The 115,343-nt window shown below is 42.4% G+C and carries 117 protein-coding genes and 1 tRNA gene (1 of these 118 running past the window's edge); 48 read left to right on the top strand and 70 right to left on the bottom strand.

The genetic code is table 11. From position 1 onward, the window contains the following. Nucleotides 1-72: 72 nt before the first annotated feature. A complete protein-coding gene (locus QM738_RS22460) occupies nucleotides 73-1,779 on the top strand; it encodes a sensor histidine kinase (protein ID WP_462279007.1) in 1,707 nt (568 codons plus the stop codon). 137 nt (nucleotides 1,780-1,916) lie between these two features. Here the strand turns inward: QM738_RS22460 and QM738_RS22455 are convergent, their stop codons facing one another. Further along, a complete protein-coding gene (locus tag QM738_RS22455; protein ID WP_462279006.1) occupies nucleotides 1,917-2,417 on the bottom strand; it encodes a deoxycytidylate deaminase in 501 nt (166 codons plus the stop codon). A gap of 110 nt (nucleotides 2,418-2,527) precedes the next feature. On the opposite strand from QM738_RS22455, the gene QM738_RS22450 reads away from it, so the two are divergent. Further along, nucleotides 2,528-3,517 carry a Gfo/Idh/MocA family protein gene (locus QM738_RS22450; protein WP_462279005.1) on the top strand — a complete coding sequence of 330 codons (990 nt, stop codon included), beginning with the start codon at nucleotides 2,528-2,530 and terminating at the stop codon, nucleotides 3,515-3,517. Nucleotides 3,518-3,580: 63 nt separating this feature from the next. Here the strand turns inward: QM738_RS22450 and QM738_RS22445 are convergent, their stop codons facing one another. Then, nucleotides 3,581-4,042: a hypothetical protein gene (locus QM738_RS22445; RefSeq protein ID WP_462279004.1), complete on the bottom strand. Its 462-nt coding sequence runs from the start codon at nucleotides 4,040-4,042 to the stop codon at nucleotides 3,581-3,583. A gap of 356 nt (nucleotides 4,043-4,398) precedes the next feature. On the opposite strand from QM738_RS22445, the gene QM738_RS22440 reads away from it, so the two are divergent. From QM738_RS22440 to QM738_RS22410, 7 genes are all read left to right on the top strand, one after another. Continuing rightward, the gene (locus QM738_RS22440; protein WP_462279003.1) at nucleotides 4,399-4,824 is read left to right on the top strand and encodes an SRPBCC family protein; all 426 of its coding nucleotides are present in this window, start codon (nucleotides 4,399-4,401) and stop codon (nucleotides 4,822-4,824) included. Nucleotides 4,825-4,953: 129 nt separating this feature from the next. Then, nucleotides 4,954-5,883: a hypothetical protein gene (locus QM738_RS22435; RefSeq protein WP_462279002.1), complete on the top strand. Its 930-nt coding sequence runs from the start codon at nucleotides 4,954-4,956 to the stop codon at nucleotides 5,881-5,883. A 55-nt stretch (nucleotides 5,884-5,938) separates the two neighbouring features. Further along, complete coding sequence (locus tag QM738_RS22430; protein WP_462279001.1) at nucleotides 5,939-6,493, top strand: GNAT family N-acetyltransferase; 555 nt, start codon at nucleotides 5,939-5,941, stop codon at nucleotides 6,491-6,493. A 13-nt stretch (nucleotides 6,494-6,506) separates the two neighbouring features. Beyond that, nucleotides 6,507-6,956 carry a hypothetical protein gene (locus QM738_RS22425; RefSeq protein ID WP_462279000.1) on the top strand — a complete coding sequence of 150 codons (450 nt, stop codon included), beginning with the start codon at nucleotides 6,507-6,509 and terminating at the stop codon, nucleotides 6,954-6,956. A 46-nt stretch (nucleotides 6,957-7,002) separates the two neighbouring features. Beyond that, on the top strand, nucleotides 7,003-7,623 hold the full coding sequence (locus QM738_RS22420; RefSeq protein ID WP_462278999.1) for a hypothetical protein: 621 nt from the start codon (nucleotides 7,003-7,005) through the stop codon (nucleotides 7,621-7,623). Between the two features lie 65 nt (nucleotides 7,624-7,688). Then, nucleotides 7,689-7,811: a hypothetical protein gene (locus QM738_RS22415; protein WP_462278998.1), complete on the top strand. Its 123-nt coding sequence runs from the start codon at nucleotides 7,689-7,691 to the stop codon at nucleotides 7,809-7,811. 28 nt (nucleotides 7,812-7,839) lie between these two features. Next, complete coding sequence (locus tag QM738_RS22410; protein ID WP_462278997.1) at nucleotides 7,840-8,016, top strand: hypothetical protein; 177 nt, start codon at nucleotides 7,840-7,842, stop codon at nucleotides 8,014-8,016. Between the two features lie 58 nt (nucleotides 8,017-8,074). Here the strand turns inward: QM738_RS22410 and QM738_RS22405 are convergent, their stop codons facing one another. Continuing rightward, nucleotides 8,075-9,139: a branched-chain amino acid aminotransferase gene (locus QM738_RS22405; RefSeq protein ID WP_462278996.1), complete on the bottom strand. Its 1,065-nt coding sequence runs from the start codon at nucleotides 9,137-9,139 to the stop codon at nucleotides 8,075-8,077. A 114-nt stretch (nucleotides 9,140-9,253) separates the two neighbouring features. Further along, nucleotides 9,254-9,739: a GNAT family N-acetyltransferase gene (locus QM738_RS22400; protein WP_462278995.1), complete on the bottom strand. Its 486-nt coding sequence runs from the start codon at nucleotides 9,737-9,739 to the stop codon at nucleotides 9,254-9,256. Nucleotides 9,740-9,843: 104 nt separating this feature from the next. On the opposite strand from QM738_RS22400, the gene QM738_RS22395 reads away from it, so the two are divergent. From QM738_RS22395 to QM738_RS22380, 4 genes are all read left to right on the top strand, one after another. After that, nucleotides 9,844-11,283 carry an aminotransferase-like domain-containing protein gene (locus QM738_RS22395; protein WP_462278994.1) on the top strand — a complete coding sequence of 480 codons (1,440 nt, stop codon included), beginning with the start codon at nucleotides 9,844-9,846 and terminating at the stop codon, nucleotides 11,281-11,283. 41 nt (nucleotides 11,284-11,324) lie between these two features. Beyond that, complete coding sequence (locus QM738_RS22390) at nucleotides 11,325-12,008, top strand: hypothetical protein (RefSeq protein WP_462278993.1); 684 nt, start codon at nucleotides 11,325-11,327, stop codon at nucleotides 12,006-12,008. A gap of 89 nt (nucleotides 12,009-12,097) precedes the next feature. After that, nucleotides 12,098-15,319 carry a T9SS type A sorting domain-containing protein gene (locus QM738_RS22385; protein WP_462278992.1) on the top strand — a complete coding sequence of 1,074 codons (3,222 nt, stop codon included), beginning with the start codon at nucleotides 12,098-12,100 and terminating at the stop codon, nucleotides 15,317-15,319. Between the two features lie 135 nt (nucleotides 15,320-15,454). Next, nucleotides 15,455-16,630, top strand: a complete 1,176-nt coding sequence (locus tag QM738_RS22380; RefSeq protein WP_462278991.1) for a threonine aldolase family protein — start codon at nucleotides 15,455-15,457, stop codon at nucleotides 16,628-16,630. A 2-nt stretch (nucleotides 16,631-16,632) separates the two neighbouring features. Here QM738_RS22380 and QM738_RS22375 read toward each other — a convergent pair whose 3' ends face one another. The 4 genes from QM738_RS22375 to QM738_RS22360 all read right to left on the bottom strand — a co-directional run bounded on the left by QM738_RS22375 (nucleotide 16,633) and on the right by QM738_RS22360 (nucleotide 22,129). Then, nucleotides 16,633-18,471 carry an AAA domain-containing protein gene (locus QM738_RS22375; RefSeq protein WP_462278990.1) on the bottom strand — a complete coding sequence of 613 codons (1,839 nt, stop codon included), beginning with the start codon at nucleotides 18,469-18,471 and terminating at the stop codon, nucleotides 16,633-16,635. A gap of 315 nt (nucleotides 18,472-18,786) precedes the next feature. Then, nucleotides 18,787-19,851 (bottom strand): NADPH dehydrogenase NamA, encoded by a 1,065-nt coding sequence (gene namA, locus QM738_RS22370; RefSeq protein ID WP_462278989.1) that lies wholly within the window; start codon nucleotides 19,849-19,851, stop codon nucleotides 18,787-18,789. Between the two features lie 81 nt (nucleotides 19,852-19,932). Next, a complete protein-coding gene (locus QM738_RS22365; protein WP_462278988.1) occupies nucleotides 19,933-20,625 on the bottom strand; it encodes a response regulator transcription factor in 693 nt (230 codons plus the stop codon). Next, nucleotides 20,612-22,129: a sensor histidine kinase gene (locus QM738_RS22360; protein ID WP_462278987.1), complete on the bottom strand. Its 1,518-nt coding sequence runs from the start codon at nucleotides 22,127-22,129 to the stop codon at nucleotides 20,612-20,614. Before QM738_RS22360 ends, QM738_RS22365 begins: the two co-directional genes overlap by 14 nt. Nucleotides 22,130-22,261: 132 nt before the next feature. On the opposite strand from QM738_RS22360, the gene QM738_RS22355 reads away from it, so the two are divergent. Beyond that, entirely contained in the window at nucleotides 22,262-22,981 is a 720-nt protein-coding gene (locus QM738_RS22355) for a GLPGLI family protein (RefSeq protein WP_462278986.1), read from the top strand. A gap of 161 nt (nucleotides 22,982-23,142) precedes the next feature. On the opposite strand, the gene QM738_RS22350 is transcribed toward QM738_RS22355, so the two are convergent. From QM738_RS22350 to QM738_RS22205, 30 genes are all read right to left on the bottom strand, one after another. Then, nucleotides 23,143-24,111, bottom strand: coding sequence for a M28 family peptidase (locus QM738_RS22350; RefSeq protein ID WP_462278985.1), 969 nt, complete (start codon nucleotides 24,109-24,111; stop codon nucleotides 23,143-23,145). A 31-nt stretch (nucleotides 24,112-24,142) separates the two neighbouring features. Beyond that, on the bottom strand, nucleotides 24,143-24,580 hold the full coding sequence (locus tag QM738_RS22345) for a hypothetical protein (RefSeq protein WP_462278984.1): 438 nt from the start codon (nucleotides 24,578-24,580) through the stop codon (nucleotides 24,143-24,145). Between the two features lie 335 nt (nucleotides 24,581-24,915). Continuing rightward, nucleotides 24,916-26,019, bottom strand: coding sequence for an FAD-dependent monooxygenase (locus QM738_RS22340; RefSeq protein WP_462278983.1), 1,104 nt, complete (start codon nucleotides 26,017-26,019; stop codon nucleotides 24,916-24,918). An 80-nt stretch (nucleotides 26,020-26,099) separates the two neighbouring features. Beyond that, nucleotides 26,100-27,002 (bottom strand): helix-turn-helix domain-containing protein, encoded by a 903-nt coding sequence (locus QM738_RS22335; protein ID WP_462278982.1) that lies wholly within the window; start codon nucleotides 27,000-27,002, stop codon nucleotides 26,100-26,102. A 17-nt stretch (nucleotides 27,003-27,019) separates the two neighbouring features. Beyond that, nucleotides 27,020-27,607: a hypothetical protein gene (locus QM738_RS22330; RefSeq protein WP_462278981.1), complete on the bottom strand. Its 588-nt coding sequence runs from the start codon at nucleotides 27,605-27,607 to the stop codon at nucleotides 27,020-27,022. 30 nt (nucleotides 27,608-27,637) lie between these two features. Continuing rightward, the gene (locus QM738_RS22325; protein WP_462278980.1) at nucleotides 27,638-28,291 is read right to left on the bottom strand and encodes a hypothetical protein; all 654 of its coding nucleotides are present in this window, start codon (nucleotides 28,289-28,291) and stop codon (nucleotides 27,638-27,640) included. A 56-nt stretch (nucleotides 28,292-28,347) separates the two neighbouring features. Beyond that, nucleotides 28,348-28,902 carry a hypothetical protein gene (locus QM738_RS22320; RefSeq protein ID WP_462278979.1) on the bottom strand — a complete coding sequence of 185 codons (555 nt, stop codon included), beginning with the start codon at nucleotides 28,900-28,902 and terminating at the stop codon, nucleotides 28,348-28,350. A gap of 538 nt (nucleotides 28,903-29,440) precedes the next feature. Then, nucleotides 29,441-30,268, bottom strand: coding sequence for an alpha/beta hydrolase (locus tag QM738_RS22315; RefSeq protein ID WP_462278978.1), 828 nt, complete (start codon nucleotides 30,266-30,268; stop codon nucleotides 29,441-29,443). Between the two features lie 69 nt (nucleotides 30,269-30,337). Continuing rightward, complete coding sequence (locus QM738_RS22310; RefSeq protein ID WP_462278977.1) at nucleotides 30,338-30,847, bottom strand: hypothetical protein; 510 nt, start codon at nucleotides 30,845-30,847, stop codon at nucleotides 30,338-30,340. A 12-nt stretch (nucleotides 30,848-30,859) separates the two neighbouring features. Beyond that, entirely contained in the window at nucleotides 30,860-31,294 is a 435-nt protein-coding gene (locus QM738_RS22305) for an EthD family reductase (protein ID WP_462278976.1), read from the bottom strand. 157 nt (nucleotides 31,295-31,451) lie between these two features. After that, nucleotides 31,452-31,982 carry a hypothetical protein gene (locus QM738_RS22300; protein WP_462278975.1) on the bottom strand — a complete coding sequence of 177 codons (531 nt, stop codon included), beginning with the start codon at nucleotides 31,980-31,982 and terminating at the stop codon, nucleotides 31,452-31,454. Between the two features lie 93 nt (nucleotides 31,983-32,075). Next, nucleotides 32,076-32,567: a hypothetical protein gene (locus QM738_RS22295; protein ID WP_462278974.1), complete on the bottom strand. Its 492-nt coding sequence runs from the start codon at nucleotides 32,565-32,567 to the stop codon at nucleotides 32,076-32,078. 75 nt (nucleotides 32,568-32,642) lie between these two features. Further along, nucleotides 32,643-33,194, bottom strand: a complete 552-nt coding sequence (locus QM738_RS22290) for a hypothetical protein (protein WP_462278973.1) — start codon at nucleotides 33,192-33,194, stop codon at nucleotides 32,643-32,645. 95 nt (nucleotides 33,195-33,289) lie between these two features. Beyond that, a complete protein-coding gene (locus QM738_RS22285; protein ID WP_462278972.1) occupies nucleotides 33,290-34,408 on the bottom strand; it encodes an NIF family HAD-type phosphatase in 1,119 nt (372 codons plus the stop codon). 185 nt (nucleotides 34,409-34,593) lie between these two features. Beyond that, nucleotides 34,594-35,067, bottom strand: coding sequence for a hypothetical protein (locus QM738_RS22280; RefSeq protein ID WP_462278971.1), 474 nt, complete (start codon nucleotides 35,065-35,067; stop codon nucleotides 34,594-34,596). 89 nt (nucleotides 35,068-35,156) lie between these two features. Next, nucleotides 35,157-35,642: a hypothetical protein gene (locus QM738_RS22275; protein ID WP_462278970.1), complete on the bottom strand. Its 486-nt coding sequence runs from the start codon at nucleotides 35,640-35,642 to the stop codon at nucleotides 35,157-35,159. Nucleotides 35,643-35,926: 284 nt separating this feature from the next. After that, complete coding sequence (locus QM738_RS22270) at nucleotides 35,927-37,051, bottom strand: acyltransferase family protein (protein ID WP_462278969.1); 1,125 nt, start codon at nucleotides 37,049-37,051, stop codon at nucleotides 35,927-35,929. Between the two features lie 64 nt (nucleotides 37,052-37,115). Then, a complete protein-coding gene (locus tag QM738_RS22265) occupies nucleotides 37,116-37,616 on the bottom strand; it encodes a hypothetical protein (RefSeq protein WP_462278968.1) in 501 nt (166 codons plus the stop codon). A 98-nt stretch (nucleotides 37,617-37,714) separates the two neighbouring features. Beyond that, nucleotides 37,715-38,209 carry a carboxypeptidase-like regulatory domain-containing protein gene (locus QM738_RS22260; RefSeq protein ID WP_462278967.1) on the bottom strand — a complete coding sequence of 165 codons (495 nt, stop codon included), beginning with the start codon at nucleotides 38,207-38,209 and terminating at the stop codon, nucleotides 37,715-37,717. Nucleotides 38,210-38,282: 73 nt separating this feature from the next. After that, complete coding sequence (locus QM738_RS22255) at nucleotides 38,283-38,828, bottom strand: hypothetical protein (RefSeq protein ID WP_462278966.1); 546 nt, start codon at nucleotides 38,826-38,828, stop codon at nucleotides 38,283-38,285. 120 nt (nucleotides 38,829-38,948) lie between these two features. Then, nucleotides 38,949-39,404: an energy transducer TonB gene (locus tag QM738_RS22250; RefSeq protein WP_462278965.1), complete on the bottom strand. Its 456-nt coding sequence runs from the start codon at nucleotides 39,402-39,404 to the stop codon at nucleotides 38,949-38,951. A 248-nt stretch (nucleotides 39,405-39,652) separates the two neighbouring features. Beyond that, a complete protein-coding gene (locus QM738_RS22245; protein WP_462278964.1) occupies nucleotides 39,653-40,069 on the bottom strand; it encodes a hypothetical protein in 417 nt (138 codons plus the stop codon). Between the two features lie 469 nt (nucleotides 40,070-40,538). Next, nucleotides 40,539-41,033, bottom strand: coding sequence for a hypothetical protein (locus QM738_RS22240; RefSeq protein ID WP_462278963.1), 495 nt, complete (start codon nucleotides 41,031-41,033; stop codon nucleotides 40,539-40,541). A gap of 222 nt (nucleotides 41,034-41,255) precedes the next feature. Continuing rightward, complete coding sequence (locus QM738_RS22235) at nucleotides 41,256-42,143, bottom strand: toxin-antitoxin system YwqK family antitoxin (protein ID WP_462278962.1); 888 nt, start codon at nucleotides 42,141-42,143, stop codon at nucleotides 41,256-41,258. Between the two features lie 29 nt (nucleotides 42,144-42,172). Further along, the gene (locus QM738_RS22230; protein ID WP_462278961.1) at nucleotides 42,173-42,649 is read right to left on the bottom strand and encodes a T6SS immunity protein Tdi1 domain-containing protein; all 477 of its coding nucleotides are present in this window, start codon (nucleotides 42,647-42,649) and stop codon (nucleotides 42,173-42,175) included. 66 nt (nucleotides 42,650-42,715) lie between these two features. Then, entirely contained in the window at nucleotides 42,716-43,135 is a 420-nt protein-coding gene (locus QM738_RS22225) for a hypothetical protein (RefSeq protein WP_462278960.1), read from the bottom strand. Nucleotides 43,136-43,323: 188 nt separating this feature from the next. Beyond that, nucleotides 43,324-44,130 carry a hypothetical protein gene (locus QM738_RS22220; protein ID WP_462278959.1) on the bottom strand — a complete coding sequence of 269 codons (807 nt, stop codon included), beginning with the start codon at nucleotides 44,128-44,130 and terminating at the stop codon, nucleotides 43,324-43,326. A gap of 33 nt (nucleotides 44,131-44,163) precedes the next feature. After that, nucleotides 44,164-44,592: a hypothetical protein gene (locus tag QM738_RS22215; RefSeq protein WP_462278958.1), complete on the bottom strand. Its 429-nt coding sequence runs from the start codon at nucleotides 44,590-44,592 to the stop codon at nucleotides 44,164-44,166. 143 nt (nucleotides 44,593-44,735) lie between these two features. Next, nucleotides 44,736-45,656 carry a DUF1444 family protein gene (locus QM738_RS22210; protein WP_462278957.1) on the bottom strand — a complete coding sequence of 307 codons (921 nt, stop codon included), beginning with the start codon at nucleotides 45,654-45,656 and terminating at the stop codon, nucleotides 44,736-44,738. Nucleotides 45,657-45,731: 75 nt separating this feature from the next. Beyond that, the gene (locus QM738_RS22205) at nucleotides 45,732-47,009 is read right to left on the bottom strand and encodes an OmpA family protein (protein ID WP_462278956.1); all 1,278 of its coding nucleotides are present in this window, start codon (nucleotides 47,007-47,009) and stop codon (nucleotides 45,732-45,734) included. 409 nt (nucleotides 47,010-47,418) lie between these two features. Between QM738_RS22205 and QM738_RS22200 the strand changes: the two genes are divergently transcribed. Beyond that, nucleotides 47,419-47,976 carry a hypothetical protein gene (locus QM738_RS22200; RefSeq protein WP_462278955.1) on the top strand — a complete coding sequence of 186 codons (558 nt, stop codon included), beginning with the start codon at nucleotides 47,419-47,421 and terminating at the stop codon, nucleotides 47,974-47,976. Nucleotides 47,977-48,145: 169 nt separating this feature from the next. On the opposite strand, the gene QM738_RS22195 is transcribed toward QM738_RS22200, so the two are convergent. Beyond that, nucleotides 48,146-50,944, bottom strand: coding sequence for a TonB-dependent receptor (locus tag QM738_RS22195; protein WP_462278954.1), 2,799 nt, complete (start codon nucleotides 50,942-50,944; stop codon nucleotides 48,146-48,148). A gap of 239 nt (nucleotides 50,945-51,183) precedes the next feature. Here QM738_RS22195 and QM738_RS22190 point away from each other — a divergent pair, with 239 nt between their 5' ends. Then, nucleotides 51,184-51,732 carry a DUF1415 domain-containing protein gene (locus QM738_RS22190; RefSeq protein ID WP_462278953.1) on the top strand — a complete coding sequence of 183 codons (549 nt, stop codon included), beginning with the start codon at nucleotides 51,184-51,186 and terminating at the stop codon, nucleotides 51,730-51,732. Between the two features lie 4 nt (nucleotides 51,733-51,736). On the opposite strand, the gene QM738_RS22185 is transcribed toward QM738_RS22190, so the two are convergent. Beyond that, complete coding sequence (locus tag QM738_RS22185; protein ID WP_462278952.1) at nucleotides 51,737-52,228, bottom strand: hypothetical protein; 492 nt, start codon at nucleotides 52,226-52,228, stop codon at nucleotides 51,737-51,739. Nucleotides 52,229-52,380: 152 nt separating this feature from the next. Here QM738_RS22185 and QM738_RS22180 point away from each other — a divergent pair, with 152 nt between their 5' ends. From QM738_RS22180 to QM738_RS22165, 4 genes are all read left to right on the top strand, one after another. Then, nucleotides 52,381-54,174, top strand: a complete 1,794-nt coding sequence (locus QM738_RS22180; protein WP_462278951.1) for an ABC transporter ATP-binding protein — start codon at nucleotides 52,381-52,383, stop codon at nucleotides 54,172-54,174. Between the two features lie 46 nt (nucleotides 54,175-54,220). Further along, on the top strand, nucleotides 54,221-54,598 hold the full coding sequence (locus QM738_RS22175) for an SRPBCC domain-containing protein (RefSeq protein ID WP_462278950.1): 378 nt from the start codon (nucleotides 54,221-54,223) through the stop codon (nucleotides 54,596-54,598). 14 nt (nucleotides 54,599-54,612) lie between these two features. Then, complete coding sequence (locus QM738_RS22170) at nucleotides 54,613-55,152, top strand: GNAT family N-acetyltransferase (RefSeq protein ID WP_462278949.1); 540 nt, start codon at nucleotides 54,613-54,615, stop codon at nucleotides 55,150-55,152. Between the two features lie 85 nt (nucleotides 55,153-55,237). Then, a complete protein-coding gene (locus QM738_RS22165; protein WP_462278948.1) occupies nucleotides 55,238-56,617 on the top strand; it encodes a serine hydrolase domain-containing protein in 1,380 nt (459 codons plus the stop codon). A gap of 54 nt (nucleotides 56,618-56,671) precedes the next feature. Here QM738_RS22165 and QM738_RS22160 read toward each other — a convergent pair whose 3' ends face one another. From QM738_RS22160 to QM738_RS22130, 7 genes are all read right to left on the bottom strand, one after another. Next, nucleotides 56,672-56,932 carry a hypothetical protein gene (locus tag QM738_RS22160; RefSeq protein ID WP_462278947.1) on the bottom strand — a complete coding sequence of 87 codons (261 nt, stop codon included), beginning with the start codon at nucleotides 56,930-56,932 and terminating at the stop codon, nucleotides 56,672-56,674. A gap of 41 nt (nucleotides 56,933-56,973) precedes the next feature. Continuing rightward, nucleotides 56,974-57,486 carry a hypothetical protein gene (locus QM738_RS22155; RefSeq protein WP_462278946.1) on the bottom strand — a complete coding sequence of 171 codons (513 nt, stop codon included), beginning with the start codon at nucleotides 57,484-57,486 and terminating at the stop codon, nucleotides 56,974-56,976. A 36-nt stretch (nucleotides 57,487-57,522) separates the two neighbouring features. Continuing rightward, entirely contained in the window at nucleotides 57,523-58,179 is a 657-nt protein-coding gene (locus QM738_RS22150) for a hypothetical protein (RefSeq protein ID WP_462278945.1), read from the bottom strand. A 238-nt stretch (nucleotides 58,180-58,417) separates the two neighbouring features. After that, nucleotides 58,418-59,575 carry a formate-dependent phosphoribosylglycinamide formyltransferase gene (gene purT, locus QM738_RS22145; protein ID WP_462278944.1) on the bottom strand — a complete coding sequence of 386 codons (1,158 nt, stop codon included), beginning with the start codon at nucleotides 59,573-59,575 and terminating at the stop codon, nucleotides 58,418-58,420. A 55-nt stretch (nucleotides 59,576-59,630) separates the two neighbouring features. Next, the gene (locus QM738_RS22140) at nucleotides 59,631-60,683 is read right to left on the bottom strand and encodes a hypothetical protein (protein ID WP_462278943.1); all 1,053 of its coding nucleotides are present in this window, start codon (nucleotides 60,681-60,683) and stop codon (nucleotides 59,631-59,633) included. A 77-nt stretch (nucleotides 60,684-60,760) separates the two neighbouring features. Further along, entirely contained in the window at nucleotides 60,761-61,555 is a 795-nt protein-coding gene (locus tag QM738_RS22135; RefSeq protein WP_462278942.1) for an SDR family NAD(P)-dependent oxidoreductase, read from the bottom strand. Nucleotides 61,556-61,714: 159 nt separating this feature from the next. After that, a complete protein-coding gene (locus QM738_RS22130; RefSeq protein WP_462278941.1) occupies nucleotides 61,715-62,263 on the bottom strand; it encodes a hypothetical protein in 549 nt (182 codons plus the stop codon). 209 nt (nucleotides 62,264-62,472) lie between these two features. Between QM738_RS22130 and lepA the strand changes: the two genes are divergently transcribed. Next, nucleotides 62,473-64,263: a translation elongation factor 4 gene (gene lepA / locus QM738_RS22125; RefSeq protein ID WP_462278940.1), complete on the top strand. Its 1,791-nt coding sequence runs from the start codon at nucleotides 62,473-62,475 to the stop codon at nucleotides 64,261-64,263. A 50-nt stretch (nucleotides 64,264-64,313) separates the two neighbouring features. On the opposite strand, the gene QM738_RS22120 is transcribed toward lepA, so the two are convergent. From QM738_RS22120 to QM738_RS22070, 11 genes are all read right to left on the bottom strand, one after another. Beyond that, nucleotides 64,314-64,979 carry a hypothetical protein gene (locus QM738_RS22120; protein WP_462278939.1) on the bottom strand — a complete coding sequence of 222 codons (666 nt, stop codon included), beginning with the start codon at nucleotides 64,977-64,979 and terminating at the stop codon, nucleotides 64,314-64,316. Nucleotides 64,980-65,025: 46 nt separating this feature from the next. Further along, on the bottom strand, nucleotides 65,026-65,733 hold the full coding sequence (locus QM738_RS22115) for a hypothetical protein (protein WP_462278938.1): 708 nt from the start codon (nucleotides 65,731-65,733) through the stop codon (nucleotides 65,026-65,028). A 37-nt stretch (nucleotides 65,734-65,770) separates the two neighbouring features. Further along, nucleotides 65,771-66,772 carry a hypothetical protein gene (locus tag QM738_RS22110; RefSeq protein WP_462278937.1) on the bottom strand — a complete coding sequence of 334 codons (1,002 nt, stop codon included), beginning with the start codon at nucleotides 66,770-66,772 and terminating at the stop codon, nucleotides 65,771-65,773. 110 nt (nucleotides 66,773-66,882) lie between these two features. Continuing rightward, the gene (locus QM738_RS22105) at nucleotides 66,883-67,425 is read right to left on the bottom strand and encodes a D-glycero-alpha-D-manno-heptose-1,7-bisphosphate 7-phosphatase (RefSeq protein WP_462278936.1); all 543 of its coding nucleotides are present in this window, start codon (nucleotides 67,423-67,425) and stop codon (nucleotides 66,883-66,885) included. Nucleotides 67,426-67,441: 16 nt separating this feature from the next. Next, nucleotides 67,442-68,140 carry a nucleotidyltransferase family protein gene (locus QM738_RS22100; RefSeq protein ID WP_462278935.1) on the bottom strand — a complete coding sequence of 233 codons (699 nt, stop codon included), beginning with the start codon at nucleotides 68,138-68,140 and terminating at the stop codon, nucleotides 67,442-67,444. Continuing rightward, nucleotides 68,137-68,709, bottom strand: a complete 573-nt coding sequence (gmhA, locus tag QM738_RS22095; protein WP_462278934.1) for a D-sedoheptulose 7-phosphate isomerase — start codon at nucleotides 68,707-68,709, stop codon at nucleotides 68,137-68,139. Before gmhA ends, QM738_RS22100 begins: the two co-directional genes overlap by 4 nt. A gap of 62 nt (nucleotides 68,710-68,771) precedes the next feature. Next, nucleotides 68,772-69,797 carry a GHMP family kinase ATP-binding protein gene (locus QM738_RS22090; protein ID WP_462278933.1) on the bottom strand — a complete coding sequence of 342 codons (1,026 nt, stop codon included), beginning with the start codon at nucleotides 69,795-69,797 and terminating at the stop codon, nucleotides 68,772-68,774. Then, nucleotides 69,724-70,953: a glycosyltransferase gene (locus QM738_RS22085; RefSeq protein ID WP_462278932.1), complete on the bottom strand. Its 1,230-nt coding sequence runs from the start codon at nucleotides 70,951-70,953 to the stop codon at nucleotides 69,724-69,726. The genes QM738_RS22090 and QM738_RS22085 overlap by 74 nt, the downstream gene beginning before the upstream one ends. A 3-nt stretch (nucleotides 70,954-70,956) precedes the next feature. Then, nucleotides 70,957-71,898, bottom strand: coding sequence for a glycosyltransferase family 2 protein (locus QM738_RS22080; protein ID WP_462278931.1), 942 nt, complete (start codon nucleotides 71,896-71,898; stop codon nucleotides 70,957-70,959). 63 nt (nucleotides 71,899-71,961) lie between these two features. Beyond that, a complete protein-coding gene (locus QM738_RS22075; RefSeq protein ID WP_462278930.1) occupies nucleotides 71,962-72,450 on the bottom strand; it encodes a DUF4199 domain-containing protein in 489 nt (162 codons plus the stop codon). Between the two features lie 2 nt (nucleotides 72,451-72,452). Continuing rightward, a complete protein-coding gene (locus tag QM738_RS22070; protein ID WP_462278929.1) occupies nucleotides 72,453-73,712 on the bottom strand; it encodes a dihydroorotase in 1,260 nt (419 codons plus the stop codon). 201 nt (nucleotides 73,713-73,913) lie between these two features. On the opposite strand from QM738_RS22070, the gene QM738_RS22065 reads away from it, so the two are divergent. Next, nucleotides 73,914-73,987: transfer RNA gene (locus QM738_RS22065), tRNA-Pro, on the top strand. 153 nt (nucleotides 73,988-74,140) lie between these two features. Here QM738_RS22065 and QM738_RS22060 read toward each other — a convergent pair. The 3 genes from QM738_RS22060 to QM738_RS22050 all read right to left on the bottom strand — a co-directional run bounded on the left by QM738_RS22060 (nucleotide 74,141) and on the right by QM738_RS22050 (nucleotide 78,886). Further along, on the bottom strand, nucleotides 74,141-74,902 hold the full coding sequence (locus QM738_RS22060; RefSeq protein WP_462278928.1) for a LytR/AlgR family response regulator transcription factor: 762 nt from the start codon (nucleotides 74,900-74,902) through the stop codon (nucleotides 74,141-74,143). Nucleotides 74,903-74,914: 12 nt separating this feature from the next. Next, nucleotides 74,915-78,052, bottom strand: coding sequence for a sensor histidine kinase (locus QM738_RS22055; protein ID WP_462278927.1), 3,138 nt, complete (start codon nucleotides 78,050-78,052; stop codon nucleotides 74,915-74,917). A 210-nt stretch (nucleotides 78,053-78,262) separates the two neighbouring features. Then, nucleotides 78,263-78,886: a DUF6498-containing protein gene (locus QM738_RS22050; RefSeq protein ID WP_462278926.1), complete on the bottom strand. Its 624-nt coding sequence runs from the start codon at nucleotides 78,884-78,886 to the stop codon at nucleotides 78,263-78,265. A gap of 236 nt (nucleotides 78,887-79,122) precedes the next feature. Here QM738_RS22050 and QM738_RS22045 point away from each other — a divergent pair, with 236 nt between their 5' ends. From QM738_RS22045 to QM738_RS22005, 9 genes are all read left to right on the top strand, one after another. Next, complete coding sequence (locus QM738_RS22045; protein ID WP_462278925.1) at nucleotides 79,123-80,418, top strand: hypothetical protein; 1,296 nt, start codon at nucleotides 79,123-79,125, stop codon at nucleotides 80,416-80,418. 18 nt (nucleotides 80,419-80,436) lie between these two features. Further along, nucleotides 80,437-80,802: a hypothetical protein gene (locus QM738_RS22040; protein WP_462278924.1), complete on the top strand. Its 366-nt coding sequence runs from the start codon at nucleotides 80,437-80,439 to the stop codon at nucleotides 80,800-80,802. A gap of 96 nt (nucleotides 80,803-80,898) precedes the next feature. After that, nucleotides 80,899-81,216: a hypothetical protein gene (locus tag QM738_RS22035; RefSeq protein WP_462278923.1), complete on the top strand. Its 318-nt coding sequence runs from the start codon at nucleotides 80,899-80,901 to the stop codon at nucleotides 81,214-81,216. A gap of 87 nt (nucleotides 81,217-81,303) precedes the next feature. Then, nucleotides 81,304-82,851: a hypothetical protein gene (locus QM738_RS22030; protein ID WP_462278922.1), complete on the top strand. Its 1,548-nt coding sequence runs from the start codon at nucleotides 81,304-81,306 to the stop codon at nucleotides 82,849-82,851. 11 nt (nucleotides 82,852-82,862) lie between these two features. Next, nucleotides 82,863-84,560 (top strand): hypothetical protein, encoded by a 1,698-nt coding sequence (locus QM738_RS22025; protein ID WP_462278921.1) that lies wholly within the window; start codon nucleotides 82,863-82,865, stop codon nucleotides 84,558-84,560. A gap of 24 nt (nucleotides 84,561-84,584) precedes the next feature. After that, a complete protein-coding gene (locus QM738_RS22020; protein ID WP_462278920.1) occupies nucleotides 84,585-84,803 on the top strand; it encodes a hypothetical protein in 219 nt (72 codons plus the stop codon). Between the two features lie 72 nt (nucleotides 84,804-84,875). Continuing rightward, nucleotides 84,876-86,663, top strand: coding sequence for an AAA family ATPase (locus tag QM738_RS22015; protein WP_462278919.1), 1,788 nt, complete (start codon nucleotides 84,876-84,878; stop codon nucleotides 86,661-86,663). Between the two features lie 88 nt (nucleotides 86,664-86,751). After that, nucleotides 86,752-87,219, top strand: a complete 468-nt coding sequence (locus tag QM738_RS22010; protein ID WP_462278918.1) for a hypothetical protein — start codon at nucleotides 86,752-86,754, stop codon at nucleotides 87,217-87,219. A 9-nt stretch (nucleotides 87,220-87,228) separates the two neighbouring features. After that, nucleotides 87,229-87,840 (top strand): hypothetical protein, encoded by a 612-nt coding sequence (locus QM738_RS22005; RefSeq protein WP_462278917.1) that lies wholly within the window; start codon nucleotides 87,229-87,231, stop codon nucleotides 87,838-87,840. Here QM738_RS22005 and QM738_RS22000 read toward each other — a convergent pair. Further along, nucleotides 87,806-88,273, bottom strand: coding sequence for a hypothetical protein (locus QM738_RS22000; protein ID WP_462278916.1), 468 nt, complete (start codon nucleotides 88,271-88,273; stop codon nucleotides 87,806-87,808). The two genes, QM738_RS22005 and QM738_RS22000, sit on opposite strands and share 35 nt — an antisense overlap. Between QM738_RS22000 and QM738_RS21995 the strand changes: the two genes are divergently transcribed. From QM738_RS21995 to QM738_RS21985, 3 genes are all read left to right on the top strand, one after another. Then, complete coding sequence (locus tag QM738_RS21995; protein WP_462278915.1) at nucleotides 88,257-88,661, top strand: hypothetical protein; 405 nt, start codon at nucleotides 88,257-88,259, stop codon at nucleotides 88,659-88,661. The two genes, QM738_RS22000 and QM738_RS21995, sit on opposite strands and share 17 nt — an antisense overlap. Before the next feature lie 78 nt (nucleotides 88,662-88,739). Further along, on the top strand, nucleotides 88,740-89,018 hold the full coding sequence (locus QM738_RS21990) for a hypothetical protein (RefSeq protein ID WP_462278914.1): 279 nt from the start codon (nucleotides 88,740-88,742) through the stop codon (nucleotides 89,016-89,018). A gap of 37 nt (nucleotides 89,019-89,055) precedes the next feature. Then, complete coding sequence (locus QM738_RS21985; RefSeq protein WP_462278913.1) at nucleotides 89,056-92,283, top strand: TonB-dependent receptor; 3,228 nt, start codon at nucleotides 89,056-89,058, stop codon at nucleotides 92,281-92,283. Between the two features lie 636 nt (nucleotides 92,284-92,919). Here the strand turns inward: QM738_RS21985 and QM738_RS21980 are convergent. Then, on the bottom strand, nucleotides 92,920-93,699 hold the full coding sequence (locus tag QM738_RS21980; RefSeq protein WP_462278912.1) for a carboxypeptidase-like regulatory domain-containing protein: 780 nt from the start codon (nucleotides 93,697-93,699) through the stop codon (nucleotides 92,920-92,922). Nucleotides 93,700-93,884: 185 nt separating this feature from the next. On the opposite strand from QM738_RS21980, the gene QM738_RS21975 reads away from it, so the two are divergent. The 8 genes from QM738_RS21975 (at nucleotide 93,885) to QM738_RS21940 (ending at nucleotide 103,551) form a co-directional block, all read left to right on the top strand. Beyond that, the gene (locus QM738_RS21975; protein ID WP_462278911.1) at nucleotides 93,885-94,343 is read left to right on the top strand and encodes a hypothetical protein; all 459 of its coding nucleotides are present in this window, start codon (nucleotides 93,885-93,887) and stop codon (nucleotides 94,341-94,343) included. Nucleotides 94,344-94,490: 147 nt separating this feature from the next. Beyond that, nucleotides 94,491-95,417, top strand: coding sequence for an FAD:protein FMN transferase (locus QM738_RS21970; protein ID WP_462278910.1), 927 nt, complete (start codon nucleotides 94,491-94,493; stop codon nucleotides 95,415-95,417). Nucleotides 95,418-95,608: 191 nt separating this feature from the next. Then, entirely contained in the window at nucleotides 95,609-97,999 is a 2,391-nt protein-coding gene (locus QM738_RS21965; protein ID WP_462278909.1) for a TonB-dependent siderophore receptor, read from the top strand. Between the two features lie 148 nt (nucleotides 98,000-98,147). Then, nucleotides 98,148-99,734, top strand: coding sequence for an ankyrin repeat domain-containing protein (locus QM738_RS21960; protein WP_462278908.1), 1,587 nt, complete (start codon nucleotides 98,148-98,150; stop codon nucleotides 99,732-99,734). Nucleotides 99,735-99,739: 5 nt separating this feature from the next. After that, nucleotides 99,740-100,228: a DUF2271 domain-containing protein gene (locus QM738_RS21955; protein ID WP_462278907.1), complete on the top strand. Its 489-nt coding sequence runs from the start codon at nucleotides 99,740-99,742 to the stop codon at nucleotides 100,226-100,228. Between the two features lie 11 nt (nucleotides 100,229-100,239). Next, nucleotides 100,240-100,935: a PepSY-associated TM helix domain-containing protein gene (locus QM738_RS21950; RefSeq protein WP_462278906.1), complete on the top strand. Its 696-nt coding sequence runs from the start codon at nucleotides 100,240-100,242 to the stop codon at nucleotides 100,933-100,935. A gap of 70 nt (nucleotides 100,936-101,005) precedes the next feature. Beyond that, nucleotides 101,006-102,436 carry an NADPH cytochrome P450 oxidoreductase family protein gene (locus QM738_RS21945; protein ID WP_462278905.1) on the top strand — a complete coding sequence of 477 codons (1,431 nt, stop codon included), beginning with the start codon at nucleotides 101,006-101,008 and terminating at the stop codon, nucleotides 102,434-102,436. Between the two features lie 86 nt (nucleotides 102,437-102,522). After that, on the top strand, nucleotides 102,523-103,551 hold the full coding sequence (locus QM738_RS21940) for a DUF6807 domain-containing protein (RefSeq protein ID WP_462278904.1): 1,029 nt from the start codon (nucleotides 102,523-102,525) through the stop codon (nucleotides 103,549-103,551). A gap of 1 nt (nucleotide 103,552) precedes the next feature. Here the strand turns inward: QM738_RS21940 and QM738_RS21935 are convergent, their stop codons facing one another. From QM738_RS21935 to QM738_RS21910, 6 genes are read right to left on the bottom strand one after another with little or no spacing between them, the layout of a single operon-like run. Then, entirely contained in the window at nucleotides 103,553-104,137 is a 585-nt protein-coding gene (locus QM738_RS21935; RefSeq protein WP_462278903.1) for a hypothetical protein, read from the bottom strand. Next, complete coding sequence (locus QM738_RS21930) at nucleotides 104,127-104,966, bottom strand: 5'-nucleotidase, lipoprotein e(P4) family (RefSeq protein WP_462278902.1); 840 nt, start codon at nucleotides 104,964-104,966, stop codon at nucleotides 104,127-104,129. Before QM738_RS21930 ends, QM738_RS21935 begins: the two co-directional genes overlap by 11 nt. Nucleotides 104,967-105,018: 52 nt before the next feature. Beyond that, nucleotides 105,019-106,239 carry a PA2928 family protein gene (locus tag QM738_RS21925; protein WP_462278901.1) on the bottom strand — a complete coding sequence of 407 codons (1,221 nt, stop codon included), beginning with the start codon at nucleotides 106,237-106,239 and terminating at the stop codon, nucleotides 105,019-105,021. Nucleotides 106,240-106,260: 21 nt separating this feature from the next. Continuing rightward, the gene (locus QM738_RS21920; protein ID WP_462278900.1) at nucleotides 106,261-106,545 is read right to left on the bottom strand and encodes a hypothetical protein; all 285 of its coding nucleotides are present in this window, start codon (nucleotides 106,543-106,545) and stop codon (nucleotides 106,261-106,263) included. Between the two features lie 10 nt (nucleotides 106,546-106,555). Then, the gene (locus QM738_RS21915; protein WP_462278899.1) at nucleotides 106,556-107,218 is read right to left on the bottom strand and encodes a hypothetical protein; all 663 of its coding nucleotides are present in this window, start codon (nucleotides 107,216-107,218) and stop codon (nucleotides 106,556-106,558) included. A 33-nt stretch (nucleotides 107,219-107,251) separates the two neighbouring features. Continuing rightward, nucleotides 107,252-107,623 carry a hypothetical protein gene (locus QM738_RS21910; RefSeq protein WP_462278898.1) on the bottom strand — a complete coding sequence of 124 codons (372 nt, stop codon included), beginning with the start codon at nucleotides 107,621-107,623 and terminating at the stop codon, nucleotides 107,252-107,254. 412 nt (nucleotides 107,624-108,035) lie between these two features. On the opposite strand from QM738_RS21910, the gene QM738_RS21905 reads away from it, so the two are divergent. The 4 genes from QM738_RS21905 to QM738_RS21890 all read left to right on the top strand — a co-directional run bounded on the left by QM738_RS21905 (nucleotide 108,036) and on the right by QM738_RS21890 (nucleotide 111,769). Next, a complete protein-coding gene (locus QM738_RS21905) occupies nucleotides 108,036-108,542 on the top strand; it encodes a hypothetical protein (protein ID WP_462278897.1) in 507 nt (168 codons plus the stop codon). Between the two features lie 86 nt (nucleotides 108,543-108,628). After that, nucleotides 108,629-110,215, top strand: a complete 1,587-nt coding sequence (locus QM738_RS21900; RefSeq protein ID WP_462278896.1) for an aldehyde dehydrogenase (NADP(+)) — start codon at nucleotides 108,629-108,631, stop codon at nucleotides 110,213-110,215. Between the two features lie 37 nt (nucleotides 110,216-110,252). After that, entirely contained in the window at nucleotides 110,253-110,600 is a 348-nt protein-coding gene (locus tag QM738_RS21895) for a VOC family protein (RefSeq protein WP_462278895.1), read from the top strand. A 149-nt stretch (nucleotides 110,601-110,749) separates the two neighbouring features. Continuing rightward, entirely contained in the window at nucleotides 110,750-111,769 is a 1,020-nt protein-coding gene (locus tag QM738_RS21890; RefSeq protein WP_462278894.1) for a phosphotransferase enzyme family protein, read from the top strand. Between the two features lie 14 nt (nucleotides 111,770-111,783). On the opposite strand, the gene QM738_RS21885 is transcribed toward QM738_RS21890, so the two are convergent. Further along, nucleotides 111,784-112,572 (bottom strand): DUF4846 domain-containing protein, encoded by a 789-nt coding sequence (locus tag QM738_RS21885; RefSeq protein ID WP_462278893.1) that lies wholly within the window; start codon nucleotides 112,570-112,572, stop codon nucleotides 111,784-111,786. A 76-nt stretch (nucleotides 112,573-112,648) separates the two neighbouring features. Between QM738_RS21885 and QM738_RS21880 the strand changes: the two genes are divergently transcribed. Further along, nucleotides 112,649-113,812 carry a sigma-54-dependent transcriptional regulator gene (locus QM738_RS21880; protein ID WP_462278892.1) on the top strand — a complete coding sequence of 388 codons (1,164 nt, stop codon included), beginning with the start codon at nucleotides 112,649-112,651 and terminating at the stop codon, nucleotides 113,810-113,812. 209 nt (nucleotides 113,813-114,021) lie between these two features. Continuing rightward, on the top strand, nucleotides 114,022-115,343 hold the 5' portion of the coding sequence (gene lepB / locus QM738_RS21875; protein WP_462278891.1) for a signal peptidase I. Its footprint extends 181 nt past the window's final position; the window shows 1,322 of its 1,503 coding nt (coding positions 1-1,322); its start codon is at nucleotides 114,022-114,024; its stop codon lies off the right edge, out of view.

Genomic DNA, 115,343 nt, shown 5'->3' with positions numbered 1-115,343 from the left:
TTTATTTAGCAGACATTTGTTTATTGAATAGTTGTTTGCAATTGATTGCAACCGATTATAAAGAAGTACCTGATGAAAGAAAACTATATTGAGGAGCTGCTGATACAGGCAAAAAGAAGGTCTGACAGGATCATGAATTATTTCCTGATCGCTTTTTTTATCACCGGCATTTTACTCGGATTCTATTATGATACCCAGGGTATTGCCATTGGTGTGGGCAGCCTGTCGCTGGGTGCGTATTATGTAAGCAAACTTTTATTGCCTAAATCCAATTTGTATCAATACGTATTGTCGGTGGTGCTGGGCCTTTTTATGGCTTTATACATTTACCAGATGCATGGCATGTTCGAAATGCATTTCCTCGCATTTATCGGCAGTGCGGTGTTGATCACGTACCGTAACTGGAAGCTGCAGATACCACTCGCTATTGTGGTAATTGTTCATCATGCAGCATTTGCTTACCTGCAATTTAGTGGTGTGAATTATGTTTTCTTTTTTCCGCAGGAGCACATGACATTGGATACTTTCCTGATCCATATCTCTCTTGCTACCGTGATATTTTCACTCTGTGGTTTGTGGGCTTATCAATTCAAAAGATCAGAACAGAATTATGCGATCAAATGTTTTGAGATAGGAAAATTACAGGAAGCTGCGAGCCAGAAAGATGTGCTGGTGGCTATGAGCGAGAGCATGAAACAAAGCAACCACAAGCTGCAGGAAGCCAATGCCAACCTGGAAAAAATATTCAATACGGTACAGGATGTATTATTCTCCATCAACGCCACAGAACAGAGATTTATACAGGTGTCTATTGCCTGTATTAACGTATTCGGGTACACGCCGGATGATTTTTTGCGTGACCCGGACCTGTGGAAAAAAGTGATCCATCCCGATGATGAATACGTGGTGAATGATATGATCGATGCATTGGCACAGGGGCAGACCGTCACCAGGTTCTACCGCATTGTACACCGGTACAAGAGTACCCGGTGGATAGAGACCAGAATGGTGCCCACACTGGATGATGAAGGTATTACTGTAAGGGTGGATGGAATTTGTACGGATATAACAGAAAAAGTAAAGCTGGAGAATAAGCTGGCGCATGAAAAAAAGCAACGCCAACAGCAGATAACCGCTGCCGTTATTACCGCCCAGGAAAGAGAAAGATCATTCCTAGGGGAAGAATTGCACGATAATATCAATCCCATACTGGCAACATCAAGATTATACCTTGATTGCGCTTTATCCCGGGAAGAAAGCAGGATGACGCTTATAAAGGACAGCAAGAACTTTGTAAGCATGGCAATGGAAGAAATAAGAAAACTGTCTAAAAAACTGGTGGCACCTGCGCTCCGACATACGGGTATTGTGGAAGCGCTGGGGCATTTGGTGGAAAGCATTGACCAGGTGAACCCGGTAAAGTTTGTGAGTAGTTTTGATTGCGATGAAACGCTTATCAAAGAAGAGCTGAAACTGGCTATTTACCGTATTGTGCAGGAGCAGGTTTCCAATATATTGAAACATGCCAATGCCAGTACTATTCATCTTGGGTTGAAACAGCAAAATAATTGTTTGGTATTAAGTATTAAAGATGATGGGGTGGGCTTTGATGTGCACCAGAAAAGGAGCGGTGTAGGCTTGCAGAACATCAGCAGCAGAACGGATGTATTCAATGGCCGGCTGAATATTTACAGCGAACCCGGTAAAGGCTGCGAACTGCTGATCATCTTCCCGGTAACACCGGCATTGAGCAATGCAAAAAAATATATCCGGGCGTAGTGGTGTACCGAATTTTCTATTCGGTTAGTCCACCGAATTTTTAATTCGGTTGTGTAACGAACTTGTAGTTCGTTTCTGAGTTCCGAATTTCTAATTCGTTTTAAAATATGAAGAGAACGAATAAAAAATTCGTTGTACTAAACATCCCCCTCATTAAACGATAACACCAACGTGCTGATGCCCGAATTCACTTTACGGGATACCACGCCGGCCTTATCCAGCATCAGCTTCGATGCTTTGGCCGTATCCGTACCGGCATATTTATCCGATAAATAGATCACTTCTGTAATACCCGACTGGATGATAGCCTTGGCGCATTCATTGCAGGGAAAAAGTGCGGTGTATATTTTGCAGCCATGCAGGTCCATACCAATATTATTCAGAATGGCATTTAATTCAGCATGACAGATATAAGGATACTTGGTATCTAAAAATTCCCCCTGCTTTTCCCAGGGAAATTCATCGTCATCACAGCCAATAGGCAGACCATTATAACCGGCGCCCACAATTTTATTCTTTTCATTCACGATACAGGCGCCCACCTGTGTATTAGGATCTTTGCTGCGGCGGGCACTCAGCAATGCCACACCCATAAAATATTCATCCCAGGAAATATAATCCGCTCTCTTTTTCAACACTGTAAATTTTGGTTTGACGGTTTACGAATGTAAGCTATTTGCTTTTATGCTGGCGCACCTGCAAAGAATATTGTATAAATTACAGTTTTAAAACTTAAAGACATCTCATTATGGATAAGATACGCTGGGGCATATTAAGCACCGCAAAAATAGGCAGGGAAAAAGTGATACCAGCCATACAAAAAGGCAGCTGGTGCAGCGTGGAAGCCATCGCCAGCCGTAATATAGAGCAGGCGCAACAAACAGCCGCAGCATTGGGCATCCCCAAAGCTTATGGCAGCTATGAAGCATTGCTGGAAGATAAGGATATTGATGCCATCTATATCCCCTTGCCCAACCACCTGCATGTACCCTGGGCTGTAAAAGCATTGCAGGCTAATAAGCATGTACTGTGCGAAAAACCAATAGGACTTTCTGCAGAAGAAGCAAAGCAGTTACAGGAGGTATCAATGCAATACCCGCATTTAAAAATAATGGAAGCATTCATGTACCGCCTGCACCCGCAATGGATCAAAACCAAACAAATGGTGGCCGACGGTGCAATAGGAACGCTTAAGACCATCCAGTCATTTTTCTCTTATTATAATGTAGATGAAAAAAATATCCGCAATCAACCGGCTGCCGGTGGTGGCGGACTGATGGATATTGGCTGTTACTGCATTTCATTATCACGTTTTATTTTTAATGCAGAGCCCATCACTGTTTTTGGAGATGTGGAATTTGATCCTGTTATGAAAACCGACCGCATAGCATCGGGCATATTACATTTTGAAAAAGGAACGGCCAGTTTTACCTGTTCCACACAATTGATGCCTTACCAGCGGGTAAACATCCTGGGTACCACGGGAAGAATTGAAATAGAGATACCTTTTAATGCCCCACCATTACAGGCCACCCGTATATGGCTGCATACTGCCGGTGGCACGCAGGAGATCAGTTTTGATGCAGTGGATCAATATACTTTGCAGGGCAATGCTTTTGCCAAAGCCATACTCGATAATATTGCTGTACCTACCGGCTTGCAGGATGCAGTAAATAATATGACGGTGATCGAAGCTGTTTTTGCAAGCGCTGCAAAGCAAATACCCATAAGTATTTAATGTAACCAGTGCTGGTTAAAAAATAAACGCCGTTTATTACAAACGGCGTTTATTGTACCCGGTTTATTTTTTAGAGAAATATATCGCGTCGCCTGTTTCAGCTACCGCATTCAGTTTAACGGTGGCAGAATCCCGGTTGATAAAATGCCATTGCTTATTGGTGAAAGCCAGGTCGGCAATGATATTGGTGGGAAAAGAAAAACTGATATTTTCATATCCTGCATCAACGGTCCAGGTGCCTTTTACAGATAACAGGCCATTTGAAGCTGTTGCTACGCCTGCAAGTGCGGTCGTGTCAGTAAAAGCAAAGCTCATACCGTCGAACTTAGCGGTGATGTTAACGTTGTTATCTGTAGCCAACGGCACCACCAGCTCTTTATTCAGCATATTATTTACAAAATATTCTTTTGCTGTTGCATTGGTGGTGGTAGTTTCATCATCATCTTTATCGCAGCCGGATAAAATTAGCGGCGTTGCAAATGCAGTTACTGCAAATAAGGCCAGTTTGAATAGTGTATTTTTCATCTGTTTGATTTTTAAAGGTTACAAATTTGATGGTCAATTGCCGGAGGGGAAATGTTAAGGTGGGAAACAGGCCGGTACAATTGCACCAGTACTTTGATCTATTCAATTCCTGTGCCAGTAAGGATGCTATTATAAATTAGGGATTGAATTGTGGAAATAAAAACACTGGCGGGGTAATTGTATCCCTTATTGCAGCAGCAATACCACGGGGGAATGAATAATTGAATAATGAATAATGGATAATGTTTGCTGTCGTAAATAACCCCTGTTAATTTCGTTTTTACACAGCATGAGTAATAAAAATTCGGCAGATATTTGTATCGTTAAATTGATCACTAACATTAAAACTCAATAAAATGGAAACAACAAACAGGACTGTTATAACAGTACAAGCCACAGTAAATGCACCGGTACAAAAAGTATGGGATTACTGGAACCAGCCCCAGCATATCACGCAGTGGTGCAGCGCTTCTCCGGATTGGCATACTCCCCGTGCAGAAAATGACCTGCGTGAAGGTGGTAGTTTTTCTTCCCGTATGGAAGCAAAGGATGGTTCATTTGGTTTTGATTTTGGTGGCATCTACGATGTGGTAAAGAACAATGAATACATTGAATATACTATTGGCGATGGCAGGAAAGTAAAAATACATTTTACGCCTTCCGGTGATACCACCAAAATAGTGGAAAGCTTTGAAGCAGAAGAAACCAATCCTGTTGAAATGCAGCAGGGAGGCTGGCAGGCGATACTCGATAATTTTAAAAAATATACAGAATCCAACTAACTTCATTGCAGCAATGCAGGTAGTTTGCATTGCTGCAATTTTTCTTCTGCAACTGCATTAAATACGTGCTGGCGGGTATATGCCTGTAAATGATCGTCCTTTAATTTTAGCGCACGTAAATTCCTGTAAATGAAACAATTTCTTTTAGCGGTCTGCAGTACGCTTTTGCTCCTTCCTATGTTAACGGCACAACCTGTTGCCAAAAAAGTAAAACCCGGCATTCACTGGGTAAAGATCACCTGGTATAAGCCATTGCCCGGATCGCAGCAGCCTGATAAATCGAAAGTGCCCGATATTTACCTGCATCCCAACCAGTTGATAGAATATAATAAAGATGGCGACCTGATGTCTGCCATGGATTACCAGCGCGGCAGTGATGAGAACAGCGGACCTACCTTGCATTATTACTGGGAAAACAAAAAGCTGAAAAAAGAAGTGCAGGAAAACGATAAATATGAAGCGTTGTACACTGTTACGCACTCGTACGACGCATTAGGTTTTCAAACAAAAGAGGAAACAAAGTCCGGACCGGCAGATAAATTTCATATCACCTCCAACGAATACACAGAATATACCTGGGAAGCTGGTATGCTGTCCAAAGAAACACGCAGGGATGAAAAAGGCGCTTTACAAAGTGAGGTCACTTATACTTACGATATCAAAGGACGAAAGGCAAAGGAAGTGTATTATCCAGTTGGTTTGTATGCTGCTAAAACTTTTTCGTACGATAATAAAGGCAACCTGATTACAGAAAGTTACCTGGATAAGAACGGTAAAATTTCATCGGAGTGGGTACGCGAATTCAATGCAGACGGTAAAGAAATAAAAGTTACGCTCAGCAGTTATTATAATGGCACCAAACAGAGCACAGAAACAACTGTAAAAACCTACGACCAGCACGGCGAATGCACCCAGCAAACTATTACCCGGGATGGCGCTGCAGCCACTACTTATGCCTGGAAGTATACTTATGATGAAAAAGGCAGTATCATTCAAGCCGTACATTTAAAGAACAGCACTGTGGAGTATGTTGAAGTGCGTAAAATAACTTATTACTGATCACCGTCTTGCCTTTAACTATAGTAGCTTTGCAGTGCTATTTAAAAAGGCTGCAATGATAAACACTGCGATCAATTTTCAACCAATCTTACAGGATGCACTGGTAACGGCTGTTCCTTTACAACAAACGGATCTTGAATTATTATTCCATGCGGCATCCGACCCGCTGATATGGGAACAACATCCCAACAAGAACCGCTACCAGCGCAGTGAATTTGCAAATTATTTTAAAGGCGCTATGGAATCCGGCGGCGCTTTTTTAGTAAAGGATACGCAGACCGGTGCCATCATCGGCAGCTCCCGCTACAGCGATTATGATGCCGCCACTGCAACCGTTGCTATCGGGTATACATTCTTTATCCGCAGCCATTGGGGTACGGGGCATAATTATGCATTAAAACGATTGATGCTGCAACATGCTTTTCAATGGGTGGATACGGTACAATTCTTTATTGGCGCTGTTAATAAACGTTCGCAGATTTCACTGGAAAGGTTTGGCGCTATAAAGACGGGTGAACAGGAACTGGCTTATTATGGTGAAGCGCCCAAGCTGGATTTTGTATACAGCATTACAAAAGAGCGCTGGCAACAGCTGTTGAACAATCCATAAAATTTCCCTGTTAATGACATTCAAACAAAAAGTATACAAGCATTACCTTGAATTGGTTAATGAAAAAGTGCAATTGGTGCAACAGGTGTTGGCCGATCTGAAAGAAAGCGGCGCCAATGAAACCAAGAGCACAGCCGGTGATAAACATGAAACGGCTTTGGCGATGTTGCAGATTGAACAAGCCAATAAACGGGACCAGTTAAAAGAGATACAACTGCAAAAAGCGGCGCTTGAAAAAATAGATGCAACGATCGTTGCGCCGATGATAGTTAACGGCAGCCTGGTCAAAACAAATAAAGGTTACCTGTTTGTGAGTGTGGCATTGGGCAAAGCAGTGGTGGAAGGCATTACCGTAATTGCATTGTCGCCACAATCGCCGCTGGGCATGCGTTTGATGGGATTGAAAGCAGGCGATACGGCGGAAATAAATAATATGCAGTATATAATAGAAATGATCAGTTAGTTTATGTAAACCGTAAGGTTATTGCATCTTCTGTAAAAATAGCAACATGAAAAACGGTTTCTCTTTACTGGCACTATGCCTGTTTTCTTTTACAGCTGCCGCAAAAAAACTAGCTTATCCCATGCAAGTGGTGGCTGGTATGGCCGACCTGGTGGTTACCGGGCAGATCAGCAGCGTATCCGGCAATACATACACCTTCGATATTGATAAGACCATTAAAGGTATTCCTGCCAAACAGATCATTGTTAAAATGTTCCGTGAATGGACCTGTGATGTACGTGCAAAAAAAGCGGAGCCGGGACAAAAATTATTGCTTTTTCTTACCAAAGCCAACGATTCTTTTGACATCATCAATGGCAGTACCGGCGAAATATTCATCAATGATAATAAAGTGCAGTTTTTTATGATTGCGGAAAAAAATATACAACTTGAGGAGGCGGTTACCGCTTTTAAAAATTTTATAAGCTGCTATACATTGTATAACAAAGACTTTGTTTCCTTCAATAAAATAATTTTTAACCAGTTGAAAACAGACAGTGAGATCGCTGCATTGAAAAAAGCTGATCCAATAACCAGGCTGCTGCTGGAAGAAATGAAAGGATACAGTATCCGTAAACTGCCCGTTAATGTACAGCGCAGGAAAAGCGCCCGCATTTTTATTTCCTGAATATTTTATTAAAACCCCTGGTGTGTTGTTGGCACAGTTTTTTTGTATAGTATCTTAAAAACTATATGAGAGACTGGTTAAAAACATTGATCGCCGGTTATGCCGGGTGGAAATGGGGCGGAGGTTGCCTCGGCTTTATCGTGATATTTATTATCGTGTATTTTTTACTGGGCAATGTGCATTGCTGAGACTATTGATCATTTAAAAACGTATGGTATGCAATCATTTCCTAAACCCAATACTCCCCCTGTTAAAGAACCGGAACCACAGCCAATCACGATCCCTGATCCGCAACCGATCATTATACCGGAGCCGGAACCGATCATCATTCCTGAACCAGAGCCGATCATCATCCCGGAACCGGAACCCATCGTTATCCCTGATCCAAAATAAATAAAGCAAATATAAAACTTGCCTTATTTAACTTTTAAACTAACCCAAAAATTGTTCTTTAAATAATACAATTCCATTCGTGTATATCCGTGGTCCTGCCTGTTCGTATCAATTCCAGTTGTTCTTTTAATTTATTGTGCAGGCTATTGTCGTTATATGCCGGTAGCGTGTAATCGGTACCGTTAATATTGATCACGGCTATCGGCGCTACTACGGCTGCAGTACCGGCACCAAATGCAGCACTGATGGTTTTTTCTTTAAAGGCTTTTTCCAGCTCACTGATACTTACCGGCCTTTCTTCTGTTGTATAGCCAAGGTCGTTTGCCAGTGTAAGTAAAGAATCCCTGGTAACGCCGTCTAAAATAGAATCAGATAAGGGTGGTGTAACCAACACATCATTGATCACGAACATAGCATTCATCATCCCCGATTCTTCAATGAACTGGTTGTCTTTACCACCGGTCCATAATACCTGGTCGTAGCCCTGTTGCTTGGCCAATTGGGTGGGATAGAAGGCGCCACCGTAATTGCCACCGCATTTTGCCGCACCTGTACCGCCTTTTGCAGCTCTTATATACTGGTTCTCTACTTTTACTTTTATAGGTTTTGCAAATAATGAAGGTACCGGTCCTGTGAAAATAATAAAGCGGTATTCATCCGAAACCTTTACACCAAATTTCGCTTCGCTGGCATACATGAAAGGGCGAATGTACAGAGCGCTGCCGCTTGCAGTGGGAACCCATCCTTTATCCAGCTGAATCAATTTGATCAATCCTTCCGTAAAAATATCTTTTGGTACAGGCGCCATGCACATCCTGTCCAGCGACTTTAAAAAACGATCGTAATGTTTATCCATGCGGAAGATGTTGATGCGGCCATCGTGCATGGTAAATGCTTTCATGCCTTCAAACACCGTTTGGCCATAATGCAGCGCAAGGGTAGTGGGGCTCAATGAAAGGTTAGCATAAGGCACTACCTGCGGTGTTCTCCATTCGCCATTTGCATAATCACAAACCAGCATGTGATCCGCTACATATTTTCCAAACTCCAGCTCATTAAAATCCACTTCGCTCAATTTTGAATGAAGGGTTTTACGTACGGGTATATCAACTGTTAATTCCATAATGGATCTATTTTTAATTTAAAAATTTGCATTTATATTCGACATTCGCAAGTTCTCCATTCGATATCCGGACATTCAACATTCGATATCGAACTTGCGAATGTGTGAATGTGTTCACATCTCTGCGGGTTCTGTTTGTTCGATGGGTATTTCCATTTTTACATTCGCTCTTTCGTATACACCCGGCTCTACAGGCAAATGCTTAAAGCCGATCTTTTCGTATAGTTTAATGGCATTTGCATTTTTTGTATTGGAATACAATATCACTTTGGTGGCGCCCAGTTCCTTCGCTTTTTCAAAACTGGCATAGCTCAATGCTTCTGCAATTCCTTTACGACGGAAATTTTCATCCACCGCCATCTTGGTGAATTCGTAGGTATGTTCATCCACTTTTCTTAAACCCACCGTACCGGCTTCCACACCATCATACAAAGCCATTAATATAGCACCACCATCTTTCAGTATCGCTTCTTCAGGATTGGTGAGTACATATTCATCCACTGGCTCCATTGTAAACCAGGCTTCTATCCATTGCCGGTTGAATTTTTCAAAATAAGGCTGGTGCTTTCTTTCGTAAGGCACAATTGTGATATTATTCATGGCGCAACTTTTTCTTTTTATAAATCTTACACAAAAATTCTGCTTTTTTTTGATTTAAAACAGATGCAGATTTGTTATTTTTGACTATATCAGATTTTTAGGAGATGAAAAAAAATAACTTTAATTCAGACGATCACCTGTATTTGCAGGTGGCCGACGGACTTGAAAAAATGATCGCAGGCGAAGTGTTGCGCATTGGCGATAAACTGCCTTCTGTACGTATGCTGAGTGATGAATACGGCATCAGTATGGGTACGGCTTTCCAGGCATACTATCATTTGGAAGGAAGGGGATTGATAGAATCCAGGCCTAAGTCCGGTTATTATGTGCGTTTCAATCACCAGCGTTTTCCGCAGTTGCCCGACCAGGTAAAACCGGAAGCCATTTCGCACGAAGTGAGTGTGAAGGATATGATCACTTCTATTTATGGCGATATCGCTGCAAAGGATACGATCAATTTTGCTATTGGCGCACCGGATGCTTCGCTGTTGCCCACTGCCAAGATCAACAAGTCGGTGATACATGCTTTGCGCAATACCAAAGATGGATGTACCGGTTACGAACAAACGCAGGGAAACCTGGAATTGCGCCAGCAAATCGCCAAGCTTTCTTTTAACTGGGGCGGTAAAGTAAAACCGGATGAAGTGATCGTTACAAGCGGTTCGCTGGAAGCAGTGATGATGTGCCTGAAAGCTGTTACCAATCATGGTGATACGGTGGCAGTGGAATGTCCCACGTATTTCGGTATCTATCAATCCATAGAAAGCCTGGGGCTGAAAGTGGTGGAGATACCGGCCGATGCTGTTAACGGGCTTGACCTGGATGCATTGGAAAAAGCCATTAAAAAATATCCTGTTAAAGCATGCGTGGTGGTACCCAATTTTAATAATCCGTTAGGCACCTGCATGAGTGATGAACGCAAAAAGAAGCTGGTGGACATCATCACTAAAAACAATATTTCTTTAATTGAAGATGATATTTATGGTGAATTGTATTTTGGCAAAATGCGCCCGAAGACCTGTAAATATTTTGATACCAAAGGGATGGTGATGCATTGTTCATCTTTATCAAAATCACTGGCGCCGGGTTATCGCATTGGCTGGACGATACCGGGTAAATATTTTGAGCAGGTAAAACAGGTAAAACGTATACAGAATATCTGCAGCCCTTCACTTACGCAGGCAGCTATGGCGCATTACCTTAAAAACGGCCGTTACGAATACCATTTAAAAAACCTGCGCAAGGCACTACACACCCAAAGTTTACGTTATATGCAGGGGATCATCCAGTATTTTCCTGCCGATACCAAGATATCCCGGCCGGCAGGTGGTTTAACATTCTGGATAGAGCTGAATTCAAAAGTGGATTCCTTTAAACTGCGTACCGAAGCAATGAAACATAAGATATCCATTGTGCCGGGTAAGATATTTTCGGCCAGTATTGATTACACGAATTATATACGGCTGAGCTTTGGAAAACCCTGGAGTGATGATGCGGATTATGGCCTGATGATGCTGGGGAAACTGATAAAGAAAATGCTGTAATAAGGCGGAATTTTGATAATTTTATACCATAAATCGTTACAATGAAAAAATGCTTTTTAGCCATATCCCTGAGCCTCCTCACACTGGTTGGTTTTTCACAGTCATTAAGCCAGGTAAGTTTAACAGGCGCCACTACACTGGCTTCCTATTCTTTTATCACCAGCGAAAATGTGATCATCCGCTTAACGCCCGATGGTTCCATCATTGACTGGGGTACCGAACTGGAGCCCGGCCGTATGGGTTATTACGAAGGCAAATTGCTGCCTTATGCAGGCCGTGTGAGTTATTATGGAGAAGAAGCGGATGAGGCTTACAGGGGCAAGGTTAGAAGTATTGGTTCTGCCAATATCACTTATTACGGCGCTTCTATGCCGGCAGAACAAAAAGGTAAAGTAAAATCCATCGGGAGCCAGCAGTTTGATTATTATATGAACTATGATAATGAAAGTTTCCGCGGTAAATTAAAAACAGCCGGCAATACTTCCTTCACTTATTTTGGTTCGTATGACAATGAAAGTTTCCGGGGTAAATTAAAATCGGCCGGTAACACCAGCATCACTTACTATTCTGTTTTTGATGATAAACTCAATAAAGGAAAAATAAAAAGTATCGGCAGTGTTTCCTTCAGCTGGTACAACGAGTTTGATAAAAAAGAATTACAGGGCGCTATGAAAACGGGTTCCACCATGCAAAAGATCAATGGGGTGGTGTACAAGGTCTGGTAATGCTTGCTGTGATGTTTTCGTAACATTAAGTTAATAATTGCGTAACACCATCGTCATGCTGTGGGTTCAACTTTGCCGAAACTCACTTCATGAAAAAATTTACTTACACTTTTCTTTTTTTATTGTTCAGTATCACGGGGTTCTCACAGGCTTTTACCCCCGGTAACCTTGCTTTTTTACAGGCAGAAGCATCCAATACCAACACTACTTTTAATGTAATAGAGATCAATACCACAGCTGCCGGGCAGTCGGCTATCAGCACACATGCTGTTGATGGAAATATACTGCGTTTTTCGGGCAGCGCTACTTCTACCGGTTATGTGGCCAACAGCAATGACAGCACCCTGCTGTGTTTTACCGGGCACAACAGCAGTTCAACCACCGGCAACGTCAACACATTTCTTCCCCGTGGCGTAGCTACTTATTGTGTACCGGGTACGTTTAACCTGGCAACTACTTATACCGGCGCTTCCGGTCAGCAAACAAGATGCGCCACCGGTTTAAATAACAGCACCTGGTATATCGGAGACCAAAACGGTATGTATTCCAATAGCACCACCACAGCCAGCCCTACAGGTAATTTCCGTGCGGTAAAAGCATTTGGTGGTGTGGTGTATGTGTCATCAGCCAGCAGTACTGTTACAGTGATACAGGTCAGCACTATCAGCGCAGCTACCGGCGGTACTGTTACAGGTTTGCCAGGCCTTGCCAATAATGCCAACCTGCAGGATTTTTACCTCGTATCTTCCGGATCCAACGGCAATACTTTTGATGTGTTATATGTACTTTCTGCAACTTCCAATACAGCAGGCACCATCAATAAATATTCATTAGTAGCAGGCTCATGGGTGGCCAACGGATCTTACACCACGGCCTTTGGTGGTTTTGGTCTTGCTGCACAGGCAGGTGGCGGCGGCGCTTATTTGTATGTTACCACAGGGCAGGGTGCACTTACTGCCAACAGCGTAATAAAAGCAACCGATGCTGCAGGATACAATGCTACCATCAGCATCACTACCGGTAATAATGTAAACTTATATACTGCACCTGCGGGCAAGATCATTAAAGGCATTGCGTTTGCACCGAGGGTGCCGCTGGTTCCAACAGTTTATCCATCCTCTTATGCAGTAAGTTTTGCGAATACACTTTCGGGTGCCACTTCCACACCACAAACAATAACCTTGTATGGATATAATCTTACACCGGCTTCGGGTACTGTAAGTGTTACAGCGCCCAATACTAACTACCAGGTTTCCAACGATGGCAGTACATGGGGCGCCAGTACTACAGTGGCCTACAGCAGCAATGGCGCTGTGATCGGTAGCCTGCAGGTACGTTTCAGCCCGCAGTCATCGGGATTAAAAACGGGTAACATCACTATCAGTGGTGGCGGCTTCAGTGGCCCGTCGAATACGATTGCCGTAACCGGTACCGGTGATAATGCACTGGCGCTTACATTCAATACAGGTACTACGGCTATCAATCCTCCTTATGTAACCACTACTATCGGTGATGCGCTGGACCCTGCACAGCAACAGGGTATTATTGTAGATGTAAAAGAAACCGGGCTCAGCATACCGGCTGCTAACTATACTTTAACGGCAGTAAGCGATAATACAACCGCTTTGCCCAATGCCAATATCAATATTACCAAGGCAGATGGACAGTCAACTGTTAAGATCACCCCTGCAGCTGTTGGTTATGCCAATGTAACACTGACGCTTACCCGCGGAACGGATACTAAAACACTGCTAATAAATTATGCGGCTTCGTCGCCGGCAACTGCGTCTGCAGGTACCCGCTGGCACAGTGGTGATTCTGATGCTTCTGCTGCTATTGCACAGAATGATAATTACATGACCATTTCGGATGATGAAAAAAATATCCTGTATGTATTTGACCGTACACAACCCGGGTTGGCTGTTAAAACATTTGATTTTAACCAGGCCAATGTACTGGGACTTTCTGATGGCAGGGAAGTGGATGTGGAAGCAGGTGTGAGCAGCATCAGCACTTCCGGCAAAAGCTACTGGATGGGTTCTATGAGCAACAGCAGCAGCAGTCCTTTCCCCGACAGGCCGAGCCGTAACCGCATTTTCGCTATTACTTCCAGTGGTGTGGGTGCTGCCACTACATTTAACAATGCAGGTTCTTACAGCAATATGCGTCTGCAACTGATCAACTGGGGCGATGCCAATGGTTATAATTTTACTGCCAGTGCAGCAGCAGGTCACGATCCTAAACAGGTGGATGGTTTTAATATTGAAGGAATGGCTTTTGGTCCGGATAATACCACATTATATATCGGGTTCAGGGCACCGTTAGTGCCTAATGCAACACATACCAACGCGGTGATAGCACCGGTGCAGAATTTTGAAACATGGTTCAACAATGGTGCACCTGCGGGCAATCCTGTTATCGGTACGCCTATTGAACTGGATCTCGGTTTGCGTGGTATCCGTGATATCGTTCGTATCAGTAATGGTTTCTATGTAATTCTTGCAGGTAATCCTGATGATAATGTACTCGATCCTGCTGTATATAAATGGACCGGTAACCCTGCCGATGCGCCTGTACAACTTACATCTTTTGACGTAACAGGTTTGAACATTGAAGGTGTGATGCAGGTGAATGAAAGCGGTCAGCTGGCGCTGGATAAACTACAGTTCATCAGTGATAATGGCGATAATGTATATTATGGTGATGGCATAGCTGCGAAAGATCTTACACAGGATAATTTTAAAAAGTTCCGTTCGGATGTGGTGGTATCTGCATTTGCAGTACTGCCGGTAACTTTTGAATATTTTACTGCCAACAGGATGGATGATAAAGGCATACTGTCGTGGAAGCTGGGGCAGGCGGATAATGTAGCGTCATTCGAGATACAGCGTTCTGCCAATGGCCGTGACTTTACAGTGGTTGGTTCAGTGAGCGCTCTTTCAGGACAATTGGTTTATACATTCACAGATAAAAATATCAGCAGCGAAAAATTGTATTACCGTATTAAAGTGAAAGAGATCACCGGTAACAGTTATTTGTCTGATATCAGGTGGATAGGCAGGGAAGGAACACCGGTTACGGTAATGGTATATCCTAATCCTGTAAAGGATAACCAGTTTACCATTACTGCAAATGTTGCCGGTAATAAAACGGTGGAAGTGTATACCGCCAGCGGTGCCGTGTACAAAACATTTAATTTTACAGAAGTGCAACGGAATATTAATACCAGTCAATGGCAAAAAGGATTTTATTTTATCCGCATTGTTACGGCTGAAGGCACAGCAACTACAGCAAAACTGATGGTTCAATAAAAATATAAGTACTTCTGTTATATCCGGGATCTCATGGTTATGAGGTCCCGGATTTTTTTATAGCATTATGTTAAAAAAGAACGTTTTGCTACTGTAATGTAAAATAATTGTATTTTCAGGCATTAAACAGTAACTATGCCAAAAGCCAACCGAAGAAACTTTTTAAAACTATCCGGTCTTTCTGCTTTACCTGCCATGATACCCGCCGCAGGTTTATTTGCTGCAGAAAAAAAACATACTCCCGAACCTGCAGATGAATTGCCTATAAAATTTTTTGGAGACGGCGAAATGTTTGAACCCGCCGCTTATATTGATCTGCTGAAACAGGCCAACAGCACCACTGCCATTGAGCGTGACCGTTATGGAGATGGTGGCAGCATTGCCGCACTGGAAAAGAAATTCACCGAGATAACCGGTAAAGAAAAAGCTATTTTTATGCCCACCGGCACTATGGCCAATCAACTGGCCATTGCTGTTTTGAGTGGGGAGAATACCAAGGTATTTGTGCAGGATACCAGCCATGTGTACCGCGATGAGGCGGATGCAGCACAATCTGTGTTTCAGAAACGACTGATGCCTTTGGCCAAGGGTGAAACTTATTTTACCGCTGCAGCTTTAAAGCAGGCCGTAGACGCATTGGCAGAACAGGAAGTGTTTAAATCGGGTGTGGGTGCGGTTAGTATCGAGAACCCGGTGCGCCGTTCGGAAGGAAGGATGGTGCCGCTGGACGAAATAAAAAAGATCAGTGCGTATTGTAAAGCCAATGATATTAAGCTACACCTGGATGGTGCAAGGATATTTTTAGCGGCTGCATGGTCGGGTGTTAGTGTAAAGGAATATGCATCTTATTTTGATACGGTCTATATTTCTTTGTATAAATACATGGGCGCTGCAGGTGGCGCTGTATTGTGTGGCGATAAAAAAGTGATAGAGAAGATGCCGCATTTAATAAAAATACACGGCGGCTCAATGTATGGCAACTGGGCGAATGCCGCCATGGCATTGAACCGGTTGGAGGGACTGGAATTAAGAATGCTGCAAACCAGGATGAGAAGTACCGACCTGTTCACTGAATTAAATAAACTGCCCGGTATTAAGATCACAGCGCTGGACGGCGGCACCAATTTATACAAGTTGGAACTGGCTAAAGAAGTGGACGGGAAAAAACTGCAGGCCTCGCTGAAGAATAATTTTAATATACGGATGCCCATACCCGATAATAATAACAGTGGATTGATCGCAGTAAATGAAACACTGCTGTACCGCGATCTTGCGTACGTGGTGGATGCTTTTACCAAAAGCCTGGCATGATATTATAGTTCAAATTCCCAAACGGTGCGGTAGTTGCCGTTGTTTTCCATATAGGTTAAAAATGCATTGTAAAAAGGGTCGGCGCCAATGGTGGCGCTGTCGCCTATCACATACAGTTGTTCCTTTGCCCTTGTGATGGCCACGTTCATGCGGCGGTAATCTTTTAAAAAGCCAATATCACCATCATCATTACTCCGCACCAGCGACAGAATGATATTTTGTTTTTCCTGCCCCTGGAAGCTATCGATGGTGCTTATACGCAGTTGCTTGGGCAGCAATTCTTTTGCTGCAGCCACCTGCCCGGAATAAGGAGATATGAAAGCCGTTTGCTGCGGATCCAGTTGTTCTGTTTCCAGTAATTTTTGTACTATTTGTAATTCACCTTCATTCTGCAGGCTGCTGCCATCGGGGCCGTGCTTTTCATTAAAGCCGGAACCGGCGGTGTCGATGAAGGTGATATGTGTATGGTTGTTGGTTAAATGCGCTGCAGTTAACAAAAGGCCGTCGTAAAAATAGCCGCCTGAAAAACCTGCAATGGCCTGCCGCATGCGGTATTGCGTATTGAGTAAGAAAACATTTTTTATTGTGGCAATGCTTACTTCCAGTATAGAACGGTTGAGACCAAGCCTGGCCGCTTCGTTACTTAATACAGTGGGAGGTAATTGCAAATGATCGCCTGCCAGCACATATTTTTTTGCCAGCGGAAAGATGCACCATGCCAGTGGTTCAATACATTGACCGGCTTCGTCTATTACCAAGGTATCAAAATGCAGGTGGTTGATCTTTGCATCATATAATCCTACCGGTGTGCCTGCGATGACTGCTGCCTCGCTATACAGTTTTTCTTCGTTGTAGGCCTGCAGGCTTTTTATTTCGGTGCGGATGTTCTTTACTTCTTTAAATAATAAATTGCGCTGCTCTCTTTCTGCTTTGCCAAAACTGCGCTTGTATTTCAAGGCCATCTTGCGGAACTCTTCGGCACGTATCTTTAATTGCTTGATCTCTTTTAACTGTTTACTGTTGGATAATTTTCCCTCTGGTGTATGTTGAAAAATGTCCTCATCCACTTTGCTGGTGTTGCCCACCCGCAATAGTTGTACATTCTTTGCTATTAAACCTTTGGCAATATTGTCCACCGCTGTATTGCTGGGCGCTGCCACCAGTACTTTTTCTCCTTTTTCTACCAGTTGTATAATGGCTTCCACCAGGGTGGTGGTTTTGCCCGTACCCGGCGGGCCATGCACTATGGTAACAGCTTCGCCTGCTGCTATGGCGGCTACTGCCTGTTGCTGGCTTTCGTTGAGGTTTTTATTGCGAAAGGAGAGGGCAGAGGTATTGACATTTATCGTGTGCCCGTTAATGTTAGTAGTTCCGTGCAATTGCTGAAATAACTGGTATTGTTCTTTATTGGCTTCCAGGTTGTTCAGCACCGTCTTCATAATGGTGGTGGTGCGTTGGTCGGGTGCCAGCTTGATGCCTACATTATCCTCTTCAATCCAGTCGGGAAAATCGGGTGCAAACAAACGGAACTTGCCGGATTTGCCGTCCATATTCAATAATATCCCTTTTACCGGTTCCTCCCCGGTGCAAAAGCATTCTATGGCGGCGCCATCTTTGAACATATTGGCTTCGGGTGGAAAATTTAAACGAAAACTTATTTCCGGGTAATCGGCATAACCAAAATTCTTCCTGGTTACCACAATGGGGTGCAGGGCGAGGCCTTCGGCTTTTAATGCTTTTAAAGTATGCTGCTGGTCTAAACTGTAGCGTTTTACCTGTTCTTTTTCTTCAAGGGCGATACATTGCAATAAAATCTTTATCTGCGGATCTGTTACTGGCATAGTGTGAAAATAACGAGGAAAGAGAGAATAAAAAAATGAAGGAAATTAACCATGTAAGAAAATTTAACCACATAGGCACATAGGGAACATAGAAAGTCCGCTGAAGTTGTACTTCGGCTCCTTGCCACAAATAAAACCTGCAAAACATCACCACAACATAACCTACTAAGAAGCATGCTAGAAGAAAACAATTAAGAAATATTCACCACATAGGCACATAGGACACATAGGGTACATAGGGAATTGTATTGATTATCCTCTTCTGTATTTCCTATGTTTTCTATGTGCCTATGTGGTTTATTTAAACTGTGTGTTTTATCTCTTTGCCCTTACATATTGCACCGGCCATTCGATGTCGTCGCCCAATGCTTTGGCGGCGTGCAGGGGAAAGTAAGGGTCCCGCAATTCTTCTCTTGCTAAAAATATAAGATCAGCCTGCTGTTGCTGTAAAATTGTTTCTGCCTGTTCTGCAGTGGTAATGATACCCACTGCACCGGTGCGTATGCCGCTTTGTTTTTTGATGGCTTCCGCAAAATGTACCTGGTAACCGGGACCTGCGGGAATTTTCGCAGCGGCACTGATACCTCCTGATGATGCATCAATAAGATCAATACCTTTATTCTTTACGATCATGGCCAGTTGCACAGAATCAGCAATGGTCCAGCCGCCTTCTATCCAGTCGGAGGAAGAAATGCGGATAAATATTGGATGATCTGCAGGCCATACCGTTTGAATAGCTGCAATGATCTCCAGTAAAAAACGTATCCTGTTCTCAAAGCTGCCACCATATTCATCCGTGCGCTGGTTGCTCAAGGGAGAGAGGAATTCGTTGATGAGGTATCCATGCGCAGCATGTATCTCTATTACTTTATAACCTGCTTTTAATGCACGGACAGCAGCATTTTTAAAATCATTTACAAGATCGCCGATCTCGTCTTTTGTTAAAGCATGCGGCACCATATCGTGTTCGTAAAAGGGAATAGGAGAGGGCGCTACCGTTTGCCAATGCGCTTCGCCGGCATGTATTTGTGCGCCGCCTTTCCAGGGCAGTTCGCAACTGGCTTTTCTTCCGGCATGCGCCAGCTGTATACCTGCTACTGCACCATTTTGATGAATAAAATCAACAATGGTCTTTAGTTTTTCAATATGCTCATCTTTCCAGATGCCGAGATCGCCGTAAGTGATGCGGCCTGCTGCATTTACTGCAGTGGCTTCCTGTATAATGAGTGCAGCACCGCCTACTGCACGGCTGCCTAAATGCACCAGGTGCCAATCAGTAGCAAAACCATCCGTGCAGGAATACTGGCACATAGGCGATACAACAATACGGTTTTTAAGTGTGATACTTTTTAAGGTGAGGGGAGAGAATAATAAACTCATGTGTACTAAAATTGAACTGCAAAGTTAGGGGCAGTATTTTTAGCCTCATTTACTAAGTTGGAAAAACTTGCCTTCTCAAATTTATCCCGTTACAAAACGATATCCAATTCCTTTAATAGTTATGATCTCCAGCGAAGGATCGTTCTTTAAATAGCCCCGAAGTTTGGTAATGTATACATCCAGGTTACGGGAGTTGAAAAAATTATCATTGCCCCATAGTAAATTGAGTATATCGCGGCGGTCAATTATCTTGTCTTTGTTTTCGTATAATAGTTTCAGTAATTCACTTTCGCGGAAGGATAATTTCTTTTCTTCCACATTATCTTTTAATACCTGTCGGCCCAGGTTGAAGGTGTATTTACCCATCTTGATCTGCTCTTTCTTCTCCTCCGTAATACTTTCGCCATTGCGCTGGCGCACGGCATGTTCCACTCTTACTATCAGTTCTTCCATGCTGAAGGGTTTGCGGATATAATCGTTGCCGCCGAGTTGAAAGCCTTTTACCAGGTCCTGCGTTTGTGTTTTGGCAGTGAGAAATAAAATGGGTACCTGTGCATTGATGCTTCTTATCTCTTCTGCAATGGTAAAACCGTCTTTGTTGGGCAGCATTACATCCAGCACACATACATCGGGCTGGCTGCTTTTGTACAGCGGCAACACTTTATCGCCATCGGTTTCCATCAGCACTTCAAAGCCCCTTGTTTCCAGGCTTTCCTTTACGATCTTGCCTAAAAACAATTCATCTTCTGCGTATAATATTTTAATGGTCTTCATGTTGTTTGGGTAGTTGAATGGTGAATTGTGTGCCGCTTGCGCCTTTTGTCTCATCGCTTTTTACTTCAATAGTGCCGTTATGCTGCGCAATGATATGCGCCACATAACTCAGTCCCAGCCCATAGCCCTTCACGTTATGCCGGTCGCCGGAAGGTACGCGGAAGAATTTATCGAATATCTTATCCTTATAAGCGGCCGGTATGCCCACGCCGTTATCTGCCACTTTTAAAACTATCTTTTCTGCACTTGCAGCAATACTGATGTCCACACGGGGATTGTCACTGCTGTATTTGAGCGCATTGTCTAAAAGATTGTACACCACACTGGTAATGTGCATGCGGTCGGCAGTTATGGTAAAGTCGCTGCCTTCGGTTTGTATCTCCACGGCTGCATGGTATTTTTCAAATTGTAAGCGCATGGAGCTTACCACTTCTTTTACCAGTTGTTCTATATCAAATACTTCCCGTTGCAGTTCCACTTCCTGTTTTTCAAACATGGATAGTTTCAATACTTTGTCTACCAGCAGGCCCAGGCGCTGTAATTCGTTATTGGCAATATTTAAATATTCCTGTGTACGGGCGGGGTTCTGCAATGCGTTGAATCGCTGCATGGCTTCAATAGCCACGCTTACGGTGCTGATGGGTGTTTTTAATTCGTGCGTGATATTGCCAATGAATTCGTTCTTGATATCTGTTAAACGGCGCTGCCGGTTCAGGTTGCGGTACAATAATAAAAATGTAAATATGGTTACTGCCACTAAAAAGAGCGAGAATAATAATGGCGGTAATATTTTTTTGAACAGGTAACCGAATGTGTTTTCCAATTGCAGTTTATAAGTAACGGGGTGTGCAAAACCAATGGTTACTTTATCCAGGTTATCTAAACTGATCTCTTCTTCATGATCCGGCACTATGCTTATTTTTTCTGCCACCGGCTGTAATGAAAATGATACGGGCAGTTTTTCTTCTTTGAATGATCGTTGTACAGCAGCAATGATCTCACTGCGGGGAATGGTATCCTGCAAAGAATCAATGCCATACAATATCTGCACCACTCTTTCTTTATCGCCACTGGCCGTAGCGCTCACTGATGTTTTTACTGTATCGTTGTTGTAAAACATCATGGAGTTATTCATCGATATCATCACCCTTGTTTTACCGGTATCTTTTTTTAGTAAAGAGTCGTTCATCTGCCGGCGCATGGCATCGGTAATGCCTAATAGTTGTTCCTTTAATCTTTTAATGACCACGGGACTGCCGGAACTGCCGTCTTTCATCACCAGTTTAATATCAGTATGTTCCTTATGATTCTTGCTGGAATCGGAGAGGCGGAGTTTTTTTGCCTGCAGTTCAAATACACTGCTGCGGAATACGATGCCCGCCTTGCTGGCCAGCAGCCTTGCCTCCCGGTCGTAGTTATTTTTTAACCAGTACACCTGGAAGCCAACAATGATGAGTATGGTGACTATCATCAGTAATGGATCGGCAATTATCTTCTTTTTCATACAATGACCCTGCAAATGTAATCCTTTATGGCATTGGGTTTTAGCCTTATTAACCTTAATTAACCTTAATGAAAGGATGGTTAACCTGCTGCGCTGCAGGGCTGCAATACTTTTGTTTTAAAATTAAACGACATGAAAAAATTTGTAGTATTCCTATCTGCTGTTATACTGGCACAGGTTGCCATTGCACAGGTTAAAGAAGGTAAAGTGATCTTTGAAGAAAAAATTGATATGCACCGCCGCATACCTGCCGAAAATGAGCAGATGAAGGCTATGATCCCCCAGTTCCGCACCAATAAATACGAATTGTTGTTTGCAGATAACAAATCGTTGTTCAAAGCCATGGAAGAAGAACCGGACCTGAGCGAACAGCCACAAGGTGGTGGCGTGGTAATGCGTTTTGCAGGTGCTGATAATATCTATTTTAAAGATTTTACCACGCAGCAGGCCATTGAAAAAAGAAGCCTGATGGAAAAAGAATTTTTAGTACAGGATTCTATCCGCAATATTGTATGGAAGCTGGTGGATGGCGAAACAAAAACCATTTTGGGTCATGTATGCAAGAAAGCCACCGGCAAATCGCAAATGGGTTTTGATATTGTGGCCTGGTATGCGGATGATATTGCGTTATCTTCCGGCCCCGCACAGTTCAGCGGTTTGCCGGGGCTGATACTGGGCATGGATGTAAACAGTGGCGAGATCGTGTACACTGCAACTGATCTGCAAAAAGATGTTAAGAAAGCGGATATTAAAGCGCCTACCAAAGGACAGAAAGTTACACCGGCAGAATTTGCAAAAGCAAGAAAAGAACTGATGGGAGATGGCGGACCGGTAAGGATCGTTACGAATTAAGATTTTGCTTTTAGTTTAATGTTGCGCCAATGCTGAAGAGTGTTGGCGTTTTTTTTTGAGAGGTTGTGTTTATTTGGCAAGGTTATGCCGCGGTTATAAACCGCTAGTATTAATAGACACCAGTGGTCTCGCCCCAGGCGAGAACACTGGCGCCAGGGAGATTATTCCATTTGCGTTACCGTTCTGTAAACGCCATCAATTACCTGTCCCATTCTTGCCAGGTCTAAATTTTTAAGTACATCCGTTCTTTTATGATAATTATGATCCCTGAAAAATGCAGTGTTGGTGATCATGACTGCGCTGTAGCCAAATTTCCAGTAATTGCTATGGTCCGATAGCCCGATGCCGCCTAAAAATGAAGGCGCCCGGAATGATTTGGCGATAATGGAATTGTTTTTAAAATACAATGTTTTGAATTGTTTTGCAAAGTCGCCACAAAAGGAGTTTTGTGCTATGGTAATAAAATTACCTTTGTTGCCGTACACCCATTTTAAAATGCCCAAAGGATAATCCTGCGAACCTGCTTCATCTGAATAATATCCGATCATTTCCAAACTGATCATACCTTTTACCGGTACAGAATCTTCCTGCAATGATTTGGCGTGTACATAACTTCCCATCTGCTCTGTATTAAAAAAGGGCGGCTCTTCTAAAGTATAAGCCACCAGGTCGATCCTGTATTTTAGTTTTTTATCTTTCAGCAGTTTTGCCAGTTGTAAAATACCCGCCACACCACTGGCGTTATCATCGGCGCCATCCTGCTCGCCGCATACATCGTAATGCGCTCCTATAATGATCCTTTCTGCACCCTGCGGACCGAAGGATGCAATGACATTCTTATACCAGCTTTGATTTACCTGGTAGTTTTGCATATTCACCTCGCCGGAGTAATTTGAAAATTCCTGTCGTATTCTTTCGGCTACGGTATCCAGCACATCAATGTTTTTATAATTTCTTGGTTTAGCGGTTTGAATGATCAGCTCCAGGTTTTTCCGGATATCACTGGTATCTGATAATGCCGGTAAATTTTTTGCAGCAGCTGATACAGGATAATTCTGTATGGCAAATATGCCGATAAGCACCAACAACAGCAGCAAGGTGTAGAGTAGTATGCGTTTAAAGCGTTTCATTTGATAATGTATCGTTGATTGAATTACAGGTTTACTTACGCTGGTATCTTACCAGGCTGTCCCTGCGCATGTTCCGCGAAGAGTCGAGAGCAGCTAATACCAATTCATCCTGGCTTAGTTGTACAATTTTATAAGAAGTGCGGTAGTTCGATTGCCATGATTCCGGTATATACTGCCTGAGGTTGTCTGGAAACAGTATCAGCGTGTCTTTGCCCGATCCTTTCCAGGATCCTTTTTCATCTCCGCCTGTATGCCAGCCCGGTGTATTGGATGTGGCGTTACTAATACCTTTTATTAAATAAGTGGAATCGCTTAACAGGGTCAGGTCGCCTGCATCCGCATTTACCGCATGTAGACCAGGTATTTTATAGTCAGGCCGGTTCTGTAGTTTCCAATGGCCTGTAATGACAGGTTGTTTGCACGAGAACATAATAATACAGAGCAGTAGTAAGGCTTTTGGGTTGAACATGTTGCTGTATTTTCCGGCAATGTTGCTGCATTGCGCATGATTCGTTATTTATAAAAGTAAAAAAATAAATGCAATATTTTACAGAGGCGTGATTCGGATGGGAGCCAATTAAAAATTTGTGTTAATGAATATTGCGCCGATGTTGGGATGTGTTGGCGTTTTTATTTTGAGAGCGGAGTAATTTATTTAAAAAGGAAGCTGTTGGATTTACTGCAAGAGCCTGCCGCCGTCACAGACCGTTAGAATTAATAGACACAGGTGATCTAGCCTAAGGCTAGATCACCTGCGCCAGAAAGCGATAAGCAAGGGATGGCCCGAAAAGAATTTTCGGGGCACTAAAACTCAAACCCGTGTTTGTTTCGCCATTCTATCTCTTCTTTGGTATGTGGTAATAATTTATCTAAGGTTAGTACCGCTGCTGCCTGTACTTCTTCTATAAACGGCCGCAGGTTGTTATTGTATGCTTCAAAGGCGAGTGTTGTATTGCCGTGGTGCTTTTCAAATGCATCTGCCAATGCGGTTGCACCAATGATGGCGAGGGAGCCACCCATGCCTGCTGCAGGCGAGGCGCAATAGCCGGCATCGCCTACCAATGCCACCCTGCCTTTCGTCCAGCTGGGCATTTTTACCTGGCAGAATTTATCGAAATAAAAGGAGCCGGACCGTAACAACTCCTGCTGCAACTCTGCTGTTCGCCAACCCATACCTTCAAACTGTGCTGCAATGATGTTTTTTTGTTGCTCCTGGTTGCGGAAATCATAAGCGATCTCTTTTCCGGGGCGAAAGGTAAATATGATATCGGTCTTATTGTTATAGGCATACAACGCCACACCTTTGTCTGGTTCGGCATATAATTGATAAGCGCCTTCTTCCACCAGTAATTTATTGGCAATGGCAATAGAGAAATATTGCCCTAAAAAATGCACGTATGCTGTTTCTGCGCCGAACCACATTTTTCTTACGGCGGAGTGTACGCCATCGCAACCAAACAGCAGGTCGAAATTTTCCTGCGTTCCGTTTTTAAAACTTATTTCCAATGCGTGGGCTTTTTCCTGTATAGCTGTAATGCTGTTGCTGAATATAAAACGCACTTCATTTTTTACCAGGTCGTACAGCAGGTTAAGCAGGAAGTCTCTTTCTATTTCAAATTCATTATCCGGTGATCTTTCCAGCAGAACACAATGCTCGGTCACATCGTCGGCATTTTTAAATTCCCACTTATTAGGCCCTACACGATTGCTTTTAATGACTTCGTATAGCCCCATCCGTTTTACAATGTCTACGGTGCTGTCTTTAATGTCTACAGGCGTGCCGCCCATTTTTAAATAAGGGCTAATTTCCACTACCGTTACTTCGTATCCCATTTTATTCATCCAGTAAGCAGTTGTTAATCCTGCAAAACTTGCACCTGATACCAATACTTTTTTATGTGGTTGCATTTTATACGCTTTTGATTTTACAGGGCAAAGTTCTGGCGTATTTAAAAACTGGCGAATGGCTAAGCGGGGCAAGTATTGGACTAATCGTGCCTTTTGCTGCGATAGGTGAGGGCAGTGATGCCGGTGGCTTTGGTGAACAACCTTGTAAAATAAGGATAGTCTTCATAACCCAGTTCAAATGCTATTTCTTTTACGGACCTGTCGGTATGCAGTAACAGGCGTTTGGCTTCCAGTATTACCCGGTCGCGGATATGTTGTGTTACGGGTATACCTGTTGTGTGTTTTACGCTTTCATTTAAATAATGCGTGGAAATATTCAGCTTGTCGGCATACACTGCGGGCCGTTTTACAGTGCTGTAATGCTTTTCTAATAATTGCGCAAAGGATCTTGCTATATGCTCAGACCGTGAAAGTTGTACCGGCCCCTTGTGCTGTTGTAAAAACACCGAAGCAATAAGCGCCACCAATGCATTGCAACTGTCTTTTAAAAGCGGCTGGTATAATTTATTGTTCTTCTGTGTATAAAAATCCAGGCTGAGTGTAAAGAGTGTGCTGATGTTTTTATAGGTTGCTTTGCTTAATGACAATGGGGCAACCGGCGCTATTGTTTCTAAAAAATCCTGGTGATCGGGATACAGGTGCTCGTTATTGATAGCCAAAGAACAAACGGTTACGTTGTGAAAATCTATTATGCGGTGTACCTGGCTGGGATGCATATACACTACTGCCGGTGCACTGACGGTATGCTTTTTCAAATCGATCTCGATCAGCACTTTTCCTTTTTGTACCAGGTGAAAGGTATGCCCTTCATCGCGGTGCGATTGTGTTGCTTCTTCGTATTGCTCTGCTGTTTTAAAATCTGCTTTTTTTATATGATTCACATCAATGGCAATACCACGGCCGGAATTGTCGGCCATTGAATTTACCGGTATGTTCTTTTTGTTTTTGCGCATGCTGCTGCAAAGAAACCGATATTTTTTCAATGCTTACTAACTCTTGTTCACTCCTTTTTTAAATGATACAAAAGGTCGCACATTGCAATAAATGTGGAATCGATCGGTGACCAACGCATGAGCCTGTGGTAATTTTTTCCTGTACACCTGTCGGGTTTTGACTTATATCCCTCCAGCACCCAGGTAGCGCCATCCAACCCACTTCTGTCTATTGAACTGGGGTATGTCCAGAAGCTATCGGCAGCAAGGCTGTCAACAATATTATTCCATGTTTTTCCGGGTATTGAAAATTCTTTGACAACCGGTTCTATGCCCGGGTCTGCAATAAATTTTATTGTTGCTTTATAGTGATCGTTGTTTTTCTCTACGCGGTATATATGCACTCCTTCAAAGGCACTGGCTAATGTGAACCTGTAGCTGTCGTTTTGTGCGGTGATCAATGAGGGTTCGTTATAGGTTTTTAAATTCCATATACTGTCCCGTTTTTTTACTTCGGGCAGGTTTATTAAACTATCTTCTTTGTCAATATTTTTTAAAATGGCTTCGGAGATACTGCACGGGTTCTTCTCTTCTTTGCAACCAATAAAGGTAATTACCATTAGTGCGGGCAATATTTTTGAGATAACCTTTTTCATTTTGTTTCTTACAGCAATTATTGTTTGTTGTTAATTTATATAATCCAGGTGATGGATCCAGTTTAGCGTATCTCCCCGGTCAGATATAAGGTAAAAATTTTTACCTGCCGAAAATTCAGTTTTGTAAAACTCAATTAGTATAGCCTGCGGCAGCTCTTTTGTTTTTGTATTCACAATTTTACCTGGCAGGTTAATGATAAGCTCCGGAATATAATTCAGTGCGTAAGATGTGCTTTTGTGTAGTGCATATTTTTTTAATTTTTCATAAGGTGGCTTTATCACTTCATTATTGTATTCGCCGGGTGCAAGGTGCTGAATAATACTGTCGCAGTAGGCAACGAGTTGCTTTTGATCGAAATTAAGTTGGTAATCTCCTTCCTTAAAAAAACATCCTGAGGTAATGCTTGTGTCGTTATTGATCGTTTTGTATTTACAGACCACATTATAACTGTTGTCGAAGTTGTCATCAACTAATCCTTTTAGATCAATGTAATGTTTTATGATGCCGGTATCAGTCTTTTCAATTTCAAGTCTTACACTGTCCCCATACTGCGCTACCTGGATGATATTTGAAAAATGATTTTTGGCAGCAGTATCCTGCTGTACATTTTTTGTTTGCCTTGACCTCGTTGTGCAGGCAAAGAGAATTATCCATAAAAAAGGGTATAGAGAATATCTACGCATGATCAAATATAAAAATGACTGACTGCTTGTATTAAAGCACAGTTTCCTGCAATATATCACTTGTTGTTCAATGGCTGTGCACTAAAATCAATTCCAAATATTCCTTTTTCCAAATTTAAACGAATGGTGTCGTTTTGGGAAAGGTCACTGGAGTAAAGTTTGTTGATTAACTTATTGTCTATTGAAATTTGTTTTGTTGCAAGGTCATAAGGAACAAAGTTTTTCTTTGCATGGTCTCCACCTGCCAAATAGGTTGCCTGGTATAATTTCTGTACTGTGCTTTTTTTAAATTGCCTGTTCAAAAATAAGGAAGCGCCCAGCAATACATCCCGGAAGATAAAAAGCAGGCAGGCAAGCGTAAATGCAAGATATGCAAAACCAATTGCGGCCTGCTTTACAGACCTGGTGTTGATGAGCCTATAGATAAAAAAACCGACCGGTGTAATAATACCTGTGTAAACCAGTACCGGTTGCAGGTGCCGTGTTTTAAAATTTTTAATATCATCGTCAAGGTAGTATTTGTTTTGGTCCGGCGCAAAATACAGCACTACGAATAACAGTATTATCCAGTACACGATCTTCCATTTATATTTTTTAATGAAGGCTATCATTTATTCCACGGGTTTCTGCACTGCCCGTACTGCTTGCACAGGAGCCCAGTTTTTAGATTTTTTAAGTACACGCAACACTTCTCCGCACAGTTCGTAGCCCGGATCGTATTCACAACTAATATCTGATAAATTGCCATCTTTGTCCATGAAGAAACGAGCTGAAACGATGTGTTTCCCTTTTTTTATCTTTTTTGGATGCTGGAGCAAATGGTTGAGGTCTCTTTCGAATCGTCGCAACCAGGATGAATCCAGGTAGGTACTATTGGGGGCAAATTCCGCAGTAGCAGTTATTTGCTTCTTTTGTTTGATAATGGTGGCAATGATGTGTCCATAACGGTTGGTTGGCTGCTGTGGGTAACTTTTTGTGACGCAAATAAAACAGAGTAATGCTAAGTAGATATTTTTTATTGTTGAATAATAAGATCTATTTGGCGGCTGGATGTTTTTAGTTATTCAAGAGTCTGCCGCGGTCACAGACCGCTAGAATTAATAGACACAGGTGATCTCGCCTAAGGCGAGAACACCTGCGCCAGTGTTTTTAACTACGCTTTTTTACCCACTCAATAATATCATTCATCACGGTCTCTTTTTCCAGGTCGTTCAGCAGGTCGTGGTAATGCCCTTCGTATAGTTTGATCGTTTTATCTGTTGATCCCGTGGTATCGTAAAAGAACTGGCTGCCGGATGGTTTGGTGGCTTTGTCGAGTGTGCCGTGTAAAATAAAAACGGGGATCTTGATGGCGGGAAATTCTTTCTCTAATCTTTCATCTGCCTTTACCAGTTGTTCCATCGTTTTACTGGGTTGCGATTCGTTTGCGATCAGCGGGTCACTGTTCATGGCGGCCACCACTTCGGGGTTGCGGGAAAAATCTTCATTCTTTAATTTAATGGTGTGCAGGTGCGGCGCCAGGTGGCTTAAGCCTTTTAATACCGCCAATGCAAAATCGGGCGCCGGCACTTTAAATGCAAAGCTTTCGCAGATGAGGCCGCTTAATTTTTCGGCGTGTTCCAATGTGTACAGGCATGCCAGTACGCCACCCGCACTATGCCCTAATATAAACAGGGGTAAGCCGGGATGTTCTTTTTTTGCCAGCTCCACCACATAGTCCGTATCGGCAACTGTGTCATAAATATTGTCGGTATAAAATCGTTCTCCTTCCGATTGGCCGCGGCCCTGCTGATCGAAGGAATACACTGCATAACCCTGCGCTGCAAATTGATCTGCTGTCCATTGATAATAACCGCTGTGCGAATTAAGGCCGTGTGTGATCACGATCAATCCACGGATATTGCCCCCGGGCAACCATGTCCTGGTAAAAATTTTGAATCCTGCTTTGTTTACGAAAGTGGAAGTTTGTGCTTGCATGTTGTTGTTTTTATGATTGTTTTTAGGATGCCATGTAAGGTGTGTAAGCTACTGCGTAAAGCGTATGGGTCAATCACTTTTTCTTTTGATAAAACTGAGTGTATCAAAGGCTTTTTTGTTATCCTGTAAATACTCCTGGTCCAGCTGGCGATATAAAGGTATTTTAATGGTGTCGGTCTGCGACCCATGATAACGGTAGTGCACCAGCTCGTCCAGCGATTGCCGTCCTAAGAAATAATACATTGGTCTTCGCCGCTGTTCGTGCAAAGTGTCAATCTGCAGCAATATCATTAACTGCCATGCAGTATCCTGTTGGTATAATACATTGGGTTTGCCAAACATCATCACTTGTTGGGTCCAGCTTTTTTCCACCCATGCTTCTTTTATGGTGCAGCGATATAGATCGTCCAGGTCAAATACCGTTTTATTGCAGCCTGATCCAAATAGAAAGACCCCATTATTTTTCGAGTCCTGTATTGTATAACTATAGCCGGGCCCCGGTGGGGACTTTTCGCCGTTGCAGCCTGCTGCATATACTGCGATGCATATTATTGGTATGTATAACCGGGGGTATCTCATTGTATCTTGGTGCTATTTGCTTGTGCCCGGTACCAGTTTTTTGATCTCGCATACCTGCACTACGGGTTGTATATTGGTGTAATTTTTAAAATCGCCGATCACGGCTTCCCTGTTCTGTGCAATGGCTTTATTGTATTCCGCCATATCGGTAACATAAAAATAACCTATTGCCAGGTAGGGCACTTTATCGGTTGGCGTTCTGCCCGCTATGCCTTTATCGATCTCGTAAAATTTTAAATTCTTTCCCAAAAATCCTGCTACCATGGGCATGTGTTTTTTTTCGTAATAGTCCATGTCAAATGTCTTGTCATCTCCATTGGGATAAAGTATTGCCACTTTGTACATGCCGGTAGAGGGTGTGGTGGCATTGTTCAGGTGACTGGTTTTGCAACCTAGTAAAATTATAAAAGCGAAGCAGCAAAAGCCGTATTTTATTTTTGTTATCATGTGAATAAGGTTTGATTTTTTTGGTGTATGATTGATTGTTTATAAGTGGTAAAAGTTATGCAGTTATGCCGTATTTTGTATTATCGCGAAGTGTGTTCGCCGTTGATCATACTGCGCCAGCTCAGCATAGCTATCATTGCAATGTTAATCATTTTATTCAGCTGTATTTCTTATAATTAGGCAGCTCACTTAATCTTTCGTAGCTTAATTCAAGATGTTTTTTTTCAAACGGAGGGAACCAGGTTACGTTATCGGGTATTGTCGTTGCAATTTTAATACTCTCCATGTGATGAACAATGCAAAATATACTTAACTGGATTGCATGATGTGGACAAGAAGGGTGCCTGCACAATGTCTCCTGTTCTTCAAATGTTGCACGCTTTAAATACTGATTAACTATCCCGGTTCTTGCAAACAGATCATCTGGTTGCACAAATGGTTGCTCTTTCCATTCTGTGACCTCAATTTCACGGACCTTAAAAACATATTGCTTATTGCCGTCCATCCAGCTCATGCTTTTTTGCCAGTATTGTCCACAATTAACGCATTGGTATAACTGATGCTCTTTTTCGGGGTGTTGTGCCAAAAGTTTAAGGTCAGAAAGGATTTTCTTTGTATCCTTAAACCGATCCTTTAATTGGGTATATTCTAAAATGTCGCCGTAAATATTACAATTGCACACTTTCATAAAATAGCTGTTAAGATTATCTGAAGAAAATGGTTGGATAAAATATTATCCTGAAGTATATATGGAAGTTTTTTGTCAGTAAAAAAAGTTTTATTAATTAATATTAAAAGCGCCAACGTGTGTTATTTTCAAAGAATCTGCCTTTTTAATAAGTGTAACACCTATGCCTCCGCCACTGGTAAACCTGTCGCAATTCATGTTTGAAAGTACAACTTCATATGTATTATTCTTTCTCTCAAAAAGCTGCAGCCGTAAATAATGTCGTTTTTTCCATGTTGTATCTGCGGCTAACAGCGCACAAATGTCTTTACTTTCAATAATTCTGAATTTTAAAGAATCAACTTCTCCGGGAAGATATTTCAGTAACTTTTTTTCTGAAGTAAATAATATGGAATCTCCCGATTTGTTATTCCGCAACAAATATTCAGCCTCTGGCATTGTATGCTTGAAAAATGATCTTTGAATACTCAACCTGATTGCTTCTGTTGTGTCGTTTTGAGTTGACATTGCAGGTTGGTTGAGAGGTTTAAACGCCAGTTGGGCATTTGCCAATACAATGATGAGGACAATTAAAAGTATTCGCATGATAAGTATTTAAGCTGAAATTCTGATATTGCGAAACTTTGGAGATTAAAAAGTTGTATATCGTTATTACAACTTCTACAATTTTCCAATGATCCTTTTTAATCGTTCCGCAAATAATTTGATCTCACCGCTCAATTGGCTGGTTTGATAATCAATTAAAAACATTTTTGTTGTCGTGTCGCATTTCGTTTCCACGAAAATGCCGCAGCCATCCGTGCAGTCAGGGCAGCCAAATCTTTCCGCTGCTTTATCTGTATGGAGTAATTGTTCCGGAATACTGTCCAGGAACTGTTTTGCGATCAGTAGTTTCTTTTCATCGTTTATAACAGCATCAAATTTCATGGGAGTTCCACGCCGGTATTCCCAATAGCTGTCGGTATGGTCTACGAGTAATTTATTATTTACAATATCCAGTTTATACATGGTGGCACATTCACCTACACACATTCCGCAAAACCGCCCGAAAACAATTGAGGTAAGTTTTTTATTTGCCGGGATGGTTAAGCTGTCTTTTGTGGTTTCAGCATTGTTGGTGGTAGCCTGTGTCGATTTATTGTTGCCCGCCTGTTTGCAGGAGAAAACAATTATTAAAATTCCGATAGCTGCTATTTGTGCAAGTATTTTCATATTGCTGTAAAACCGATTTTTTTGCAGGCACTAATAAAATATCATACTCTGGTTAGGTGGTGAAAGGATGAATAAGTATCATCCATTACCGAAAATCATGAACCGCTTTTGTTCTCTCTCCAGCCACGCTTTTCAATTGTTCTTACATTGTCTGCATTTTTTAAGATCAGTAAGTAATCGTATAAATGCATAAGTTCTTCGTCTGCTGTATCGCCTGTAAACTCTTTTATATAAACAGCATTTCCATAATTACTAGTTGATTTTTCGGGTGTATCATACACAATAATGATCTGCTCCAGCTTAAAGCCTTTCCTTTTTAATTTGTCAAGTTTTTTTTCAAAATAGTAGTTGTCATAAGTACGGTTGTGTTTCAATGTACACCGGCTTCGCCCCCAAATAATCTCAAATGTTATATTGTCCGGCTTTATCTTGTTTACGATCTCCGTAACATATTTGTCATCTGCCGAACTCCAGATACCAAGTGTGTAGTGTTTTGAAATGTCTGTTAGAAATTTGTCCAGATGCGGACGCTTATAAACAAAATATTTGTCGAACTGGAAATCGGCAGGAACGCCTGATTCTTTTTCTGCAGCGTGGATCAATGTTTCATCGAGGTCCAGCACTAAAAGCCTGCCTGATCTTTCTTTTGTTTCTATCCATCCATAAAGCCCGTCATAAATCCCTTTGTTTATGAATACACATAAGAATTCAGCCAGTGAATTTGTCAGGTAAACAACTGTGTTTGTTTTATTGTAAATGCTGTATTTATTTGTCTCTTCTTTATTAGTGTCCACACTCCACATGTCAGAATAGATCATGTACTCTGTAAAATGAAAAGAACTGTCATTTACTAAATAATCTTTGTCCAAATCATTTTCAGCAATTTCGGCCAATGGAATTAGCCTGAACAGGTCCTGATCTGTTTCAAAGCCATTGGAAAACCTGTATAGCATTTTAAAGTCTTCAGGAAGCCTTGTTATTTGCGCTTCGAACGCTTCAATTTCTGTATCCGTTGCCGGGTTGTTTAATTGTATGCCAAGTTGAACCGTATTGTTCCTGATATAATTCAAAACATCCGTGAGCGTGGTATCAGAACTGTAGGTGATCTTTTCTTTTTCAATGGGAGGATGACCAGGATTGTTTTCTGCCGGTTGATCGTTCAATTGATCAGGTTTTGCAGCAGCATTTGGCTTAAATAAATTGAAAAATTTCATGTCTTCCTGGTATATGTATATGGGTATGGTTGGAACGGTTTACGCCTGATCGAATGTGCTTGAAGTTAAGCAGAAAAACTGAATAATGACCTGGTTGTTGATCTGTGATGTACGGGTCTTTTATTTTCGTCGTTGGTCAGAGACCAGGCGACGGCGATGACTTACGTCCAACTAATGTTTTACACTTATAATTCAAACCATCCAAATTCAACAGCAGCTATCTGGATGCTCAATGTTCTTTCAATACCGGAGAGTTTAACGATGTAGTGTACAGGTCTCTGGGGTATAGCCGAGATAGGGAGCGAATCAGTTTGTATTTCTACCAGCTTTTTCTTTTTTTTGGGTTCGTAATAGAGTTGGAACTCATATTCCAGTTTGTTGTTGATGACCTGCCTGATACTCACTATGCTGATCATAGGGTCGGGGACTCCGAATTTACGCTTTACAGCGGATAGCAGCATCGTATCACGACTTAATACATCCAGCCAAAATGGTCTGTCTTTAACATTTTTATATAAATAAACTATAGTGCTGTCTATAGTAATAGAAAAATTGGAGGTGTCCACTACGGCTGTGGGTTTTCGTACCTGTGCCTGTGAGCTGGCGTGGGAAAGAGAGCAGATAAGTGCGCAAAGTATTACGATATATTTTTGAAACATAGATGTTACAATAAGGACGTATAAAATTGTGTGATATCGTATCCTGGTAAAAACTGTGGCAATGGCTTGTCTATGACGGCTAACCAATGTTAAAGAAAGTTTTTTAAACTGTCGAGCCTTATAATAAAATAAATATCATCTTTCATGAGTTGATTACTGTCGTTTAATTGATATACATCTCCTATACCTTCCATGATTAAGTCTTCCGATCTGAAGTCTTGCCATGTACTGATCCCTATATTTTTTGCGTATTTCCAATTCCAATAGCTGCTGTCTTGTTCGGCATATCTTTTTATAATGAATCTACCTGAATGTAAGGGTATCTTCTTATCCAGGTTAGTTAATGTAAGTGTATCCCTATGCAATTCAAAATTGCCTGTATAACAATCTTGCCCAATTCCACCACTATTACAAAGCTGGTAAGTGTGATCGTTAAAGAGCGCAAAATACATTGCGCCAATCCCTCCCGTGGAAGGGCCTGCATGAAATATTTTTCCCTGTTCGCGGGACTCGTCAGAATAAAAACAAGAACTAAGGAGCGTAATCGATGCCAGTATGATAAGGTATAGTTTCATTGGTTTCTGAATTATTGATAAGAGTGTTCTTCACTTGCTTGTTGCGTGTGTGATTAGTGATACTTTGACTCTATTAGTACTTAAACGACGAATAGCGAAAACCTTTAGTCTGTTGAGTCTTTTATATTTTACAAGACCCTGCCGCGGTTACTCCAAAGGAGTCCTTGGGACAAACCGCTAATATTAATAGACACCAGTCTTTCTCGCCCCAGGCGAGAAAGACTGGCGCCAGTGAAGAAGATGGGAGCGAAGAGTTGGCAGATGTTTTTTTACTTTGCCTTTATTTATTTCAACAACTTTTTTGCCAGCCACCTTCTTACCGGTTCATCATAAAATTTCAGCAAGGCATACGCCAGCATCAATATCAACGGCAACAGGCTGATCCCTACCCAAAGCCCCTTTTCCATCGGCACTTTATTATTATCTACCCATGCATATAGGATATATACAATTGGATAATGAATGATATAAACGGGGTAGGAGATATCTCCTAAAAATGTACAAACCTTTTCGGTTAACTGGTGAGTGATCTTTCCAATTGCGCCCAGGTAAATAATGATAGGGAATATGCAGATGATGGATAAAGAATCGTACAGGCCGTTTGCCCACAGGTGCGTATACCCGCCAATCCTTGGTACACTTAGTACCGCGATCAGCAGCAGGGCAGCGAATAAAAAATTAGTTTTTCCTTCCGTTACTTTTATCGCCCTTCGTAACAACATGCCGGCCATATAAGGAAACAACAACCGCGTAAATCCGATACGCAGTTGCTCGGGTTCAACCGACCAGCCGCCAATGATATCGCCTGTTTTACTGGTAACTGCTAAATGCACGAGTGCTGCAGCAGCTGCCACCACCAGCAACGATAGCACTATTTTAGAAAGACGCCTTAATATGAGGGCATGCAGTATATTGGCGATGTATTCAAAAAATAATGACCAGGCCGGTCCGTTCAGCGGGTGCATTTCTGTCCAGCCCCTTATATCCATTGATAACGGTACAGGTATCAATGTGCATCCTACTATGAATACGAGCAGCATTTGCCCCACAGAAGTGTTGGCTATATTGGGAAAGGTGGAGGACTCCTGGAAATAGAAGCATATAGCGCCGATCACCATCCCTGCAATGATCATCGGGTGCAGGCGGATAAGCCTTCTTTTGAAAAATGCTTTCACCGTCATCTTACCCCAACGGTCGTCATAGGCATGCGCCATTACATAACCGGACAACATGAAAAAGAAATCGACTGCTAAATAACCATGATTAATGATCTGCTTTACATGGTCGCCGCCGGAAAATATTTCCAGTATATGAAACAACACCACGGTTATAGCTGCCACGCCCCGCAATGCATCCAGTATTAAAAAATGTTTTTTTGAATCTGTGAAAGCTGCGCTTGTTGTTGTCATTGGTTGATTTTCCTGTACTGTGGTTATTAATGTTTCGTCCTGCACCCAGGCGGCGGCGAAGAGGCTACTGTCTGAAGTGTTTTTTTTCTTTTTCAAATGTATTCAAATAATTCCTGGCTAACATTAAATGATAGTTTTTATTTGGAAATTCAGGGAGGCAAGCGCCAGTCTTAGTATACCAATCTTCTTTAGTATAATAAAATGTATTCGATCTATTCAATTCTTTATTGCTGTAATAGTAAGCGTCAATTACTTTAATTAACCGGTTGGATTCAAAATAATAGGTAGTGACGAATTTAAGTGCGCCAAAAGAATCTACCAGTATCTTATGAAGCTGGGGTGCTATTTCAAGTTTGCTCAGTTTTTTTCTTTTAACTACATAGTATTTTAGTTCATTGTCCGGCATTGAAAATCCGCTGTCACTCTCATTTTCATACGGCATTAATAATTTACCGGCAAGGTCAATGTGTTTCGACCTGTTCTCAATAGAACTAATGTCAATAAGCTGCTGACAGTAGCATTTGGGTATGAGCAGTGTAAACAATATGTAAAGAAGGAATTTCATGGGTTTATTTTAACGTGCTGGCCCTTATCGCAATTAAAATTCAGCTTTTACAAATTTTATGATCATGAGTTGTTTAATTGTTTATAAAATTCAATTTGTCAGGTGTTGTGTGTTCGTAACCAGGCTTTATGTCTCTTTATCATCTCTTTTCTATAGGCTATAAATCTGTCAACATAACAAGGCTTGTTTGTTTCGAAAATGCCTTTTTCAAATGCGGCTTGATGAAGCGCCGGTAATTTGTTAAACTGCTTTTTGCGAAGCCGGTCTACTTTTGCCGGGGTCATAAAATCATAGGTGTACGAAGATAGAAGAATGATCTCGAGATTATTACAGCTGTCTGTCAATTCAATTCTTTTCGGTTCCATAGAAAGTGCTCTGAAGATCAATGTTTTTGTGCCGGATGGAATAGCCAGGGAGAAATTACCGACCCTGTCGCCCATAGTTAAAAGCACTGTATCGGCGTTGTATATTCTTGCCTGGTAAACCGGGTTAAATTCCTGGTCGATTATCTTGCCGGTCAGAGTACGTGTTTGCCCCAGGGTGGGGGTTACTAAAAATAGTGTAGTGATGAAGATGATACTTCTTAATGTCATAACTGATGATCTTGGGTTTTGCGTTGTACTTAGGGGCAGGATACTTGTAAAGATAAGAGGGGCCCGACCGGGACTATTTCGATAGATTTGAAACAATCACTAATGAATGCTCGAAATGAAAACCGGTAGTAGCAAAATAATGCGGAATGCCTGGAACAAAGGGTTTGTAATCGAAATATTTGTCCGGCGTGCCTCTAAATTGCCCTGTTTCATATGCCATTACTGTAATTCTTTTCCCTATATACTTCTTTCTCATTTTGCTTATCTGCGTACTTGATAGGGAGCCGGTCTTTTTTTTATAAAGCAGTTGGTATAAATTAAAATCATCATTTGCTAAAGTGCCTGTTTCATCAGTAAACCTTAAAATAAGTGAATCATTTATTTTTATATTGTTGACAGCGTTTACTTTTAACAGGTAAACTCCTTGATATTCTTTCCAAAGCAGGCTGTCTCCATTGTAAACTTCAATCTCTAATTTTGCCATCTCTCCAAACGGGATACCTAATTTTGTCGTTATGGTTATATTGGAGCTGTCACCTGGAAGCGAATTTCCGAGCCGTATTTGCGAGGAGGCCTTAAAACATACGATGGCAAAAATAGTTACGAGTAAATATTTCATTTATTTTTTTTAGAGTGATGAGGCCAATACGTCCGGCGAAGATCAGGGCTATACCTATGGCAGCAAGAAAATAATGCAGAATTTTAAATGCCGTGCCCCTATGAACTTTTAAGCAAAATTTTAGTTAAGCGTTAATTGACCTTTCTTTATCTCAAAACTCCATAAACGCAGGCTATCCACATTTTTGCCGTTTAGCTTCCCGGGTTTCCATGATGTAAGTGTTTTAAAGATGGCTACAATCTGTTCATCCAGCGTAGTGCTTTTTGTTTCATTATCTATTTTGCATTGTACCACCTCACCTTTACAATTGATGATAATGCTGACCATTCCTTTGTCTTTATACTTCGGTTTGTCTTTTAAAAATTCCACTTCGCTGTTCAGTCTTCGTTCAATTGTTGAATCAGCGACTGAGCAAACAGCTTCTACCTGGTCTCCAAACATCGGTAATAACGTGTACACATTTTTGATATCGCATATTCCTTCAATTTTTTCTTTTATTTCGGCTCTCGCTACCATTTGAGCATGAGAGCAAAGTGAAAGCAGAAATAGTACAATTACTGATAGTGTCTTTTTCATGATTTTTAGGGTTTTGTTTTAAAAAATAGCTTAAAGGGCAGGAGTTGCTGATAGTGGAAATTATCCCTATACTATTCTGAATGCCCGCCCGGAGTGCTGTTGATTACTTTACTGTTATTACTATAGATGTTTTGGGTTTGTGGAGATTATGGTTTTGTAGCAAGGCTCTGCCGCGGCCTCAGACCGCTGGAATTAATAGACACAGGTGATCTAGCCTTTGCCGGGAACACTTGTCAAGGGGAGAAGTTTTAGTTGTGACTCTTTCTTGTCCTTAAAGTTTCTATTTCCCTTTTTGTTGCTTCTGGCATAGCTGCAATTTGATTTTCAATACCCGTCAAAAACAAGTTCCATTTAGAATTGATATTCTCTTCATAACTATCATTCTTCTCTCTTTTCCCTTTATCAATTGCGGGGTGAATCCCAAAATCAATGTAGGCGTCAAAGTCGTAATCTTTCATTATATCGGTTATAATACTGTCTTGCTTAGTATAAATACTTAATTGAACATAACAATAGTGGTCTATTATGCCTAATGTTGTAGTTCCATCTTTATTCTTGTAACCGTTCTCTTTTAAAGATGAATTTTTGAGTTCGCTGAAATTTTTGCCAAGGAAATTAAAAATTGTATCTGCTTTTAAGTCAATTGTCTTTGAATGACTATACATATTGTGAAAATCAAAGTAAAATTTGGTCAGGTTCCTTTTCCCATTAGAAGACCAGAAAATATTAAGAAAGTCACAGCAATTAATACAAGTTCTTTTGTAAAATATTATTGTATCAACTTTCTCATTTTTCAGCTTTACAAGAAACACGTTCGCCAATTCGTAGTCGCTTTTTGGGGATTAAGTGATTTCTTTATCATTTTTGGTCTTATTTTTTGTTTTTGAACTACAGCTAGTTGTTAAACAAACTATAATCGTCAGACCTAATATAAAAATGCTGTTTGCTGCGTGTTTCATCTTATCGTAGGGTGTGTGTTAAAAATTGCCGTCAAGAGTAAGAGCTAAGTATTTTCGATGGTAGCACATTTGTATTCGCTTGCCGGAACTGCTGACTATGTTTTGATAGGGGGTAGTATTAAGTACTATTGTTGATAAGTTTTTTGTTGGCAGCTGGTATTCGTCAATGCCAATATTATTTCTTTTTTGGCTTTGCTGCTTTTGTTCCTTTATCTGCCCGCTTTTTGTCTGAAACCGATTTCACAATTGTCTGTCCGTGTATAATTTGTTTGGGGTCTTTAACCTTGGCAAGGCAATTTGCGTATGCTTCGTTAACAAGTTTTTTCATGTAGGCTTTGGGGAATTTCTTCTTGTCTGTTACAAGAATGTAGCGATACTGGTTGCCTTGTCCCAAAAGAATTTTATCAGGGTCTGCAATTTCGTTGCCCCAATAAAAACCGAAATGCACATTTTTACTGGAACGTCCTACTGCAATGGAACAAATAGTGTGGCCAACTTTGTCTGTCGGGCTCCAGCCAAATGCAACCGCATTGTAGTTGTCGTAAATTAATTCATTGGCTTTGGGGCATAGGTCCCAGGCAAAATCCCTCAGCCACATAACCAGGTCTGTTATGTCCTCACCAAACGGCTTCAGAAATTTTAAAAGGTCTTTTGTTTGTTCTTTGCTCATTTGTTAAAAGTTTTAAGTTTGTTTACTATCAACATTAAAGCATTATCAAGGTGGCGAAATGGAGAATTGAGAAAGCCCGGCGCCACTGCCGATTAAAGTTACAAAAATTAATTGTTTATCCTATTGGCTGGATTATTTGTCAGCACAAATTAAGGCTGTGGTTTGTAAATAGCCGCTGTTAGAATATCTTGATAAATCTACAGCCAGTATTAGCAGCAGCTTTTATATCCTTTTACCGTTAAGGTATTTTTCTGTTTTGACTAATTTGCCCTGCTCATTGTAATATTTCCATACTCCCTGTTTAAGGGGCTTATTGTCAATGAGACGATCTACTATTCTGCTATTCATCTTTCCATTTCCTCTTCCAATTGAGATCAGGCGAACTTTAATGTATCCTTTAGCTTGTGTATATTGTCCCTCAATTCGCAATTGCCCGTTTGTGAAATACTCTTTAAAGTAATCAATTAACCTGCCTCCTTTATAATTACAATCTTTGATTAAAATTCCCTGTTCAGAATAAGCTTTATAATTACCATTTTCCCTGTCATTGAAATAGTTAACACTATCTTTAACTTTCCCATTCATGAAGTAAGATACTTCCAAGCCATTCTGTTCGCCATTTTTATATGTACGCAACAAAGTTGTTTTAAGTACTGTGTCTTTGAAATGCCAGACGCCTGCTTCTTTTTCATTTTCATAAAAACCCGTCTCAACAAGAAAATAGGGGTTGCTTCCATAAGACCGGAACCGTCTGATAATTCCACTTTTGATACTGTCTTTAATTTCATATACAAGACTATCAGTAAGCTCTGGCTGCGGTTCAATGGAATAATAATAACCATTTCCCGATCTTAGTATCTGTGTTCCATCAGGAGCCCACATGTTAATATATCTTGTTTTTACGGTGTCTTCCCATACTTCTAGTTGTTTCTTCCCGTCTTCATACCAATATTCCCATATGCCCCATTGCCAACTTTGATTGCCGACCTGGTAATATAAGCCCTTGCGTTCTAATTGCCCATTATCATATAAAGATGAATCCAAATAAGTTTTTTGCCCAGATGCTATCTTGAAAAAAAATAAAAATGCTATGAAAATGATGCGTCTCATAAAATTACAATCAATACTTTTGTTAACATTCATTCCACTACCCGGAAATTAACTTTGGTTCCATCCGGTTTGTCCCATATCTGCCTGCATATCTGACTGGAAAAGGAGAAATGAACACTAATATCTGTCGGCTCGATATTTTCAACAACGTATTCTCCGCCGAGAACCCCTAATTTAGTTAGACTATAAACCTGTCCTGGTTTTAAAAATTTACCGGCTGTAACCAGTTTTTCGAATAGAAGCGGTAAAAACCAATTGTCGAATTTTTCTTCATCTTTCAGGAGTTGTTCGAATTCCAGTTTGTTATTCGCAACTATTTCCAGTTCACCTCCATCATATAAAAGGAATAGGATATTACCGCTTTTGTCTTCTACAAACAGATCGCCCATGCAGGTTACCAATACTACAGATCTTACATCCGGCAATAACCATCGCCATTCGGATAGGATGTCATTTTGATCAATGGTTGAAATGTCCTTAGTTAATTGTTCCAGTGTTAAATCCATTTTTGTAGATATTTCGGTTAGGACATTCGTGATGTAAAAGGTGATAATACCAATCTTATACGACTACTAGTCGAAGCCCCTTTCTTTTTTCAACCTGTATATTTCAAATTGTCTCCGGGAGTTTAGTCTAACTTCTTTTAAATGTGCAATTATTGTTTTTTCGTTATCATTTAACTTAGAATAGGAGCATAATATCAATTGATGATCGAGAAATGTCATTGTTGCACATCCTTCCTCTACCTGAAGGCAAAACCATTCTGTAGTGTCGCTTAAATGATTTTGTAAAATAGTGAATGCTAAGGCAGGTTGTTTCCATGTGAGTTGTTCGCTTGCAAATATGCGAACACTTGCCAATTGATGGTTGGTTAATTCATAAAGTTCACCGGTTTTAATTTTTCTTATTTTTTTGTATCCCAAAGAAGGGAAAGAGCGATCGGAAATCAGACTGTCATTATTAGCTATTGGGTAATCTTTGAACCATGTCAAAACCTTTTTCCTTATTTTAGTTGAGTCAAATTTTGATTGACCATAACAAAGGGTAGGAAATAGTATTATGAATGCTATGAAATATCGGGAATACATGATTTTATATTGCGCCCAATTTTTTATTGTGATGATATTTTAATGTCCGTCTATCCGAACCGCGGCCTAATAGAGCAGATGTCATATCCTGTTTACTGAACCCAATAACAGCCTTTTTTATTTCCGGATATTTTCAATAGTAAAGTCAATGCATCATGTAGTGTGGAAAATTCCCATCTGCTGACATAACAAAATTTATCGGGCCTGTTAAATGATGGATTTCCTTTTACATAGCCAATGAAAGTGATAGAGCTTCCGTCCACTCCATGCATTCCGTTATCTCTTTTTAACCCCCAAATATCTGCCTGAAAAAGTTTATTGCTAAATTCCTCCCATTGAGCTGAGGTTAATTTTTTATCATACTCAGATTCGATTTTACAAGGGATTGTATCATATTGTCCTTGGTAAAGTAAAAAATGAAGATTCGCAGAGTCCCCTTTTTTTGTTACTGTTACATTAATAGGTTCAATACAAAATGCAGAAAGAAATATAAAACGATATGCTTCGTCAGCTCCAAGGTCATTCAATTCTGGCTGATGAATGCAGTCGTCCATTAAAGATCCGTAATGACTATATTCCTTTTGTTTTTTAATTTGAACGATTAGGTTTTTAAAGAATGTAGTATCATTATTCTGGTATGCTTTTAAAACCTTGTAATTGATATCCGTTGTGTCATAATAAGGAAGCGAATCTAATTCAGCAAGATGCTGCTTTAACACAGTATCCCGAATAGAGTATTTTAGTTGATCATTGCATTTTTGAGTACAAGAAGTAATTATTACTAAGCTCAAAAATGCCAGTGCCGGTAAATATTTCATTTGAAAATTTTTTGGGGTTACATTGGTTGAGAATGCTGTGTCTTCCCATACCACTACTCGTTGCTTTAATGTGTAGCCCATTACGGGTAATGCCAATGTTATAGGACGGTTTAATCATTTGTCGCCTGGTTGCTCAATAAATCGTTTTCTGTCCGACTTATTATAATCTCCAAGTAACACAGTTGTGTCACCATTATTTATTGATAAAAATGAAGCTGCATTAATCTCCACTGTAAATTGTTGACCTCCCTGAACTACATTTACTGTCTTTGTACAAGTTAAGACAGAAAAACTTAAATCCCAGGTTGTCCCGTCAATAGGCTCAGCGTTTTTAATTATTTTTTCAAAATCTTGTTTGTTAAGTATCCAACGGCCACATTTTGCAGTATCTGTATCAGTTGTATAATTATTTAAGGTACTTGTGAATGATGTAATTTCAAATGGTTGCTTATTATCAAATAGTTTTATTGATTTTTTTAAGTCTCTACTTTTATTTTCTGTTGATTGTACAGGCATGGTATCTGAAACGGGAGTCGTTTTCAAATGACTCGCTGTATCGGAATTTGAATGACAACTGAATAAAAGAAGTGTCAATATCGCTACACAATGTCTCATGTTTATTGCGGCTAACTTTTGTTGAATGCAGTTTTACTATTGAAAATTCAGAAACTGTTGCGGGGAGTACTTTAGTTGAATTTTTGAAACTTGCTTCCATTCCATTTATACAGGTACTCCGATACCTGGTGATCGCCGTTAGCGTAGGAGTCTGCAGCGATCTCCTTAGGCCTGGCGATCCCTTTTTTATTATTGCTGCCTGTAACTAAAAGCAGATCCCTGTTTGGTATCGCAATTACAAAGTCTCCGTCAACTGCTAAATTTTTCTTGTTTATAATGCTGGGTAAAAGAATGAGGCTGGCCTCGTAATTGCCTCCGGCTGTAAGCATGGAAACATCACTGTCTCCTTTTAGTTGAATGTTCGTTAAAAGTTTATCAAGATTGCGGGTGGCAATGATCCGCAGGGAATCTCGATTGATCCCTAATGCGCTGATGTCTTTATTTGTCAAATAACGTATGGTGTTTTTCGCATCTTCGGCATATGCAATCACCAGTTCTTCATTGTATGTATCATAGGCGCCTTCATTTTTTGTGCTGTCGTTTTTAGTCTGAAGCAAGGCATTGGAATTTTCGATAAATGCTGTCGGCTTAATAATCGGAACAATGTTATCTATGCTTACATCGCTTTTTGGTTTAAAAAGTTCACTGGCAACAACAATGTATTTGTGTAAAATAGGAGCGAGTGAGTCCGGTGTAAGTTTGTATTCCCTGAATGCGTTATCAGAATAAATACTGATATCCTGTCCATTGAATTTAACAGCAATAGTACTATCGTCAACCATTTCAAATTTTGCATCAGAAAAATTGCGGGATAAAGAATCCTGGTATTTATAAGTAAAATCTTTAATTGTCAGGTTGTTTTTCTTTATAGAACAGCCTGGTATCTGTAAAGCAATGATAAGGGTAATAGCAATTTTGATCATTGTCTGGTTGGTGTTATGCACGATATGTAGAATTTTATGCAGGTAGAGTATATTGTTTTGTCTGCCCATATGGCTGCTGATTATTTGTTTACTTGAAACGAAGATCCACAACTGCAATCCGGCATTGCATTGTAATATTTTGCCTTAGTTCTCAATTTCTAAATCAGTTAAATTAAAATGCTGCAGGTTCTCAATATCCTTTGCCCTGATCTTGTATTTTTTAAAATGTCCGCACCTGTATTTTCTCCAAAATGGAATAAATAAAAAGTAACTTCTTTCATATTCACTAACCCCAGTAATTATTTTCTTTTTATTATGTGCAAATACGTCAATTGGAATGTTCCTTAAAGTGATGGTGTCGCCGTTATGCACAATTTTGAGTGTATGAAAAAAGGCATGCGTGTAATTATCCGTTAGCTTTTTGGGGCTTAAAGGTTTTGCCTCAATTAAAGAATCAAAATAGGATGACTGGCTTCGTATATAATAAGAATAAGAAAGAATGGAGATCCCATTCCGGGCATACAATTTAATGTCATGCGTGCACCTGTTATCTGTACCACATCTTAATGTGCCGGGGCAATATACGTCGGCTACATAATAGGCGGAATCGCCCAGCTTTGTTTTTTTAAATGCTAAAGTTTCGGATTGGTTCTTGTCATTTTTTCTCTGGGAATACCTTTCTGAAATTTTTAGTCCCTCGGCATTGTAATGCGGGATATAAAGTTTTATTTTTTGCTGAAAACAACTATCCATGCAGGCAACCACGTAAAATTCATAATGAGGATCATAGCTGATCGCTTTTTTATAATTTTTAAATCCAATGTGCTTCTTCAGCCAATTTTCTTTGACATTGAATTTGTACGTAAGCCTTTTTTCAACCCGCAGGCACGGACTGTTTCTTTCCCAATCGCACTTTGAAATGGTTACTACATAGCCGCCTTTTAATATCACCGTAGTATCTCCTGTACAACCGGGTTCGTTTATTTCTTTTTTTACTTCAATGATTTTTTCCTGCGGCGCTTGTAAAAACAACACTATTAGTTCCACTCTCCGGTTTTTCGCTTTCTCTAAAGGCGTTCTGTTGGCAACAAGGGGCTGCTCTTCTCCATAAGCCTGAATTTTTATCAAAGATTCGTCCATTCCTTTTGCCGCCAGGTACCTTTTAACTTCAAGGCTTCGCTGCAATGAAAGCTGCTGATTAAAGCTGCTGTCCGCATCACTATCTGTATGCCCGTTGATGTAAATTATATAGTTGGTCAGCACCCGCAGGGTATCAAAAATTGCGGATATCGTTTGCTTGTTTTGTTCCGATAATTCATACTTGTTCTGTTTGTAATGAATTTCATATTTAAAACCTGGCTGCTGTGCATAGCTTTCCAGGGATAAGAAGAAGACCAATAAAAGTAACAGTTTTTGTTTCATAGACTCAGAAGAAAGCTGGTGTGGCAAATGGTGTAAGTTATCACAGGATAAAAGCCAATAAAGGCTGGCTTCTCAACATGCCGCAACAATAATTGCACGGCTTCGCCCGCCTCAGTCACATTGCTGATCAAAAAAAAGGCCCGCCACCTATAAAGCAGCCAATACCAAAATATAAATTTCCTGTGGAAAATGGATAAAACCTGTAAGGGCGCCGGTATAGCAGGGCACAACTAAGATATAAAATTTAACGGCAAAAAACAGGCGTTCCCTGTAATTTTTGTGAGGTGCTTTAGCGGATGCCTATTATGAAAAGCCATTTCCTGGCCATGACTGAGATCATCAATAGTAAGGATGCCTGCCATCGCATTATTTATATATCTTTAGACCATAACCACCTAAAAACCCTTTTATGAAACATGCTTTTCTAACGATCTTTTCATTATTGTTATTTGCTGCATCGTATTCGCAGGACACTGCTAAAGTGGTAGCAAGGGCGGAAGTGATCCGCATTTCAGCCAAAGATTCGCTGCAAGCGGATAAGGATGTTATCAATTTTATCAGCAGCCTGGAAAAAGCACGCCGTAGTTTTTCAAAGTTCTTTATCATCGGTCCTAAATTATGGAGCCGCCTGCAATCACTCAAAGAGTTCAGCAGCATACAGCAGGGTAATGTTACCTTCCGCGTACCTAAATTACTGAAAGACGGCAGCTGGAAAGAAAAGGAAGATATGCAGGGCAAGGCCTTACAATCGATGGCTGATTTTGAGACTTTCTGGAATTATATGGAAACCAGTTTTTCTATCAGCAAGGCACAACTTTCTCCTGTAAATACTACTGAAAAATTCATTGACTGGCAATACTTCGCTAAACTGGAGGAAGGATTGCGGGCTTTACAGGTTGGTAATACCAGGATCATGCTGCATTTTACCGATGGTAAATTGTTTTTTATTGAGCTGAGTGCGGAGTAGGGGAGAAATGTTTAGGTGGGAAGCGTTTTTATTTATTAGAAGACTCAGCCGCGGTTATAAACCGCTAAGATTAATAGACACAGGTGATCTAGCCTAAGGCTAGAACACCTGCGCCAAAAAAAGCTGGTGCATTTTCATACACCAGCTGCTGTTTTTCGGCTATACTTTATCAGTTGATCTTGATATTCACTTGCGGTCCGCTGTTGCCGGCCTTGCGCAGGTTGTACGCAAAGCTGAGCATGTAAAAACGGTTCAGCACTTTGTAGCTGGCGTCTTCTATATAATTCAAATTAGCATTACGGCTGATGCCGATGTTCTGGTTCAGCAGGTCGTATACACTTAGTTTTAAGGTGCCCCTGCTGTATTTGAACAGGCCCTTTGTAATTTCGGCATTCCACAACGCAACATTCTTATTGTAACCACTGCTGCGGCCGCTGTTCACACTGTAATTAAAATCGCTGTTGATGGCTATATGCCAGGGCAGGTTGATATTCGTTTCCAGCTCGTAGGTATTGCGCCAGTAATTATCATTGTAAGCCGGTTGCAAAGAATATTTCACTTCATTGTAGCTGAACCTTGCACTGGCCGTTACGTCAAATTTTTCTTTGTGATTATAACTGATGCTTGTTCTTGGATTAAAAGCCAGGTTGCTGATATGGTTCTTTGCATCATTCAGCAAGCTATAATTATTATACAGTATGGCGTTGGCGCCAAAATTAAAACGGGTATTAAGCTTTTTTACTTTAAAGCCGGCATCGGTACCCGCAAATAAAGTGCTTACGCCATTCACGTTAGTATACGTAGTGGTACGGGTGCCATACTGGTCCAGTTGATCGGCATTTACAATGGCATGCTGCGACGTGCTGTAATTGATATACGCAAAAAAGTTGCGCTGTGCCAATGGACTGGCGGAAAAATAATTAGCATTGATGCTGTGCTGGTAGCCGGGTTTAAGATCGGGATTACCTTCAGTGATATTCAAAGGATCGCTGATATCTTTTACCGGCTGCAATTGTGCGGTGCTGGGTTGCTGTATAGTTGTATTGTATTGCAGGCCCAGTGTTTTTGTTTTGGAGATATTGTAATTGAAGTTGGCTGCAGGTAACAGGTTGGTAAAGCCCTGGCGCAACGTGTTGTTGTTCTTCAATGTGCTTACTAATGCCGCGTGCTGCAATGCTGCACCAAAACCGGCAGTGATTTTTTTCTTCTGTGTGCGGAAGTTCAGGCCGCCGCCTGCATATTCATATTCGTTCTTAAAATTATTGCTGAGGGCATCATTCAGTACATCGTGTTTACCATTCTGGTTATTCAGGTCGTATGTTTTTTTATCCAGTCTGCCATTGCTTTTGTTGTAGAAACTGTTCGCTTCTAGTAACGATCTTTTTGAAAGCGGTTCGGTATAGCTCAGGTTAACGCCATAGCTGCCCGTTTGCGAATGCAGGCTGTTCACCTGGTCCAGTGTGTCTTTACTATCAAGGCTGCCATTTGAATAATAATTATTGATGGACCGCAATGTGCCGTCGCTGCGGGTATCGTTGTAAGCGCTGCTGATGCTGCTGGAAAATGTTCTTCCTTTCTTTTTAAATCTATGGCGGAATAACAGGCTACCGGTATAATTAAATCCATCTGCATCAGTAGTGGAATTGGAGAAACCGCTGTTCAGCATTTTATCACCGGTTTGTATGGATTGGTAGGTGTTGCCCATTTTATACTGGTTGTGCTGTTGTGTGAACTGCGGTGTAAATTTGATCGAGTTGAATGAATCCAGTTTTGAATCCACCGTAAAATTAAAACGGTTGCTCACACTTTTTTTATCGCTGTTACTTTTTTGATCGTACACAAATGGATTTAATGGAGAGAGGTTCTGCCGCGTGGTATTTTTTTCATTGCCCAGGTCGATATTGTTGTAAAAATAACTGCCGTTCACTTCTGTTTTTTTCTTCCAGGTATCATTAAAGTTCAGGCCGCCTGCAATGGTACGTGCTATGCCTTCGCTGTTGTTAACACCCTGCACCGGTAAACCAAAATCGCCGGGACCATTGTTGTTGATCACGATCCTGCCGCCTCCGCCACCCCGCATCATTTTCTGCATTTCGCCTGTAAAGTTCATGATATCGCCGAAGGTAAAACCCTGGCGGTTGGTATTATTGGCCATACCAATGGCAGATAATTGTTGCTCGCCGTTAAAGCGGTTCACATTGAACTGGCCATCGTACCGGTTGTGGGTGCCTGCACCCGCTGTTACTTTACCAAAGTTCATTTTCTTGTGTTCCTTTTTCAACTTCAGGTTGATGGCTTTTTCGCTGTTGCCATCATCTATACCGGTAAAAGTAGCCTGGTCGCTTTTTTTATCAAATACCTGCACTTTATCCAGCACTTCGGCATCCAGGTTGCGGGTGGCAATTTTTGGATCGCCGCCAAAAAATTCTTTACCATTTACATATACTTTACTGATGCGCTGGCCATTCACTCTTATCGTGCCGTCTTTATCCACTTCCACGCCCGGCATTTTTTTCAGCATGTCTTCCACCACGGCATTGGGTTTGGTCTTAAAGGCTTCTGCATTAAATTCTAAAGTGTCACCATTTACCTGTACGGGTGGCCGCTGGTTCTGCACCACCACTTCTTCCAACAGGCTTTTATCCCGCATGGTGATATTGCCCAGGTCATTTACAGGTTCATTGCCCGCTTCAAAATTTTTCCAGGCAGGATGAAAGCCCACTGCTGATGCGGATAATCTGTATTGCCCCGGCGCTATATCCGTTAATTTAAAATTACCTGCCGCATCTGTTCTTGTAAATCCTGCCAGGGAGGAATCTTTTACATTCACTACGGATACCGTTGCATTTTCCAGTTGCTGTTTCTGCAGCGAATCCACCAGCCTTCCTTTGATAGTGATCTTATTTTTTTGCGCTATACCTGCAGCCGTTAAAGCTGTCATCATCATCACCAGTAAAATTCTTTTCATATTGTTTGTTTTTCAGGGGCCAAAACTAGCAGGTGTGGGTTGCAAAGGCGGTTAATCAACTTTGGATTAATGTTAATTAAGGTTAAGGGGGGTGAGTGGTGAGTGGTGAGTACAGAGTACAAAGTATGGAGTGAGGGGCTACAAGGGGAGGAGTTGCAAGGGAGAAGTAAAAGCTTTTAGCTTAAAGCTATCAGCTAAGAGCTAAAAAAAATGGCTTAGTTTTATATTTATTTTAAATTATGGAAGCAACAACGGAACAGGTTATTGAGCAAACAAAGAAATGGATACTGGATGTAGTGGTGGGTTGTAATTTTTGTCCTTTTGCGGCAAAGGTGGTAAAGCAGCAAGCTATTCATTACCAGGTAGAGCCAGCAACGGCTGCAACAACCTGTATGGAAAGTTTTTTGAAAGAAGCCATGCGGCTGGATGAAGATGATAGTATTGAGACCAGCTTTATCATCTTTCCCAATGCCTTTCAAAAATTTGAAGATTACCTGGATATTGTTTCGGTGGCGGAAAAGATACTGCAGCAAAATGGGTATGAAGGCATTTACCAGGTAGCCAGTTTTCATCCCTTGTACCAGTTTGCCGGTAGTGACGATAATGATGCGGCTAACTATACTAACAGGTCGGCATACCCGATGTTGCACCTGCTGCGGGAAGAAAGCATTGATAAAGCGCTGGAAAACTATAAAAATCCCGAAGATATTCCCGACCGCAATGTGCATTTTGCCCGTGAAAAAGGACTGGTATATATGCAACTACTGCGGGATGCCTGCATGGCCTGACACTTTACTGCGGGAAAATGGTGATCACTTCTGTAAGGTCTTTCCTTAAATATTTCGTGTGCCCTTCGTTGTAATTGATATTATTCTGCAGGCTGGCATTTAAATGAAACTGCACTTTGTATAATACCGTATCGGTGGTGGAAGTGGTGATCATTTTATCGAGATAAGCCAATGCCTTATTGGTTTTTTCTTTATTGGTGGAAAGATGGGCGCTTGCTTCCAGTTGTGTTTTCTGCACCTGGTAATACTCCTTCATCGATACTAGCTGGTAACGTACACTGTCAATGAACATACCCCTGATAGGATTGGCGGCCTGCAGTTCCTTTGTTTCAATCTCGTTGATGGTGGCCCGTATCTTTGCGGTGGTAGGGTCTTCGGGTGTGGCAGGTTTTGCCGGTTCGGGAAGTGCAGCAGTGGTGTTATCGGTTGTTTTTTCCTGCTGGTTGCAGGATGTAAATGCAGCAGCAATTATCAGGACTGAATAAATATACTTCATGTATGTTTTTTTGGAACTTAAATTTACAACAATTGTTATAATGCTTTGCCATACACAACGCATTTAACCTGCTATTAGTATTTTTTAAAAGATAAATAATGGCCTGTATTTTGAACAGGTGAATGGATCGTTTAGATCAATAAAAATAGTATATGAAAATATTGTGGAAATACCTGCGGCCCTATAAATGGCTGGCTGTTTTTTCGATGCTGCTGGCTGCAGTGGCGCAGGCGCTTAATTTTTTTGACCCGGTGATATTCGGTAAGATCATTGATGGTTTTGCTTTTAACACGGGTAACAAAACAGAATCCGAATTGGTGAAAGGTATACTTGGATTGTTGTTACTGGCTGTTGCCGTTGCCGTTGGTTCCAAGCTGGCAAAGGCTTTCCAGGATTATTTTTTGCGGCTGGTAGTGCAGAAATTCGGCAAAGCCGTGTTTGATGACGGGCTTAAACAAACGCTGCGCCTGTCGTACCAGGAATTTGAAGAACAACGAAGCGGCGAAACCTTGTCCATCCTGCAAAAAACAAGAAAGGATACGGAAACCTTTCTCAGCTCTTCCATTAATATACTTTTTTCCACGCTGGTGGGCGTGAGTTTTTTGGTGTACTATGCCATCACCAAGCACTGGGCATTGATACCCGTGTTTCTTGTCGGGGTGCTGCTGCTGGGCGGGCTTACGGGTTTGTTAAGTAAAAAGATCAAAACCATTCAACGAAAGATATTCCGGGAGAATGCAGTGATGTCCGGCAATATAACAGAATCATTGAGAAATATTGAACTGGTAAAAAGCCTGGGGCTTACGTATCCTGAAATAAAACGTTTAAAGCTTTTTACACAAAATATCTTCGACCTGGAAATGCTGAAAGTAAAAAGAGTGAGGAGCCTGGGCTTTTTACAGGATATTACACTCAACCTGTTAAAGCAATCCATCCTTTTTATTTTACTCTGGCTCATCTTCCGTAAAGTGCTTACTGCAGGTGAACTCATCTCGATGCAGGTGATCATGAATTATATTTTCGGTCCTTTGCAGGACCTGGGTACGATTATTTTGGCTTACCGCGAAGCGGAAGCTTCCTTACAGAATTTTGACCTGTTGATGAAAAAGCCGGTGGAAACAAGGCCTGAGGAACCGGTGGAAGTGGGCGAAGTGGAAACACTGGAATTTAAAAACGTGGTATTCAAACATAAGACCGCAACAGAGAATTCCATTGATGATATTTCTTTTAAAGCAAAAGTGGGCGATTCCATTGCCTTTGTAGGACCCAGCGGTTCGGGTAAATCCACCCTGGTGAAATTGCTGGTAGGATTGTATACGCCTGTGAGCGGCGATATTTATTTTGACAATGTATCGGTAAAGGATATACGCTATAACAGGGTGAGAAGGCAGATCGGTTTTGTAACACAGGATACGCAATTATTTGCCGGTACAGTGCGCCAGAACCTGCAGTTCATTAAGGCGGGCGCCACCGAAGAAGAAATGACCGATGCGTTGCAGCGATCCGCTTCGTACAACCTGCTGAAAAGCCCTAAAGGGCTGGATACTATTTTGGGGGAGGGCGGTACTAAATTATCCGGCGGCGAAAAACAACGTTTATCTATTGCTAGAGCTTTATTGCGGAATCCGCGGATACTGATCTTTGATGAAGCTACTGCATCGCTGGATTCTTTAACAGAAGAAGCTATTTCGGACACCATTAATATTATTGCTGCGCAAAAAAAACAGATCATTATTTCTATTGCACACCGCTTGTCCACTATCATGAATGCCAACATTATCTATGTGCTGGAAAAGGGTAGGGTGGTGGAGACAGGTTCACATGAAACCTTACTGCAGTTAAAAGGATTGTACTACGCTATGTGGCGGCAACAGGTGGGCGAACGCTCCACCGCTGCTAAAAGGCTGGCCATGGAAGATATACCCGGTGATAAAACGTATTTATGATGGTAATTGTAAAAACGATTTTATCTTTATGCTTTAATTATTTTACATGAAGGATTTTAAAAAATACTATATCATTCCTGCACCCCCCGAAGAAGTATACCTGGCGTTGACCTTGCCCCATACACTTAAATTGTGGACGGGTGAAGAAGCCGAGATGAGTACCGAACCCGGCAGCGAATTCTCTTTATGGGAAGGCAGCATTGTGGGAAAGAATATTGCTTTTGAAAAAGATAAAAAGATCGTACAGCAATGGTATTTTGATGGACAGGATGCGGAATCGATTGTTACCATCAAACTGCATCCGCATAAGCAGGGCACTTCGGCCGAACTGCTGCACAGCAATATTCCGGATGAAGTGTACGATGAATTTGTGGATGGATGGAATGACAATTATTTTGGTTCGCTTATTGATTTTTACAGTTAATTATTTTACAACACATGACGATACAGTTTGCTGATAAGCATATTGCTGTTGCAGGTATTGCCGACAGTAAGGCCATTACCGACCTGCTCAACAGCGCTTACCGCGGAGAGGGCTCCAAACAGGGCTGGACCACAGAAGCGCACCTGATTGCAGGTGATGTACGCACTTCCGAAACCAATGTGCAGCAAGTAATGCAGCAGTCGGGCAGTGTACTGCTGAAATACACCGGAGATGATGGCATTGTTTCCGGTTGTGTGAACCTGCAGCAGCATGGCGATAAAGTTTATTTAGGTATGCTGAGTGTATCACCGCACCTGCAGGGCGCCGGCATCGGCAAAAAATTATTGCAGGCAGCCGATGAATATGCATTGCAAAGGCATTGCAAAGCGGTGTACATGACGGTGATCAGCGTAAGGGAAGAACTGATCAACTGGTACCAACGCTATGGTTATAAAGATACCGGCGAAAGAAAGGCTTTTGTTGAAGATGGCGAATCGGGTAAACACCTGCAGCCGCTGGAGTTTATGGTGATGGAAAAATTACTGGCGCCTTAATTGCCCCCGGCGTTGTCTACTGCAAAATGAGTATAGGCGGCCTGCTTACGGTTGCTTATTTTCCCATCCCGGTAAAACTCTTTGTATGAAGCAACGCAAAATCATTATCAGGTCCATTTTGTTGGTATTGTTCCTTGGCCTTGGCTATGGCGTTTATTATGCCTGGCATGCTTTTCCTATCATTAGTGGTTATGGTTCCAAAAATCTTTGTTCGGCCATTTACCTGCAGCATCGCAATGTAAAGGATGTGTTGCGGGAAGACCTGGGCGATTTTCCTTTATCAATGGGCAGTTTTACGGTAGATGAAAAAGATTCCTCCGTTACCGGTTCGGTTTGGGGTTTTGCCAAACGCAAGACCATTTTCCGTAAAGGTGTTGGCTGTACATTGATCAATGATCTTTCTGAAGCAACCATCCGGGCACAGCATTTTGACGGACCGCCTGCACCACCCGTAAATACCGACAGTATCGCATGGCCTTATGGCAATAAGATACCTGACAGCATTCCTGCAAATATCAATAAAGCGCAACTGGATAAAACGGTGGACTTTGTAATGAATGAAACAAAGGATGGTAAGCCCTGCTATACCAGCGGAGTAGTGGTGATATATGACGGACAACTGGTGGCAGAAAAATATGCCCGTGGCTTTGATCAAAATACCGTGATGCTGGGCTGGTCGATGTCGAAAAGCTTAACGGCTGCCATGACCGGCGTATTGGTAAAACAGGGCAAGCTGACTGTAGATGCACCTGCACCGGTACCGGAATGGGCGAATACGGATAAACAAAAGATCACGCTTAAAAATATCTTACAACAAACCACCGGTCTTGATTTTGTAGAGGATTACTGGAAATACAGTGAAGTGACCAATATGCTCTTTAATAAAGGTGATATGGGCGCTTATACAGCAAGCCTTCCTTTGAAATATGCGCCGGGAACGGTTTTCAACTATTCCAGCGGCAACAGTAATATACTCAGCCGCATCATCAGGCAAACCGTGGGAGCGGCCGATTATCCATCCTTTCCTTATAAAGCTTTATTCCATAAAATAAATGCCTATAGTTTTTTGCTGGAGCCGGATGCTTCGGGCACCTATATCGGTTCCTCTTACAGTTATGCTACCGCAAGGGATTTTGCACGCTTCGGTCTGCTCTATCTCAATAACGGCAAATGGAACGGCGAGCAATTGCTGCCGGAGAACTGGGTGGCGCAAACCACTATTCCATCGGTGGCGGATAAACGAAAACACTATGGTTACCAGTTCTGGCTGAACGGGCTGGACAAAACGGACCTGAGTAAAAAATGGTATCCTGATGTGCCGGCTGATATGTTCTTTTGCGATGGCTTTGGCGGGCAGGGCGTTTATATCATTCCTTCTAAAAAATTAGTGGTGGTGAGAATGGGGCTACATGTGATAGATGAGAACAGGTTTTTGAGGGAGGTGATTGGGGCAATTAATAATTGATAATGAATAATGAATAATGAATATTTTTTATAAAGTTCTAGTATAGGGGTATGGTTAAACGGGGTCTTTTTGTTTGGGGTTGCCAAATAGTTTGGTGAATAAATTAAAAAAGAATTTTGAATGGTCTTTGTATCTGCTGTAGATGAGCCGGCCGCCGAGACAAAACAAAACGATCCATGCAATTACCTGCAGTACTTTGGGTGTAAGCACATACCATATCAGCAACCTGGATTCGTGCGTGGCATCAGAATAGTGGGCAAAGAGGCTGATAGCTATAGCTAGCCCGAGTATGACCTGGATAATCCTTTTCAACATAAAAATAGTTTTGTTATTGGCCTGTGAATTGGAGAGAAGCGTCAATCAGCTATTCCAATAATTTTAGGGTCATCAGTTACCTGCACAGCAAATAACACGGGAGAACTTTTTCTTATTGTGCCATTTTTCATGACCTTCATTCTTATCACCACGTAATAAATATTCAGTGGAATGATATTGTCCAGCACTTCACGTCGTATTGCCCTGATAAAAACGGTATCCACTTCATAATACCTGTTCTTGCCTTTATCTTCAACAATTTTCTGAAAAACTGTTTTGAGATCACCTTTGGTATCAATGATCTCTTTCCTGTTACAAGAAAAGGGGACGCTGCAAAGGTTTATCACGCTGTCAACATTGTCGCCTTTGGATAATATTCTTGTAAAATCAAGCACGAGTGTTTTTGCCTGTGCTGCTTTTACAGGATCCAGTTCCTTGAGCGTGGTGTCGGCGTTGAGGAATTTGTATGGCTCTTTTTTACTCGTGATCTGTGCCTTTGTAACAAAACAGGCGATGGTAAAGAGTAATGTGCAGCAGTATTGGATCGTTTTCATGTTTGGTGCTGTTGTGGTTTACCGTATTTTGTTTTTTTAACTGAATAGTGTAAGCAAGGTCTTTGCCAGCTCACAAAAAACAGCTGCTTCTTCTAATGAAACTGGTTTTCTTGAACTCCTGAACAACAAGGTATTACTGCTAAACTCCATTTCCATATCCGGGAATGCCGTTAGCTGGTCCAGGTCTTTGAACTGTAAAATGTCCTGCAGCTTTTTCTTATCTTCTGTTAATACATAAAAGCGACGGGAGAATTTTTTGCTGTCTGGGAAATCCACTTCCAGTTTTAAAAATATATCGGCAATTTTTTCTTTGATGGTTTCTTTGTGGATATAGGTGTGGGGATAATTGTTTTTTAAAGTGATATGGCCAAACAGGTACAGATCAGTTCCACCATTGGAAGATCTTGCGATCGGATAAGACGAATTATATCTTGCCAGCGATACCTGCAGGGCTTTTGACTCATTTACTGATCTTAATGAATCGATGATGGTTGCAGTAAGGCTTTTGAACATTTCAAAACCTTTGAGATTGATATGGGAAGCATCCTGTACATTTAATTCCTTCTTTATAAGAGCCAGGGCGTCATCGATCATTTTATTGTAAGCTTTTATAGCAGCCCGCTCTTTTTGAATATCCTTGTCATTTGCAAAATCGTCGCCGGAAAAATCCGGTATTTCGTGATCATCTGTCATGCAGTTTGGTTTTGTTACTGTGCGAATATGTTGCGGTTTCACTTGTCTCACCCGCTGTTAAGGTACTTCTTTAAAGATATTATTTAAAGCGTACATGCTGCAATTAATAGGATGTTTTTTGGGAAGAGGGTGTTTTTTCAACATCAGGCGTGGTTATTAGGCCTCACGGAAAAGGGAAGGGTCTGCAACAAGGTCAGACGAGGGCGTCAGACCTTGTCCGCAAGATCAGACGAGGGCGTCAGACCTTTACTTCTGCCGCTATAGCGATGGCTTTTTGTTTTACCTGTTCCACATCGTTGCCGGGTGCTGCATAGGCCAATGCCACACCCATACGCCTGTAAGGCCTTGTTACGGGCTTGCCAAAAATGCGCAGGTCGGATTGTGGATAGGATAATGCTTTTTCAATGCCGCTGTATTGCGGGGCAGTGCCATCTTTATCGGTTAGTATTACAGCACTGGCACCGGTACGCTCCAGTGTTATTTCATTTATCGGTAATCCCAGTATGGCCCTTGCATGCAATTCAAATTCCGATAAATTCTGGGTACCCGCCAACGTTACCATGCCGGTATCGTGTGGCCGCGGTGATAGTTCCGAAAAATAAACGCCCTCATCTGCTAAAAAGAATTCCACGCCCCAGATGCCGGCGCCGGTCAATGCACCGGTCACTTTTTCCGCCATCTGTTGTGCGGCTTTTAATTGTTCGGGTGTGATGGCGGCGGGCTGCCAGCTTTCCTGGTAATCGCCTCTTTCCTGGCGGTGGCCGATGGGCGGGCAAAATAAAGTGGCACCATTCTTTTGTGTCACGGTCAGTAAAGTGATCTCCGAATTAAAGCGCACAAAAGCTTCCACGATCACTTCCGTCTGGTCGCCGCGTTTGCCCGATTGTGCATAGCTCCAGGCTTTTTCAATATCAGCCGTGGTTTTTATCACGCTTTGACCTTTGCCTGATGAACTCATTAATGGCTTCACCACGCAGGGAATGCCTACTTTGTTGGTGGCAGCAATTAATTCCTCCAGGCTGTTGGCGTATTCGTATTGTGCAGTTCTTAAACCCAGTTCTTTTGCAGCCAGGTCGCGGATGGCTTTGCGGTTCATGGTAAAGTTGGCGGCTTTGGCGCTTGGCACCACGGTAATGCTCTGCTGCTCATAATCGTAAAAGCGTTCGGTACGGATGGCTTCAATTTCGGGTACAACAATGTCGGGTTGGTGTTTGGCAACAATGCTGTCCAGCGCAGCGCCATCCAGCATATTGATCACTTCCCGTTCATCTGCCACCTGCTGTGCAGGCGCATCGTTGTACGAATCTACTGCTATAACGTGTTGGCCTAGACGCTTTAATGCTATCACCAGTTCTTTGCCCAGTTCGCCGGAACCAAGCAGCATGATCTTTTTCATATCGATAATTTGAGACGGGGGTAAAATTAAGGAATCGCTTTGTCAAAGTTCTTTTTTAATCTTTCGAAAAACACGGTAATACATCCGTAGTAAAATAGGGCTCCTGGTTTGCCCAGAACATATATTTTACTTTTAAAAAATCCTTTGCAAAAGCATGCAATAGGGGAACTAGATTTTGACGCACACCGTTTGCGGCGTCTTCTTTTTCATCACCCGTTTTACCAAAGTAGTTGCCATCCTGTACCGCAATACCGATCGGTACCGTATAGTTGCCTTCGTGCATGAATTTAAGCGCATGATTCAATTGTGCCTTTCTTGTTACCATCAGGTCTGGCCCACCCAACCCAACACCGATCTGTTCGCCATATTGATACAGGCTGCTGAGATAACCCTTGTCCTGGCGGGGCAACCATTCTCCCGGCATAAAATTGGCATACAGCATGGTGGTGGTATGGGGAAAAGCTTTTTTTAAGGCCAGCATATTTTCTTTTAAACCGGCTACATATCCCTGCTCTGTAAAACTGCTGTCTGTTTTTGCACTGATGCCGATAGAAGTTTCCTGCAGGTTGATGCCTGCTATCTTTCCATCGAACATTTTTCCCAATGCCTGCAGTAGTAAGGCAAATCTTTCCCTTACTTTTTTATTCCATCTTTTGGCAACCCATCCTTCCGCTTTGCCTTCATCGTTGTATTGCAGGGTGGCGCCGTTATCATATTCGGGATCAAGTAAATAATCGGGAACTATTTTGTATTTGGGATCGAATGATGCATCCTGCAACTGGATAAAGAGTGTTTTGCCAAAACTTTTCAGGTAGGCGTAATCGGCTTTTATTTCGGCCAGGTCATATACGCCTTTTTTAGGTTCAAGATTTCTCCACGAATACATGATCTGCGCTCCTTTGAACATGGGATGATGCAGGAAAGGATGGTCTTTTATTGCCTCCCGGTCCCTTGCAAAATATACAAAATGCTGTATGCTGTCTTTTGTTACGGGACAGGCTGCATTTAAATATTGTTTATAAGCATGGATGTATTTTTCTCCCCGCTTCAGCGTATCCTGCGCATGTGCAGTAATGCAGCTGCCGATCATTATGATCAGCAGCCACACAATTTTATTTGAGTTGGGTTGTTGCAAAAGATGAACGGGTGATGGTGTTGATGATTACAATACTATTACCGGAATTTTTACAAGATCGAACGAACCAGTCCGCCTTCCACCCGTATGGAAGCGCCATTGGTACCGGAAGCCAGCGGGCTGCAGAAATAGACTGTTGTATTAGCAATTTCCTCCACCGTTTCAAATCGCTGCAGCAGGGAAGTGGGGCGCATGTTCTTAAAAAAATCTTCTTCCACCTGGTCGATCGTCTGGCCGCTTGCTTTGGAAAGATCTTCTAAAAAGCCGCCCACACCTTTTGACTTTGTCGGGCCGGGCAATACTGCATTTACAGTAACACCTGTTCCCTTGGTGAGTTCTGCCATACCACGACTTACCGCTATCTGCGCTGTTTTGGTCATGCCGTAATGGATCATTTCATCCGGGATGAATACGGCAGATTCACTGGAAATAAAAATGATGCGGCCCCAGTTTTTCGACAGCATTTTGGGTAAGCAATGCCTTGATAAACGCACACCACTCATTACGTTCACTTCAAAAAAACGGAACCAGTCCTCGTCAGGAATATCAGTAAATGCTTTCGGCTCAAAAATGCCGGCATTGTTTATTAAAATATCTACGTCGGGTAATGCGTTGATCAAAGCATTTACTTCATCCGCTTTGGAAAAATCGGCTGCAATGCCGGATACACTGGCATTGGGAACAGTTGCTTTTAATGTTGCGGTGGCTTTGTCAATGCTTTCTTTGGTTCTGCCATTGATGATGACTGTTGCGCCTTCCTGTAAAAATCTTTCTGCAATGGCGTAGCCAATACCTGCGGTGGAACCGCTTATAAATGCTTTTTTGTTGTTGAGCTGTAAGTCCATGGTTGGTTAATAGTTTTAAGACAAGTAAGTTGTTTAGTTATAAATGGACAGGTAGGGTCCATGATGGTATTGCTGCAATTTATGGCATTTATGGTCGATTTTAATCCGGGGTTTCAAAATTGTAGGTTGCCCTGCAAGGAATAAAATGAAGTATAAAAATCATTGAACCACTTGTGCAATACCCGTGTGACCCGTTTTGAAAAAGCTTTTTATGAAATATTTTTCTCCCATAATGATCAGCAGCACATTACCTCTTCCGTTGCGTAATACATCCGTTACTATAGAATTGTCTTTGGTAATACTGATCCTGATGCGGTAAATATCATGGTTACCATAAAGAAAATTAAATGCAGGAGGAATTTCTGTTTTCTTGTTTTTAAGGTACACTTCAAAATATTGCTGCTTTACCAGTTTGCCATCAAAGACCTGCCCTGCTTTTTGTCCTGCAAAATACCAACTGAGATATAACGTTTTGCCGTTTTTTATTTCCAGGAAAACAGAATCGGGATGTTCTTTATTTAGCCAGAACAGGTCCATGAACGATAAGGTATCCGAATGCACATCTTTTTCAACCCGGTAGGGCTTGTTTTGCACGTATGCGGAGAGATTGCCATGCATTGGTTGCAATAATGTTCTTTCCTGTTGCATATGCCTGTTGCATGCAACCAATAAAAACACTGCGGATAAGGCCAGTAATACAGCTTTCATAGTTCATTAACTTTTGCCGGTAATGCGATGATAAGGAATGATTGATAGAACAAATATATGTGATGCTGTTAATCAACATGGTGAATTAAGCCAGGCGAGCGTATGCTTTACCAAAGTTTTTTCAACTTATGCCTTTATGCTTGTACACAATAGCTCAAAATCCACTATTTTAAGCTACTTTTGCGCTCTAAACAGAGCGGAACCCGTAAATGAAGAACATCAGAAATTTTTGCATCATTGCACATATCGATCACGGTAAAAGTACCCTTGCCGACAGGTTGTTGGAACATACCAAAACCATCAGCGAAAGGGATATGCAGGCGCAGGTACTGGATGATATGGACCTGGAAAGGGAAAAAGGTATTACCATTAAAAGCCATGCTATCCAGATCAATTATAAGGTAAAAGGAGAGGAATATACCCTTAACCTGATTGATACGCCCGGCCACGTGGACTTTAGTTACGAAGTGAGCCGTGCGCTGGCCGCATGCGAGGGCGCCCTGCTTTTAGTGGATGCTTCACAAGGCATCCAGGCGCAGACAATCAGCAACTTATACCTGGCACTTGAAAATGATCTTGAGATCATTCCTGTGATCAATAAAATTGATATGGATGGGGCCATGATACCGGAAGTAAAGGACCAGATCATTGACCTGATCGGTTGTAAAGAAGAAGAGATATTACTGGCCAGTGGTAAAAGCGGTATCGGTATTGAAGAGATATTACATGCCATTGTGGATCGTATACCGGCTCCAAAAGGCGACCCTGCGGCACCCTTGCAGGCGCTGATATTTGACAGTGTGTTCAACTCCTTCCGCGGCATTATTGTATACTACCGTATATTCAACGGCACCCTGAAAAAAGGAGATAAAGTAAAATTCTTCAATACCGGCAAAGAGTACGAAGCAGATGAAGTGGGTATTTTAAAGCTGGGTATGGAAGAGAAGAAGGAAGTGAAGACCGGCGATGTGGGTTATATCATTACAGGTATTAAAAATGCCAAAGAAATTAAAGTAGGTGATACGATCACATTGGCCAATAATCCCAGCCAGGAAGGTATACAGGGTTTTGAAGAAGTGAAACCGATGGTATTTGCGGGCATCTTCCCGGTGGAGACCGATGCTTTTGAAGAGCTGCGTGACTGTATGGAAAAGCTGCAGCTGAATGATGCTTCTTTAACTTTTGAACTGGAAACATCGCAGGCATTGGGCTTTGGTTTCCGTTGCGGCTTTTTAGGATTGCTGCACATGGAGATCATACAGGAAAGACTGGAAAGGGAATTCAATCAAACGGTGATCACAACCGTGCCCAACGTAAGCTTTGTGGCCACTACAGTAAAGGATGAAATTGTTACGGTGAACAATCCTGCAGAAATGCCGGACCCTACCCGTATCGATCATATTGACGAACCATTCATTAAAGCGCAGATCATTACCAAGCCGGAATACATTGGTAATATCATGAACCTTTGTATCGGTAAGCGTGGTATATTGACGCACCAGGGTTATCTTACCACCAGCCGTGTGGAGCTGACCTTTGAAATGCCTTTGACAGAAATTGTATTTGATTTTTACGATAAATTAAAATCACAAACAAGAGGGTATGCTTCTTTTGATTATCACCCGATCGATATGCGCCCGAGCGATATTGTGAAGATGGACATTCTGCTGAACGGCGATAAAGTAGATGCATTGAGCGCTTTGATACACCGCAGCCGCAGCCAGGATTTTGGCCGCAAGCTGTGCGAAAAATTAAAAGAGCTGTTGCCAAGGCAGCAATTCCAGATAGCGATACAGGCTGCTATTGGCGCCAAAGTTATTGCCCGGGAAAATATCAGCGCCATGCGTAAAGATGTTACTGCTAAATGTTATGGTGGTGATATCAGCCGTAAACGTAAACTATTGGAGAAACAGAAAGAAGGTAAAAAGCGCATGCGCCAGATAGGTAATGTGGAAGTGCCGCAGGAAGCGTTCCTTGCTGTATTGAAATTAGACGATTAATGATGGCGAATGGTTGAATGTCGAATATCGAATGTTCAATGTTGAAGGTGTTAGTTAAATATTTTGATGTTATTATCACATAGGGAATCCGGCTTTGCCGGATTTTTTATTGCGGCCGAATCTGTGGAATTGATGGTGATACCACCCAATATATTCTTCGGTAAGCTGGTATCGGGTAGGGGTTCCTGTAAGATTGGTTGTAAGGGCTCGGGAGGTACAGGTGTTTCAACAATTGCGCCGGTAATGGGTGCAGTGATTCCAACTACATCGGTGCTGCAAACAACAGGTGGCAAAATGGGTGCCGCGGTAGCCGGTATTGCAACAGTATCTTTTATTGCTTCCTTTGCAGGCATTGCAATCACACCTGTCAATTCAGTTTTTCCTTGTGTCCTTTCCTCCAGTATGGCGTCGCATGAAAACAGGGTGCTGCTGAATACCAATAACATAATGGCCAGGAATTTTTTCCAGGATGCCATACGGATGGTAAGTACATTATAAGGTAATTCGATCCTGATGCGCTGTAACTGCTCGCCGCGGAAACGGCCGCAAACTTTTTCTTCTTTTTTATGGAGAAAGAAATGCTTTACCTCTTCATCGCTCATGCTGGTAAAATCAACTACTGTCTTTACACATACATTGCAGTGGCGGCCCTGTTCATTGGGTGTCATGGCATTCCAGTCTTCGTGGCAGGGTTGGGGTATGGAAATTTTAAGCATACAACAGTTTATGTTGAGATGCAACTGCTGTTGTTTTGCATAAATGCTATGCTTTTTTCTTTTTGCTGAAAGGATTGCGTGCGGCAAATGCAGTGGGTACAATAAATGCGCTGTCCTGCAATGGCCATCCAGGAAGAGGCTGTTTTTTGACAGGTTTACCTTGGGAGATATCGTTCTTTATGGCAGTGCCGGTATCGGTAAGATTTTTAAAAGTACCAGGATCCGTGAGTTCAGGAATTGTAGGAGTGGTCCTACGCTCTACCCAGTAGGGCGCTGTAAATCCAGATATCGTAGAGAAAGCATCGAAAGGTATTTTTTGCATTGCTATCCTCTTGTGTCTCTTTTTTTTATGGGTGCCTTTCTTCTTACCATTTTTTACATCATGGCCGTTCGAGTAATTATGAGTAAAGGCAGTATGGTTAAAATTATTGCCGGCAATGGTTGTGTCAATACCTAAAAAGCTACTGCCAAAGCAACAAAGAAAGATCACCAGGAATTTTTTCCATGAGGGTAACCGTAAACGAAAAATACCAGGAGGGAGGTCGATTACAATTCTTTCTATTTGTGTGCTTTTAAAGCGGCCGCATATTTTTTGCCCATAATGCTCCATGAAATAATGCTGTATTGCTGCATCGCTCATTACAGAAAAATCCACTACTGTTTTTGCACAGGCATTGCAATAGCGTCCCTCTTCATTGGGTGTCATGCTATGCCAGCTGCTGTGGCAGGGTTTTGGTATGGAGATCTTGTACATTATTATGCAGGAGCAAGATCACCCGCTGTACGCTGCATTATCCTTTACCTTTCTTCTTCGGCGTTACGGGTTTTGCTTTGCTCTTTTCTTCGGCGGGTTTGGTTGCTGCCGGTTCGCCGTCTTTTAATTTACTTTCATCCAGGGTGCCGGTTGCATCCCGTATGGGACTGGGCACAGGCGCCTGGCCCAATGGTGTTACCTGGTTGAATATTTTTTCTATATGCACCCATTTACCATTCTTCCATTTAAAGCCTTCATAGTCACCATCGCCTACCAGGGTCCATTTTTTATTGGGTTCATTGCTTTCGGAAACCAGGTGCTCCACAATGATCATGTCCATCTCCGCATCATAATTCAGTTTGGGACCATCTTCTTTTTTATATTCCATGATGTAGCGGCCAATAGAAGTTTTAAAAACAGAGTCTTCTTCAAAACTAAAATAGCGGCCGCCAAAAGTGGGCTCGTCATTATTAAAATTCAGCACTTCAATGATCTTACGGTTGCTGCGGATATTATTCTCGTCAAAACCCAGTAACGTATAATAATTCTGGTTGGCGCTTCTTTTTTGAATGATGTTATAGTAGATGGCACCGATCCATCCCTTGTTATTAGCAACCGTATCCACCTGGTTGATGGTCACTGATCCTTTATCTATCAATGGAAATAATTTTAAGGAACCATCATAAGTACGCATCTGTATAGCGCCGTGTTTGCGTATCACGTAATCGTTGATGGCCAGCTGCCAGGTAAATATCCTGAACGAACTGTCGGGTGCATACAGGTGCGAAATAGTTTGCAGGGAATCGAAAGGATAATAAAAGGAATTGGGTGTTACCAGCGATCTTACCAGCAAACGAGTAAACATGCTGTCTGCAGCCAGCCTGTCGCCGGAGTTAATACCATCAATGATCTTTACAGCATATCTTTTTAAAGAGTCTTCTTTTAGGCGTAAAGCCTTTGCATCAGCTTTGTTCAGCTGTTGTGCAAATGATACAGAGAGTACAGAAAGAAAAAACAGTAAGGTTGCGAGTTTCTTCATGCCATAAAATTAGTTAATACATTTAACAAGCCCGCTGCAAAATTATTGTATGCGTATGAATTTTAACTAAAACTTAAGTATTCCATGGATTACACGAATTGTGGAGGAAATTACAGGTCGAGGGCGAAGGCGATGAGGGAGGGGTATACTTCATCAATGCGTTCATCAGCTGTATCCACATCGGGTCGGTTGGTGGTAAGGAAAACTGTTTTTGCGCCAATGTTGCGGCCAAAGCCCATATCACTGATGGTATTGCCCACCATGATGGACTTGCTGAGATCAATATCCGGAAAATCCTTTGCAGCCTGCAAACCCATACCGGGATTGGGTTTGCGGTTGGGGCTCTCCATTTCGGTACAATAATAGATCGCATCTATTTTGCCGCCCACATCTTCAATTGCCTGCAGCATGTTCTTATGTATCAGCAACAGGTCTTCCATTTTAGTAAGGCCTTTGGCAACGCCGCGCTGGTTGGTGACAATAACAATGCGATTGAATTTTTGTGTAAAGATCTGTATGGCCACTTTGGCGCCGTCGTAAAATTTAAATTCGTCCCAGGTGTTGATATAATGCGGGTGTATCTCGTGGTTGATCACACCATCGCGGTCGAGGAATAAGGTCCAGGTATTGTCTATTTGTGTAAGGTCCAGCATCAGCAGTTGGTATGGTTTATTTTTCTTTCAATTCTTTTTGAGCCCTTTCATAATCTTCCGGTATACCAATATCGATAAAATAATCATCAAAAGCTATCCCGTAAAAATGATGTGTATGAAGGTATTTTTCAAGATATTCTTTTTCGAATGAGAATATGCCTGGAAACTGGTGTTGCAAAAAGCTGCTGCAGTTCAACGCATATACGCCACCATTGATAAGCCCGCTTTCGCAAAATTGTTTTTCATTAAAAGCAGTTACCCTTGCATTGCTGTTGGTTATTACCGATCCATACCTGCTGAAGTTGGTCATGGGTTTAAGTGCAAGTGTACATTCCGCATTTTGTTTGGTATGTATATCCGACAGTTCTTCAAGATCAATTGAAAACAATGTGTCGCCATTCAATACCAATACATTTTGCCCATGCACTGTTTTACTAGCTTCTTTTATGGCGCCCCCGGTTCCCAGTTGTTTATTTTCTACTACATACACTTTATCCAGGTGCTGATAACTGCTTTCGGCAAAGTCAATGATGGTTTCACTTTTATATCCCAGTGAAAAAATAAAACGTTCCACTCCCTGTTTCACAAGATCATCAACAATAAAAGCAATAAAAGGAATGCCATTTACCGGCGCCATACATTTAGGCATATCCGCCACAACACTGCGTAGCCTTGTACCCAAGCCACCGGCCAATATGATGGCTTCTTTTATCATGCGAAATACTGCGCTTCCACCAACTCGCAAATGATATGCCCCAGTAGTATATGGCTTTCCTGTATGCGGGGTGTATCCGTAGAAGGTACATTGATCAAATGATCAGAAAGTGAGCGCATAGTGCCACCGTTCTCACCAGTAAAGCCAATGGTGATGATGCCTTTTTCTTTCGCCACTTCAAAAGCAGCCACAATATTTTTACTGTTGCCCGATGTGGACAGGCCCACCAGTACATCGCCTTTTACACCAATACCTTTTATCAGCCGGCTATAAATAACATCATAACTGTAATCGTTGGCCACTGCGGTCATATAAGAAGTGTTGCAATGCAATGCTTCTGCAGGCAATGCATCTCTGTCTAAATAAAAGCGGCCGCTGAATTCTGCTGCTAAATGCTGTGCATCGGCAGCGCTGCCGCCATTGCCGCAAAACAATACTTTATTGCCGTTCTTAAATGCATCCACTATCACCGTTACACAATTTTGTACAGTGTGCAGCAATGCTTCATCCTGCAATACCAATTGCTTGGTTTTAATAGAGGCTTCAATAATATCTTTTATTTTTTTCATCTGCTTTATTCAATAAGGTAGTGCATGCAATTACATGCAGTAATAATTTGCAAAGATAGTATTTATGAAAGTGTTTGGGTAATAAGGCCCTGTTGTACAAAATGGTAGGGTTTTACATAGCCGCCAAAGCTGCTGAGCGCTGCTGTTACTGCAGTACGGGTATTACCGGGACAGTAGAAGGTCATAAATCCGCCGCCGCCTGCACCGCTTATCTTGCCGCCGGTAGCGCCAGCTTTTTTTGCTGCGTTATAAATGCTTTCTATCTGTGGATTACTGATATTGTGTGCCATCAGGCGCTTTTGCGTAAAGCCATAATCGAGCAGCCGCCCTATCTCGTTGTTATTGTGCTGCAGCAAAGCTGTTTTCATCCAAACCGCCTGTTCTTTTAAATGATGCATGGCTTCAACACTCTGCTGGTTGTTATTATAAACATTGTTTACCTGTTCGTTGATAATAGCAGCGCTTTCCCGCGAACTGTTAGTAAAATACAATAACAGGTTATCCTGCAATTCCTGTATGCAATCCTGGGAGATCTGCAATGTTGTTACCATCACGTTGCCGGTTGTTTTAAACTCCATAAAATTAATGCCACCGAATACAGCTGCATACTGGTCTTGTTTGCCGCCTGCCAGCTGCAGATCGCTGCGCTCTATATCATAAGCATAATGCGCCAGTTGATAATTGTCCATCGGCAGCTGCAGCATTTGTTTAAATGCGCCCAATACCGCTACCACCAATGTAGATGAAGTGCCCAGGCCCGAGCCTGCAGGTGCATCAACAGCTGTTGTAAGCCGGAATCCTTTTAATGGAAAGGGATGGTCTTTTTGTATACGGTTGTACACCCCCTTTAAAAGATCGAGTGTACCATCGATGGGTAAATTGTTACGGAGATCAAATACCTGTTTTTCGTTGCGGTCTGTTGCTTCAACAACAATGCTATGTTCGTTCGTTAATTCAATTACAGCATTGGCATACAATGAAATGGCAGCATTCACTACGGCGCCGCCAAACATATCACTGTAAGGGCTTACATCGGTGCCACCACCGGCAAGGCCTATACGAAGAGGTGCTTTGCTGCTGAATATCATGGTTGTGTTTACGGAGTATTATTACTGATGCCGGCCAACTGCAGGATACTATCCACGAGTTTGGTCCAGCTGAGTTTTTTTCTTCTTCTTTGATATGTGGTAAAAAATGAGCTGCGCCTTTTGCAAAATATTCCGTGATCTTTTCTGCAATGGAGACAGCATCGGGTTCGGCCACCAGTCCCGCTTTGCCATCAGGCACCAGTGCGGGCAGGCCGCCCACATTGGTCACTATCATCGGTACTTCAAAATGATAGGCGAGGGGAGTAACGCCACTTTGTGTTGCATTGCGGTAAGGTTGTATCACCACATCTGCCGCACATAAAAAATATTTTACTTCACTGTCTGTAATAAAATTAGTGTGCAGTAACAATTTATCAGCAATGCCCAGTCGTTCGATCTGTTCATCATAAGTCTTGCGGTCGCCATAAAATTCGCCTGCTATAAGAAATCGTGGTGTTGCTGCAGCATCATTATCTTTCAATAGCTTCACTGCATCCAGTAGTACATCCAGTCCCTTGTATTTTCTTATAAAACCAAAGAACAGCACGATCTTTTCATTACTGCCGATGCCCAGTTTTTGTCTTGCCGCTTCCTTTGATATCTTTTCTCCGAAATTATCGTATAGGGGATGCTTCGCCAATTGTACCGGTTTGTCCTTCTCAAAGGTCCGCAGGTCTTTCAGCACATTCTCACTCATGGTGATGAAAGCATCTACCGGTTTTAAAAAATACTTTGTAAATGGTTTGTCACCAAAACGTTTTTCGTGAGGTATCACATTATCTGCAATGCACACGATCTTTGAACGCCCGTTCTTTTTTACCCTGCGCAAAATGGTGCCCAGTGCAGGTCCCATCAAGGGCAGCCAATAACGTACGATCACCAGGTCGGCATTCTCTTTTTTAATGCGGTTGCCTACTTTTACCCAGTTCAATGGATTGATGGAGTTGATGCACACTTTTATGTTGAGATCTGCCGGTGCAGGCTCGGTGGAATATTGCGAAGTACCGGGAAACATAAAAGAAGGGTATTGCAGGGAGAAAGTATAAATAATGGTTTCAAAACCCTGCTGTTGGAATTGCCTTGCCAGCCTTTCATTAAAAGTAGACATACCACCGCCGCGTAACGGGTGTGCCGGGCCAATGATGATGACTTTCATATATTAAAGGCCTTTTTTCTCCTCTATCAAATAAGTATTTCTGTCAGAAGAACTGCGGGATATCAATTCGCCTATAAAGCCTGCCAGGAAGAGCTGCGACCCGATGATCATGATCATGATCGCAAAATAAAACAAGGGTCTTTGCGTCATTCCCGTGGTATCAAAAAAGAACTTTGAGATGCTGAGATAGGTGAAGATGGTCAAGCCTACAAAAAAAGAAATGCTGCCCCATAATCCAAAAAAGTGCATGGGCCTTTTGCCGAATTTGCCTACAAAGAAAATGGTCATCAGGTCGAGAAATCCATTTACAAAACGGTTCCAGCCAAACTTGGTAACACCATATTTTCTTGCACGGTGCTCCACCACTTTTTCGCCGATCTTTCTAAAGCCCGCCCATTTGGCCAGTACCGGTACATAACGATGCATTTCGCCATATACTTCAATGCTTTTTACTACTTTTTTACTGTAAGATTTAAGGCCGCAGTTAAAATCGTGCAACTGTATCTTACTCATGCTTCTTGCAGCGGCATTGAATAATTTACTGGGGATATTTTTAGTAAGTGTGTTATCGTATCTTTTCTTTTTCCAGCCGCTCACCAGGTCAAAACCATCTTCAATGATCATACGGCGCAGTTCGGGTATCTCGTCCGGGCTGTCCTGCATATCGGCATCCATAGTAATGATCACATCGCCCTGTGCTGCTTTAAAACCTTCGTTCAATGCAGCGCTTTTGCCATAGTTGCGCTGGAATTTAATGCCCTTGATATTGCTGTTGCTGCTGCGGAGCTGTTCGATCACTTTCCAGGAATTATCGGTACTGCCATCATCCACCATGATCACTTCGTACGAATAATTATTGGCAAGCATTACCCGCTCTATCCAGGCGCTCAGTTCCGGTAAAGATTCATCTTCGTTAAAAAGTGGTATTACAATTGAAAGATCCATGTGATGTTTTTGGTGTCAAGCCTCGTTCAGCTATAAATTATATGTATTGTTTTATAGTACCAGTTATTTTTTTTGCGAACTTAAAAAACCTGCTGCGATCACGCTGATCAATGAACCGATGGCCAGGTAACCAAAAACAGCCCCTATCACCAGGCTCGGTATGAATGCCTTTTTTGCGGTGGCTACTTTATTCTCTACATCCAGCGGCGTTATATCTTTCATCTTTGCAATGTCTTCCCGCATCATTGCCGCCATTTGTTCTTTTAATTCGGGATGCAGTAAAAGAAAGGTGAGTGTGAACAGCACCATTAATAAAGTAACTACTATAAAACACTTGAATCCTTCCGCAAAATATTGCTTAAATGTAGCATTATTCTCTGTTTCTTTTTTAAAAGTAAACAAGGTCCATAATATACCTGCTACATAAACGGTGTAGGTGATATATTGCAGGCTGTTCTCAAAATTACCTTTGGTAAGATAAATCCCTATTGAGATCAGGATCATTACGGCACCGGTTATCAGTCCTTTATTTCTTGCAGAAATACTTTTCATACTTAGTTCAGTTCAACTTTATCCTTGTTAACGATGCCTATTACTTTACCTTTTAATTTTTTACCTATAAAAGCAGAGTTCTTTGACCTGGACCTTATCATCGATGCATCAAAAATATATTCCTCATCCGCATTGAACAAAGTGATGCAGGCCGCAGCGCCTTCTTTAATTTCGGGTATGGGCAGTCCAAATATTTTGCGGGGTGCTATGCTAAGCATGTCTACTGATCTTTCAATATCCAATGCGGCACTGGCGCCCAGCACACCAAACAATGTTTCCAGTCCTATCATACCTTCTTTGGCATATTCAAATTCGCAGGTCTTGTTGTCCCAATTCTGCGGAAAATGGTGCGATGCAATGCAATCAACCGTGCCATCGGCTACCGCCTGCAGTAAGGCCTGCCGGTCTTTATCCGTTCTTAAAGGTGGGTTCACTTTCAGGTTGGTGTCGTAATCCTTCATATCCGTATCAGTAAAAAACAGGTGATACGGTGTTACCGAGCAAGTGATATTGATCCCGCTTTCCTTTGCTCTTTTGATATATTCCAGGCTTTTTGCAGATGATATACCTGTAAAATGCAGTTTACTTTCGGCATATCTTGCCAGTTTGATATCCCTGGCCACCAGTAATTCTTCGGCAATGGCCGGCTTACCCGGCAAGCCCAGTTGCGTGGAGATGATGCCTTCGTTGATCAACCCGTTAGCGCCGATACTTTTATCGTCCGGCACCTGTATCACCGTGCCATCAAAGCTTTTTACATATTGCAGCGCTTTCAGCAGCAGCCCCGCCGATTGAATGGGATTGGTGCCATCACCAAAAGCCACAGCACCCGACTGGTGCATGTCGTACATTTCGGCCAGGTCTTTTCCTTCCGTATTTTTTGTTACAGCGCCCACAGGATGGATATTCACAGCAGCGCCTTTGGATTTTTGCACAATGTATTCCACCTGCGGCTTATTGTGCACCACGGGATTGGTATTGGGCAACACCATTACGTCGGTAAAACCGCCTGCAGCCGCTGCTCCGGCACCTGTCTCCAGGGTCTCTTTATATTCAAAGCCCGGGTCGCCAAAATTGGAGAAAATGTCCATCCAGCCTATGCTGGCGCACAATCCCTGCTGTTCAATCACCTGGTCGGCTGGCCCTGTAATGGAATCACTGATGGTTTGGATAATGCCGTTGTCGATTAAAATGTCTTTAGTTTGCCCGTTGAGGGGAGCGTTGGGGGATATGATCCTGGCTTGCTTAATTAAAACCTTCATGCAATAAAAAGTTGCGCAAAGATAATAAGATAAGTTGAAGTTTTTAAAGTAGAAATTTTCATTTACTTTTGCCCTCCGGTAAAAAAATGGCGGTTAAAACTGCTGATTTCGGGATGTAGCGCAGCCCGGTAGTCTCGCCTGAGGCGAGATGGGGTTCGCAGGTTTCGAACTAGTAGATTGAGTATAATAATAAAATAATTTCGGGATGTAGCGCAGCCCGGTAGCGCACACGTCTGGGGGGCGTGGGGTCGCAAGTTCGAATCTTGTCATCCCGACTTTAAAAGATCTCTGCTTTAATAAGTGGAGATTTTTTTTTTGATAGATGTTGAGTAGCGCAGCCCCGGTAGTCTCGCCCTAGACGAGATAGGGGTGTCCCGATATATCGGGATGACAGCCTATGGCGGAGCGGCAACAGGTAAAATCTGCTTTTAAAATTTATAAAACTCCTTCATCCTGCCGATGATATTCTCTTTTTTACGGCGACTTACCACAATTTCTTTATTGTTAGAAAGGATCAGTGAACCACCTTCGCCCTTTACATATTGCTTCACGTGCAGCAGGTTTACCAGGTAAGAGTGGTGAGCACGTACAAACCCGGATTCGGCTAACAGTTTTTCATATTCGGACAGCCCTTTTGAAGAGCAAATGAACGGGCGCCCCGCAAAATGGATATTGGTATATACGCCGGATGCTTCACAATAAATGATGTCCTTAATATCGGCAATGTCAAATCCCTTTAATGAAGGGATGCACAATTTCATTTCGTTTTGTGTACGTACATTATTAAGGTTGTATAAAAGTGTGGAGATATTATTGATGTTGGTATTGCCTGATATACGCTTCACTGCTTTTTTTACAGCGCTTACCAGCAGGTCCTCATCAATTGGTTTCAGCAGGTAGTCGGTAGCGCTGTATTGAAAAGCCATCAGTGCATACTGGTTATGTGCGGTAACAAAAATGATCTCAAAATTGTAATGCTCTATCTCGGCTAAAAGATCAAAGCCCGTTTTGTTCTTCAGCGAAATATCCAAAAAGACCAATTGCGGATCCAGCGACTGGATTTTTTCCTTTGCTTCGGCAACATCCCTGCAGGTAGCTAATACATTCAGTTCGGGGCAGTATGTTTCAAGCATACTGTTCAGCGCATTCAAACCCCGGGTTTCATCATCTACCAATATGGTGCGTATCATAATAATACCTCTTTAACTTGTTAAAGATAAAACAGCAATGGTGCCACTCCCGGTTTTACCGGGTATATCTGTTTTGTCTATGATGTTTAATGAACATTTCATGTTATACTTTTCATTCAGCACTTCCAGTCTTTCTTTAATGTTTACAATACCAAGTGAATGATGTGTGCGGAGCGTATTTTCTTTGTTCTTGATGGATTGCCTGATGCCGATACCGTTGTCCTCAATTTCGCAGGTAAGGTTTTGACTGTCGCCCACAAAACGGATGATAAGCTGCCGGTCGCTTTCCTTACTTCCAAGCCCGTGCCATAATGCATTTTCAACTAAAGGTTGTACCAGCATGGGCGCAATTTTCGCCTCGTTGGCATCCGCTGTTTCATCTACAAATATGGAATAGGAAAATCCTTCAAATCTTAATTTTTCCATTTCTAAATATTGCTGCAGGTGGCTTACACATTGTTCCACGGTAATAAAGGTTTGCCCCGATTGCTCTAAGCCGGTACGTATCAGTTGTGCGAATTTACTAAGATAGCGGCTGGCATCCTGTTTATCGCCGTTCCATATCAGTTCCTTGATACTATTGAGCGAATTGAAAATAAAATGAGGGTTCATCTGCGCATGAAGGGCTTTCATTTTCATTTCGGCCAGCTGCATATTCACGTTGGCTTTTTGTTTGATATTGTTTGCCCTTGCACTGAATATCCACCATACGATGGTAAACACAAGCAGTATACATAAGGTAACGAACCAGGCCCTTTTCCAGAAAGGAGGATCGACCACAATTGCTATTTCCTGCATTTTGGCGGGCCAACTGTTGTTGACAGAATAAATTTTTACCTGCAGGCGGTGTGCGCCCGGTATAAGGTTGCCCAATACGATCGTTTGCTGCCCCATGATCTCGTGCCACATTTCATCTGCGCCGTTTTCAGCAAACCGCCATGCAAATTTCTGCAGCTGCGCATTTTCGAAATTGATACTGCCCAGGTGAACAATCAAACTACCATAGTTGTAAGGAAGTGTTATTTTACCCGACGGAAAATAAAAACTATCCTTCCCGGGTGCCTGTATGTTCTCAATAAAAAAATCCGGGGAAGATTCGTTTACTTTTAAACTGTCCGGGTTAAAACGCACCAGGTAGTTATTGTAGCCAATATATAAGTGGTCACTTGCTTTGTCGTAATAAAAACTTCCTGAAGTACCTCCGTCGGGCAAGCCATCAGGAATACCATAGGGCATGATCTTTTTAGTGCGGATATCCATTGCAGCAAGGCCACCCGGTGTACCGATCCAAAGTATATTTTTTACAAGAACAAGATTGCTGATCTCATTATCAGGCAATCCATTGCTGCGGGTAAAATGTTCGTATACTTTTTTTACCGGGTCATACACCGCAAGGCCATTGGTACCGATACCGATATACATTTTTCCTTTATCGTCGAAAACGATACAGTTCACTTTTGTTTCTGCGAATTTTATTTTAGGAAAAGAATCGATCACAATGTCGAAGCGGTGCATACCTGTATTAAAACGGTAAAGGCCATCGGCACCACAGAACCAGGTATTGCCATCGGGTGCTTCTGCCATAGCTTCCAGCCTGCGGTTCCCCAGTACGGGATCATTGCGGTAATCAGCCAGTTGAAAACTATTTTGACGGGGAGCGCTGTAATAAAAACTGGCATCTTCATTGGGCCTGGTAATATACCAGGTGCCGTCGCTGCCTTTTGCCTGGGTGCCAAATTCATTGTGTAGTTTATCCCAAAGCGGTAGTTCCATCTCAGTGATCCTGTAATTGTAAGGATCCAGTTTCATCCATCGGTGCAGTAAAAAAACATAGAGCGCATTGTTCATTTTTGTAATGCCTTTGATCCGGTTAAGATCTGCAACCGTTGTACCAGCATTGAGCGCATCAAAATTGATATGCTGCAATGCATTGCCGCTGCTGCTATCGAATACATACACACCCGAGCCTGCAGAACCGGCAAATATTTTTCCATTGGTGATAGTGCCCATGATATAAGATTCAGAACGGCCGGCGCCCATAGGATTCCATTTTGCCTGCACGGTCATTTTTTCCACGCTGGCATTTTTTCTCATACGCAACAAACCTCGTTCGGTGCCTATCCAGATACGTTTATCTTTATCAATGAATACAGAACGGCACAGGTAATTATCTAAAAAAAGCTCGGGCTCTATCACATAAGTACCGGTTTGTTTGTAATAATGCATTAAGTGAAATCCCTTTTGCATACCGGTAACAATAAGGGTGCTGTCATCAAGCCTTGCGATCATGCTGCTCCATCCAAATAATTTTTCTGCGGCTTTTGCTAAAATATTGACCGGGTATTTTTTTTGCTGCAACCTGTCAAAATAAAAAAACTGCCATTGCCGGAGGGTGATGAAAGAAAGACTATCAGTGTAGCTGAAAGAAAATCCCCAATCGGGATCTATCTGCGTGGTGTTGGGAGAGAGGCTGCTGTAAAAATGGTAATTGGTCTTGTCTGCAGGCAGCAATTCTTTTTTTGCGATCGTGTAAATATAAGGTCCCCAATTGGTGGCCATTAATACAATACCGGGTTCAGGAATAATAAGACTGTTGAATTTTCCAAACGGCATGCGCCCTTCCACCCCGGTTTCCATTTTATGATCGTAACGAAATACAAGTGCACCTTTTGCATCAAAATGATAAAAGCCGGAGCTGCTGAGCAGGAAGATATTGCCGGCTGCATCGCTGGCCATGCCTTTTATTTTATTGGCCTCTGTCGGGAACTTTAAATTACCCTCTGGAACAAAAATATTCTGCTCCTGCAAAGTGGTGGTATTTACAAGATGCAACCCTTTATCTGTAAAGGCGCCCATTTGCCCGTTGCTCATCCACTTAAGCTGGCGTACAAGATTTACGGGCAGGCTGTTTTTACCGGTATCAGAATAAAATTGCTGAAAATTACTGCCGTCAAAGCGGCTCAACCCTCTTTCAGTAGCCAGCCACAGGTAACCGTGATCATCCTGCTTGATATCGAAAATATTATTGCCGCTGAGTCCATCTTTAGCGCTGTAGCGTACAAAATCATCTTCTTTAAAATGCTGCGCCTGTACCGCCGTATCCTGCAGCAGAAAAATGAAAAGCGATATGAAAAAAACAAGGAAGCGCAAAATAATACAGGTTCATTGAGAGCCAATAATACCTGATGAAGTTAGTTCATTAATTATTTAAAAGAACAGGTGGATAAATTTCGCCGGACGGTGCCGCCAGTTGCAAAACAATTAATACCACTAATGCGATAAATGTTACCAGTTACAAAAAGCTGGGGGAAATTTTAAGGGTTGCAGACAAGAGAGATAAGAATATACTACAGGCCTGGTTTATTTTATTGCCTGCTGTTCCTTACTCATACGGGCAGCCATCAGCACCAGATCTGCAAAACTCTTGGCAAAAATCAATACAAATGCAAGGGCATAATTCATCGTGTTGGTGTTTGTCCAAAACACAAAAACGTATCCAATGATACAGAAGATGACCATGAAAATAGCAATTAAACGATACCATATACCTTTAATAACATCCTCCTGCGTCATCTTATTCTTTGGTTTGGTGGTAAATAAAAACAATACAAACTGCAGCCAGTATATAAGCGTAACAGCGATGATCTGTCCATACGTGATGTTAGTGGCCATAGAAGGATTCTTTGGGTCGCTCATAAATGATACATAGAAGTAAAAACCGATCAAAGCGATCCAGTACCAGAAACAATAAGTAGCAGCATTTTTCCACCTTTCAGATTCAGAAGGCGCTTTTGCAAACCAAAGCAGCAGCACTAAGTTGCACAGCCAGTAATTGACCAGTTCGATCATGAAATAGAACAGGACAGTACCCGGTGTCCAGTCATAAAATAAAATACCGCCTGTCGGGATGAGGATATTCAGCCAGAACTGCCGTAATGGGGAAAGCCGCGTAAACATGCTCAATAACCTGATAAGAGAAAACATATGCTGTAATAATTTATTTAGGAAAACATAGATCGATCTAAAACAATTGCATCAACAGTAATACTCAAATGTATATAAAAAAATATAAGCGGTTACTGTTCTGAAAGCCGCTACCACAGCGGATCGTGCCATTTGTTTGTTTGCGGCCGCCAGTTACAAATTGAAGGCTGCCGGTTAAAAAAAAGCAGGTGCTTTCCGGTAAAAGCATAAATAATTTAGGATATATAAAAAATGAAATGATGAAAACCATAAGCATATCATTCGCAATAGCGGCATCCATACTGCTCTCTTATACAGGCAATGCACAACTCGGCAACCTGAAGAATAAAGTACAAAACGCAGCCAATAAAGTGAAAAGTAAAAATGATACTAAAACGCCTGAAAATAATACGGAAGAAAAAACGCCTGCTGCAAACGTAAAAACCAATAATGACAACACCGGTAATAAAGCTCCCGAAAACAACACGGAGCAAAAAACACCCGGTACAAATGCAAAAACAATGTCAAATTCAAACATCACTGTCAACTCTAAGTATTTTCTTTATGAAGATCTGAAGCTCATCCCCGGCGCCACTTTTTATTTTTCCGACAAGCCCTTTGGCAGCAGCCACGATGGAGCCAAAACAAATTTCAGATCAAGTGATTTTATTTATGGCCGCTTAGAGTTGAGCAACAAGACCATTGAAGAAGCTTTTAAGCTGACGCCGATGGGCAAAAATTATTACATCATCTTTTCTTTTGCGGTGGTAAGTGGTACCGAAGGCAAGTACGCACAGGTCAATCACAATTCAGTAATGCTGAAACCGGACGAGATAAAAAAATCCGCATTCAATTTTGATATACTGCCTGACCCGGCCAACGCCTCTACAGGCATAGGTATGAATTATGAATATGGTTTTGATGCGCTGCATGTTTCCGGCGGACCCATGTACCAGATCATTGACCAGAGTAAATTTCCCGACAACGGTGATTATGTTATTCAATTGCAATTTTACTTCCGCCCCGTGGATGGCTGGGGAAACGGCTTGCCTAACTCCAAAGACTGGCCCGGTGCAGAAGGTGCATTCCAGTTCAATTTCAATGCGGCTGATGTTGCAGCGATAAAAAAGAATTTTACAGCGGTACATCAAAACATTAAATCAACCGCATTCATGCTGCACGCCATGCCTGATACCTGGCCTAAAACATCGAGGAAACTGCCCGATGCTGAACTTAGTCCTGCTGCATTGGAAGCCATGATAAAAGCAGAGTTAAGCTCTTCGGGAGATGTGCTGGTAAAGTTTGCGGTAGCAAATAACAGCCCCAATACCACCTGGATCGTTCAAAAGAACGACCTGGATGTTCCTACCTATCAATTGCTGGCAGAAAATATTTATACGATCTATAAAAGAGATGGTAAATGTTTTGTAGGGGATGTAAGCATTGCAAAGGAATACCTGGGCGGTGGCAAATACGGCAAGCCTTATGTACGCAATGTAAATGTTGCCACCAGCGGATACGGAACAGGGGTCGATTGCAGCGCAATAAAATAAACCTTAAACCAAATTCTAATGAGCAAAGCAGCATTACAACCGGGTGAAACCCCCATCGATACATGGGCTATTTTTTATACTCCGTCGGAAGGGAAGAAGTTCAACGGTAAACTAACAGTTACCAATAAACGATTAATTTACCGCACTTTGTACGATGCGGCTTATAATCCTGCTTCTTACCATGTGGCTTTTGATAAGGAAGACAAGGATATCGTCTTTTCTATCAATAAGGCAGACATTGCCCGTGTGGATACGCAAAAAAGTTTCTTTGCAAAAAAAGTGATGATAACGCTGTCGGATGGTTCAAAGCACGAATTTAATTATGGTGTGATGAGCGTGGATAAACTAGTGGATGCGATCAATAGTTATGGATACCAGTTTTAATAACAGCGAAGCAGTTGCCTGAATATGATGCGGATGGTGGATGATAAATAAAAAAGACCCCGTTTTAATATCCAGTTCAATAAAACTTTTACAATTATGAAAAGAATGATCTTTATCCTGCTCCTGTTATGTATGGGTGTGGGAAGCAAGGCACAAACGCAATTCTTTAAAAATCTCAAAACAAAAGCAAAAACAGCGGTTGATAATTCGGCAGACCGTTCTTCCAGTAAGGTAGTGGATAAAACCATCAATAACACGGCGGATAATGTTACGGATAGCGCCTTAAGCAAGGCGGGCAAAAAAGTGCGTTCAATTTTTAAAAAGAAGGATAAAAAAAATGGGGCCAACGATCCGGAACAACCAAAAGCACCGCAATTGGATAGTGTTGCGATCAAGCCACCTACTCAAAACTGAAACGTAAAATAAACAGTCATACTTAAAAGCTGATCTGCGATCATGCTTAATAAATCATAGTATTCGTCATCATTAAAATTTAAAACCATGAAAAAAACAGGCTTTATTCTTTTGTCTTGTATGTTTTATGTAAGTATAGCCAAAACATTCGGGCAGGATCCCTATACACGGCTCAAACAAAACGCAGCGCAGAATCCTGTAGTGAAGCAAAGCATGGGAGAGGTGGTGATCCCCGAAAATGACAGCAGGCGCAGGGTGGAAAAAAAAGCGCCCATTGCTTTCAGTCCCATTGAAATGGTGGACAAAACAGGTAGAAAAATTAATCCTGATGAAACCATTGCGGTTAACGACAAAAGTGAAAAAGCGAAGGCGATCTTTGATAAACTGAACGAGATAGAAAGAGACCAGAACGCAAAAGGATATTCTATCAGGAACGATAAGACGGCGCTTGTAATAGATATTGTTACCCCAACTTCCGAACTGGATGGCAGGGTATCCGAAATGTCGAAAAGCATCAGCCAGTTAAAATCGGAAGCAGATTTAAAAATGCTTTCGGCTGCCAGCAAACAGGTGGGTAGTGTTACAATAAATCCTTTTGGACAGTATACCGTTGCAGACAGGGAAAAACTGGAAGCGACAAAATTTGCGGTAAGTGCATCCGGTGTATTATCAGCGTCCACCACATCGCCCAAAGCCGGTGAGACAGGGATCAAAGCAAAACGATTTACTACAGGTGTTGCCAATCCTCCTAAAGATCTGACCATGACCACCGGTGGTAGCAATAATTCCTCAACAGCATTGAAAGTGATCAACGAAACATCATCAAAAGACTGGTCGTTTGGTATTATGTCAACTTTTAAAGCGGGTGTACAGGCAGACCTTGTGCGGTATGCAAAAATTTATCCCTTTAACCCGGAAGCCCCGGGCAAAAGCCTGTCAGAATTTAAAGTAAGCGCCAATGCAAAAGTATATGGCGGCCTCTTTGGCAATTCGCTGGACCTTTTATCAGGCGGCATAGAATTGTATGCGCCTTCTGATTCCAGCAAACAGATGACAGCCAAAGCGCAGATACAGGTGGCAGGCATTACTATCATGAGCGTGAATGAAGGCGTAACGCAGTCAAAAACTTATGCTAAATCCAATGCAAGATCTATTGATAAATCATTTCCTATAACAGTGCCTATCTGTTGCGGCATAGCCTTCAGTGGCAAAATTGGTGTAAAGGGAGAAGTGGGGCTTAATTACAATGGAGGTATTTACCGTACTGTTGTAACCCTGCAGGCCGATCCTGTAATAGACTTGAAAGGTTATGTGGAAGCAGGTATATCGATCGGTGGCGTAGCTAAACTGGGAGCAGGGGGTGAGCTTACATTTATACATGGCGATATACCATTGAACAGTTATGTTGGTATCTGGTCTCAAACTTCCAGCCAGGTGGTGGTTGGTTATAGTTATTATGTAGGATACGATCTGAACGTACTGGGTGGCCGCCTGTATGGTTATGCAGATGTATGCGTACCGGTAATAGATAAATGTCACCGGTTGGGCGAGGTTAACTTTTTTAAATGGAACGGGTTTAAAGCAGCCGGAACGTTTGCAGAAGGTGGTAGTAATTATGTGCTGGGTAACCTGTAAACCATGTTTTCATGCTGTATCCTTTTTTCATGGAACGAATGATTGCTCCCTTCCTGTTAGTATATGCGTGTATGGGTGGCAGTTATAAAGCGAAGCCTGTTTTAACAGATACGGGGAAGACCGGCAGGCAACTGGTCTATTCCTACAGCAGCGAAGGAACAGGGTACAGCGATATACAAATGTTGTATAATACAGACACAGCCGTTAAAGCGCTGCCTTTTTTTTACAGGCCTTCTTTGCAAACAACAGGGCTGAACATTCAGTGCAAAATAAGGGAAACGATCATCTGGTCTGCAGCTGATACCCTGCAGCTGTGTTTTGAAATAATACAACCCAGCTTAAAGATACAAAGCGGTGCTTTTCCGGTGGATGCGGATGCGATCATAAAGGAAATGACAATACCAGTATTTGCGCAGCTCACCAGTTCCGGCAATATATTGTCTGTTAAAACTGATACGGCTGTATCTTATTTAACAGCGGGTATTGTAAAAAATATATTGAGCAATACGCAGGCAATATTAGTGCACGATCAGAGAAAAAGCTGGCAGGTAATAGAAGAAAATACGGTGGGTTTATTCAGGGCAGATTATAAAGTGGTTTACAAAGGTAAGAACGGTGCGGAATACCAGAAAACAAATGCCGGCTATGAAAAAATAAGATCACTGCAAAAAGGACAAAAGCTGTTGCCAGACAGTAAGACAACCATCATAGCCGATGCGTCCGGAACTGTTAAAAGCATAAAAATTTCAGAATCACTTATGACGTTATCAGGTGCTGATACTATTGTTGCATCCGGCAGCCGTACGGAGTGTAAGCTTTTATCAGCAATTACTTTGAACCAGAAGAATGTAACAGCTTTTAAAGAATTGGAAAGTTCAGGTAAATACCGGCAGGCAGCTGCATTGAGCGATCCTGTATCTGATGAAGAGATCAACAGGCTGGCTTATAAAAACACGCTTGCCGACGACAACTTTGAAACACTTACCGCAAAGCTGGGAGCAGTAAAAATGCAGGATAAAGAATACGAGACGGAACTGGTTAAAAAGATCCGGGCGCTGTCTTGGCTTTCTAAAGATGATTGCAGCAAAATGGCAAAAATGTTGATGAATGCCGGAGTTGTGTCTGATACATTCAGGGTTATCAGTCATGCATTGGCAGCTGTAGAAACGCCTTTTTCCATCAACGAATTGGCGGCGGTAGTAGCAGCGCGGAAAAATGATGAAGCTGTGATGACTGAATTACTACCCGTGCTGGCAACCACCCCCACACCAACCGGTAAGGCTGCAGACATCGTGAAAGAGCTGGCTTTTTCAACAGTAGGGAATGCATTTACTGTTACAACAGCGCAGTTAACATTGGGAGGAATGATAAAGAACCTGGCGGCTATTGATAAGCAAAAAGCAGCTGAATTAACGGATGTTGTAATTGAAGAAATGAAGAACAGCCCGGATACCCTGCAGCAATTACTCGTGTATGGCAACACGGGGGCTTACCGCTTGTTACCGGTGCTTTCGTCTTACATTACGGATCCGGCTGTATCTGTAGAAATAAAAAAAGCTGCCGTATTTGCAACCAGGCTCATCGATCATAAAGATGTATCGCTGCTACTGGAAAAATTAGTGGATGATAAAGACGCAATATTGTCAAAAGCAGCAAAGGAAATCATTGCGTTCCGGGAGCAGTTTTTTGCGAAAGAACTTTTAAAGTAATATTCAATCCTAAAAATAGAAATCATGAAGAAGATCGCATTATTCACGATCGTTTTATTATGCGCTGCGGCAGCGAATGCACAACAACCAAATGTCAAAGTCGGCCGCGGAGCCATCAAGGCAGGTATGGTGGCAGATTCAATGAGACAGTTAATAATGAGTAAAGATTCTGCAGCAAAAAAGCCGGTAAAAAAAATGCCTCAAAAGGCAGCAGGCAATTTAGAGGCCAAACGCAAAGATTAAATAAAAAGGAATGGTACATATGCTGTACTTTTATGAAAAAGCAATTTTCTACAAAAACAAGCAGTTCTGATTATGGAAAAAGCAATGCAATCAAGATTTGTTGTAAGAGATCTGAAAGTATATGGCAGCGACGAATGGATGGCTGATGGCACAAAAAAATACCGTAGTGTATTTGACCGCTATGAATTGAAATACATCTATGTGGAATTTTCGTTTTTCAATAAATTGTTTGATGAAGAAGACTGGGAGCTGAATATTACGATGGAATGCGCAACTAAAGCCAGTAATCCTGTAAAGCTGTGCAGCCGCCAACAAACCCGTACGGTAAGTAAGACTGAAAATATTGTGTATATAAGAGAAAGCTGGGGTACACCTGTAGCGGGTGATTACTGGAGGATCGGTGATTTTAAATGGAATGTGATTATAGACAATGCGGTGGTGACCGAAACAACTTTTCATGTGGAAGATCTCGGACCCGATGCGTTGACCAACCAGGGATATATTGCTATTGAATCCATGAAATTATTTGAAAGCGAGCCTACTATAAAAGCGGATCCCGACAGGAAAAATTATAGTGTATTCAAAAGAGATGAGACACGCTACGTATGCGGCGAAATAAAATTCAGAAGCAAGACCGAAAAAGGTTTTTATGCAGAATTCTTTTTTCATTACCTCGATAACGCAGGCTTGTTCAAAGGCAAATCATCAGAGTTGATCTATGTGCAACCCAATTCTAAGGACCGCAGTTATATAGTGAACAGCGGATGGGGGAGTTCGGCCCCCGGGTTATGGGCCAATAATCAATACACGGTGGAGATTTATTTCCTGGAAACCTTAGTGGCCAGCCAGGTATTTCATATGGGTGATAAATGGGAAGAATGTGATGCCACAACAGTAAACATAAAACCAGGTACAGGTACAACGGCTTCAACGCCTGCAGCGCAAACGGATACAGCATCACTCACTCCGGAAGTTATTTTGCAGGAAAGCCTTGCCGAACTGAATGCCATGACAGGACTTGCCAATATTAAAAATGATGTGAACGAAATGGTGACGCTGATAAAATTTTACCAGGAAACCGGTAAGGATTTTTTACATAAATTCTCTTTGCATGCTGTTTTTACCGGTAACCCCGGTACGGGCAAAACCACGGTGGCAAGGTTATTGGCACGTATTTACAAAGCCATGGGTATTTTAGAAAAAGGCCATCTGGTGGAAGTGGACCGGGAAGCATTGGTGGCAGGTTATATCGGGCAGACAGCAACTAAAACAAAAGAAAAACTCGATAAAGCACTAGGCGGTATTTTATTTATCGACGAAGCTTATTCATTGGCAGGCAGGGGATTTTCGGAAAATGATTTTGGCAGTGAAGCCATTGCCACCATTTTAAAATACATGGAAGATAACCGCGGCAACATTGGTGTGATCGTAGCAGGCTATCCGCATAATATGCGGGATTTTATTGACAGCAATCCCGGGCTGCGCAGCCGCTTTGATAAGTATTTCCAGTTTATGGATTACACGGCAGATGAAATGTGGAGCATTGCTGCAGGATTGTTTGCAATTGAAAGTGTAACACCGGATGAGGCAGCGACAGCGCACCTGAAAAATTATTTAAAATGGTTGTTTGATAACAGGGATACCAATTTTGGCAATGCCCGTACCGTAAGGCAGATAGTAGCCGAGTGTGTAAAGAACCAGAACTTAAGGCTGGCGATCATGAAAAAAGAAGACCGTACGCCTGAAATGTTAGCTACCGTAATTTTAAATGATGTAAAAGAATTTGACATTGCCGATGCAGAACGCATGGCAGAGAGCCAGCAGCGAAACCCGATCGGTTTCAGGCAATCAAATAAATAGGATTTTATGTGGCTGCTATTTTTTATTTAGCAGCAAATTTTAAATAGCATTTTTTATCCTGTTTGCATACAACAGTTAAAATAAGATCGTGAGAATTCACATTAAGTATTATCTATTTTCACTCATTGCAGTAGCTTTCTTCCTTATAGCCAGGCATTGGGTGGACCGTAAAAGAGAGCAGGTACAGGATATAGATATTGTGCGGCCGGATATGTACGAAGGAGATGCACACCTGGGAACATGGGCGCAGAAGAACGGCGATACATTGATCACTTTCCGGTTGAAAAGGGAAGGAGATTTTACTTACGAGACCACTGAAGGCCCCTCAAAAAAAACGGTTCAGTATACAGGCAAATACGAGATACTGCCCGCTGTAATTGGTAAAGATGGTTTATCCTATTTTCGGCTGGTGGCCCTGAGTGATAGGGGAGATACTGTTATCAATCATTTTATAGAAACATCACACGCAACTAAAAGAGACGTAGATATACTCAGCCTTACAGCTTATAGCAGCCGCGATAGTGCTGCCATGATCTTTTATCGTATAAAACAATAATCGTACGCAATGCCCCGCTTTTTACAACAACTTCCCGTTTTTGTTTTATTGCTGCAGGTGGCCTGTTCTAACCCCACCAACAAACGTGCAGTAAGTATCAATGAACTGGACAGCATACAGGCCCAGGATAAAGCCACGCTGGAGCAAATGGCGCCGAAGCATGACCGGCTCACCGCAGAAGAATTGCTGGCGCTTGCAGACTGTAAAGATATCTCCTGTGTGCAATTGTTCATGAAAGAGCATACGACCGATTTTGTGTATCCATTCAAGGGCGAGTTCAATGCTGCAAAGAATATTATTGTAAAAGATACATCCGGTAATGAGTTAACCCTGCCGGCATCTACGTTTTATGTGGACGTGAACCCGCAGGCTTCCTGGCGTACAGCCCACACCGTACACACCACAAAAATGGCCGATAGTTTACTGAATGAATTCCGGGCATTGGGATTTGAAGCGGTTGATAAAGATCATATAAACGCTCTTGACAGTAAGAACCGGTACGTTTCCAAAAAATATCCTGATAAAAGCCTCTATGTTACCCTCAGCTTCCATCCCTGGTATTTTAAAGGCATCTATAAAGGTCCGGTTAAATGGACTTGTTATGTGTTTGAAGTGTATTAAAAGCGGTAACATATTTTGCCGCCGCCGTCTTGGCTTCGACAAACGGCGTACGGATTGCAACCTTCAATTCACCGCAGAGAAAAAGAGTAAAGGAGTTTACGCAGAGTTGCTCTGCGAAAACCTCTGCTTCTCTTTTTCTCTGCGGTGATTGCTTTAACCTCAATAAAAAAATCTGTATAACAACAACATAACCTTCATCACCATCCTGGTAATCCGCGTCTCCAATAAAAACACCATAGGCCGCTATATCTATGTGCTCTATGTGCCTATGTGGTGCAACATCCATTACATGGTCTGACCTTCGGTCTGACCATGTGAGATCCAGCTTGTGCGTAACAATTTGGTAACATTCGCATAACACAATAATAATAGCCCTTTGCCCATTGCCTGCAACCCGCTGTGGTAATTTTGCGGCGTTGAAAGCAAGACTCAAATATTTTTTTGCAAGACTGATCGTGGTACTGGTAGCGGTACATACACTGGATGTAAGTATCGACCTGGACCATCTTACCTTCAGCACTGCTAACAACAGGGTTGCAGAAGCCTATGATGATATTGACTCTTTTTCAGAATTGATCCTGGAAAATATATTTCACGACAACAATCTTACCAACGAAGGAGATCACGACGATCATGGCCCGCTGGATAAACAATTCTCCAAACACCAGGTTTGGTACACTGCTTCCAGGCAGGTAACCGTGTTGCCAAAAGTTATAACACCTTCTACTATTACCCCCGTACATAGCATTACAAATTCCGGGTTCCTGCCCGAAGCACATACCTATTCCGATTATACGCCACCGGAATACATCGCCTGTTAACAATTCTATTTATTGTACAGTAACGCCGGGCATACCATGTATATACCAGCAATTACAGGCTCATTAATCTATTACATCATGGCTTTTATTACCGAATACCAGCATAAGGTATTGCTGGTTATGTTAGATCAATCCATCAGGATGTTTGAACAGCAGCAACCTGCTGACCGCACATCAAAAGAAATAGTAAAGAATTTAAAAAAAGAGAAAAAGAAGCTGCAGGAGTTTTACCAGGCATGCAACACCAAAAGAGAACAGCTTAAAAATCTGCTCAGCAGTTATAAAATAAGCGAACGCAAAGCGCAAAGAGAAATGCGCATCTGCCGGCTGAAGTATAAGAAAAATGCGGCTGCATAGCGGCGGTAACAACATCAGAAAATCAAAAACAAAATACATGAAACCTTTTCAACTGATCACACGGATATGTTTATTATTTGTCGTGACACTTAGTTTTCCAAAACTGTATGCGCAGGAAACCGCTGCATCCATCTCCGGTACCATCAAAAATGGTAAAGGCGAACTGATGCCCGGTGTGACCATTACATTAAAACACGAGCCGACGGGCTTTGTAACCACCACCACCTCCAACAACAAAGGGGTATTTTATATATCCAATTTGCAGGCGGGTGGTCCTTACACCATTACCTTTACCCATGTGGGGCATAACCCGGAAAGCCGCACCAACTATAATCTGTCGCTGGGCGCCAATACCATGGATATCCGTTTGGCAGAAGCTACCAACACCATGGAAAATGTAGTGGTGAAATCAAAAAATGGCAGCGCTAAAACAAATGCGAATGTGCAGATCAGCCAGAACCAGATCCGCAATATCCCATCGCTCAACCGCAGTTTACAGGATATAACTAAAATAACACCGCAGAGCAACAACAACTCATTTGCGGGTACTAATTTCCGTTATAATAATGTTACCATCGACGGTGCTATCAATAATGACGCAATTGGTTTCAGTCCTTCACTAGGTGGACAGACCAACGCTTCCGGCCAGCCCGGCAGCAGCACCCGTACCAACCCCGTGTCGCTGGATGCGATACAGGATGTGCAGGTATACCTTACACCTTATGATGTTAAGATCGGTAACTTTTTAGGCGGCAGTGTGAATGCGGTGACCCGCAGCGGCAGCAACGACCTGCATGCATCGGTATATGGATTTGGTCGTCCATCCTTTTTAGTAGGACCAAACAATGCAGGCGATAAAACAAAAGAGCCCACCGATTTTCATGATTATCAAACCGGCTTCAGGATCGGTTTGCCCATCATCAAAAACAAACTCTTCTTTTTTACCAATGAAGAGATCACCCGCAGGGTAGACCCAGTGATACTGGGTGCAGGTTCTGCAGATAATAAGATCATCACATTGGCGCAGGCTATCAGTATCGATTCTGTGATGAGGAATAAATACGGTATCAGCACCGGTGCCGGCGCATTTGGCAACACATCCATCTATTCCAACTCTAATAAATTCTTTAACCGTATCGACTGGATCATCAACAGCAAGAACCGTTTGTCTATCCGCAACAATACTATTACTTCTGAAGCAACTAACCTCGAACGTGATCAGCAGAACTTCCGTTTTGGCAGCATCGACTTCAGGCAGGTGAACAACCAATCTTCAACAGTGGCAGAGTTAAAGACCAATTTCAACAGCAGGATATCCAACAGTTTTGTAACCGGTTATTCCAGCATACACGATTATCGTGATCCTGCATCCAATCCTGCATTGCCGCAGGTGGAGATCGCTTCCAATGGCGGTACCATCTTCCTGGGCACCGATCGTGAAGCAAGTATTTTCAACATGCGTCAAAAAACATTTGAGTTGACAGATAATCTGACTATCGTAAAAGGTAATCAAACCATTACCGTAGGTACACACAACGAGTTTTATAATATACAATATGGATTTGTGAACAGCTGGAACGGCAGGGTAGCTTACAGCAGTGTAACGGATTTCCTGAACAATAATCCTAACAGGGTACGTACCAACTTTAATTATACTGATAACACCCGTGATTACATCATGGCCAATCCGCCTGCAGCATTCAAAGTGAACCTGTACAGTGTGTATGGACAGGATGAATTGCGCCTGGGTAAATTGAAATTAACACCGGGTCTGCGTTTCGATGTAGCTTCTATGCCCAACAAACAACCTTTGAGTACTAAAACCACCAATGCACCGGTGGATGCTAATTTCGGCACAACGTATTCTTATACTTTACCAAAAGATATCAAGAATGATTTCCTGGGTCAGCTGCAGGTATCACCACGTGTTGGGTTTACTTATGATGTACATGGCAATCAAAAACTGATCGTGCGTGGAGGTACCGGTATATTCACCGGCCGTATACCATTTGCATGGTTGGGTTATGCGTATTACAACAATGGTGTAACATTTGGTGCATTCGATCAGCGTTCAACTACGCCTTATGTTGCAGGTACCGATCCAATTAAAGATGCTATCAGCAGCAATAATGGCGAAGCCAATTTTGTAAAGAACCAGGGTAAGAATGTAAATGATCCTACCGGCGCTACACAGGTAGACCTGGTGGACAATAATTTTAAAATGCCGCAGGTGTGGAGAAGCAGTGTGGCGGTGGATTACAAAACTGCCAACCAATGGAAATTTTCTGTAGAAGGAATTTACACCAAAGTGATACATGACCTGAAATTCCAGCAGATCAACTACGTGGATAATCCAACCTATTATGTGTACGACACCAAACACCAACAACCTATTTACAGCGGTGCTAAAATAAATTCGCTGTACACCAATGCCTATTTGTTGAGCAATACCAGCGAAGGCTATCGCTACAGTCTTACCGGGCAGGTGAGCAAGAATTTTCCATTCGGTTTTGGATTTACCGGTGCCTATACATTCGGTCATTCTAAAGATATCACCAATGGTATCCGCAACTCGATGGAATCTAACTGGCAGCTGAACCAGTCATTAAGTCCTAACAATCCTGGCTTAGCCAATTCTAACTTTGATGTGCGCCACCGCATTGTTGCCACTGCTAATTACAGGGTGGACTGGAATAAAGAAAGCAAACTCATCTCTACCTTCTCTTTATTTTTCAGTGCAGCATCCGGTGCGCCGTTCTCTTATGGTTTGATCAATACTACCTATGATGGAACCGGTCAATCACAAAGCCTCGTGTACATACCCAGCAAAGCAGAAATGGCAAACTTCTTTGCTGATCCTGCACAGCTGGCGGCATTCAACAACTTTGTGGATAACGACAAATACCTGAGCACCCGCAGGGGCGACTTTACCGAAAGAAATGGTGGCCGCACGCCCTGGAATAATCAACTGGATTTCCGTTTTGCGCAGGACATCAACTTTAAAGTGGCCGGTAATAAAATTCACACCATCACTTTTACTTACGATATCGTGAACCTTACCAACCTGATCAACAGCAACTGGGGTAAAGTATATTTTTCACCCAATACTTTCAACTCCATGGCATCCGTTGGTTTAAAGGTAACCGCACCGGCTACACCTGGCGCTTATCCAAAGTATACATTTGCTGATCCGGGCGTTCCGTATTCAGTAGATTTCTTTGGCTCCCGCTACCAGATGCAGGCAGGATTGAGGTATAGTTTTTAATGCAACCATATAATTGTGCTAAAGCCCGTAATTAAACATTACGGGCTTTTCGTTTTGCATATATTCTCCGCCGCCGTCTTGGCTTCAACAAATGGTGTACTGCACCACATGGTCTGACCCCGGGTCTGACCATGTGAGTTGCTTCCGCCAAATACGGAAGCAACTGGAGCACACACTATTAAAACCACATAGGCACATAGAAAACATAGGTAAATACATTTTATATATCGTGTACCCCATACCGTAATATTTCGCACAAAAATTATTAGTTATTCAGTAGTAAATATTCTTACGCTGCCCCTCTGGCTTTGCCAAACATCGCATAGCACATTACATGGTCTGACCCTTGGTCTGACCATGTAATGTGTCCGCAATAGATCCTGGCCTAACATCACCATCCTGAAGATCCGCGCCCCAAACCCGCTGCAGGCGGTTATCCCTATGTTCCCTCTGTGCCTATGTGGTTTATTATCTCCTCCATTTCTTCCCTTATCCACCACATGGTCAGACCCAGGGTGAGACCATGCTTCTCAAATCCGCCGTAGGCGGTTATCCCTATGTCCCCTCTGTGCCTATGTGGTTTACTTCCCCTTAATTATTTATACTGTCAATCACATGGTCAGACCATGTGGTATGCTACTTACTAAACTCCAAATACATCCTTATCTCCCCACCATTCGTCGTAGAGCCTTCCTGTATAAACTCCACCACCTTCTCCGTACCAAAACTATCATTGCTGCCTCGCCGGTTATCCCGTAGTTTCAGTGTTTGCCCCAGGTAAGTGGCAGAAACTTTGTATTTTCCTACCGGTATATCGTACATATAACTGTAGTTAGGCGCAGCGGTATGTGCTGTAATGGTTTGCCCTGCCGAGCCATCGATCATTGGTCCCACTGGCTCAAATTTAAAAATGATATTACCCTGTACTGCCAGGTCGCCGGGCGGAAAAGGCAGGTTAGAAGCATCCGAATAAATACTCACTGTGCCACCATAATAATCATCCGGCGCCGAGGAAGCAGGAACCGCACCCTGTAATTTCCATTTAAAATTGCAGGTCACTTTATCCTGGTAAGTAAAACTCTGCGGATGATCAGGCTCAAAATACACGAGGTAGGGGTGACCGTTATATTGCACCAGCATCCTCGCAAAAGCACGGAAACTGTTCACTGCAGGAATAGCGATCTTGTAATTACCATTGGCATCTGTAGTGGTCTGCACACCGGAGTTAAAAAAAATAGTGCTGCTGATATACACCTGTGCATTGGCAACAGGTTGCCCCTGCGTGTTGGTGACCTTACCGGTAACAAAGCCGGTCTTCGCTTCGTCGGTGTTAGCCGGTTCGTTGTTTTTGCCGCAGGAAACACAGCTGGCGCTGCACATAGCTGCCAGCAGGAAACAGGTGATTGTTTTTTTCATGACTTTTTATTTGATAATGATTGAATGGCGGCAAGATAAAAGGGACGGTTGCTTTGGAGTAACGCAACTGTAATGAAGTGGAGATACCGTAGTGTGAATTGTGCAAGGTTGTTAGTAAAATAAAATACGGGCTCATGGGTATTGCCGCAATAACCAGTTGCAACTACTTTTATTAAAAAACGGGCATGAAAAAATTAATGATCTTGATGGCAGTATGCTGCTGTATAAATGTAAGTGCACAAAAAATTGCCACCACATTCAGCAAAGAAAAGCCGGTGCAATCGGTGGAGTGGGGCACCCGTATGGTAACCGCCATCACCGGCTATTGGGAAATGGCCATTCCGCAGTTGAAGAAAAAATTCACTAAAAAACTGGTGGACAGTATCGAAATGTATACAGCAGAATATCTCTGTCCTGCCCAGATCAAAGATGCATTAAGCCACGACAACAACAGGAAATACGATATCAATAAACTGAAAGTGTACCTGGTGGCGGAGTTCAATAATAATTTCAACGGTAGCTTTCACGGGGTGGAATATGTATTATGGGCGCCCATGGCCGACAATAATGACTTTGCTGAAGGAGAGTTGAGAAATGATTTCTTTTTTATTGTACCGAAAGAAGCAGTTACGTTGATGCCATAAGACGAATAGTTTACCCGTTAAAAAAATGATACCTACTTTTGCAACGCATTAAATTATAAGCGTTGAAATTTTTTCTTTTTATTCTGCTGTTTAGTCTTTACCATCGCAGCCCCGGCGCAAAACCTGCAAAAGCGCAGGGTAACGCTGATGGGTAGCCGCTTTGATATTACCATTGTGGCAGGCGACAGCGCCACCGCACAGCATTATATTGATACCGTGATAGCCGAAGTAAGCCGTATTGAATACCTCATCTCCGACTGGAAGCCCGAATCCCAGGTATCTGCAGTAAACAGGAATGCAGGCATTGCACCCGTAAAAGTAGACCGGGAAGTGTTTGAACTCACACAAAGAGCCTTGCATTTTTCTCATATCACCCACGGCGCATTCGACATCAGCTTTGCAGCCATGGACCGCATCTGGAAATTTGATGGCAGCATGACCAAAATGCCACCGGCAGAAGCGATCAAAAAGTCGGTGGAGAAAGTGGGCTACAAAAATATCATACTCGACAGTGTAAACAGCACCATCTTTCTAAAACTCAAAGGCATGAAGATCGGCTTTGGCGCATTGGGTGAAGGCTATGCCGCCGACCGCTGCCGCGATATGATGCTGCAGAAAGGCATTACCGCCGGTATCGTGAACGGATCGGGCGACATGCGCACCTGGGGCAAACAACCCGACGGCAGCAGTTGGACCATTGGTGTGACCAATCCCTTTCACAAAGAAAATTTATTTGCCGTGGTGCCGTTGGAAGATGAAGCTGTGGTAACCTCCGGCAGCTACGAAAAATTTGTAGTGTTCAATGGCAAAAGATATGCGCATATCATCAATCCCGCCACCGGTTACCCCGCCACAGGGCTTACCAGTGTAACGGTTTTTGGCCCCAGCGCCGAAATGGCCAATGGCTTCAGCACTTCCCTGATGGTACTGGGCAAAAAAGCCGGGCTGGAGCTCCTCAGTCACTATCCCGCCTACAAATGCATCATGATCGCAGATAATGGGCAGACTTTCACTTCAAAAAATCTCTCGGCTAAAAAACTCCATTCCTGGCAGAGAACAATTAATAACGAATAACGAACAATTAATAATTATCCATTATTCATTATCTCATTATTCATTGCTTATTGCCATAGAAATGTCATGAACTGTTTCCCGATTGCGTAACCAGTTTTCCGCATTCGTAAACGCACTGTTTTTGCGGGCAGTTAATTTTGCGCCCGAATCAAAACAATCAACGTTATACTATGAGGAATATACTGGTGATTTTGTCATTATTTCTGGTGACAAATGTATTTGCGCAAAAGAGTACTTTAAAAGGAACTATTAACACCACTGATGGCCAGGCTGTTGCAGGCGTTTCAGTAGCCATCAAAGAATTAAAATTATCCGCACAAACAGACGAGGACGGGCATTTTATCCTTGCCAATATCAAGCCCGGCAGTTATACCATTACCGTATCGCATGTTGGCCTGGTGAACCAGGAAAAAACCATCACCCTGGAAGCAGGTAAAACTTTCGACCTGGTGATGGCTTTACAGCAAAGCGCCCGGCAACTGGAAGAAGTGACCGTGACCAGCGATAAAACATCTGTAAAAAGAATTGCATCATTTGGTAAAGCAGGCCTTGCTGCTTTGGATAATCCACAATCCATCGGCATTATTACCAACACCGTGATAACTGATCAACAGGTACAGCGCCTGGGCGATGTGGTGAAGAACGTGAGCGGTGTTTCATTAACGCAACAACGCCAGGGCGTAGCCGAAACATTTTCTGCCCGTGGTTACAGCATTGGTATCGGTGGCGGTACCGGCAGCATTTTCAAAAATGGCATTACCTCCAACACCGGTGGCTTTCCAGAAGCCAGCACACTGGAATCGATCGAAGTGCTGAAAGGTAGTTCTGCACTGCTGTATGGCAATACTTCAGGTGGCGTGGTGATCAATATGGTGACTAAAAAACCAAAATTCAACTGGGGCGGCGAAGTATCTATGCGTGCGGGCAGCAATGGTTTGTACAAACCCATCGTGGATGTATACGGACCTATTTCAAAAAAACTGGCCTTCCGCGTGGTAAGCACGTATGAAAATGCAAAGAGCTATCGTGATGTGGTAAAAACAGAACGTACTTATATCAATCCATCTTTACTGTACAAGATCAGCAATAAAACAAGTGTGTTAATACAGGGCGATTACCTGGATGCTGATTTTACACCCGATAATGGTATCGGTGTTATCAACCAGAACGTGGATGCGGTATTGTATCCTTCCCGTTCAAGATTCATCAACACACCCTGGGCATGGTACAAATCAAAAACGGCTTCTGCTTCTGTAACAGTGGATCATAATTTCAACAGCACCTGGAAACTGAATTTTGTAGCAGCAGGGCAATCGGTATTGATCAACTCTTTTGGTACAGCAGTGCCGAATGCAGTGGCCGTGAATGGCGACTGGACACGTACGTTGGCCCGTGCAGGCAGCAGGGAAACCAACCAGACCCTGCAGGCTAACCTTACCGGTAAATTCAACACTGGTGTCATTACGCACCAGGTATTGGTAGGTACTGACTATGTAGGTATCACTACCAGGACAGATGCTTTCCGCATTACCAGCGGCGCAGGCGTGGTAGGTACTGCTTATGATAAGATCAACATCCTGGATCCTAATAAATATGTAGCACGTATTGATGAACCCAATACATTGGATACCGCACGTACTGTATCACCGTCTTTAAGGTTGGGTTATTATGCACAGGACCTGGTGGGCATTACTTCCAAACTGAAAGTACTGGTAGGTTTACGCTGGTCGTATTTAAAAACACAGCCCAGCACTACAACAAACTATATCAAGAACACCGAAGTAAAAGGCACACTGGCAGATTACAGGGCATTCTCGCCTAAAGCAGCGCTGATGTACCAGCCAACAGAAAACATGTCGGTATACGCCAGCTACTCCAGCAGCTTCAGCACCAACACCGGTACGGATATTTATTTAAATGCGTTGAAGCCATCTCTGATGCACAGTTACGAACTAGGCTGGAAGAATATTTTCTATAATGGAAAATTAACCGCCAACCTCAGCCTGTATAAAATTTATAACAACGACCTGTACCAGACCGCTTTGTTCAATGCCAACGGTACTGCCAACACCAACACCAACATCAAGCAATATGCAGGCAGCACATTGAGCGATGGACTGGAAGTGGATTTCAGCGGCACCTTATCAAAAAACATTTATTTTATGGCGGGATATGGATATAACAATGCCCGTTACACGAAATCTGCCAACGACTCCGGTTCGGTAGTACAGGGCGATAAACTGATCAACAACCCCGCCAATACAGCCAATGCAACCATCTTCTATACTTTTGATAAAACTGTATTAAAAGGATTGAAAGTGGGATTGTCCGGATTCTACACTGGTACACGCTATGGCGGCAACCAGAATACCGTAAAGCAAACCGGCAACTACAACCGCCAGATACCATTGAGCGATTTCACTACCGTGGATATTTCATTGGGGTATACTTACAAGAAAGTGAGTTTACTGGCCAAATTGTCCAATATAGGCAATACATTGAACTACCTGGCGCACGACCGCTACAGTATCAACCCGATACCACCGCGCCAGCTGATCACTACATTATCCTATAAATTTTAATGATTGAAGCGGGTACAAAATAATTAACAGGTATTTAGCGGTCTCGCCTTAGGCAGGATCGCTAAATCATTTTATGCAATGATGTAAATTGCAGCCCCAAACCAACATAAAAGGCAAATCATTTATGACCATCATATTTAAAGCACCAATGAAAAAAATCTTCAGTATCCTGTTAGTTTGCACTGCTTTGTGCAGCAGGGCGCAGCAAAATGTATTTTTAGATCCTTCCTTCTGGAAGGCCAATCCCGATGTGGCAGCAGTAAAAGCGGCGATGGAAAAAGGCAATGATCCTGCGGAATACAACCGCATGAGCATGGATCCGGTGGTGATCGCCATCAATAACCAGGCTTCTACTGAAACCATTAAATTCTTACTGGCACAAAAAGGCAACGATGTAAACAAACTTACACACGACAGCCGTACTTATTTATTCTGGGCGGCGGTTTCGGGTAATGCGGACCTGGTAGATCATCTTTTACAGAAAGGTGCAAAGATGGATGTGGAAGATAGTCATGGTACCACGCCCATAACTTTTGCTGCCAACGCAGGGCAAAAAAATACGGCCATATTCGACCTGTTTGCAAAATATGGTGCTGATCTGAAAAAAGTTACCAATCATGATGGGGCAAGTTTATTATTACTCGCCATTGCGCAGGACAGGGACCTGGCTTTAACGAATTACTTTGTTGCCAAAGGGCTTGACCTGAACGGTACGGATAATGCCGGTAATACTGCCTTTAACTATGCAGCCAAAAGCGGCAATATTGAATTGCTGAAAACACTGGTGGATAAAGGCGTGAAATATACCGACAATGCATTCTTAATGGCCTGCCAGGCAGGTGGTGGCAGGGGCGGCGGTGGCGGTGGTCCACAGGGAGGAGGCCCGCAAGGCGGCGGACAACAGGGTGGTGGACAAGCACAGCAAGGCCGAGGCGGAAACCCTGGTGGGGGGCGTGGTCCTGATTTTGTAGCACTGTTCCAATACCTGGAAGGTTTAAAAATAAAACCCACCGCTGTCAACAGCAATGGAGAGAATGCCTTGCACTTAATGGCCCGCAAACCTAACCAGTTGCCTGCTTTAACTTACCTGATCGGTAAAGGCGTGGATGTGAACAAGCCCGATAATGATGGTAACACACCGTTCATGGTTGCGTGTACGTCTAACCGTGATACCGCTACTATTGCGTTGTTACTGGCAAACGTAAAGAACATTAACCAGGTAAATAAAAAAGGCGTGGCTGCTTTGGCAATGGCGGTTAACAGTAATGCACCGGTTGTGATCAGCTACCTCATCAGCAAAGGCGCCGATGTAAAAATAAAAGACGGCAATGGCGATAACCTGGCTTATTACCTCGTACAATCTTACAGCCCGCAAAGAGGCGGCTTTGAAGATTTTGATGCGAAGATGAAAGTACTGACCGATGCCGGGCTGGATATCACTGCAGCGCAAAAGAATGGCAATACCTTATACCATCTTGCTATTGCAAAAAGTGATCTTGAGCTGCTTAAACGACTGGAGTCATTGAAAATAGACATCAATGCAAAGAACAAAGAAGGATTGACCGTATTGCACAAGGCAGCATTAACTGCCAAGAACGATGCGATACTGAAATACCTGGTAAGCATCGGTGCTAAAAAAGATATCACTACCGAATTCAAGGAAACTGCATTTGACCTGGCAGCCGAAAACGAAGCGCTTACAAAAAATAAAACCAACATCGACTTTTTAAAATAAGATACATGAACAGGACCGCTAAATTATTTTTATTGCTGGCAGTATTTGCTGCACAATCCGTTACAGTAAATGCACAGGTAAAGAAATATAAGTGCATGGTGCAGATGACCAACTACATGGGAGAGGGCGCTTATATTGTTATTTCGCTGGTTGACAGTAAGGGCAATTATGAAAAAACATTGTATGTATTAGGCCCCGATAAAAAATGGTACAACAGCTTAAAAGAATGGCATAAATTCTATTCCAAAAAACCGGCGAATATCAGTGCCACCACCGGCGCTTCTGTATCCGGTGGCGAACGCAGCGTGAACGTGATAGAGATAGATGAAGCCAAAGTGAACAAAGGATATACCTTGCGTTTTGAAAGTGCCGTAGAGGATAAGAATTACAATGTAAAAGACCTGGAGATACCACTCACCACTGCCAATCTTTCTGCAAAGACGGATGGCACGGGCACGGGGTATATCCGTTATGTGCGGCTGATCCCTAATTGAGTTAAACGATCATGACAATTTCTATATGGAGATACAGCCATCTTGCACTGGCCGTATCTTCTTTTTTATTTATTGCACTCGCAGCTGTTACCGGTATCGTACTGGCATTTGATCCTGTTACACAAAAAATGCAGCCTTACCGTAGTGATCATTTCGATGAACTTACGCTGGCTAAAGTTATTCCTGTTATAAAAGAAAAATACACCGATGTTACAACACTGACGGTGGATTATAATCATTTTGTAACAGTAAAAGCAACTGATACTGCAGGTAAACAGGTGGAAGTATATGTGAATGCTGCCACAGGCGCTGCACTTGGTCCATACAAAAAACAAAGTGATTTTTTTCAATGGGTCACCGCATTGCATCGTTCGCTCTTCCTGCACGAAACAGGGAGGATCTTTATTGGTATCACGGCATTTTTATTATTCCTCATTGCCATATCCGGCACCATACTGGTCATCAAGCGGCAGAGAGGCGTAAAGCGGTTCTTCACCAAAGTGGTAAAAGATAATTTTGCCCAGTATGCGCATGTAACATTGGGCAGGCTGTCACTGATACCCATCATCATCATTGCTTTAAGTGGTACATATCTTTCTTTGGAAAATTTCGGTATCATCGGCGAAAAGAAGATTACTTACGAAACGGTATTTGATAGTGTACAAGAAGAGCCGGTAAAAAAGAATCGAAGAACTACCACTCTTTAAAAACACCCGCCTTGCAGATGTCGAGTCCATCGAATTCCCTTTTTCAGAAGCGCCGGAAGATCCGTATGTATTGAAATTAAAGGACAGGGTAGTGGTAATGAACCAGGTAACCGGCGATGTACTGATGGAAATACCTTATCCAAAAATACACCAGTTCACTTCCTTAAGCATGAACCTGCATACCGGCAGGGCAAGTGCGGTGTGGGCCATTGTTTTAGCCATTGCGTCCATTAATATTTTATTCTTTATTTGGTCCGGGTTCGTCATCACATTCAAACGCAGGGCTAACAGGGTGAGGAATAAATACAACGCAACAAACAGCAAATACATTATCCTGGTAGGTTCAGAAAATGGCAGCAGCTTCCGTTATGCAAAAGCCATTCATGAACAATTGATAAAGAACGGTCATAGTTGTTTCTTGACCGAACTGAATAATTACACCTCATTTCCGCAGGCAGAACAGCTGATCATTGTTACAGCCACCTACGGCCTGGGCAATCCGCCCACCAACGCAACAAAATTCATTCAACGGCTGGAAAAATATCCGCAAACACAACCCATTCGTTTTTCTGTAGTGGGTTTTGGCTCTCACGCATATCCTGATTTCTGCAAGTTTGCATTTGAAGTAAATAATCTATTGGCAAAACAAACATGGGCAACACCATTACTGGAAATACATACGGTGAATGACCGTTCGCCTGTAGAGTTTGGTATATGGGCGGATTTCTGGTCGCAGAAAGCAGGCGTGCCCATCGATCTGTCGCAGGCACAATTAAATACTGCACCGGAAAACCTGCAGGAGTTTTCTGTAATAAGCAAACAAATAGCTAACACGGAAGAACCCTCTTTTTTATTGCAATTGCAGCCATCACAAAAAACAAATTTCAGTTCCGGCGACCTGCTGGCAATTTATCCAGCCAACGATCACCGGGAGCGTTTATACTCTGCGGGTAAAGTAAATGGTTATTTACAATTAAGTGTAAAGCTGCATACTCACGGACTGGGATCCAGTTACCTGCATGCGCTGGAAGCTGGAACAAGCATACAGGCACGCATTGTTACCAATGAACATTTTCATTTTCCTGCCAAAGCGCCGATGGTGATCATGGTGGCCAATGGCACCGGTATTGCGCCCTTCCTGGGCATGATCAATGAGAACAGTAATAAAACGGATTGCCGCCTGTACTGTGGTTTTCGTGAAGCTGCTTCTTTTGAACTGTACATCAATAAACTGGAAGAAGCCGTGAGTTTACAGCAACTGAAAGCGCTGCATATTGCTTATTCCAGGGAAGGAGCGAAGCAATACGTAAGTCATTTACTGCAAAGGGATGCAGATAGTATTGCAGCCGCACTGGCCAATGGCGCCGTCATCATGCTCTGTGGCTCATTGTCTATGCAAAAAGATGTGATCGCATTGCTGGAAACCATCTGCATCGAAAAGAACAACCGCCCGGTAAGCTATTACCAGTCGCACGGGCAGGTATTGATGGACTGTTATTAACAGGTTTTACAGCCCGGTGTTCAACTTAATCATTTTATTTGTTTCTTTGTCCTGCAACGATTGTCATCACCGGCACATACTTTATTATGAAAAAGATATTTGTATTTGTATCATTGATCCTATCAACCAGGGCTATGAGTCAACAGGGATTTACCATTAAAGAAAATAAAGCCAGTAAGGAAATTGCCATCAACTTCAATGGCCAACTGTTGACGGCATACTGTTATTACGATTCTTCCCGTAAGCCTGTGTTGTATCCTGTAAATACCGTGGATGGTATCATGGTCACCCGGCAGTATCCTTTTCATATTGTACCCGGTGAAAGAACGGATCATCCGCACCACACCGGCATCTGGCTCAATTACGAATCGGTGAACGGCCTTGATTTCTGGAATAATTCCACAGCTATTGAGCCTGCAAAGAGGAATCAATACGGTACGATACTGCACCAGAAAGTGCTGGATAAAAAAACAAACGGTAACACTGCTTCATTAACTACAGCTTCCACCTGGGTAAGGCCTGATGGTAAAGTATTGCTGAATGAGAACACCCGTTTTAATTTTAGTGTAAATGGCAATGATTTTATTATTGACCGCATTACCACTTTAACAGCAACAGATACTACTGTACTTTTTAAAGATGTAAAAGATGGTATGCTGGGCATGCGTGTGGCAAGAGAACTGGAAATGCCTTCAAAAGAAAAAGGCAGTTTTATAGATGATAAAGGCAATGTTACGGTAGTGCCACCCTCCGGCAGCGATGTAACCGGCATGTATTATAACAGCGATGGCGTAAAAGGCGACTCCGTATGGAGCACCAAAGGTAAATGGGCTATACTCACCGGTAAAAAAGATGGCAAACCTGTTACCATCGGTATGATCGATCATCCTTTGAACGTGGGGTATCCCACTTACTGGCATGCCCGTGGATATGGGTTGTTTGCCGCCAACCCGCTCGGCAGAAAAGTATTCAGCAATGGAAAAGAAGAACTGAATTTTTCTCTGGCGCCCAAACGTTCCGTTACTTTCCGCTACCGCATCATCATTCATTCCGGTGAGCCTTTAACCCCGGAAGCAATGAACCAGCAGGCGGATGATTTTGCAAAGACAAGATGATCTATTCCCACTCGCTTCTTTTACGGATACATTTTACCGATTGTAATTTATAACCTACCGGTAATTGCAGCGCTTCCACATCTGCAATAATAAAATGCTGTCCGCCACAGCTGAATTTGATATCGCCGGTGAGGTATTTCAGTTGCACTTTTTCGGGGAAAGCAGCCAGGAAATCAAATTTTTCAAACACCACTTTTTGCCAGTCAATACCCAGGCTGTCGGATTGCCTGCGGAATTCCCTGAACTCATCACTGTAACGGGTACCCGCTTCTTTGGCTCTTTGTAGCAGCATTGTATCGATGAGTGGCTGCGTAAGCCCTTCCACACCGCCGGCCAGCATCTGCTGCAATATATTTTTATATTCTTCCTGCGAAGGGTACAGATTGATCCAGACAGCACTGTCCTGCCGGCTGAAAGCCTTGAAAACAGCGGCGCCCAGTTCATTTTCGGGTTGATGTGTTTTTTGTTGCGCCATTGCGGCTGGTGTTTTTTTTATTGTTATGTGCTGCGCTGTTGCGCTCTGCACATAACAAAATATTAAAGTAACTGCAAAGCCACGGAAGATCTTCCTCCACTCAATATTCATACAGCGCTTCGTGTTTTAATTTATCTGCTTCGGCAGGAGTTACTTTTTTACCACTCCATATTGCCGATTCCCAGTCACCATACATCGGGTTGGGTAACAAGATAAAAATATCGCCAAACAATTCGTTGTTATCCCTCACCAGGTCGCAGCGGGTAAAAGAAGGTTGCTGGTAGAACATCTTATCAAAATCATTCAGGTTATCGCCCAACAGCAATGCGATATTGTATTTTTCTTTGATGGCAAGCCTGCGGTATTCTTTATCCGAAGTGCTGTCCTTCATCATCACATGCACCGTATCTGCCTGCGGAAAACCTTCCTGTATCAAATTCTTAATAGTAGCGGCTCTTTCTTCCGGGCGGCGGTTGCTTACATAAAAACATTGTATGCCCATCTTATCAGCATATTGGAAAAATGCCACGGCGCCGGGTAAAGCAGCTGCATCGGCTTTACTGGTCCAGTCCTTCCAGTTAGCTTCGGTGTAAGTTCTGTTGTGTAAAATATCAGCAGCCTGTTGCGGGCTGTTATCCAGTATGCTTTCATCAATATCGGTAACAATGGCCAGTTGCATGCCATCTTTTTTATGCAAAGCGATCTTCTCCATCAGTTTGATCTTGGCCAGTGCAAATGCCTGGTAACACAATGCTTTGTACTCACCGCTTCTTTGCTGCCACAGCACTGCATTCAGGCTGTAATCCAGCGTGGTGATACTTCTTGAGCTGCTGTTGTGTGTTACAGTAGCCGGTTGTTTGGTAATCAATTTGGCACTGGTTTGTGCAGTAAGATCGCAATACAACGATGCGGTCATAAAAAATACAATAATCTTTTTCATGGTCTTTAAAAATGAATGTTCAATAACGTTGAATGGTATAAAATGCAGGCGTTTATTTTTCTTTTATTGCCTGCCTCGTTTTGTCAGTGAAAAAATCGTAGCTGCTCGCCTGGCCAGTACCCGTATCTACGCTGATAAGTACATTGCATTTAGAGCTGCCAAGGTTCTTATTATCTGCGCCCAGTATCAGCAGGCGGTTGCCCGAAAAATGCCAGTCTGTCCAGCTGTTAAGCCCGCTGTTCAACCGCCACAATACTTTACCCGCATTGTTTACCAGGCAGAGTAATATTTCGCCTTCATTGCCCACCTGGCTTTTATAGATGATAAAATAACCATCGTCGTTGTTGCCTTTTACCGGCTCGGCAGTTTGCCTGTTCAGCAGGAATCCACCATCTAAAAAATAATCACTGCTGCTGTTCTTTAAGGTCGTTTTATCCAGTTCGAAGTGATTATCACGTATATGCGTGTACGCTGTTGTAAAAAATTGCCGCCTGGCTTCTCCTGTATAGGCAGTGCCGATCCTGATCCATCCGTCCAGCTTTTGTATTTCCTCCCTGCTGTATAAACCGAACCATTGCGGCGCCACCGTATCCTGGTTCACAAACATATCAGTGTAGCTTACATTACTGCGCTGCAGGTTCTTCAATACAGATAAACGCTCCCGCTCTTCCATATCCATATCTTTATCTTCCTTTTCTTCCTCGGGTGTTGCCAGCAGGGTAGTGGTGTTCAGCTTCCACCTCGAACCATCTTTCACCGTAATGCTGATGCTTTTATCGGCATCATTAAAATGATAATAACGGTTCTCTTTAGGCAGCATGCCTTTCAATTGCGGGTTCTTTTGTTCTATGATCTTTACATCTGCAACTTTCTCCAGTGTAAAAGCATTAAACGCCATCAGTTCATCAATGAATACCCAGGCATTGCTGCCCGAAGCACCCAATGCTTCTTCGTTATAATTCTTTTTATCCGGCCGTTTTAATTCTTTTGACTGTATCTTTTCACCGGTAGTTGCATTGTTACTCTGTATAAAGCAATGATTGTCGAATGATTTTGAAATAAAGCCATTGTGCTGCTGGTACGATGTGGTTTCATCATATTTTACAATACTGAACATAATGGCTTTGTCCGGCTGTTCAAAGTACAGCACCGTGGGCAGCGCATAGCGTTCATCGTATTTGGAAAGGCAACCCTTTAACAGGAATACAAAGCCTGCTATCAGCAACCCGATGAACAATACGCCGCCTGTGAATATTTTCGTTACTAAACGCATAAGATTTTTTAAAGGCGTTTTTTAATTCCAGCGCTGGTTGCCAAAAATGGCGATCAGCAGGTAGATGGTATAGAATAATACCGGCAATGCCAGGATGCACAGTAATGCAAATGCAATGCCTTCGTGCTGGTGGCTCTTTAACCAGATGCTGCCCAGCATGATCGCTGTTATTGCAGATGTTATCATCAGCCACAATCCCATGTTGCGGGACGAAACGCTGCCGTCGGTAATACCTACAAAGAAAAAATAAAACACTACCAGTGATGCGATCGCGTCGACCGTCCACAATACTTTAAATAATACCATTGTTGATTTTTTAAGAAGCTTTTTTACTTTGCATTACCCTTTGTGTAAGTGTTTCCATCATGTCCAGCATAGCGTACATGATCTTGCCTGCCATGGGGTCGTTGAACAGTACATTCTGTCCTGCTTCTCCAAAATGCAAACCGTGAGAGGTTAAAAAATTGATCCTGGCATTACCCGGTTTGGGTATGCCCGGCCTTTCGCCCTGCCAGGGACCGATCTGTGCCACAATATCTTTTGCAAGGCTGAGTATATGATCTATTTTACCTGCAATGGAAGTATCAGGCAGGTCCCATATCACAGCGCTGCCGGTGTAATTATAATACCGTGCTGTATGATCGGCATATACTGCCAGCAGGTCCACGCCATCCTCCATCGTAACTTCCACTACAGCGCCCAGTATCTTCACTGTTCCTTCGGGTAAGGCCTGTAACTGGTTTAAAAAATAAAATGCCTGTAAATATTGCCTTGTTTCAAGACCGGCAATATTCAGAATGTCTTTCAGTATTTTTATTGCGGCAGCTTTATTCTTTTTGTCAACATTCTTTTTCACTTCTTTAAAAAGCGTCCAGGGAATTTCGTTGGAATCTGCTTTGGCCCAGTGATCTAATGGAAGGTCTCCAAATAATGTGTCCCTGGTTTCAATGTTGTTGGGTTGGCTTACTTTTTTTAACATGATCTTGTTTTTTATGGGGTTGATAATGATACTTTAATCTTCGAGTACAAATGGCAGTTCATATTCTTTCACAACAGGCTTGCTCTTGCTGCGCACTTTTATTTCCACTTTGGCTTTTAGTTTTTCGCCGGTTACCAGGTAGTGTTTAATAAAAGTGTCGTCATACACGGTCCATGATCCGTTCTCAATAAAATATTCCTGTTGCTGCGCTTTCTTAGCGGCGTAAGCCCAACGCTCTGCATGCAGCGGTTCGTAGTTGATGATATTGCCCATACATATTACCTGCAGGCCGGGCTGTGAGTTGTTGCCCATTTCGGTATTATGCGATACATGAACACGGATGGTGGAATTATCTTCCAGGTCTTTTATTTCCCATTCGTCGATGGTGGTTTGAATGTTTGGCATGGCTATACAATGGTTGTTTTGAAATGATTTTTAAAATTGCTCATTCCTGCGCAGCCGCTGTTGCCAAAGTTTTTCTGTTGCTGGTTTTAATTAGTAAACGGTATTTGAAAGCCCTTTCACAAATATTGTAGTTTGCGGCATTCAAGCAGCCGGTCCTTAAATTTTCAGCATGCTGCTTTTGAGCTACCTGCTGTACGATATTATCCCAAACCATCACTATACTAAAGGTTTATGTTTTTGTTTGCTTTTGGATCAAAGGAATTCCCCGTTTTTAGCTTAGGTTTGCAAAAAAAAATTAAAATGAAGAAGTTTGCCGGATTAGTAGTTATCCTGTTTTGTTGTTTTACAGCGGCTGCACAAACAGATATTAAGAAAAAAAATCATCGACAGTACCTGTTCCTGCCTGAGCGAAATGCCGGATATTGGCAAGAAAACACCGGAAGAGATACAGATGGCGGTAGGCCAGTGCATGATGAAAAAATCGCTGGAAGATTTTATGGCCCTGGCACAGGAGCGCAATATCGAAATGACTGATATGGAAGGCATGCAGAAACTGGGAGCAGAGATCGGTGCCGATCTTTTAAAATCAGATTGTAAAGCAATGAAGGACCTGATGAGTAAAATGGCGCAAAGCGGTGGCATGTCGAAAGATGAAGAAGTTAAACCGGTAGATCATATTACACTCACAGGCGTGGTTAAAGCAGTAGAAACAAAAGAGTTTGTATATGTTACTTTATTATCCGGCGCTAAATCTATACAGCTGGTATGGAGCGACATGGTAACCGGAGGTAACGAATACGCAAAGAACCTGGCCAAACTGGTAAACAAGTCTGTAACATTCGCTTTTGAAGAAAAAGAAGTATACAGTATAAAAGCCAAGGCTTACATTACTGTAAAAATGATCAAATCGCTGGATTAAATAATTGTTCAAAAAATAATTCCTTATATAAAATAGCCCTTTAAAAAATGGGCTATTTTTATGCTTTAAAAATAACAACGACGATTATGGAAATAACAGGAAAGAATTTTATCGGCAATACCCCTTCAGCAAAAGGCGCCAACAACTTCCAGGTAAGCAACCCGCAAACCGGTGCATTGCTGCCCACCAGCTTTAGCCTTGTAACAGAAGATGAGATTAAGGAGCTGGCAGCAAAAGCCGCCACTGCATTTAAAATATACCATAAAAAATCAGCAGCAGAAAAAGCGGTATTCTTAGAGACCATTGCCGCCGAAATAGATGCACTGGGTGATACCGTGATACAACGTGCCATGCAGGAAACCGGTTTACCCGAAGCAAGATTGCAGGGAGAGCGTGGCCGCACCACAGGTCAATTAAAGATGTTTGCCAAATTACTACGCGAAGGCTCCTGGGCCGATGCCCGTATTGATACCGCCATACCCGATCGTCAACCGCTGCCCAAGCCCGACCTGCGCAGCATACTGGTGGCACTGGGACCTGTAATGGTATTTGGCGCCAGCAATTTTCCTTTTGCTTATTCTGCTGCGGGTGGCGATACCGCATCGGCACTGGCTGCCGGTTGCCCGGTGGTGGTAAAAGCGCATCCCCTGCATGCAGGTACCGATGCACTGGTGGCACAGGCCATCATAAATGCGGCACAAAAGACCGGCATGCCCGACGGTGTTTTTTCTTTGGTGTTCAGTGATGAAGCAATGGCGATACGATTAGTGACCGATCCTGTAATAAAAGCGATCGGTTTTACAGGATCCAGGAAAGGAGGGATGGCCATCTTTAACGCAGCGGTCAACCGCACCGAACCCATACCCGTATACGCAGAAATGAGCGCCATCAATCCCGTGATATTATTGCCCGGCACCATGGCCGCCAATGCTGCTGGTATTGCACAGGGCTTTAGTGCTTCAGTAAGTTTGGGTGTAGGGCAGTTCTGCACCAATCCCGGCCTAATGTTCATGGTGAATGATGCAGCTGCGCAGGAATTCCTTGCAGTATTAAATGATAAAATAAAAGATATTCCTGCAGCCACCATGCTCAGCAAGGGCATTTGTGCAGCCTATAATGATGGTGTTGCAAAATTAAAAAGCAGCGCCACAGTTGCGGCACACAGTACAGCAACCGTGCATGCAGAAAAAACAGAAGCAACGCCTTATATCTTTACCGTAACACAAAAAGATTTTATCAGTAATAAGAATTTATCCAACGAAGTATTTGGCCCCGCCAGTGTGATCGTATTGTGCAGCAATGTGGAAGAGATACTGGAAGCATTGCAGCATGCCGAAGGACAATTGACCGCCACCGTGCATGCCAATGCACAGGATGAAAAATATATGGACGATATTGTTGACCTGATGAAAGAAAAAGCAGGCAGGATATTATTTGGCGGCTTTCCCACCGGTGTGGAAGTATGCGATTCTATTGTGCATGGCGGTCCATTCCCGGCTACCACCGATTCCAGGACCACTTCAGTAGGCACAGGCGCCATACTGCGTTTTGTTAGGCCGGTCGCTTACCAGAATTTCCCCCAGCATTTACTGCCCGATGAATTGAAGGACAGCAACCCTTTGAATACATTGCGTATTGTAAATGGTGTGCATACCAGGGATGCTATTGCTTAACAAACTTGTTTTGATGTTTGTAAACAGCAAACTGTAAATGGATATAAGATTACTAGTTATACGGACAGGTGATGCTGAAAAACTGGCTGACTTTTATAGTTTGCTGGGATTGCAATTTGAATATCACAGGCATGGTAACGCTCCTTTTCATTATTCCGCTACAATTGGGCCGACTGTTTTAGAGATATACCCCTTTACAAAAAGCCAAACCGAAGCAGATAAGCATTTGCGTTTAGGTTTTGGTATTGACAATTTCGACCATGTCATTTCCACTTTAAAAGAACGGAACGTAGTTTTTTCGATGGAACCAACGCAAACCGATTTTGGTTTTATGGCTGTCATTATCGACCCGGACGAACGGAAAATAGAATTGTATAAAAAATAAATTTGAAGTGCTGAGTGAAAAATTTTGCAAGTAGCCTCTTTTAATCAATTCTTAAGTCTTATATAATAACTGCGCAAACGATTGTATGAATTAAAGCAGGTAACAGAGTATTACCGATATTAGCAACTAGATTCTAAATCTGTTGGTAAATGTTCGAATCTGTTTTACAGCAATATGGTCTTGATAGCGCTCAATGTGTAATAGAGCCTTTCGGCAGCGGGTTGATCAATCATACCTGGACCGTTACAAATGGTGCAGAAAAATTCATCCTGCAAAGGATCAACGACAATATTTTTAAGCAACCTGCACTTATTGAAGCCAATATCAGGCAGGTGGTGGATTATCTCAAAATAAATCATCCTGCTTATTTATTTGCTGCACCGCTTCAAACACCCGGTGGCCGGCAAATGGTACAAACACCGGAAGGCTATTTTCGTTTATTTCCTTTTATCAAAGCATCGCACACCATTGATGTGGTGGCCAATACCCAACAGGCGTATGAAGCAGCAAAACAATTTGGTGCTTTCACAAAAAAACTGTCTGGCTTTAATGTAAGCGAATTACAAGTAACATTACCTCAATTCCATGATCTCAGCCTTCGGTACAGGCAATACGAACATGCTTTGGCAAATGGCGATATAGCAAGGATTGAAACATCTTCTGCTATGATCAATGCAATTGAAAGTCATAAAAATATTGTGGATCAATTTGAAAAGATCAGGCAGGATGCGGCATTTAAACTGCGTGTAACCCATCACGATACCAAGATCAGTAATGTGCTGTTTGACGAGCATAATAAGGGGTTGTGTGTAATAGACCTGGATACCATCATGCCCGGTTATTTTATCAGTGATGTAGGGGATATGCTGCGTACTTATTTATCTCCTGCCAGCGAAGAGGAAAAGGATATTGCTAAGATATCTATCCGGAAAGATATTTTTAAAGCCATCCAGGAAGGCTATTTAAGCCAAATGGAAAATGAGTTGACGGAAAAAGAAAAACAATATTTTGTATATGCCGGGCAGTTCATGACCTACATGCAGGCATTGCGTTTTTTTACCGATTATTTAAATGATGATGTTTATTATGGTTCTAAATACTCCGGGCATAACTACGTAAGGGCGCAGAACCAGTTGGCATTACTGGAACAATTGATGCTGCTGCAATAATTCAATTGGGCAGCTTACCATTGTTTTAATTCGTTCGTATAAAACAAATACTCTGGCGTATATACCTGTTTGCTGTCGCTTACTTTATACCAGGGCGATAAGCTTTCATCCATTGGGTTTACCAATACATGAATATCCTGTGCCGGCATATAACTCTGCGCCAGCAGGTACACTTTATTACCCGCTTTATTTTCCGCCACATCCATTACAATGGCCGCATGGCCGGGGAAGCCTCCACGGATAAGCACATCACCCGGTTCAATAGCTGCAAAATCAGGCACTGTTCTTAATTGTTTGGATAAAGAGGCAGAGCCACACATGCCAAACACTCTTTCCATAAAGCTGGAAAAATGTTCCCTTGTATACGGTGGCGTAAAGTTGTAAACCCCGTTCTCATTATCTGTAAAACTGATCTCCTGGTATTTTTTGGCTGCAAAAAGATATTCGGCTTCCAGGCGCATTACTGCATCGGCGCATTGCTGCAGGTTTTTATTGCCCACCGGAATATCCAGCACTGCAAACTGCGCCCGCTGGTTGGCCTTGGGCGTGCCATTGTACAGGTATACCGTTTTGCTTTCTTTTAAACCGGCATTTCTCAACCAGCCTGCAAAAGAGCCACTATCAGCATTAACCCTTGTATAACCTTCCGGCAACGGTATCGTTTTTATATTGCGGTAAGGATTTTTATCACTGCTTATATTGGCAGCCGGTTGCGGATTGCCCAATTTTGATATATGCTGCGGGGTATTTTTACAGGAAAAAGAAAAGACGATACAAAAAAATAACAGGGTTTTGAAGGGCATAAATTGTTAATTTTGACGTTTACAGTTGTATAATGCAAACGGACCGTAGTTCCATATAAAAAAATTGTTAAAGCGTATGGCAAGTATTTTAATTATAGATGACGAAAAGGCGATCAGGAAAACATTGACCGAGATACTGAGTTATGAAGGTTACAAGATCGATGAGGCCAGCGATGGCGAAGAGGGTTTAAAACGTTTCAGCGAGAAAGCCTATGATATTGTTTTGTGCGATATTAAAATGCCTAAACTGGATGGCATTGAGTTTTTGGAAAAAGCCAAAGAGATCAACGGCGATGTGCCCGTGATAATGATAAGCGGTCACGGTAATATTGATACTGCCGTGGAAGCCGTAAAAAAAGGCGCCTTTGATTATATCAGCAAGCCGCCGGATCTTAACCGCCTGCTCATTACATTAAGGAATGCCGGCGATAAACAGAACCTGGTAACCGAAACCAAGGTGCTTAAACGTAAAGTAAGCCGTGTGCAGGAGATCATTGGCGAAAGTGATGCCATTAAAAAGATCAAGGACACCATCGAAAAAGTAGCGCCAACCGATGCCAGGATACTGATCACCGGCGAGAACGGGGTGGGTAAGGAACTGGTGGCAAGATGGATACATGAAAAAAGCAACCGCAACAGCGGCCCCATAGTGGAAGTGAACTGTGCCGCCATTCCTTCGGAATTGATAGAAAGTGAATTGTTCGGGCACGAAAAAGGTTCCTTTACTTCAGCCGTAAAACAACGCATTGGTAAATTTGAAACAGCCAGTGGCGGCACCTTATTCCTGGACGAGATCGGTGATATGAGCCTTACCGCACAGGCAAAAGTGCTGCGGGCATTGCAGGAAGGCAAGATCACCAGGGTGGGGGCAGAAAAGGATATCAATGTGGATGTAAGGGTGATCACGGCTACCAATAAAGACCTGTTGAAAGAAGTGGAGGATAAAAATTTCCGTTTGGATCTTTATCATCGTCTTGGTGTCATCATCATTCATGTGCCATCCCTCAACGACCGCCGTTCGGATGTGCCGCTGTTGGTGGATTATTTCCTGGATGTGATAGCAGCCGAATACGGGCAACCTAAAAAAGGGATCGATCAAAAAGCTATGGATGCACTGGAACAATACAACTGGACCGGTAATATCCGTGAATTAAGAAATGTGGTGGAAAGGCTGATCATCTTATCCGGTAAAAATATTTCGCTGGAGGATGTGGAGAATTATGTGCTGCCGAAGAAATAAGGTCAGTTACGAGTTAAAATAGTTACGAGTTATGGGTTTATCAGTTTTTCGCTAAGCTTTTACTGACTAATCAGAAGCTATAAACCCGCAACCCTATAACCCGTAACCCGCAACGGTATTGTTAACGAACTCCCAACAAATTATGAGCGGTTTTAGCCATTAAATTATAATATGGTACTTTTGGCACTCAAAAAATATAAAGACTAACTATGGGTTGGATAATTTTTATTGTAGCTACACTGGGATGGCATATTGGTTTGTACGGTATGTTCAAAAAAGCGGGTATTGAGCCATGGAAGGCGCTGGTGCCTTTTTATAATACCTGGTGTATGGTGCAAAAAATGGAGTTGAAAAAATACTGGTTCTTTTTACAGCTCATACCGGTAGCCGGACAGTTCATCACCATCTGGATCACGATCAAATTTGTAGAACATTTCGGCCGCTTTGGTTTCTGGCACCACGCCGCAACTGTATTTGTGCCTTTTGCCTATTTTCCTTACCTGGGCTATTCAAAAAATGAAAGGTATGCAGGCAGGGATGTAGTAAAGAATTACAAGAAATCAACTTTAAGGGAATGGATCGATGCGGCGGCATTCGCTATAGTGGCAGCCACCATCATCCGCACATTTGTTTTTGAAGCCTATGTGATACCCACCAGTTCTATGGAAAAAACCCTGCTGGTGAACGATTATCTTTTTGTAAGCAAGTTTGCCTACGGACCACGCATACCCAATACGCCCATTGCAATGCCATTTATGCATCATACTATTCCTGGTATAAATACCAAATCGTACCTGGAGTGGGTCCATATACCTTATACAAGATGGTTTGCATCGCCGGTAAAAAGAAATGATGTGGTAGTATTCAATTTTCCCGGAGGGGATACTTTAACTGTGGAACGTGATTCTGAAGAGCCTTATTACGACCTGGTCCAAGCCAACGGAAGAGAGAATGTATGGAATACCTACACGATCAAAACAAGGCCAGTGGATAAAAGAGAGAACTATGTAAAACGTTGCGTAGGTGTGGCAGGCGATATCATTAAACTGGTTGATGGGCAATTATATGTAAACGGCAAGCCATCAGAATTCACCAATACCACCTCATACTGCAAGGTAATTACAAAAAACCTGATGCTGGAGGAAGATATGCTGAAAAGCAAGGGCATACATGTTAATATGAGTGAAAATGAAAAAGGCGCTGTTGATTTTATACCGCAAAGCAGCACTGTATTTATGATCAACCTCAGCCACACAGAAGAAGCATTGATCAAAACCATACCGGGTGTGGATTCTGTAATAAGGCAACCTTATAATGTAGGCCCTATTTATCCTACCTGCTATGGTGAAAAGAACTTTGGCTGGACGGCGCAGAATTTTGGTGGTGACAATGGTTTGTGGATACCTAAAAAAGGCGCCTCCATACCTTTAACACCTGATAATATTGCCTTATACAGGCGGGTCATCAGGGTATACGAAGAGAATGAAGTGGAAGAAGTTGGCGGCAAGATACTTATCAATGGAAAAGAAGC

This window comes from Ferruginibacter sp., assembly GCF_049840995.1.
Classification (GTDB): domain Bacteria; phylum Bacteroidota; class Bacteroidia; order Chitinophagales; family Chitinophagaceae; genus Ferruginibacter.
The sequence above is the reverse complement of the archived record's forward strand: the minus strand, read 5'-3'. Positions and strand labels throughout refer to the sequence as shown.

Excerpts from the sequence above, each read along its gene's own strand:
- QM738_RS22085 (WP_462278932.1), bottom strand. The coding sequence starts at position 70,953 with ATGAAAGTCATCATCATTGGCCCGGCACACCCGTTACGCGGCGGTGGT.
- QM738_RS22110 (WP_462278937.1), bottom strand. The coding sequence starts at position 66,772 with ATGAAGAAACTCGCAACCTTACTGTTTTTTCTTTCTGTACTCTCTGTA.
- QM738_RS22005 (WP_462278917.1), top strand. The coding sequence starts at position 87,229 with ATGCCCCGCTTTTTACAACAACTTCCCGTTTTTGTTTTATTGCTGCAG.
- QM738_RS22275 (WP_462278970.1), bottom strand. The coding sequence starts at position 35,642 with ATGAAACTATACCTTATCATACTGGCATCGATTACGCTCCTTAGTTCT.
- purT (WP_462278944.1), bottom strand. The coding sequence starts at position 59,575 with ATGAAAAAGATCATGCTGCTTGGTTCCGGCGAACTGGGCAAAGAACTG.
- QM738_RS22320 (WP_462278979.1), bottom strand. The coding sequence starts at position 28,902 with ATGATAGCCTTCATTAAAAAATATAAATGGAAGATCGTGTACTGGATA.
- QM738_RS21955 (WP_462278907.1), top strand. The coding sequence starts at position 99,740 with ATGAACAGGACCGCTAAATTATTTTTATTGCTGGCAGTATTTGCTGCA.
- QM738_RS22435 (WP_462279002.1), top strand. The coding sequence starts at position 4,954 with ATGAAACAATTTCTTTTAGCGGTCTGCAGTACGCTTTTGCTCCTTCCT.
- QM738_RS22060 (WP_462278928.1), bottom strand. The coding sequence starts at position 74,902 with ATGATACGCACCATATTGGTAGATGATGAAACCCGGGGTTTGAATGCG.
- QM738_RS21940 (WP_462278904.1), top strand. The coding sequence starts at position 102,523 with ATGAAAAAGATATTTGTATTTGTATCATTGATCCTATCAACCAGGGCT.
- QM738_RS22385 (WP_462278992.1), top strand. The coding sequence starts at position 12,098 with ATGAAAAAATTTACTTACACTTTTCTTTTTTTATTGTTCAGTATCACG.
- QM738_RS22150 (WP_462278945.1), bottom strand. The coding sequence starts at position 58,179 with ATGACAGATGATCACGAAATACCGGATTTTTCCGGCGACGATTTTGCA.
- QM738_RS22190 (WP_462278953.1), top strand. The coding sequence starts at position 51,184 with ATGGAAGCAACAACGGAACAGGTTATTGAGCAAACAAAGAAATGGATA.
- QM738_RS22035 (WP_462278923.1), top strand. The coding sequence starts at position 80,899 with ATGAAAAGAATGATCTTTATCCTGCTCCTGTTATGTATGGGTGTGGGA.
- QM738_RS22075 (WP_462278930.1), bottom strand. The coding sequence starts at position 72,450 with ATGAAAAGTATTTCTGCAAGAAATAAAGGACTGATAACCGGTGCCGTA.
- QM738_RS22395 (WP_462278994.1), top strand. The coding sequence starts at position 9,844 with ATGAAAAAAAATAACTTTAATTCAGACGATCACCTGTATTTGCAGGTG.
- QM738_RS22365 (WP_462278988.1), bottom strand. The coding sequence starts at position 20,625 with ATGAAGACCATTAAAATATTATACGCAGAAGATGAATTGTTTTTAGGC.
- QM738_RS22350 (WP_462278985.1), bottom strand. The coding sequence starts at position 24,111 with ATGAAACGCTTTAAACGCATACTACTCTACACCTTGCTGCTGTTGTTG.
- QM738_RS21910 (WP_462278898.1), bottom strand. The coding sequence starts at position 107,623 with ATGCCAAACATTCAAACCACCATCGACGAATGGGAAATAAAAGACCTG.
- QM738_RS22160 (WP_462278947.1), bottom strand. The coding sequence starts at position 56,932 with ATGTTGAAAAGGATTATCCAGGTCATACTCGGGCTAGCTATAGCTATC.
- QM738_RS22265 (WP_462278968.1), bottom strand. The coding sequence starts at position 37,616 with ATGAAATTCCTTCTTTACATATTGTTTACACTGCTCATACCCAAATGC.
- QM738_RS22100 (WP_462278935.1), bottom strand. The coding sequence starts at position 68,140 with ATGATAAAAGAAGCCATCATATTGGCCGGTGGCTTGGGTACAAGGCTA.
- QM738_RS21930 (WP_462278902.1), bottom strand. The coding sequence starts at position 104,966 with ATGAAAAAGATTATTGTATTTTTTATGACCGCATCGTTGTATTGCGAT.
- QM738_RS21905 (WP_462278897.1), top strand. The coding sequence starts at position 108,036 with ATGCCGGATATTGGCAAGAAAACACCGGAAGAGATACAGATGGCGGTA.
- QM738_RS21895 (WP_462278895.1), top strand. The coding sequence starts at position 110,253 with ATGGATATAAGATTACTAGTTATACGGACAGGTGATGCTGAAAAACTG.
- QM738_RS22045 (WP_462278925.1), top strand. The coding sequence starts at position 79,123 with ATGATGAAAACCATAAGCATATCATTCGCAATAGCGGCATCCATACTG.
- QM738_RS22315 (WP_462278978.1), bottom strand. The coding sequence starts at position 30,268 with ATGCAAGCACAAACTTCCACTTTCGTAAACAAAGCAGGATTCAAAATT.
- QM738_RS22240 (WP_462278963.1), bottom strand. The coding sequence starts at position 41,033 with ATGAGCAAAGAACAAACAAAAGACCTTTTAAAATTTCTGAAGCCGTTT.
- gmhA (WP_462278934.1), bottom strand. The coding sequence starts at position 68,709 with ATGAAAAAAATAAAAGATATTATTGAAGCCTCTATTAAAACCAAGCAA.
- QM738_RS22460 (WP_462279007.1), top strand. The coding sequence starts at position 73 with ATGAAAGAAAACTATATTGAGGAGCTGCTGATACAGGCAAAAAGAAGG.
- QM738_RS22245 (WP_462278964.1), bottom strand. The coding sequence starts at position 40,069 with ATGTATAGTCATTCAAAGACAATTGACTTAAAAGCAGATACAATTTTT.
- QM738_RS22130 (WP_462278941.1), bottom strand. The coding sequence starts at position 62,263 with ATGAAAGCTGTATTACTGGCCTTATCCGCAGTGTTTTTATTGGTTGCA.
- QM738_RS22025 (WP_462278921.1), top strand. The coding sequence starts at position 82,863 with ATGCTGTATCCTTTTTTCATGGAACGAATGATTGCTCCCTTCCTGTTA.
- QM738_RS22220 (WP_462278959.1), bottom strand. The coding sequence starts at position 44,130 with ATGGGCTACACATTAAAGCAACGAGTAGTGGTATGGGAAGACACAGCA.
- QM738_RS22185 (WP_462278952.1), bottom strand. The coding sequence starts at position 52,228 with ATGAAGTATATTTATTCAGTCCTGATAATTGCTGCTGCATTTACATCC.
- QM738_RS22390 (WP_462278993.1), top strand. The coding sequence starts at position 11,325 with ATGAAAAAATGCTTTTTAGCCATATCCCTGAGCCTCCTCACACTGGTT.
- QM738_RS22375 (WP_462278990.1), bottom strand. The coding sequence starts at position 18,471 with ATGCCAGTAACAGATCCGCAGATAAAGATTTTATTGCAATGTATCGCC.
- QM738_RS21880 (WP_462278892.1), top strand. The coding sequence starts at position 112,649 with ATGGCAAGTATTTTAATTATAGATGACGAAAAGGCGATCAGGAAAACA.
- QM738_RS22305 (WP_462278976.1), bottom strand. The coding sequence starts at position 31,294 with ATGATAACAAAAATAAAATACGGCTTTTGCTGCTTCGCTTTTATAATT.
- QM738_RS22360 (WP_462278987.1), bottom strand. The coding sequence starts at position 22,129 with ATGAAAAAGAAGATAATTGCCGATCCATTACTGATGATAGTCACCATA.
- QM738_RS21970 (WP_462278910.1), top strand. The coding sequence starts at position 94,491 with ATGGGTAGCCGCTTTGATATTACCATTGTGGCAGGCGACAGCGCCACC.
- QM738_RS22105 (WP_462278936.1), bottom strand. The coding sequence starts at position 67,425 with ATGCTGGACCTTACACAAATAGACAATACCTGGACCTTATTCCTCGAC.
- QM738_RS22425 (WP_462279000.1), top strand. The coding sequence starts at position 6,507 with ATGACATTCAAACAAAAAGTATACAAGCATTACCTTGAATTGGTTAAT.
- QM738_RS22430 (WP_462279001.1), top strand. The coding sequence starts at position 5,939 with ATGATAAACACTGCGATCAATTTTCAACCAATCTTACAGGATGCACTG.
- QM738_RS22300 (WP_462278975.1), bottom strand. The coding sequence starts at position 31,982 with ATGAAAGTGTGCAATTGTAATATTTACGGCGACATTTTAGAATATACC.
- QM738_RS21985 (WP_462278913.1), top strand. The coding sequence starts at position 89,056 with ATGAAACCTTTTCAACTGATCACACGGATATGTTTATTATTTGTCGTG.
- QM738_RS22445 (WP_462279004.1), bottom strand. The coding sequence starts at position 4,042 with ATGAAAAATACACTATTCAAACTGGCCTTATTTGCAGTAACTGCATTT.
- QM738_RS22235 (WP_462278962.1), bottom strand. The coding sequence starts at position 42,143 with ATGAGACGCATCATTTTCATAGCATTTTTATTTTTTTTCAAGATAGCA.
- QM738_RS22170 (WP_462278949.1), top strand. The coding sequence starts at position 54,613 with ATGACGATACAGTTTGCTGATAAGCATATTGCTGTTGCAGGTATTGCC.
- QM738_RS22400 (WP_462278995.1), bottom strand. The coding sequence starts at position 9,739 with ATGAATAATATCACAATTGTGCCTTACGAAAGAAAGCACCAGCCTTAT.
- QM738_RS22340 (WP_462278983.1), bottom strand. The coding sequence starts at position 26,019 with ATGCAACCACATAAAAAAGTATTGGTATCAGGTGCAAGTTTTGCAGGA.
- QM738_RS22355 (WP_462278986.1), top strand. The coding sequence starts at position 22,262 with ATGAAAAAATTTGTAGTATTCCTATCTGCTGTTATACTGGCACAGGTT.
- QM738_RS22210 (WP_462278957.1), bottom strand. The coding sequence starts at position 45,656 with ATGGGCAGACAAAACAATATACTCTACCTGCATAAAATTCTACATATC.
- QM738_RS22290 (WP_462278973.1), bottom strand. The coding sequence starts at position 33,194 with ATGAAAATACTTGCACAAATAGCAGCTATCGGAATTTTAATAATTGTT.
- QM738_RS21935 (WP_462278903.1), bottom strand. The coding sequence starts at position 104,137 with ATGAATATTGAGTGGAGGAAGATCTTCCGTGGCTTTGCAGTTACTTTA.
- QM738_RS22015 (WP_462278919.1), top strand. The coding sequence starts at position 84,876 with ATGGAAAAAGCAATGCAATCAAGATTTGTTGTAAGAGATCTGAAAGTA.
- QM738_RS22175 (WP_462278950.1), top strand. The coding sequence starts at position 54,221 with ATGAAGGATTTTAAAAAATACTATATCATTCCTGCACCCCCCGAAGAA.
- QM738_RS22405 (WP_462278996.1), bottom strand. The coding sequence starts at position 9,139 with ATGGAATTAACAGTTGATATACCCGTACGTAAAACCCTTCATTCAAAA.
- QM738_RS21980 (WP_462278912.1), bottom strand. The coding sequence starts at position 93,699 with ATGAAAAAAACAATCACCTGTTTCCTGCTGGCAGCTATGTGCAGCGCC.
- QM738_RS22415 (WP_462278998.1), top strand. The coding sequence starts at position 7,689 with ATGAGAGACTGGTTAAAAACATTGATCGCCGGTTATGCCGGGTGGAAA.
- QM738_RS22050 (WP_462278926.1), bottom strand. The coding sequence starts at position 78,886 with ATGTTTTCTCTTATCAGGTTATTGAGCATGTTTACGCGGCTTTCCCCA.
- QM738_RS22270 (WP_462278969.1), bottom strand. The coding sequence starts at position 37,051 with ATGACAACAACAAGCGCAGCTTTCACAGATTCAAAAAAACATTTTTTA.
- QM738_RS22115 (WP_462278938.1), bottom strand. The coding sequence starts at position 65,733 with ATGTACAAGATCTCCATACCAAAACCCTGCCACAGCAGCTGGCATAGC.
- QM738_RS22070 (WP_462278929.1), bottom strand. The coding sequence starts at position 73,712 with ATGAAGGTTTTAATTAAGCAAGCCAGGATCATATCCCCCAACGCTCCC.
- QM738_RS22165 (WP_462278948.1), top strand. The coding sequence starts at position 55,238 with ATGAAGCAACGCAAAATCATTATCAGGTCCATTTTGTTGGTATTGTTC.
- QM738_RS22330 (WP_462278981.1), bottom strand. The coding sequence starts at position 27,607 with ATGAAAAAGGTTATCTCAAAAATATTGCCCGCACTAATGGTAATTACC.
- QM738_RS22285 (WP_462278972.1), bottom strand. The coding sequence starts at position 34,408 with ATGAAATTTTTCAATTTATTTAAGCCAAATGCTGCTGCAAAACCTGAT.
- QM738_RS22325 (WP_462278980.1), bottom strand. The coding sequence starts at position 28,291 with ATGCGTAGATATTCTCTATACCCTTTTTTATGGATAATTCTCTTTGCC.
- QM738_RS22345 (WP_462278984.1), bottom strand. The coding sequence starts at position 24,580 with ATGTTCAACCCAAAAGCCTTACTACTGCTCTGTATTATTATGTTCTCG.
- QM738_RS22440 (WP_462279003.1), top strand. The coding sequence starts at position 4,399 with ATGGAAACAACAAACAGGACTGTTATAACAGTACAAGCCACAGTAAAT.
- QM738_RS22310 (WP_462278977.1), bottom strand. The coding sequence starts at position 30,847 with ATGAGATACCCCCGGTTATACATACCAATAATATGCATCGCAGTATAT.
- QM738_RS21990 (WP_462278914.1), top strand. The coding sequence starts at position 88,740 with ATGGCTTTTATTACCGAATACCAGCATAAGGTATTGCTGGTTATGTTA.
- QM738_RS21915 (WP_462278899.1), bottom strand. The coding sequence starts at position 107,218 with ATGTTAAAAAAAGTAAGCCAACCCAACAACATTGAAACCAGGGACACA.
- QM738_RS21885 (WP_462278893.1), bottom strand. The coding sequence starts at position 112,572 with ATGCCCTTCAAAACCCTGTTATTTTTTTGTATCGTCTTTTCTTTTTCC.
- QM738_RS21960 (WP_462278908.1), top strand. The coding sequence starts at position 98,148 with ATGAAAAAAATCTTCAGTATCCTGTTAGTTTGCACTGCTTTGTGCAGC.
- QM738_RS22450 (WP_462279005.1), top strand. The coding sequence starts at position 2,528 with ATGGATAAGATACGCTGGGGCATATTAAGCACCGCAAAAATAGGCAGG.
- QM738_RS21975 (WP_462278911.1), top strand. The coding sequence starts at position 93,885 with ATGAAAAAATTAATGATCTTGATGGCAGTATGCTGCTGTATAAATGTA.
- QM738_RS22180 (WP_462278951.1), top strand. The coding sequence starts at position 52,381 with ATGAAAATATTGTGGAAATACCTGCGGCCCTATAAATGGCTGGCTGTT.
- QM738_RS22280 (WP_462278971.1), bottom strand. The coding sequence starts at position 35,067 with ATGTTTCAAAAATATATCGTAATACTTTGCGCACTTATCTGCTCTCTT.
- QM738_RS22030 (WP_462278922.1), top strand. The coding sequence starts at position 81,304 with ATGAAAAAAACAGGCTTTATTCTTTTGTCTTGTATGTTTTATGTAAGT.
- QM738_RS22135 (WP_462278942.1), bottom strand. The coding sequence starts at position 61,555 with ATGGACTTACAGCTCAACAACAAAAAAGCATTTATAAGCGGTTCCACC.
- QM738_RS22255 (WP_462278966.1), bottom strand. The coding sequence starts at position 38,828 with ATGAAATATTTACTCGTAACTATTTTTGCCATCGTATGTTTTAAGGCC.
- QM738_RS22420 (WP_462278999.1), top strand. The coding sequence starts at position 7,003 with ATGAAAAACGGTTTCTCTTTACTGGCACTATGCCTGTTTTCTTTTACA.
- QM738_RS21890 (WP_462278894.1), top strand. The coding sequence starts at position 110,750 with ATGTTCGAATCTGTTTTACAGCAATATGGTCTTGATAGCGCTCAATGT.
- QM738_RS22020 (WP_462278920.1), top strand. The coding sequence starts at position 84,585 with ATGAAGAAGATCGCATTATTCACGATCGTTTTATTATGCGCTGCGGCA.
- QM738_RS22295 (WP_462278974.1), bottom strand. The coding sequence starts at position 32,567 with ATGCGAATACTTTTAATTGTCCTCATCATTGTATTGGCAAATGCCCAA.
- QM738_RS22120 (WP_462278939.1), bottom strand. The coding sequence starts at position 64,979 with ATGCTTAAAATTTCCATACCCCAACCCTGCCACGAAGACTGGAATGCC.
- QM738_RS22195 (WP_462278954.1), bottom strand. The coding sequence starts at position 50,944 with ATGAAAAGAATTTTACTGGTGATGATGATGACAGCTTTAACGGCTGCA.
- namA (WP_462278989.1), bottom strand. The coding sequence starts at position 19,851 with ATGAGTTTATTATTCTCTCCCCTCACCTTAAAAAGTATCACACTTAAA.
- QM738_RS22250 (WP_462278965.1), bottom strand. The coding sequence starts at position 39,404 with ATGAAAAAGACACTATCAGTAATTGTACTATTTCTGCTTTCACTTTGC.
- lepA (WP_462278940.1), top strand. The coding sequence starts at position 62,473 with ATGAAGAACATCAGAAATTTTTGCATCATTGCACATATCGATCACGGT.
- QM738_RS21950 (WP_462278906.1), top strand. The coding sequence starts at position 100,240 with ATGACAATTTCTATATGGAGATACAGCCATCTTGCACTGGCCGTATCT.
- QM738_RS22040 (WP_462278924.1), top strand. The coding sequence starts at position 80,437 with ATGAGCAAAGCAGCATTACAACCGGGTGAAACCCCCATCGATACATGG.
- QM738_RS21900 (WP_462278896.1), top strand. The coding sequence starts at position 108,629 with ATGGAAATAACAGGAAAGAATTTTATCGGCAATACCCCTTCAGCAAAA.
- QM738_RS22380 (WP_462278991.1), top strand. The coding sequence starts at position 15,455 with ATGCCAAAAGCCAACCGAAGAAACTTTTTAAAACTATCCGGTCTTTCT.
- QM738_RS22230 (WP_462278961.1), bottom strand. The coding sequence starts at position 42,649 with ATGGATTTAACACTGGAACAATTAACTAAGGACATTTCAACCATTGAT.
- QM738_RS22205 (WP_462278956.1), bottom strand. The coding sequence starts at position 47,009 with ATGAAACAAAAACTGTTACTTTTATTGGTCTTCTTCTTATCCCTGGAA.
- QM738_RS21920 (WP_462278900.1), bottom strand. The coding sequence starts at position 106,545 with ATGGTATTATTTAAAGTATTGTGGACGGTCGACGCGATCGCATCACTG.
- QM738_RS22155 (WP_462278946.1), bottom strand. The coding sequence starts at position 57,486 with ATGAAAACGATCCAATACTGCTGCACATTACTCTTTACCATCGCCTGT.
- QM738_RS22080 (WP_462278931.1), bottom strand. The coding sequence starts at position 71,898 with ATGGATCTTTCAATTGTAATACCACTTTTTAACGAAGATGAATCTTTA.
- QM738_RS21925 (WP_462278901.1), bottom strand. The coding sequence starts at position 106,239 with ATGCGTTTAGTAACGAAAATATTCACAGGCGGCGTATTGTTCATCGGG.
- QM738_RS22410 (WP_462278997.1), top strand. The coding sequence starts at position 7,840 with ATGCAATCATTTCCTAAACCCAATACTCCCCCTGTTAAAGAACCGGAA.
- QM738_RS22260 (WP_462278967.1), bottom strand. The coding sequence starts at position 38,209 with ATGACATTAAGAAGTATCATCTTCATCACTACACTATTTTTAGTAACC.
- QM738_RS22090 (WP_462278933.1), bottom strand. The coding sequence starts at position 69,797 with ATGATATTCAGCAGCAAAGCACCTCTTCGTATAGGCCTTGCCGGTGGT.
- QM738_RS22200 (WP_462278955.1), top strand. The coding sequence starts at position 47,419 with ATGAAACATGCTTTTCTAACGATCTTTTCATTATTGTTATTTGCTGCA.